General features: G+C 72.1%; 100 protein-coding genes and 1 riboswitch (1 of these 101 cut by a window edge). Of the genes, 67 read left to right on the top strand and 33 right to left on the bottom strand.

All coding sequences use genetic code 11. From position 1 onward, the window contains the following. From lepB (ASD33_RS27160) to ASD33_RS27110, 11 genes are all read left to right on the top strand, one after another. Positions 1-216, top strand: partial view of a signal peptidase I gene (gene lepB, locus ASD33_RS27160; protein ID WP_056566035.1) — the 3' end only. 576 nt of this gene lie to the left of the window's left edge; 216 of the gene's 792 nt are visible here — the last part of the coding sequence; the start codon falls outside the window, past its left edge; it ends in the stop codon at positions 214-216. After that, complete coding sequence (gene lepB / locus ASD33_RS27155; protein ID WP_056566033.1) at positions 209-1,246, top strand: signal peptidase I; 1,038 nt, start codon at positions 209-211, stop codon at positions 1,244-1,246. Before lepB (ASD33_RS27160) ends, lepB (ASD33_RS27155) begins: the two co-directional genes overlap by 8 nt. Continuing rightward, a complete protein-coding gene (lepB, locus tag ASD33_RS27150; protein ID WP_056566030.1) occupies positions 1,167-2,096 on the top strand; it encodes a signal peptidase I in 930 nt (309 codons plus the stop codon). The genes lepB (ASD33_RS27155) and lepB (ASD33_RS27150) overlap by 80 nt, the downstream gene beginning before the upstream one ends. A gap of 72 nt (positions 2,097-2,168) precedes the next feature. Continuing rightward, positions 2,169-2,939 (top strand): signal peptidase I, encoded by a 771-nt coding sequence (lepB, locus tag ASD33_RS27145; protein WP_056566027.1) that lies wholly within the window; start codon positions 2,169-2,171, stop codon positions 2,937-2,939. Continuing rightward, positions 2,936-3,475 carry an NUDIX hydrolase gene (locus tag ASD33_RS27140; RefSeq protein WP_056566023.1) on the top strand — a complete coding sequence of 180 codons (540 nt, stop codon included), beginning with the start codon at positions 2,936-2,938 and terminating at the stop codon, positions 3,473-3,475. The genes lepB (ASD33_RS27145) and ASD33_RS27140 overlap by 4 nt, the downstream gene beginning before the upstream one ends. Before the next feature lie 55 nt (positions 3,476-3,530). Next, entirely contained in the window at positions 3,531-3,839 is a 309-nt protein-coding gene (locus ASD33_RS27135; protein ID WP_005311352.1) for a DUF2469 domain-containing protein, read from the top strand. A 110-nt stretch (positions 3,840-3,949) separates the two neighbouring features. Next, complete coding sequence (locus tag ASD33_RS27130; protein ID WP_056566020.1) at positions 3,950-4,315, top strand: YraN family protein; 366 nt, start codon at positions 3,950-3,952, stop codon at positions 4,313-4,315. A 1-nt stretch (position 4,316) separates the two neighbouring features. After that, a complete protein-coding gene (locus tag ASD33_RS27125) occupies positions 4,317-5,939 on the top strand; it encodes a YifB family Mg chelatase-like AAA ATPase (protein WP_056566017.1) in 1,623 nt (540 codons plus the stop codon). Next, on the top strand, positions 5,936-7,165 hold the full coding sequence (gene dprA / locus ASD33_RS27120; RefSeq protein WP_056566015.1) for a DNA-processing protein DprA: 1,230 nt from the start codon (positions 5,936-5,938) through the stop codon (positions 7,163-7,165). The genes ASD33_RS27125 and dprA overlap by 4 nt, the downstream gene beginning before the upstream one ends. A gap of 242 nt (positions 7,166-7,407) precedes the next feature. Further along, positions 7,408-8,244, top strand: coding sequence for an RNA polymerase sigma factor WhiG (whiG, locus tag ASD33_RS27115; protein WP_041131468.1), 837 nt, complete (start codon positions 7,408-7,410; stop codon positions 8,242-8,244). A gap of 71 nt (positions 8,245-8,315) precedes the next feature. Further along, positions 8,316-8,864 (top strand): TetR/AcrR family transcriptional regulator, encoded by a 549-nt coding sequence (locus ASD33_RS27110; RefSeq protein WP_056567106.1) that lies wholly within the window; start codon positions 8,316-8,318, stop codon positions 8,862-8,864. A gap of 49 nt (positions 8,865-8,913) precedes the next feature. Here the strand turns inward: ASD33_RS27110 and ASD33_RS27105 are convergent, their stop codons facing one another. Continuing rightward, positions 8,914-9,363, bottom strand: a complete 450-nt coding sequence (locus tag ASD33_RS27105; RefSeq protein WP_056566012.1) for a M23 family metallopeptidase — start codon at positions 9,361-9,363, stop codon at positions 8,914-8,916. A 252-nt stretch (positions 9,364-9,615) separates the two neighbouring features. Between ASD33_RS27105 and rpsB the strand changes: the two genes are divergently transcribed. From rpsB to ASD33_RS27055, 10 genes are all read left to right on the top strand, one after another. Continuing rightward, positions 9,616-10,542 (top strand): 30S ribosomal protein S2, encoded by a 927-nt coding sequence (rpsB, locus tag ASD33_RS27100; protein WP_056566009.1) that lies wholly within the window; start codon positions 9,616-9,618, stop codon positions 10,540-10,542. Between the two features lie 102 nt (positions 10,543-10,644). Continuing rightward, positions 10,645-11,481 carry a translation elongation factor Ts gene (gene tsf, locus ASD33_RS27095; protein WP_056566006.1) on the top strand — a complete coding sequence of 279 codons (837 nt, stop codon included), beginning with the start codon at positions 10,645-10,647 and terminating at the stop codon, positions 11,479-11,481. Positions 11,482-11,645: 164 nt separating this feature from the next. After that, entirely contained in the window at positions 11,646-12,410 is a 765-nt protein-coding gene (gene pyrH, locus ASD33_RS27090; protein ID WP_056567104.1) for a UMP kinase, read from the top strand. Positions 12,411-12,504: 94 nt separating this feature from the next. Continuing rightward, positions 12,505-13,062, top strand: a complete 558-nt coding sequence (frr, locus tag ASD33_RS27085; RefSeq protein ID WP_026057589.1) for a ribosome recycling factor — start codon at positions 12,505-12,507, stop codon at positions 13,060-13,062. Then, complete coding sequence (locus ASD33_RS27080) at positions 13,062-14,165, top strand: phosphatidate cytidylyltransferase (protein WP_056566003.1); 1,104 nt, start codon at positions 13,062-13,064, stop codon at positions 14,163-14,165. The genes frr and ASD33_RS27080 overlap by 1 nt, the downstream gene beginning before the upstream one ends. 80 nt (positions 14,166-14,245) lie before the next feature. Then, positions 14,246-15,352, top strand: a complete 1,107-nt coding sequence (rlmN, locus tag ASD33_RS27075) for a 23S rRNA (adenine(2503)-C(2))-methyltransferase RlmN (protein ID WP_056566000.1) — start codon at positions 14,246-14,248, stop codon at positions 15,350-15,352. A gap of 29 nt (positions 15,353-15,381) precedes the next feature. Beyond that, positions 15,382-15,491: riboswitch (TPP riboswitch) on the top strand. A 111-nt stretch (positions 15,492-15,602) separates the two neighbouring features. Next, a complete protein-coding gene (locus ASD33_RS27070; protein ID WP_056567101.1) occupies positions 15,603-16,682 on the top strand; it encodes a thiamine ABC transporter substrate-binding protein in 1,080 nt (359 codons plus the stop codon). 38 nt (positions 16,683-16,720) lie between these two features. Beyond that, on the top strand, positions 16,721-18,334 hold the full coding sequence (locus tag ASD33_RS27065) for an iron ABC transporter permease (RefSeq protein WP_056567099.1): 1,614 nt from the start codon (positions 16,721-16,723) through the stop codon (positions 18,332-18,334). After that, complete coding sequence (locus ASD33_RS27060) at positions 18,334-19,356, top strand: ABC transporter ATP-binding protein (RefSeq protein WP_056565996.1); 1,023 nt, start codon at positions 18,334-18,336, stop codon at positions 19,354-19,356. The genes ASD33_RS27065 and ASD33_RS27060 overlap by 1 nt, the downstream gene beginning before the upstream one ends. Before the next feature lie 79 nt (positions 19,357-19,435). Continuing rightward, positions 19,436-20,083 carry a dihydrofolate reductase family protein gene (locus ASD33_RS27055; protein WP_056565992.1) on the top strand — a complete coding sequence of 216 codons (648 nt, stop codon included), beginning with the start codon at positions 19,436-19,438 and terminating at the stop codon, positions 20,081-20,083. Between the two features lie 43 nt (positions 20,084-20,126). Here the strand turns inward: ASD33_RS27055 and ASD33_RS27050 are convergent, their stop codons facing one another. The 5 genes from ASD33_RS27050 to ASD33_RS27030 form a co-directional block, all read right to left on the bottom strand. After that, positions 20,127-21,263, bottom strand: a complete 1,137-nt coding sequence (locus ASD33_RS27050) for an LOG family protein (protein ID WP_056565989.1) — start codon at positions 21,261-21,263, stop codon at positions 20,127-20,129. 73 nt (positions 21,264-21,336) lie between these two features. Then, positions 21,337-22,485 carry a hypothetical protein gene (locus ASD33_RS27045; RefSeq protein WP_056565986.1) on the bottom strand — a complete coding sequence of 383 codons (1,149 nt, stop codon included), beginning with the start codon at positions 22,483-22,485 and terminating at the stop codon, positions 21,337-21,339. Next, positions 22,467-23,195 carry an ATP-binding cassette domain-containing protein gene (locus ASD33_RS27040; protein WP_056565983.1) on the bottom strand — a complete coding sequence of 243 codons (729 nt, stop codon included), beginning with the start codon at positions 23,193-23,195 and terminating at the stop codon, positions 22,467-22,469. Before ASD33_RS27040 ends, ASD33_RS27045 begins: the two co-directional genes overlap by 19 nt. Before the next feature lie 230 nt (positions 23,196-23,425). Continuing rightward, positions 23,426-24,805, bottom strand: a complete 1,380-nt coding sequence (locus tag ASD33_RS27035) for an aspartate aminotransferase family protein (protein WP_199863595.1) — start codon at positions 24,803-24,805, stop codon at positions 23,426-23,428. Beyond that, a complete protein-coding gene (locus tag ASD33_RS27030) occupies positions 24,790-25,281 on the bottom strand; it encodes an Lrp/AsnC family transcriptional regulator (protein WP_056565977.1) in 492 nt (163 codons plus the stop codon). Before ASD33_RS27030 ends, ASD33_RS27035 begins: the two co-directional genes overlap by 16 nt. A gap of 206 nt (positions 25,282-25,487) precedes the next feature. Between ASD33_RS27030 and ASD33_RS27025 the strand changes: the two genes are divergently transcribed. From ASD33_RS27025 to ASD33_RS27015, 3 genes are all read left to right on the top strand, one after another. Further along, a complete protein-coding gene (locus ASD33_RS27025) occupies positions 25,488-26,924 on the top strand; it encodes a gamma-aminobutyraldehyde dehydrogenase (protein ID WP_056565974.1) in 1,437 nt (478 codons plus the stop codon). 146 nt (positions 26,925-27,070) lie between these two features. Beyond that, positions 27,071-28,237, top strand: coding sequence for a spermidine/putrescine ABC transporter substrate-binding protein (locus tag ASD33_RS27020; protein ID WP_056565971.1), 1,167 nt, complete (start codon positions 27,071-27,073; stop codon positions 28,235-28,237). A gap of 56 nt (positions 28,238-28,293) precedes the next feature. Beyond that, positions 28,294-28,854 (top strand): hypothetical protein, encoded by a 561-nt coding sequence (locus ASD33_RS27015; RefSeq protein WP_056565968.1) that lies wholly within the window; start codon positions 28,294-28,296, stop codon positions 28,852-28,854. Between the two features lie 154 nt (positions 28,855-29,008). On the opposite strand, the gene ASD33_RS27010 is transcribed toward ASD33_RS27015, so the two are convergent. From ASD33_RS27010 to ASD33_RS26985, 6 genes are all read right to left on the bottom strand, one after another. After that, positions 29,009-30,175, bottom strand: a complete 1,167-nt coding sequence (locus ASD33_RS27010) for a serine hydrolase domain-containing protein (protein ID WP_056565963.1) — start codon at positions 30,173-30,175, stop codon at positions 29,009-29,011. 95 nt (positions 30,176-30,270) lie between these two features. Further along, positions 30,271-30,984: a response regulator transcription factor gene (locus ASD33_RS27005; RefSeq protein ID WP_056565960.1), complete on the bottom strand. Its 714-nt coding sequence runs from the start codon at positions 30,982-30,984 to the stop codon at positions 30,271-30,273. After that, positions 30,981-32,138: a histidine kinase gene (locus ASD33_RS27000; protein WP_056565957.1), complete on the bottom strand. Its 1,158-nt coding sequence runs from the start codon at positions 32,136-32,138 to the stop codon at positions 30,981-30,983. The genes ASD33_RS27005 and ASD33_RS27000 overlap by 4 nt, the downstream gene beginning before the upstream one ends. Continuing rightward, a complete protein-coding gene (locus ASD33_RS26995) occupies positions 32,138-32,923 on the bottom strand; it encodes an SAM-dependent methyltransferase (protein WP_056565953.1) in 786 nt (261 codons plus the stop codon). Before ASD33_RS26995 ends, ASD33_RS27000 begins: the two co-directional genes overlap by 1 nt. After that, entirely contained in the window at positions 32,920-33,609 is a 690-nt protein-coding gene (locus ASD33_RS26990; protein ID WP_056565950.1) for a glycerophosphodiester phosphodiesterase, read from the bottom strand. The genes ASD33_RS26995 and ASD33_RS26990 overlap by 4 nt, the downstream gene beginning before the upstream one ends. 19 nt (positions 33,610-33,628) lie before the next feature. Next, a complete protein-coding gene (locus ASD33_RS26985; RefSeq protein ID WP_056565947.1) occupies positions 33,629-34,660 on the bottom strand; it encodes an adenosine deaminase in 1,032 nt (343 codons plus the stop codon). A gap of 75 nt (positions 34,661-34,735) precedes the next feature. On the opposite strand from ASD33_RS26985, the gene ASD33_RS26980 reads away from it, so the two are divergent. Beyond that, positions 34,736-35,425: a DUF4190 domain-containing protein gene (locus ASD33_RS26980; RefSeq protein WP_056565944.1), complete on the top strand. Its 690-nt coding sequence runs from the start codon at positions 34,736-34,738 to the stop codon at positions 35,423-35,425. A 79-nt stretch (positions 35,426-35,504) separates the two neighbouring features. On the opposite strand, the gene ASD33_RS26975 is transcribed toward ASD33_RS26980, so the two are convergent. After that, on the bottom strand, positions 35,505-36,083 hold the full coding sequence (locus ASD33_RS26975; protein ID WP_079045053.1) for an NADAR family protein: 579 nt from the start codon (positions 36,081-36,083) through the stop codon (positions 35,505-35,507). Between the two features lie 145 nt (positions 36,084-36,228). On the opposite strand from ASD33_RS26975, the gene ASD33_RS26970 reads away from it, so the two are divergent. The 8 genes from ASD33_RS26970 to ASD33_RS26935 all read left to right on the top strand — a co-directional run bounded on the left by ASD33_RS26970 (position 36,229) and on the right by ASD33_RS26935 (position 45,959). Further along, positions 36,229-37,743: a gamma-aminobutyraldehyde dehydrogenase gene (locus tag ASD33_RS26970; protein ID WP_056565937.1), complete on the top strand. Its 1,515-nt coding sequence runs from the start codon at positions 36,229-36,231 to the stop codon at positions 37,741-37,743. A 49-nt stretch (positions 37,744-37,792) separates the two neighbouring features. Further along, the gene (locus tag ASD33_RS26965; RefSeq protein ID WP_056565935.1) at positions 37,793-39,040 is read left to right on the top strand and encodes a spermidine/putrescine ABC transporter substrate-binding protein; all 1,248 of its coding nucleotides are present in this window, start codon (positions 37,793-37,795) and stop codon (positions 39,038-39,040) included. A 43-nt stretch (positions 39,041-39,083) separates the two neighbouring features. Further along, entirely contained in the window at positions 39,084-40,250 is a 1,167-nt protein-coding gene (locus ASD33_RS26960) for an ABC transporter ATP-binding protein (protein ID WP_056565932.1), read from the top strand. Next, complete coding sequence (locus ASD33_RS26955; protein WP_056565929.1) at positions 40,247-41,182, top strand: ABC transporter permease; 936 nt, start codon at positions 40,247-40,249, stop codon at positions 41,180-41,182. The genes ASD33_RS26960 and ASD33_RS26955 overlap by 4 nt, the downstream gene beginning before the upstream one ends. Then, positions 41,182-41,976 carry an ABC transporter permease gene (locus ASD33_RS26950; RefSeq protein ID WP_015036516.1) on the top strand — a complete coding sequence of 265 codons (795 nt, stop codon included), beginning with the start codon at positions 41,182-41,184 and terminating at the stop codon, positions 41,974-41,976. Before ASD33_RS26955 ends, ASD33_RS26950 begins: the two co-directional genes overlap by 1 nt. Before the next feature lie 37 nt (positions 41,977-42,013). Next, positions 42,014-43,432, top strand: a complete 1,419-nt coding sequence (locus ASD33_RS26945) for an FAD-binding oxidoreductase (RefSeq protein ID WP_056565925.1) — start codon at positions 42,014-42,016, stop codon at positions 43,430-43,432. 116 nt (positions 43,433-43,548) lie between these two features. Next, positions 43,549-44,019: a hypothetical protein gene (locus ASD33_RS26940; protein ID WP_056565921.1), complete on the top strand. Its 471-nt coding sequence runs from the start codon at positions 43,549-43,551 to the stop codon at positions 44,017-44,019. A gap of 137 nt (positions 44,020-44,156) precedes the next feature. Next, positions 44,157-45,959, top strand: a complete 1,803-nt coding sequence (locus ASD33_RS26935) for a glycoside hydrolase family 18 protein (RefSeq protein ID WP_056565918.1) — start codon at positions 44,157-44,159, stop codon at positions 45,957-45,959. Here the strand turns inward: ASD33_RS26935 and ASD33_RS26930 are convergent. After that, on the bottom strand, positions 45,895-46,437 hold the full coding sequence (locus ASD33_RS26930) for a phosphatase PAP2 family protein (RefSeq protein WP_056565917.1): 543 nt from the start codon (positions 46,435-46,437) through the stop codon (positions 45,895-45,897). The two genes, ASD33_RS26935 and ASD33_RS26930, sit on opposite strands and share 65 nt — an antisense overlap. 322 nt (positions 46,438-46,759) lie before the next feature. Further along, positions 46,760-48,094: a 4-aminobutyrate--2-oxoglutarate transaminase gene (gabT, locus tag ASD33_RS26925; protein WP_056565914.1), complete on the bottom strand. Its 1,335-nt coding sequence runs from the start codon at positions 48,092-48,094 to the stop codon at positions 46,760-46,762. Between the two features lie 244 nt (positions 48,095-48,338). On the opposite strand from gabT, the gene ASD33_RS26920 reads away from it, so the two are divergent. Together ASD33_RS26920 and ASD33_RS26915 are read left to right on the top strand one after the other, a co-directional pair. After that, positions 48,339-50,876 carry a hypothetical protein gene (locus ASD33_RS26920; RefSeq protein ID WP_056565912.1) on the top strand — a complete coding sequence of 846 codons (2,538 nt, stop codon included), beginning with the start codon at positions 48,339-48,341 and terminating at the stop codon, positions 50,874-50,876. Between the two features lie 250 nt (positions 50,877-51,126). Further along, positions 51,127-52,680, top strand: a complete 1,554-nt coding sequence (locus tag ASD33_RS26915) for a PucR family transcriptional regulator (RefSeq protein ID WP_056565909.1) — start codon at positions 51,127-51,129, stop codon at positions 52,678-52,680. Between the two features lie 193 nt (positions 52,681-52,873). Here the strand turns inward: ASD33_RS26915 and ASD33_RS26910 are convergent, their stop codons facing one another. Further along, positions 52,874-53,071, bottom strand: a complete 198-nt coding sequence (locus ASD33_RS26910; RefSeq protein WP_056565906.1) for a hypothetical protein — start codon at positions 53,069-53,071, stop codon at positions 52,874-52,876. Between the two features lie 177 nt (positions 53,072-53,248). On the opposite strand from ASD33_RS26910, the gene ASD33_RS26905 reads away from it, so the two are divergent. Continuing rightward, positions 53,249-54,244, top strand: coding sequence for an EamA family transporter (locus tag ASD33_RS26905; RefSeq protein WP_056565902.1), 996 nt, complete (start codon positions 53,249-53,251; stop codon positions 54,242-54,244). 160 nt (positions 54,245-54,404) lie between these two features. Next, positions 54,405-55,850: an aldehyde dehydrogenase family protein gene (locus tag ASD33_RS26900; RefSeq protein WP_056565899.1), complete on the top strand. Its 1,446-nt coding sequence runs from the start codon at positions 54,405-54,407 to the stop codon at positions 55,848-55,850. Positions 55,851-55,914: 64 nt separating this feature from the next. Here the strand turns inward: ASD33_RS26900 and ASD33_RS26895 are convergent, their stop codons facing one another. After that, positions 55,915-56,217 carry a putative quinol monooxygenase gene (locus tag ASD33_RS26895; protein ID WP_056565896.1) on the bottom strand — a complete coding sequence of 101 codons (303 nt, stop codon included), beginning with the start codon at positions 56,215-56,217 and terminating at the stop codon, positions 55,915-55,917. Positions 56,218-56,357: 140 nt separating this feature from the next. On the opposite strand from ASD33_RS26895, the gene ASD33_RS26890 reads away from it, so the two are divergent. From ASD33_RS26890 to ASD33_RS26855, 8 genes are all read left to right on the top strand, one after another. Further along, a complete protein-coding gene (locus ASD33_RS26890) occupies positions 56,358-58,280 on the top strand; it encodes an acyl-CoA dehydrogenase family protein (protein ID WP_056565893.1) in 1,923 nt (640 codons plus the stop codon). Positions 58,281-58,369: 89 nt separating this feature from the next. After that, positions 58,370-59,608, top strand: a complete 1,239-nt coding sequence (aroA, locus tag ASD33_RS26885) for a 3-phosphoshikimate 1-carboxyvinyltransferase (RefSeq protein ID WP_056565890.1) — start codon at positions 58,370-58,372, stop codon at positions 59,606-59,608. Between the two features lie 34 nt (positions 59,609-59,642). Continuing rightward, the gene (gene dxr, locus ASD33_RS26880) at positions 59,643-60,893 is read left to right on the top strand and encodes a 1-deoxy-D-xylulose-5-phosphate reductoisomerase (RefSeq protein ID WP_056565886.1); all 1,251 of its coding nucleotides are present in this window, start codon (positions 59,643-59,645) and stop codon (positions 60,891-60,893) included. Next, positions 60,890-62,197, top strand: coding sequence for a site-2 protease family protein (locus tag ASD33_RS26875; RefSeq protein ID WP_056565884.1), 1,308 nt, complete (start codon positions 60,890-60,892; stop codon positions 62,195-62,197). Before dxr ends, ASD33_RS26875 begins: the two co-directional genes overlap by 4 nt. 103 nt (positions 62,198-62,300) lie before the next feature. Further along, on the top strand, positions 62,301-63,458 hold the full coding sequence (ispG, locus tag ASD33_RS26870) for a flavodoxin-dependent (E)-4-hydroxy-3-methylbut-2-enyl-diphosphate synthase (protein ID WP_056565882.1): 1,158 nt from the start codon (positions 62,301-62,303) through the stop codon (positions 63,456-63,458). A 131-nt stretch (positions 63,459-63,589) separates the two neighbouring features. Continuing rightward, positions 63,590-64,435 carry a GNAT family N-acetyltransferase gene (locus tag ASD33_RS26865; RefSeq protein ID WP_056565877.1) on the top strand — a complete coding sequence of 282 codons (846 nt, stop codon included), beginning with the start codon at positions 63,590-63,592 and terminating at the stop codon, positions 64,433-64,435. A 28-nt stretch (positions 64,436-64,463) separates the two neighbouring features. Further along, on the top strand, positions 64,464-65,009 hold the full coding sequence (locus tag ASD33_RS26860) for a GNAT family N-acetyltransferase (RefSeq protein WP_056567097.1): 546 nt from the start codon (positions 64,464-64,466) through the stop codon (positions 65,007-65,009). A 110-nt stretch (positions 65,010-65,119) separates the two neighbouring features. After that, positions 65,120-66,823 (top strand): proline--tRNA ligase, encoded by a 1,704-nt coding sequence (locus ASD33_RS26855; protein ID WP_056565874.1) that lies wholly within the window; start codon positions 65,120-65,122, stop codon positions 66,821-66,823. Between the two features lie 60 nt (positions 66,824-66,883). Here ASD33_RS26855 and ASD33_RS26850 read toward each other — a convergent pair whose 3' ends face one another. From ASD33_RS26850 to ASD33_RS26835, 4 genes are read right to left on the bottom strand one after another with little or no spacing between them, the layout of a single operon-like run. Continuing rightward, on the bottom strand, positions 66,884-67,849 hold the full coding sequence (locus ASD33_RS26850) for a slipin family protein (RefSeq protein ID WP_056565872.1): 966 nt from the start codon (positions 67,847-67,849) through the stop codon (positions 66,884-66,886). A gap of 43 nt (positions 67,850-67,892) precedes the next feature. Continuing rightward, the gene (locus ASD33_RS26845) at positions 67,893-68,792 is read right to left on the bottom strand and encodes an aminoglycoside phosphotransferase family protein (protein WP_056565869.1); all 900 of its coding nucleotides are present in this window, start codon (positions 68,790-68,792) and stop codon (positions 67,893-67,895) included. Between the two features lie 31 nt (positions 68,793-68,823). Continuing rightward, positions 68,824-69,240, bottom strand: coding sequence for a ferritin-like domain-containing protein (locus ASD33_RS26840; RefSeq protein ID WP_056565866.1), 417 nt, complete (start codon positions 69,238-69,240; stop codon positions 68,824-68,826). Then, on the bottom strand, positions 69,237-69,782 hold the full coding sequence (locus ASD33_RS26835; protein WP_056565863.1) for a hypothetical protein: 546 nt from the start codon (positions 69,780-69,782) through the stop codon (positions 69,237-69,239). Before ASD33_RS26835 ends, ASD33_RS26840 begins: the two co-directional genes overlap by 4 nt. Positions 69,783-69,960: 178 nt before the next feature. Between ASD33_RS26835 and rimP the strand changes: the two genes are divergently transcribed. The 9 genes from rimP (at position 69,961) to ASD33_RS26795 (ending at position 82,037) form a co-directional block, all read left to right on the top strand. Then, positions 69,961-70,458 carry a ribosome maturation factor RimP gene (rimP, locus tag ASD33_RS26830; RefSeq protein WP_056565860.1) on the top strand — a complete coding sequence of 166 codons (498 nt, stop codon included), beginning with the start codon at positions 69,961-69,963 and terminating at the stop codon, positions 70,456-70,458. 2 nt (positions 70,459-70,460) lie between these two features. Continuing rightward, positions 70,461-71,456, top strand: a complete 996-nt coding sequence (gene nusA / locus ASD33_RS26825) for a transcription termination factor NusA (RefSeq protein ID WP_056565858.1) — start codon at positions 70,461-70,463, stop codon at positions 71,454-71,456. Between the two features lie 74 nt (positions 71,457-71,530). Beyond that, positions 71,531-71,812: a YlxR family protein gene (locus ASD33_RS34580; RefSeq protein ID WP_079045050.1), complete on the top strand. Its 282-nt coding sequence runs from the start codon at positions 71,531-71,533 to the stop codon at positions 71,810-71,812. A gap of 147 nt (positions 71,813-71,959) precedes the next feature. Next, positions 71,960-75,058 (top strand): translation initiation factor IF-2, encoded by a 3,099-nt coding sequence (gene infB, locus ASD33_RS34575; protein WP_079045049.1) that lies wholly within the window; start codon positions 71,960-71,962, stop codon positions 75,056-75,058. 148 nt (positions 75,059-75,206) lie between these two features. Next, positions 75,207-75,500, top strand: coding sequence for a DUF503 domain-containing protein (locus ASD33_RS26815; protein ID WP_056565852.1), 294 nt, complete (start codon positions 75,207-75,209; stop codon positions 75,498-75,500). Positions 75,501-75,530: 30 nt separating this feature from the next. Continuing rightward, positions 75,531-75,971 carry a 30S ribosome-binding factor RbfA gene (gene rbfA, locus ASD33_RS26810; protein WP_056565849.1) on the top strand — a complete coding sequence of 147 codons (441 nt, stop codon included), beginning with the start codon at positions 75,531-75,533 and terminating at the stop codon, positions 75,969-75,971. Then, positions 75,968-76,867, top strand: coding sequence for a tRNA pseudouridine(55) synthase TruB (truB, locus tag ASD33_RS26805; protein ID WP_056565845.1), 900 nt, complete (start codon positions 75,968-75,970; stop codon positions 76,865-76,867). Before rbfA ends, truB begins: the two co-directional genes overlap by 4 nt. Positions 76,868-77,135: 268 nt before the next feature. Then, a complete protein-coding gene (locus tag ASD33_RS26800; RefSeq protein WP_056565841.1) occupies positions 77,136-81,029 on the top strand; it encodes a serine protease in 3,894 nt (1,297 codons plus the stop codon). A 39-nt stretch (positions 81,030-81,068) separates the two neighbouring features. Continuing rightward, positions 81,069-82,037 (top strand): bifunctional riboflavin kinase/FAD synthetase, encoded by a 969-nt coding sequence (locus tag ASD33_RS26795; protein WP_079045048.1) that lies wholly within the window; start codon positions 81,069-81,071, stop codon positions 82,035-82,037. A 71-nt stretch (positions 82,038-82,108) separates the two neighbouring features. On the opposite strand, the gene ASD33_RS26790 is transcribed toward ASD33_RS26795, so the two are convergent. From ASD33_RS26790 to eccE, 8 genes are all read right to left on the bottom strand, one after another. After that, complete coding sequence (locus ASD33_RS26790) at positions 82,109-83,137, bottom strand: ABC transporter ATP-binding protein (protein WP_242426914.1); 1,029 nt, start codon at positions 83,135-83,137, stop codon at positions 82,109-82,111. Then, positions 83,134-84,099 carry an ABC transporter ATP-binding protein gene (locus tag ASD33_RS26785; protein WP_056565835.1) on the bottom strand — a complete coding sequence of 322 codons (966 nt, stop codon included), beginning with the start codon at positions 84,097-84,099 and terminating at the stop codon, positions 83,134-83,136. The genes ASD33_RS26790 and ASD33_RS26785 overlap by 4 nt, the downstream gene beginning before the upstream one ends. Continuing rightward, positions 84,096-84,980 carry an ABC transporter permease gene (locus tag ASD33_RS26780; protein WP_056565832.1) on the bottom strand — a complete coding sequence of 295 codons (885 nt, stop codon included), beginning with the start codon at positions 84,978-84,980 and terminating at the stop codon, positions 84,096-84,098. Before ASD33_RS26780 ends, ASD33_RS26785 begins: the two co-directional genes overlap by 4 nt. Continuing rightward, positions 84,977-86,038: an ABC transporter permease gene (locus ASD33_RS26775; RefSeq protein WP_056565829.1), complete on the bottom strand. Its 1,062-nt coding sequence runs from the start codon at positions 86,036-86,038 to the stop codon at positions 84,977-84,979. Before ASD33_RS26775 ends, ASD33_RS26780 begins: the two co-directional genes overlap by 4 nt. A 3-nt stretch (positions 86,039-86,041) precedes the next feature. Beyond that, positions 86,042-87,886, bottom strand: a complete 1,845-nt coding sequence (locus tag ASD33_RS26770; protein WP_056567092.1) for an ABC transporter substrate-binding protein — start codon at positions 87,884-87,886, stop codon at positions 86,042-86,044. Positions 87,887-88,077: 191 nt separating this feature from the next. Next, a complete protein-coding gene (locus ASD33_RS26765) occupies positions 88,078-91,554 on the bottom strand; it encodes an SCO5717 family growth-regulating ATPase (protein ID WP_056565827.1) in 3,477 nt (1,158 codons plus the stop codon). A 216-nt stretch (positions 91,555-91,770) separates the two neighbouring features. Continuing rightward, on the bottom strand, positions 91,771-92,622 hold the full coding sequence (locus ASD33_RS26760) for a hypothetical protein (protein WP_242426915.1): 852 nt from the start codon (positions 92,620-92,622) through the stop codon (positions 91,771-91,773). Further along, the gene (eccE, locus tag ASD33_RS26755; RefSeq protein ID WP_056565824.1) at positions 92,622-93,926 is read right to left on the bottom strand and encodes a type VII secretion protein EccE; all 1,305 of its coding nucleotides are present in this window, start codon (positions 93,924-93,926) and stop codon (positions 92,622-92,624) included. The genes ASD33_RS26760 and eccE overlap by 1 nt, the downstream gene beginning before the upstream one ends. 189 nt (positions 93,927-94,115) lie before the next feature. On the opposite strand from eccE, the gene eccB reads away from it, so the two are divergent. The 4 genes from eccB (at position 94,116) to ASD33_RS26735 (ending at position 97,823) form a co-directional block, all read left to right on the top strand. Then, positions 94,116-95,666: a type VII secretion protein EccB gene (eccB, locus tag ASD33_RS26750; RefSeq protein WP_056565821.1), complete on the top strand. Its 1,551-nt coding sequence runs from the start codon at positions 94,116-94,118 to the stop codon at positions 95,664-95,666. Between the two features lie 162 nt (positions 95,667-95,828). Continuing rightward, positions 95,829-96,950, top strand: a complete 1,122-nt coding sequence (gene mycP, locus ASD33_RS26745; protein WP_107103679.1) for a type VII secretion-associated serine protease mycosin — start codon at positions 95,829-95,831, stop codon at positions 96,948-96,950. 190 nt (positions 96,951-97,140) lie between these two features. Then, positions 97,141-97,479, top strand: a complete 339-nt coding sequence (locus tag ASD33_RS26740) for a WXG100 family type VII secretion target (RefSeq protein ID WP_056565814.1) — start codon at positions 97,141-97,143, stop codon at positions 97,477-97,479. A gap of 53 nt (positions 97,480-97,532) precedes the next feature. Then, positions 97,533-97,823, top strand: a complete 291-nt coding sequence (locus tag ASD33_RS26735; RefSeq protein WP_056565811.1) for a WXG100 family type VII secretion target — start codon at positions 97,533-97,535, stop codon at positions 97,821-97,823. Between the two features lie 65 nt (positions 97,824-97,888). On the opposite strand, the gene ASD33_RS26730 is transcribed toward ASD33_RS26735, so the two are convergent. Then, positions 97,889-98,173: a DUF397 domain-containing protein gene (locus ASD33_RS26730; RefSeq protein WP_056565809.1), complete on the bottom strand. Its 285-nt coding sequence runs from the start codon at positions 98,171-98,173 to the stop codon at positions 97,889-97,891. A gap of 63 nt (positions 98,174-98,236) precedes the next feature. After that, positions 98,237-102,190, bottom strand: coding sequence for a type VII secretion protein EccCa (eccCa, locus tag ASD33_RS26725; RefSeq protein WP_056565806.1), 3,954 nt, complete (start codon positions 102,188-102,190; stop codon positions 98,237-98,239). Positions 102,191-102,373: 183 nt separating this feature from the next. Here eccCa and eccD point away from each other — a divergent pair, with 183 nt between their 5' ends. The 6 genes from eccD (at position 102,374) to ASD33_RS26695 (ending at position 109,498) form a co-directional block, all read left to right on the top strand. Next, positions 102,374-103,849: a type VII secretion integral membrane protein EccD gene (gene eccD, locus ASD33_RS26720; RefSeq protein WP_056565804.1), complete on the top strand. Its 1,476-nt coding sequence runs from the start codon at positions 102,374-102,376 to the stop codon at positions 103,847-103,849. Positions 103,850-104,086: 237 nt separating this feature from the next. Next, positions 104,087-104,377, top strand: coding sequence for a 30S ribosomal protein S15 (rpsO, locus tag ASD33_RS26715; protein WP_056565800.1), 291 nt, complete (start codon positions 104,087-104,089; stop codon positions 104,375-104,377). Positions 104,378-104,661: 284 nt separating this feature from the next. Then, positions 104,662-106,881 carry a polyribonucleotide nucleotidyltransferase gene (locus ASD33_RS26710; protein WP_056565796.1) on the top strand — a complete coding sequence of 740 codons (2,220 nt, stop codon included), beginning with the start codon at positions 104,662-104,664 and terminating at the stop codon, positions 106,879-106,881. Next, positions 106,878-108,257, top strand: a complete 1,380-nt coding sequence (locus tag ASD33_RS26705; RefSeq protein WP_056565793.1) for a pitrilysin family protein — start codon at positions 106,878-106,880, stop codon at positions 108,255-108,257. The genes ASD33_RS26710 and ASD33_RS26705 overlap by 4 nt, the downstream gene beginning before the upstream one ends. 30 nt (positions 108,258-108,287) lie before the next feature. Next, positions 108,288-109,040 (top strand): 4-hydroxy-tetrahydrodipicolinate reductase, encoded by a 753-nt coding sequence (gene dapB / locus ASD33_RS26700; RefSeq protein WP_056565790.1) that lies wholly within the window; start codon positions 108,288-108,290, stop codon positions 109,038-109,040. A gap of 5 nt (positions 109,041-109,045) precedes the next feature. Continuing rightward, positions 109,046-109,498, top strand: coding sequence for a tetratricopeptide repeat protein (locus tag ASD33_RS26695; protein WP_056565787.1), 453 nt, complete (start codon positions 109,046-109,048; stop codon positions 109,496-109,498). A 44-nt stretch (positions 109,499-109,542) separates the two neighbouring features. On the opposite strand, the gene ASD33_RS26690 is transcribed toward ASD33_RS26695, so the two are convergent. Both ASD33_RS26690 and ASD33_RS26685 read right to left on the bottom strand, forming a co-directional pair. After that, entirely contained in the window at positions 109,543-110,103 is a 561-nt protein-coding gene (locus ASD33_RS26690; protein ID WP_056565783.1) for a hypothetical protein, read from the bottom strand. A gap of 54 nt (positions 110,104-110,157) precedes the next feature. Further along, complete coding sequence (locus ASD33_RS26685; RefSeq protein ID WP_056565780.1) at positions 110,158-110,397, bottom strand: hypothetical protein; 240 nt, start codon at positions 110,395-110,397, stop codon at positions 110,158-110,160. A 155-nt stretch (positions 110,398-110,552) separates the two neighbouring features. On the opposite strand from ASD33_RS26685, the gene thyX reads away from it, so the two are divergent. The 3 genes from thyX (at position 110,553) to ASD33_RS26670 (ending at position 114,156) form a co-directional block, all read left to right on the top strand. Beyond that, positions 110,553-111,293 carry an FAD-dependent thymidylate synthase gene (gene thyX, locus ASD33_RS26680; protein ID WP_056565777.1) on the top strand — a complete coding sequence of 247 codons (741 nt, stop codon included), beginning with the start codon at positions 110,553-110,555 and terminating at the stop codon, positions 111,291-111,293. A 178-nt stretch (positions 111,294-111,471) separates the two neighbouring features. Then, positions 111,472-112,371, top strand: coding sequence for a 4-hydroxy-tetrahydrodipicolinate synthase (dapA, locus tag ASD33_RS26675; RefSeq protein ID WP_056565774.1), 900 nt, complete (start codon positions 111,472-111,474; stop codon positions 112,369-112,371). A gap of 99 nt (positions 112,372-112,470) precedes the next feature. Then, positions 112,471-114,156, top strand: coding sequence for a ribonuclease J (locus ASD33_RS26670; RefSeq protein ID WP_056565771.1), 1,686 nt, complete (start codon positions 112,471-112,473; stop codon positions 114,154-114,156). Positions 114,157-114,457 lie beyond the last annotated feature (301 nt).

Raw genomic sequence — 114,457 nt, 5'->3', positions numbered from 1 at the left:
CTCTGGGTCATGGGCGACCACCGCAGCCAGTCCAGTGACTCCCGCGACCACCTCGGCGACCCCGGCGGCGGCATGGTCCCCGTCGACAAGGTCGTCGGCCGCGCCGACTGGATCGCCTGGCCCTTCGGCCGCTGGTCCACCGTGGCCGGGACGAAGGCCTTCGACGCCGTACCGGCCGCGCCGGCCGGCGGACACGGGGCGGGGGCCCATGGGTAGCCGGGGACGGCCGCCCGGCGGAACCGGCCACGGCCCCGACCAGGGCACCGGCCAGGCCCTGCCGGGACGCGCCGAACGGCGCAGGCTCGCCCGCAAGGTCAAGCGGCGGCGGCAGCGCTCCGCACTCCGCGAGATCCCCGTCCTCGTCACCGTGGCCGTCCTCATCGCGCTCGTCCTCAAGACCTTCCTGGTCCAGGCGTTCGTCATCCCCTCCGGCTCCATGGAACAGACGATCCGCATCTCCGACCGGGTCCTCGTCGACAAGCTCACCCCCTGGTTCGGCTCCCGGCCCCAGCGCGGCGACGTCGTCGTCTTCAAGGACCCCGGCAACTGGCTCCAGCAGGAGGCCACCCCGCCCGCCGACGACCCCGTGGGCATCAAGCAGGCCAAACAGGCGCTCACCTTCATCGGGCTGCTGCCCTCGGCCGACGACCGGGACCTGATCAAGCGGGTCGTCGCCGTCGGCGGAGACACCGTCCGCTGCTGCGGCGAGGACGGGCGGCTCACCGTCAACGGCGTACCGCTGGACGAGCCCTACCTGCACCCGGGGAACCCGCCGTCCACCATCCCCTTCGAGGTGAAGGTCCCCGAGGGCCGGATCTTCGTCCTCGGCGACCACCGCTCCGACTCGGCCGACTCCCGGTTCCACCTCGACGAGAAGGACCACGGCACCGTCTCCGAGGAGCAGGTCGTGGGGCGCGCGGTGGTGATCGCCTGGCCCGTCGGGCACTGGCGGCGCCTGGAGGAACGGTCGACCTTCGACGCCGTACCGGACGCCAGTGCGAGTTCCGAGTCCGCGCTCGGTCTGTCGCATAGTGTGTCCCAGCGGAATCTGAACGGATTCACCGGGCTCCCGACCCCTGCGGAACTTCTGCTCGTTATGGGAGTGGTGGGCCTGTCCCTGACCCGGGGCGGGCGTTCGCACGGACTGAGGAGTGGATGTGGGGGATTTGGCCGTCGGCGCACGATCCGGACACGATGGGCCCGACAAGGGGGCCGACGGGGCCTTCGGCGAGGACACGACGGGTGACGACGTGACGGGTGACGAGCAGACGCAGCCGCCGGGCGGCGACGCACCGGGCGGCGACGACGCGGCGGGCGGGTCCGGCAGGACCCCGAAGAAGCAGCGTTCCTTCTGGAAGGAACTGCCCCTCCTCGTCGGCATCGCGCTCGTACTCGCCCTGCTGATCAAGACCTTCCTGGTACAGGCGTTCTCGATCCCCTCGGAATCGATGATGAACACGCTCGTCAAGGGCGACCGGGTCCTCGTCGACAAACTCACGCCCTGGTTCGGCTCCGAGCCCGAGCGCGGCGAAGTCGTCGTCTTCCACGACCCGGGCGGCTGGCTCGAAGGCCAGGACACGCCCACGCCGAACGTCGTCCAGAAGTTCCTCAGCTTCATCGGCCTCATGCCGTCCGCCGAGGAGAAGGACCTCATCAAGCGCGTCATCGCCGTCGGCGGCGACACCGTCTCCTGCAAGGAGGGCGGCAAGGTCGTCCTCAACGGCGTGGCCCTGGACGAGACCTCGTACCTCTACCCCGGCTCCGTCCCCTGCCAGGACTCCTTCGGCCCGATCAAGGTCCCCGAGGGCCGCATCTGGGTCATGGGCGACAACCGCCAGAACTCCCTGGACTCCCGCTTCCACCAGCAGCTCCCCGGTGGCGGCACGGTCTCCAACGACGAGGTCGTCGGCCGCGCCGTGGTGATCGCCTGGCCCGTCACCCGCTGGGCCACCCTCCCGGTGCCCGACATCTTCGACCAGCCCGGCCTCAACCAGGCCATGACCGCCGCCCCCGTCGGCGCGGCCGGCCTCGCCGGGGCGCTCCCGCTGGTGCTGTGGCGCCGGAAGAAGCTCGCCGCCCGGCATACCGCCGAGTAGCGACCCGCGGGTAGGGTGCCGTCCCGGACGGTCGACGGACCACCGTCCGTCACCGAACCACGGGGTGCCCACATGAGCGGAAACATACGGACGAAGGGCGGCCGCGGCCGCCTCGGCAGCACGCTGTCGGGGCTGTCCGTGGCCGTCGGCTGTGTGCTCTTCCTCGGCGGATTCGGCTGGGGAGCCCTGCTCTACCAGCCGTACACCATCCCCTCGCAGTCCATGACCCCCACGCTCGACGTCGGCTCCCGCGTCCTCGCCCAGCGCGTGGACGGCGACGAGGTGCGGCGCGGCGACGTCGTGGTCTTCCGCGACCCCCTCTGGGGCGACGCCCCCATGGTGAAGCGGGTCGCGGGCATCGGCGGCGACACCGTCGCCTGCTGCGACCGGGACGGCCGCCTCACCGTCAACGGCACCCCCGTCGACGAGCCCTACGTCGAGCCCGGACCCGAAGGCCGCGTCACCGCCTCCGACAAGGCGTTCACCGTCACCGTCCCCGCGGACAGCCTCTTCCTCCTCGGCGACGACCGGCACCTGTCCCTCGACTCCCGCTCCCACCTGGAGGAGGCCGGACAGGGCTCCGTGCCCCGCTCCACGGTCACCGGCAGGGTCGACGCCGTCGTCTGGCCCGCCAAGGGCCTCCTGGACCGCCCCACGGGCTTCGCCGCCCTCCCCGGCGGCACCTCCGAACCCGGGCCCGTACGCCTCCTCCTCACCGCGATCGTCCTCGGCGCCCTCCTGATCATGCTCGGCGCCGCGTACGGACCGGTGGCAGGCTTCCTCACGAAGCGCCGCCGCCCGACGGGGCCGCGCGGCGGGCGACGCGAGAGGGTGGGGACATGACGGAATCGACGGCGGGGGCCGAGACGAAGGCGACCGGGGCGGGGTCCGTTCTGCGGCGGCGGGTCGCGCGCGTCGTGCTCCTCGACCCCGACGACCGCGTCCTGCTGATGCACGGTCACGAGCCCGACGACCCGGACGACACCTGGTGGTTCACCCCCGGCGGCGGCCTGGAGGGCGACGAGACCCACGAACAGGCCGCCCTGCGGGAGCTCGCCGAGGAGACCGGCATCACCGAGGTCGACCTCGGACCCGTCCTCTGGAAGCGGTACTGCTCCTTCCCCTTCGACGGACACCGCTGGGACCAGGACGAGTGGTACTACCTCGCCCGCACCCGCGGAACGGAGACCGCACCCCGGCCACAGGCCCTCACCGAACTGGAGACCCGCAGCGTCGCGGGCCTGAGATGGTGGACCTCCGCCGAACTGTCGGCGGCCCATGAGACGGTGTACCCGACCAGACTCGCCGAGCTGCTCCGCACGCTGCTCGACGAGGGACCTCCGAGTGCCCCGGTGGTTCTCGCCCCGGAAATCGTTTAGGGGCGCGTCCGCCTGGCGCACAATAGGGGGACGCACGGCTGAAGGGGAACATGCCATGAGCGCCGAGGACCTCGAGAAGTACGAGACCGAGATGGAGCTGAAGCTCTACCGGGAGTACCGCGATGTCGTCGGGCTGTTCAAATACGTGATCGAGACCGAGCGGCGCTTCTACCTCACCAACGACTACGAGATGCAGGTGCACTCGGTCCAGGGCGAGGTCTTCTTCGAAGTCAGCATGGCCGACGCCTGGGTCTGGGACATGTACCGGCCGGCCAGGTTCGTCAAGCAGGTCCGCGTCCTCACCTTCAAGGACGTGAACATCGAGGAGCTCAACAAGAGCGACCTCGAACTGCCCGGCAGCTGAACCCGCCTCACCCCCACGGGTGAGCGAGTTCTCCACAGCCACCGGCCCGTCCACAGCGCCACACGCGATCCACCACCATCCGTCACAGTCAGTGACGGAGGTGGTGCCGCATGAACAAGACCCAGGCACTCGGACGGTACGGAGAAGAGCTCGCGACCCGCCGGCTCACCGCGACCGGCATGTACATCCTCGCCCGCAACTGGCGCTGCGGCCGGACCGGCGAGATCGACATCGTCGCCCGCGACGGCGACACCCTCGTCATCTGCGAGGTCAAGACCCGCCGCCACGGCGGCTACGAAGACCCCATGGCCGCCGTCACACCCCGCAAGGCCGAACGGCTCCGCCGCCTCGCCGCCTGCTGGCTCGACCGCCACGACACCCCCGCCCCCCACGGCGGCATCCGCATCGACCTCATCGGCATCGTCCTGCCCCACCGCGGCGCCCCCGTCCTCACCCACGCCCAGGGGGTGGCCTGAGATGGGATTCGCCCGCACCTGCTCCGTCGCCCTCCTCGGCGTCGAAGGCGTCGTCGTCGAAGTGCAGGCCGACCTCGAACCGGGCGTCGCCGCCTTCACCCTCGTCGGACTCCCCGACAAGAGCCTCACCGAAAGCCGCGACCGCGTCCGCGCCGCCGTCGTCAACTCCGGCGCCGAATGGCCCCAGAAGAAACTGACCGTCGGACTCAGCCCCGCCTCCGTCCCCAAGAGCGGATCCGGATTCGACCTCGCCGTCGCGGCCGCCACCCTCGGCGCCGCCGAACGCATCGACCCACGCGCCATCGCCGACCTCGTCCTCATCGGCGAACTCGGACTCGACGGCCGCGTCCGCCCCGTCCGCGGCATCCTGCCCGCCGTCCTCGCCGCCGCCGACGCCGGCTACCACCAGGTCGTCGTACCCGAACAGACCGCCGGCGAGGCCTCCCTCGTCCCCGGAATCTCCGTCCTCGGCGTCCGCACCCTCCGCCAGCTCATCGCCGTCCTCACCGACGAACCCGTCCCCGAGGAGGAACCCACCGAAGAGGGCCGCCCCGACGCCATGCTCGCCGGACTCCTCCTCCCCGGCGCCGGACTCGGCACCGGACTCACCACCGGCCCCGGCGACCCCACCGAAGGCCCCGACCTCGCCGACGTCGCAGGCCAGCACCGCGCCCGCCGCGCCCTCGAAGTCGCCGCCGCCGGCAGCCACCACCTGCTGCTCTCCGGACCACCCGGCGCCGGAAAGACCATGCTGGCCGAACGACTCCCCGGCATCCTCCCGCCCCTCACCCGACAGGAATCCCTCGAAGTCACCGCCGTCCACTCCGTCGCCGGCATCCTCCCGCCCGGCGAACCCCTCGTCCGCCGCGCCCCCTACTGCGCACCCCACCACTCCGCCACCATGCAGTCCCTGGTCGGCGGCGGAAACGGCCTCCCCAGGCCCGGCGCGGTCTCCCTCGCTCACCGGGGCATCCTCTTCCTGGACGAAGCCCCCGAGTTCTCCGGCAAGGCACTCGACGCCCTCCGCCAGCCCCTCGAATCCGGGCACGTCGTCATCGCCCGCGCCGCCGGAGTCGTACGCCTCCCCGCCCGCTTCCTCCTCGCCCTCGCCGCCAACCCCTGCCCCTGCGGACGCCACACCCTGCACGGCGCCGGCTGCGAATGCCCCGCCGCCCTCGTCCGCCGCTACCAGGCCCGCCTCTCCGGACCCCTCCTCGACCGCGTCGACCTACGGGTCGAAGTCGAACCCGTCACCCGCGCCGACCTCCTCGGCCAGGGCGGCCGGGGCGAGAACACCGCCACCGTCGCCGAACGCGTCCGCGACGCCCGCGACCGCGCCGCCACCCGCCTCGCCGACACCCCCTGGACCGTCAACAGCGAGATCCCCGGACACGAACTCCGCACCCGCTACCACGCGGCCTCCGGCGCCCTCGCCGAAGCCGAACGCGACATCGAACGAGGCCTCCTCACCGCCCGCGGCCTCGACCGCGTACTCCGCGTCGCCTGGACCGTCGCCGACCTCGCGGGACACGACCGCCCCGACCGCCAGGACATCGCCCTCGCCCTCGAACTGCGCACCGGCATCGCCCGCGGCGTGCCCGTCGGAGCGGGGGAGCGCGCATGACCACCGGCGCCACCACCGACGAACACCGGGCCCGCGCCGTCCTCAGCCGCACCGTCGAACCCGGCGACGAACACGCGGGCCGCTGGCTCCGCCACTACGGAGCCACGGGCTTCGTCGACCGCCTGCTGGGAACGCCGGAGACCACGGCGGCCACCGACCGTGGAGGGATCGGCGCCGACCCCCTTCCCCGGACCGGCGACTTCAGCGCCGACCCCTTCCCCGGGACCGGGGGCAAACGCGTCGCGTCCTGGCGTCTCCGCGCCACCGCCGCCGACCCCGACCGGGACCTCGACACCATCCACCGGCTCGGCGGACGCCTCGTCGTCCCCGGCGACACCGAATGGCCCCGTCAACTCGACGACCTCGGAGACACCCGCCCCATCGGCCTGTGGGTCAGAGGCCCCGCCGACCTGCGCACCTGGGCCCTCCGCTCCGTCGCCCTGGTCGGCGCCCGCGCCTGCACCCCGTACGGCGCCCACACCGCCGCCGACCTCGCCACCGGCCTCGCCCGCCACGGCTGGGTCGTCGTCTCCGGAGCCGCCTACGGCATCGACGGCGCCGCACACCGGGGAGCCCTCGCCGCAGGCGGCGCCACCGTCGCCGTACTCGCCTGCGGGGTCGACACCCCCTACCCCCGCGGCCACGACCAGCTCATCCGGCGCATCGCCGAACAAGGCCTGGTCGTAGGCGAGTTGCCACCCGACAGCCACCCCACCCCGAGCCGCTTCATCCTCCGCAACCGCGTCATCGCCGCCCTCACCCGCGGCACCGTCGTCATCGAGGCACAGCACCGCAGCGGCTCCCTCGTCACCGCCCGCGCCGCCACCCGCCTCGGCCGCCACACGATGGGCGTCCCAGGACCGGTGACCAGCGCACTCTCCGCAGGGGTCCACGAACTCCTGCGCGGTGAGGCCACCCTCGTCACCGACGCCGACGAGATCGTCGAACTCGTCGGAGACATGGGACAGCTCGCACCGACGCGCCGAGGACCCGTTCTCCCCCGCGACCTCCTCGCCCCCGCCGCGAAACGCGTCCTCGAAGCGCTCCCCGCACGCGGACCCACCCCCGCGACCGTCATCGCCCGTCGCGCCGGAACCACCCCGGACGACACCCTCGCCAGGCTGTACGAACTCCACTCCCTCGGCTTCGTCGAACGGCGCGGCGAGGGCTGGCAGTTGACGAACACCGCGACACCCGGGTCGAACGCGCGGCGAGGCGGTCCTTGACCTGGAGCATTCGGGTGAAAGGGTGATGCCGATGAACAATCGAGTTCTCTCGGCCGCACCCGAGGGGCCGACGCGCGCCACGGCCCGGGTTCGAAGATGTGGCCGACGGCGTCCACCCGGAGCGGCGCGATCCGCCGATGTTCGCTCACCGCTACCGCGCACTCACGCTACGCTCACCAGGATTCCCCCCAGGACACCCAACACATCTCCACACCCGACAGCAGAACGGCTCAAGGCAACGCATGCCCCAGCACACCTCCGGGTCTGACCGCGCTGCGGTGCCCCCAGCAGCCCGGGGCACCGTGCGACCACCCGCACCGACCTCCCTCGACGAACTGTGGCGGTCGTACAAGGACACGGGAGACGAGCGACTGCGGGAGCAGCTGATCCTGCACTACTCGCCGCTCGTCAAATACGTCGCCGGACGCGTCAGCGTCGGCCTCCCGTCCAACGTGGAGCAGGCCGACTTCGTCTCCTCCGGGGTCTTCGGCCTCATCGACGCCATCGAGAAGTTCGACGTCGAGCGCGCCATCAAGTTCGAGACGTACGCCATCACCCGCATCCGCGGCGCCATGATCGACGAACTCCGCGCCCTGGACTGGATCCCGCGCTCCGTCCGCCAGAAGGCCCGCAACGTCGAGCGCGCCTACGCCACCCTCGAAGCCCAGCTCCGGCGCACCCCCTCCGAGAGCGAGGTCGCCGCGGAGATGGAGATCACGCTGGAGGAACTGCACGCGGTTTTCAGCCAGTTGTCCCTGGCGAACGTGGTGGCCCTGGAAGAGCTCCTGCACGTCGGCGGCGAGGGCGGCGACCGGCTCTCCCTGATGGACACCCTGGAGGACACGGCCGCCGACAACCCCGTCGAGGTCGCCGAGGACCGCGAGCTGCGCCGGCTGCTGGCCCGCGCCATCAACACCCTCCCCGAGCGGGAGAAGACCGTCGTCACCCTCTACTACTACGAGGGCCTCACCCTGGCGGAGATCGGCCACGTCCTCGGTGTCACCGAGAGCCGCGTCAGCCAGATCCACACCAAGTCCGTGCTCCAGCTCCGCGCCAAGCTGGCCGACGTCGGACGCTGACCGGCGCCGGCCGGTCGTACAGTGGAGCCGTGCCCAGGATTCGAGCGGCCTCCGTGGCCGAGCACCGGACGATGCAGCGCGGCGCCCTCCTGGACGCCGCGCGTTCCCTGCTGTCCGAGGGCGGTACGGAGGCGCTGACCTTCCCCGCACTCGCCGAGCGCACGGGCCTCGCCCGTTCCTCGGTGTACGAGTACTTCCGATCGCGCGCGGCCGTCGTCGAAGAGCTGTGCGCCGTCGACTTCCCCGTCTGGGCCGCCGAGGTCGAGACCGCGATGGACGCCGCGGCCACCCCCGAGGGCAAGGTCGAGGCGTACGTCCGCACACAGCTGGAACTGGTCGGGGACCGGCGCCACCGCGCGGTCGTCGCCATCTCGGCGAGCGAACTCGACGACGGCGCCCGTGAGAAGATCCGCGCCGCCCACGGCGGCCTCGTCGCGATGATCGTCGAAGCCCTCGCCGCCCTCGGCCAACTTCAGCCCCGACTGGGCGCCATGCTCCTCCAGGGCGTCGTCGACGCCGCCGTCCGCCGCATCGAACTCGGCGCGGCCGAGAACCCGACGGAGATCGCCGAGGCGGCGGTCGCGATGGCACTCCACGGGGTGGGCGGCTCCCCGGCCTGAAGTCTCGGCCAGGGGGGCTTCCCCCTCCCCCTCCCCCTCCCCTTCGTCGTCAGTTTCTGAGGGGGAGCAGGCGTGACGGGGCTCGTTTCGTCAGGAGGAGGGGGTTCAGGTACTGGGTGCCCCGGAGGAGGCCCCAGTGGAGGCAGGTCGTCGGGCAGTGGGGGCCTTCGGTGACCCGGGCGATCGGGGTGCCGGCCGGGACCCGGGTGCCGGTGGGTACCAGGGGGGTCACCGGGGTGAAGGTCGTGCGGAGCGGGGGTGTGCCCGTGCCGGGGAGGGTGAGGGTGACGGCGCCGTGGCCGCCGACCGGGCCCGCGAAGGTGAGGGTGCCGGCGGTGGGGGCGAGGACCGGGGTGCCGGGGGCCGCGGCGAGGTCGACGCCGCGGTGGCCGGCGGCGTACGGGCCGGGTGGGGGCTGCCAGCCGCGGAGGATCTCGGGCGGTGGCGGGCCCACGGGCCACAGGAGCCCGACGGTGAGGATCAGGGTCATCAGGTGCATGGGGAAAGGCTCCCCGGGTGGGGCGGTTCGTGGGGGTCGCGGGCGGTATCTGTGGACTACCGGCCGGTTGTGGACAGTGCCGTCACCCGTCGCTCCCGGGGTCCCGTACACTTCTCTTGGCGACCCGGGTCACCGGGTCGACTTCGCACGCCCCGCCACTGCCCTCACCGGACGTGGCAGCGCCTTTCGGTCCCTCGTGGGCATGGCGCGCCGGGGCGTCAGGAAAACAACCGAGAAACCAAGGAGATGGCCATGGCCGTCGTCACGATGCGGGAGCTGCTGGAGAGCGGCGTCCACTTCGGTCACCAGACCCGTCGCTGGAACCCGAAGATGAAGCGCTTCATCTTCACCGAGCGCAACGGCATCTACATCATCGACCTGCTCCAGTCGCTGTCGTACATCGACCGCGCCTACGAGTTCGTCAAGGAGACCGTCGCGCACGGCGGCTCCATCATGTTCGTCGGTACGAAGAAGCAGGCCCAGGAGGCCATCGCCGAGCAGGCGACGCGTGTCGGCATGCCGTACGTCAACCAGCGTTGGCTCGGTGGCATGCTCACCAACTTCTCCACCGTCTACAAGCGTCTGCAGCGCCTCAAGGAGCTCGAGCAGATCGACTTCGAGGACGTCGCCGCTTCGGGTCTCACCAAGAAGGAGCTTCTCGTGCTCTCGCGCGAGAAGGCCAAGCTGGAGAAGACCCTCGGTGGTATCCGCGAGATGTCCAAGGTTCCCAGCGCCGTCTGGATCGTGGACACCAAGAAGGAGCACATCGCCGTCGGCGAGGCTCGCAAGCTGAAGATCCCGGTCGTCGCGATCCTCGACACCAACTGTGACCCCGACGAGGTCGACTACAAGATCCCGGGCAACGACGACGCGATCCGCTCCGTCACCCTGCTCACCCGCGTGATCGCCGACGCCGTCGCCGAGGGCCTCATCGCCCGCTCCGGCGCCGCGACCGGCGACTCGAAGCCGGGCGAGAAGGCCGCCGGCGAGCCCCTCGCCGAGTGGGAGCGCGACCTGCTCGAGGGCGAGAAGAAGGCCGACTCGGACGAGGCTGCTGCCGAGGTCCAGACCTCCGCCGAGACCGAGAAGGTCGCGGACGCCGAGGCTGCCGAGGCCCCCGAGGCCGTCGCCGAGGTCGTCGAGGCCGAGGCTCCGGCCGCGGACGCCGAGCAGGCCTGACCCTTCAGGACCTTCGGGTAGTGACGGCGGGGGCCCACAAAGCCCCCGCCGTCCACCCGTGGACCCGCCCGATCTTTCAGACTTCGAGAGAGAAACAGACTCATGGCGAACTACACCGCCGCTGACGTCAAGAAGCTCCGCGAGCTCACCGGCGCCGGCATGATGGACTGCAAGAAGGCCCTCGACGAGGCCGACGGCAACGTCGACAAGGCCGTCGAGGCCCTGCGCATCAAGGGCCAGAAGGGCGTCGCCAAGCGCGAGGGCCGCTCCGCCGAGAACGGCGCCGTGGTCTCCCTCATCGCCGACGACAACACCTCCGGTGTCCTCGTCGAGCTGAAGTGCGAGACGGACTTCGTCGCCAAGGGTGACAAGTTCCAGGCCGTCGCCGCCCAGCTGGCCGAGCACGTCGCCGCCTCCGCCCCGGCCGACCTGGAGGCGCTGCTCGCCTCCGAGATCGAGGCCGGCAAGACCGTGCAGGCGTTCGTCGACGAGGCCAACGCCAACCTCGGCGAGAAGATCGTCCTGGACCGCTTCGCGCAGTTCGCCGACGGCTTCGTCTTCGCGTACATGCACCGCACGATGCCGGACCTCCCGCCGCAGATCGGTGTCCTCGTCGAGTTCGACAAGGCCGACGCCGCCGTCGCCAAGGGTGTCGCCCAGCACATCGCCGCCTTCGCGCCGAAGTACCTCACCCGTGAGGACGTCCCGGCCGAGGTCGTCGAGACCGAGCGTCGCGTCGCCGAGGAGACCACCCGCGCCGAGGGCAAGCCCGAGGCCGCGCTCCCGAAGATCGTCGAGGGTCGCGTGAACGGCTTCTTCAAGGACGCGACGCTGCTCGGTCAGCCGTACGCCCTTGACAACAAGAAGTCCGTCCAGCAGATCCTGGACGAGGCCGGTGTCACCCTGAAGCGCTTCACCCGCATCAAGGTCGGCATCTGAGTCCGTACGCGAACGCGACGGACGCCGGACCCCGGTAGGGTCTGAGGCAGTCGTCCGCGCACGCGCAGGACGACCGCAGATCTGACGAGGAGGCCATTGCCGCACGGGATACCGCGAGGACCCAAAGGCAATGGCCTCCTTCGTATGTGCACGAGGAGATCTCCATGAACCAGGGCGCCGTACAGGGCGACGACAACATCGGCAAAAAGGCCGGCCGCTACATGCTGAAGCTGTCCGGAGAAGCCTTCTCCGGCGGTACCGGCCTGGGCGTCGACCCCAACGTCGTGCACGCCATCGCGCGCGAGATCGCGGCCGTCGTCCGCGACGGCGCGGAGATCGCGATCGTGATCGGCGGCGGCAACTTCTTCCGCGGCGCCGAGCTCCAGCAGCGCGGCATGGACCGGGCACGCTCCGACTACATGGGCATGCTCGGCACCGTGATGAACTGCCTCGCCCTCCAGGACTTCCTGGAGAAGGAAGGCATCGACTCCCGCGTCCAGACCGCCATCACCATGGGCCAGGTCGCCGAGCCGTACATCCCGCTGCGCGCCGTGCGCCACCTGGAGAAGGGCCGCGTGGTCATCTTCGGTGCGGGCATGGGCATGCCGTACTTCTCCACGGACACCACCGCCGCCCAGCGCGCCCTGGAGATCGACGCCGAGGCCCTGCTGATGGGCAAGAACGGCGTGGACGGCGTCTACGACTCCGACCCGAAGGCCAACCCCGACGCGGTCAAGTTCGACGCGCTGGAGTACGGCGAGGTGCTCTCCCGCGACCTCAAGGTCGCCGACGCGACCGCCATCACCCTGTGCCGGGACAACAACCTCCCGATCCTCGTCTTCGAACTGCTCACCGAGGGCAATATCGCTCGCGCGGTGAAGGGTGAGAAGATCGGCACGCTCGTGAGCGACCAGGGCACCCGGGCCTGACCCGAACCGGGGAACCGCCCCGCAAGGGGATGGACAGAGCCCTGCCGGTCGTACACCGTGCAGGACACAACGCGACGACACGCAGGAGCATGTGGTGATCGAAGAGACCCTCCTCGAGGCCGAGGAGAAGATGGAGAAGGCCGTCGTGGTCGCCAAGGAGGACTTCGCCGCGATCCGCACCGGCCGTGCGCACCCGGCGATGTTCAACAAGATCGTGGCGGACTACTACGGTGCCATCACCCCCATCAACCAGCTGGCGTCGTTCTCCGTTCCGGAGCCGCGCATGGCCGTGGTGACCCCGTTCGACAAGAGCGCGCTGCGCAACATCGAGCAGGCCATCCGCGACTCGGACCTCGGGGTCAACCCGAGCAACGACGGCAACATCATCCGGGTGGTGTTCCCCGAGCTGACGGAGGAGCGCCGCCGCGAGTACATCAAGGTCGCCAAGGGCAAGGCCGAGGACTCGAAGATCTCGATCCGCTCGGTCCGCCGCAAGGCCAAGGAGACCATCGACAAGCTCGTCAAGGACGGCGAGGTCGGCGAGGACGAGGGCCGCCGCGCCGAGAAGGAGCTCGACGACACCACCGCGAAGTACGTCGCGCAGGTGGACGAGCTGCTCAAGCACAAGGAAGCCGAGCTGCTCGAGGTCTGATGAACGACTCTTCCTGGGGGGCCCCGGCCGGTTCCGGCCGTGGGGGACCCGACCAGGGGCCCGTCCCGGCGGGTCCCGCACACGATCGGCAGCAGGCGGCGCAGACTCGGCCCATGCCCATCGTGCCCGACGTTCCCTCCGGCGGATTCCAGGACGGTCACGGCCGGGGGGCCGCTCACCCGAGCGGTCCCCTGTTCCGTGACGAGACGCCGCACGAGCACCCGCAGGAGCCCATGCCCAGCCCCACCCCGCCTCCGCCGCCCGCGCCGCCCGCGCCACGGCAGAAGAAGAGCGCGGGGCGCGACCTGGGCGCGGCCATAGGGGTCGGAGTCGGACTCGGCGCCGTCATCGTCGCGTCGCTGTTCATCTGGAAGCCGGCGTTCATCGGCGTGATAGCGGTCGCCGTGGTCGTCGGGCTCTGGGAGCTCACCTCACGCCTCCAGGAGCGCAAGGCCATCAAGGCCCCGCTGGTGCCGCTCGCGGTCGGCGGTGCGGCGATGGTCGTCGCCGGCTACGTCCGGGGTGCCGAGGGCGCCTGGGTGGCGATGGCGCTCACGGCGCTCGCGGTGCTCGTCTGGCGGATGACGGAGCCCCCCGAGGGCTACCTGAAGGACGTCACGGCGGGCGTGTTCGCCGCGTTCTACGTACCGTTCCTGGCGACGTTCGTGGCGCTGCTGCTGACCGCCGACGACGGTCCGCAGCGGGTGCTGACGTTCCTGATCCTGACCGTGGTCAGCGACACCGGGGCGTACGCGGTCGGCTGGCGCTTCGGCAAGCACAAGCTGGCCCCGCGGATCAGCCCCGGCAAGACCCGCGAGGGGCTGGTCGGCGCGGTGACGTTCGCGATGGCGGCGGGCGCGCTGTGCATGGAGTTCATGATCGACGAGGGTGCCTGGTGGCAGGGCCTGATCCTCGGTCTCGCGGTGGCGGCGAGCGCGACGCTCGGCGACCTCGGCGAGTCGATGATCAAGCGCGACCTGGGCATCAAGGACATGGGCACGCTGCTGCCGGGCCACGGGGGCATCATGGACCGGCTGGACTCGCTGCTGCCGACGGCACCGGTGGTGTGGTTGCTGCTGGCGTTGTTCGTAGGCACCGCCTGACCTGCGGTTCTTTCGGTGAAGGGCTCGTCGCCTCCGGGGCGGCGGGCCCTTCGTCGTATCTCTGCGACACTGGTATCACCATGCCCAAGCCCGGAGAACTCACTTTCGTCGCCCCCCGCGGAGCCAAGAAGCCGCCGCGGCACCTGGCCGACCTCACGCCCGCCGAGCGGAAGGAAGCCGTCGCCGCGATCGGCGAGAAGCCCTTCCGCGCCAAGCAGCTGTCCACGCACTACTTCGCGCGGTACGCGCACGATCCCGCCGAGTGGACGGACATTCCGGCCGCCTCGCGGGAGAAGCTGGCCGGCGAGCTGCTGCCCGATCTGATGTCCGTGGTGCGGCACATCTCGTGCGACGACGACACCACCCGCAAGACGCTGTGGCGGCTGCACGACGGCACGCTCGTCGAGTCGGTGCTCATGCGCTACCCGGACCGGGTGACCATGTGCATCTCCTCGCAGGCCGGCTGCGGGATGAACTGCCCGTTCTGCGCGACCGGGCAGGCGGGGCTCGACCGGAACCTGTCGACCGCCGAGATCGTGCACCAGATCGTGGACGGCATGCGGTCGCTGCGGGACGGGGAGGTGCCCGGGGGACCGGCGCGGCTCTCCAACATCGTGTTCATGGGCATGGGGGAGCCGCTCGCGAACTACAAGCGGGTCGTCGGCGCCATCCGGCGGCTCACCGACCCCGAGCCGGACGGCCTGGGGCTCTCGCAGCGCGGGATCACCGTCTCCACCGTGGGTCTCGTGCCCGCGATGCTGCGGTTCGCCGACGAGGGCTTCAAGTGCCGTCTCGCGGTCTCGCTGCACGCCCCGGACGACGAGCTGCGGGACACCCTGGTGCCGGTCAACACGCGCTGGAAGGTGCGTGAGGTCCTCGACGCCGCCTGGGAGTACGCGGAGAAGTCCGGGCGCCGGATCTCCATCGAGTACGCGCTCATCCGGGACATCAACGACCAGGCGTGGCGCGGTGACCTGCTCGGCCGGCTCCTCAAGGGCAAGCGGGTGCACGTCAACCTGATCCCGCTGAACCCGACGCCCGGTTCGAAGTGGACCGCGTCCCGTCCCGAGGACGAGAAGGCCTTCGTCGAGGCCATCGCGCGCCACGGCGTGCCGGTGACCGTGCGGGACACCCGGGGCCAGGAGATCGACGGTGCCTGTGGACAGCTGGCCGCCGCCGAGCGCTGAGCTTGTAGTCTGAGCTCGAACACATCTCCATATTCCGACAGGGGAGCGCCACAGCGCTGAGAGTGCGGCACCGTCAGGCCGCAGACCCTCTGAACCTCGCCCAGGTCATTCTGGGTAGGAAGTTCGGTCGTAACTCATGCTGTTGCGCCCTGCCCGCGTCCGGTCCGCCGGACGCGGGCAGGGCCGCGTCTCTTCCTGGACATACCCAGGAGGAATCTCAGTGAGCACCACCTCAGTGAGCACCAAGAAGATGGCCGCCGCCGCGCTCGTCGCGGCGCTGGGCGTCACGACCCTCGCCGCCTGCGGCACGGACGACGTCCGTGACGCCGCGGGGAAGACCGGCGCGCCCGCGCCGAAGACCGTGACCCTGGTGAGCCACGACTCCTTCAACGCCTCCAAGGAGGTGCTGGCGGAGTTCACGAAGCAGACCGGTTTCACCGTGAAGGTCCTCAAGAGCGGGGACGCGGGCGAGGCCGTCAACAAGGAGATCCTGACCAAGGGGTCCCCGCAGGGCGACGTCTTCTTCGGTGTCGACAACACGCTGCTGTCGCGCGCCCTCGACAACGGGATCTTCGTCCCGTACGAGGCGAAGGGCCTGGACCGGGTTCCGGCCGCGTACCAGCTGGACAAGGAGCACCGGGTCACGCCGGTCGACTCCGGTGACATCTGCGTCAACTACGACAAGAAGTACTTCGCCGACAGGAAGCTGGCGCCGCCGGTGACCTTCGACGACCTGGCGAAGCCGGCGTACAAGGACCTGCTCGTGGTGGAGAACCCCGAGCGGTCCTCCCCGGGGCTCGGGTTCCTGCTCGGTACGGCCGCGAAGTACGGCGACGAGGGCTGGCAGGACTACTGGAAGAAGCTCCGGGCCAACGGTGTGAAGACCGTCGACAGCTGGGAGCTGGCCTACAACCAGGAGTTCTCCGGTTCGGCCGGCGGCAAGCAGGCCAAGGGCGACCGGCCGCTCGTCGTGTCGTACGCCTCCAGCCCGCCGGTCGAGGTGCTGTACGGCGAGCCGCAGCCGAAGGTGGCGCCCACCGGGGTGTCCACGGGGACCTGCTTCCGGCAGACCGAGTTCGCGGGGCTGCTGAACGGGGCGAAGAACCCCGAGGGCGGCAAGGCGCTGATCGACTTCCTGATCTCGAAGAAGTTCCAGGAGGACATGCCGCTCCAGATGTTCGTCAACCCGGTGGCGAAGGACGCGGCGCTGCCGGAGCTGTTCACGAAGCACGGTGTGGTCGTCGACAAGCCGGAGACCATGGCGCCGGAGAAGATCGCCGAGAAGCGTGACGCGTGGATCCAGCAGTGGTCGTCGCTCGTTCTGAAGTAGCGCGCGACCTGCGGGGGGACGTGACGCGGCTGGGGCTGATGGCCCTGCCCGTCGCGTTCTTCGCCGTGTTCTTCGCCTGGCCCGTCGTGTCGATCGTCGACCGGGGGCTGCGGCCCGACGGGTCCTGGCGGTTCGGCCGGATCGGCGAGACGCTGAGCCGGCCGGACATCCTGGACGTGCTCGGCTTCACGGTCTGGCAGGCGCTCGCGTCGACGGCGCTGACGCTGCTGGTCGCGCTGCCGGGGGCGTATGTCTTCGCGCGGTTCGACTTCCCGGGGAAGGGCGTGCTGCGGGCCGTGGTCACGGTGCCGTTCGTGCTGCCGACGGTGCTGGTCGGTACGGCGTTCCTCGCGCTGGTCGGCCGGAACGGGCTGACGGACGAGCTGTGGGGGCTGCGGCTCGACACCAGTGTGTGGGCGATCCTGCTGGCCCATGTGTTCTTCAACTACGCGGTCGTCGTGCGGACCGTCGGCGGGCTGTGGTCCCAGCTCGACCCCCGGCAGGAGGAGGCCGCCCGGGTCCTCGGCGCCTCGCGCTGGACGGCCTGGCGGACGGTGACGCTGCCCGCGCTGGTGCCGGCGGTGTCGGCGGCGGCCCTGATGGTGTTCCTCTTCACCTTCACCTCCTTCGGCGTCGTGCAGATCCTCGGCGGGGACGCGTACTCCACCCTGGAGGCGGAGATCTACCGGCAGACCGCGCGGCTGCTCGACCTGCCGACGGCCGCCGTCCTCACGCTGGTCCAGTTCGTGGCGGTCGGCGCGATCCTGGCCGTGCACGCGTGGACGGTGCGGCGGCGGGAGACCGCCCTGCGGCTGGTGTCCCCGGAGCGGACCGCGCGCCGGCCGCGCGGCTTCGGGCAGTGGGCGCTGCTCGGCGGGGTCCTCGTCTCGGTGGCGCTGCTGATCCTGCTGCCGCTGGGGGTGCTCGTGGAGCGCTCCTTCGCGGGGCCCGACGGGTACGGGCTGCGGTACTACCGGGCGCTCGGCTCGCTCGACGAGTCCGGCACCTTCCTCGTGCCTCCGCTGGAGGCGATCGGGAACTCGCTGCGGTACGCGGTGGCCGCCACGGCCATCGCGGTGCTGGTCGGCGGGTTGGCGGCGGCGGCCCTGACCAGGCGGGCCGGGCGGCTCGTGCGGGGCTTCGACGCGCTGCTGATGCTGCCGCTCGGGGTGTCGGCGGTCACCGTCGGCTTCGGGTTCCTCATCACGCTCGACGAGCCGCCGTTCGACCTGCGGTCCAGCTGGATCCTCGTACCGCTCGCGCAGGCCCTGGTCGGTGTGCCCTTCGTCGTACGGACGATGCTGCCGGTGCTGCGGGCGGTGGACGAGCGGCTGCGGGAGGCGGCGGCCGTGCTCGGTGCCTCGCCGTGGCGGGCCTGGCGGGAGGTGGACCTGCCGCTGGTGCGGCGGGCGCTGCTCATCGCCGCCGGGTTCGCGTTCGCGGTGTCGCTGGGCGAGTTCGGTGCGACCGTCTTCATCGCCCGCCCGGACAGTCCGACGCTGCCGGTGGCGGTGGCCCGGCTCCTGGGCCGGCCCGGTGAGCTCAACTACGGCCAGGCGATGGCCCTCTCGACGATCCTGATGGTGGTGTGCGCGGTGTCCCTGCTGCTGCTGGAACGGCTCCGGACCGACCGGACCTCCGGGGAGTTCTGATGCTTTCGATCAAGGACGCGACCGTACGTTTCGGGGAGCGGGCCGTGCTCGACGCGGTGGACCTGGAGGTCGCCGCCCACGAGACGGTCTGTGTGCTCGGTCCCAGCGGCAGCGGCAAGTCGACGCTGCTGCGGGCCGTCGCCGGGCTCCAGGCGCTCGACGGCGGCCGGGTGCTGCTCGGCGGCGCCGACCAGAGGGGGGTGCCGACGCACCGGCGCGGGGTGGGCCTGATGTTCCAGGACCACCAGCTGTTCCCGCAGCGGGACGTGGCCGGCAACGTCGCCTTCGGGCTGCGGATGCGGGGAGTGGGGAAGGCCGAGCGGGCGGAGCGGGTGCGGGAGCTGCTCGACCTCGTCGGGCTGCCGGGGGCCGGGCGGCGGTCCGTCGGCGCGCTCTCCGGCGGTGAGCAGCAGCGGGTGGCGCTGGCCCGGGCACTCGCGCCCCGGCCGCGGCTGCTGATGCTGGACGAGCCGCTCGGGCAGCTCGACCGGGGGCTGCGGGAGCGGCTCGTGGTGGAGCTGCGGCAGCTCTTCGGGAGCCTGGGGACGACGGTGCTCGCTGTCACCCACGACCAGGGAGAGGCGTTCGTGCTCGCCGACCGGGTGGTGGTGATGCGGGACGGGCGGATCGCCCAGACGGGTGCGCCGGACGAGGTGTGGCGGCGGCCCGCGTCGGAGTTCGTGGCGCGGTTCCTGGGCTTCGACAACGTGGTGACGGCGCGGGTCACGGGCGGGGTCGCGCAGACGGTGTGGGGGAAGGTCCCGGTCCCGGACGGTTCACCGGAGGGGGAGCGGCGGCTGCTGGTCCGGCCGGGCGGTGTGCGGCTGGTGGCGGAGGGGCCGCTGTGGACGGTGGAGTCCCGGACGTTCCGGGGCAGCCAGGTCGTGGTGCGGCTCCGCCCGGCGGAGGGGCCCGCGCTGGAGGCGGAGGTCCCGCTGCGGGAGGCGCCGGAGGACGGCGCCCGGGTGGGAGTGGAGTTCCGGGTGGAGGACGTGGTGGTGCTCGGGGACGACATTCCGTAGCGGGTGCGATGAGTTCCGGGGCCCGGGGGAGTCTCCTTGGTGTTGGGTGTTGTGTGTCGACCACGCGGGAGGAACCACCATGGGCCAGTTGCTCAGAGTCCAGAACTTCAACGTCTCGTCCGACGGGTTCGGGGCCGGTGAGGGCCAGAGCCTGGAGCGGCCGTTCGGCCACGCGGAGCCCGGGGAGATGTTCTCCTGGGCCGGGGCCACGGCCAGCTGGCCCATGCGGACCGACCCCGGTGGCAGCCGCGGCCTCGACGACTACCTGACGCGGGACTACGCGCGGAACATCGGCGCCGAGATCATGGGCCGCAACAAGTTCAGTCCCCTGCGCGGGCCCTGGCGCGACGAGGACTGGCGCGGCTGGTGGGGCGACGAGCCGCCGTTCCGTACGCCGGTGTTCGTGCTGACCCACCACCCGCGCCCCTCGTTCACGCTCTCCGACACCACCTTCCACTTCGTCGACGCCGACCCCGCCACGGTCCTCGCGATGGCGCGGGAGGCGGCGGGAGGCAAGGACGTGCGGCTCGGGGGCGGGGCCACCACCATCCGTGAGTTCCTCGACGCCGGTCTCGTCGACACCCTGCACGTCGCGGTCTCGCCGATGAAGCTGGGTTCCGGGGCACGGCTCTGGGAGTCGCCCGACGAGCTCCTGGACCGCTTCCACCGCGATGTCGTCCCGAGTCCGGGCGGCAAGGTGACGCACCACCTGTTCTGGCGGAAGTGACCCCGCGCGGGTCCGCCGGCGGGCCCCCGCGCGGACCCGCCGGCTACCTCCCGAGTCGCTCCAGAGCCGCCGGGGCCTCGTCGATCGAGTCGACCAGGGCGATCCGGGACTCCATCGGCCGGCCGGCGGCCAGGGACTCCAGCAGGGGCCAGGCCGGGAGGCGTTCGGTCCAGTGGGCGCGGTCGACCAGGACCATCGGCGTGGGGGCGCCCGGGGAGGCGTAGTAGTTCGGGGTGGCGTTGTCGAAGATCTCCTGGACCGTGCCCGCCGCGCCCGGCAGGAAGACGACGCCGGCGGTGGAGCGGGCGAGCAGGCCGTCCTCGCGCACGGCGTTCGCGAAGTACTTGGCGATGTGGCCGGCGAAGGCGTTCGGCGGCTCGTGGCCGTAGAACCAGGTGGGGATGCCGACCGAGTCGCCGCCGTGCGGGAGCCGGGCCCGTACCCGGAGCGCCGCCAGCGCCCAGTCCGTCACGGAGGGCACGAAGGAGGGGACCGCGGCGAGCAGGGCGAGGGCCTCGTCCAGTGCCCCGTCGGGCAGCGGTGCCACGTACGCGCCGAGGTTCGCGGCCTCCATCGCGCCGGGGCCGCCGCCGGTCGCCACGGTCAGCCCGGCGCGGGACAGGGACCGGCCGAGCCGGGCGGCGCCCGCGTAGGCCGCCGTGCCCCGGCCCATCGCGTGGCCGCCCATCACGCCGACGACCCGGGCGCCGGCGAGGCGTTCGTCGAGTGCGTCGGAGACGGCGTCGTCGTGGAGCGCGCGGAGCATCGAGGAGAAGATGTCGCCGTCGGCCCTGGTACGGCCGAACCAGGCGTACGCGAGGGCGTCGGGCGTGCCCTCGTACCCCTTCTCCGCGATCCCCTCGAACAGTTCGCCGGGGGAGTAGAGCCTGGCCCGGTACGGGTCGAAGGGCAGGTCGGGCACGGGCGGGAAGACGAGTGCGCCGTCGGCGCGGACCTTCGCGGCGGCTTCCGGCAGCATCGCGCAGCCGAGGAAGACGGTGCCGGTGGTGGTCGCGGTGAGCAGGGCGAAGGTCCGGTCGGTGAGGTCGACGGACTGCACCCGGTACCCGGCGAGGGAGCCGGGGCGGGCGAGCGCCGCGTCGAACGCGTCGAGGGTGTGGATCTCGCGCCCGTGTCCGCGGGGGCCGGGCGGCCGGTGCGCCGGGGGGAGCGTCGCCATGGGCCCACGATAGGGGCTGTGGGTGCGGCTCCGCCCCCGGGACTCCGGTCCGTCGGGGGCGGAGCCGCGCGCCTCAGCGCGCGAGGGGAAGGGCCGCCAGTTCCGCGACCGCCCAGGTCAGCGGGAGGAAGACCGCGAGCAGGACGCCCGCGCGCATGAGGGCCGCCGTGCGCAGGACCGTCGGCGGGGCGCCGATGCGGAGCAGGGCCTCGGTGGTGTGGGCGCGGCCCTGCTTGGACTCCAGGGCCGCCGTCAGGAGGGTGGCGGTGGTGCAGGCGAGGATCAGTGCCGCGCCGAGGCCGGTGAGCGGGCCGAAGCTGCCGGAGCCCGAGCCGGAGCTGTACAGCGAGGCTCCCGCGAGCGTCCCGGAGATCACCGCGCTGACCACGCCGAGGGGCCGGCCGATGCGGCGGGACTCGTCCATCAGGACGCGGCCGGCGAGCAGCCGGGTGGCGCCGGGCCGGAGGGCCTGGAGGAGCCGGCCGCAGCCGTGGACGAGGCCGGGGCCGGCCAGGGCGAGGCCGATCGCGGTCAGGACCCAGCCGATCAGGACGCCGGCCGGGTTGCCGTCGAAGCGGCCCGGCAGCGGGAGTCCTTCGCCGCCTCCGCGTCCCGCGTAGGTCTCGATCGCGAGGCCGACGGCGACCAGGGCGATGCCCCAGGGCAGCCCGGTCGACATCGGCTTCTCGGCGCCCTCCGGTGCGGCGGGCGCGGTGCGCGGGCGCAGGGCCAGGCCGGCGGCCGTGGCGGCGGTGACGGGCAGGACGGCCAGCAGGGTGAGGGCGGCCGCGAGCGGCAGCGGCTGGTCGGCGGCGAGGAGGTCGGCGGCGGCGCCGTCGAAGGGCAGGCCCGTGATGTCGCCGCGCAGGTGCAGATAGAACAGCAGCGCGACGGCCGAGCCGAGCGTGCAGGCCACGGCGGTCGACGCGGCGGCGATGGCGGTGAGCCGGGCCGGGCCGAGTCCGACGGCAGAGAGCCCGGGGCGGGGCCGGGTGGCCGGGTCGGTACGGGCCACCGCGACGGCGAACTGGACGGTCGCGGCGAGCGGCAGGGCGCACCACAGCAGGCGCAGTACGGACGTCGAGGAGCGGTTCGGGTGCCCGACGGCGTACCCGAGGGTGCAGAGCAGGAGGAAACCCACCCCCGCGGCCGCGGCGGCGACGAGGAGCCGGCGCGTCAGGACGAGGGGGTGGGACCCGCGGGCTAGACGGAGAGCGAGCACGCGGCGACGCCCTCCGCCCCTGTCGCCGGGGGTACGGCGCCGACCCGGCGTCCGTCGAGGAGCGCGACCGTGCGGTCGGCGAGCGCCGCGACCTCGCCGTCGTGGGTGGCGAGGAGCACGGTGATGCCGTGCGAGCGGGCGGCGGCCGTCAGGGTGCGCAGGACCTGGGCGCCGTCGGCCCGGTGCAGCGTGGCGGTGGGTTCGTCGGCGAACAGCACCGTGGGGGTGGTGATCAGGGCGCGGGCGATGGCGATGCGCTGGCGCTGGGGGTGGCTGAGGGCGTGCGGGCGCTTGCGGGCGCAGGCGCCGATGTCGAGGCGCTCCAGCCATTCCAGGGCGGTGCTCCTGGCGGCCCGGTGGGAGACCCCGCGGAGCAGCAGCGGCAGGGCGGTGTTCTCCCAGCCGGTGAGCTCGGGGACGAGGCCCGGTTCGGGGTCGATCCAGCCGAAGCGGTCGCGGCGGAGCCGCTCGCGTGCGGCGGGGCCCAGGGTGTGGACGGGGCCGCTGTTGAACCAGACCTCGCCCTGCTGGGCGACGAGCTGGCCGGACAGGCAGCGCAGGAGTGTGGTCTTGCCGCTTCCCCGCGGTCCGACGACGGCGAGGATCTCGCCTTCGCGGACGCCGAGGGAGACGCCGCTGAGCGCGTCCGAGCCGCCCAGGGCGCAGTGCAGGGAACGCGCCCAGAGCACGTCGTTGTCCGGTGGGGCCATCGCGTACACCTCGATGTCGGATCCGATCTGTGTCCCCCGTCCGGGGGAACGAAGGACGGGCCTTGTCGGTCACTGGGCACCGTAAGGATTCGGATCCGTCCGTTCGGACAGCACGCGGCCCGGGCGGCCGCCATCCACTCGGATGGCGGCACGCCCGGGCCGGGGTCACGCCGTGAGGGCGGCGTGATGCCAAGGGAGACCGTCGGGGTGACCGGTCCCGCGGCGGGGTCCTACAGCTTGGTCCACGCCTCGGTGAGCACCGTGCGCAGGATGCCTTCGATCTCGTCGAAGGTGCCCTGGTCGGCGATCAGCGGCGGGGCCAGCTGGATGACCGGGTCGCCGCGGTCGTCGGCACGGCAGTACAGGCCGTTGTCGTAGAGCGCCTTGGAGAGGAAGCCGTAGAGCACGCGCTCCGTCTCCTCGTCCGTGAAGGACTCCTTGGTGACCTTGTCCTTGACGAGCTCGATGCCGTAGAAGAAGCCGTTGCCGCGGACGTCGCCGACGATCGGGAGGTCGTGCAGCTTCTTCAGGGTGTTGAAGAAGTTGCCCTCCTGGTCGAGGACGTGCTGGTTCAGGCCTTCCTTGTCGAAGATGTCGAGGTTGGCGAGGGCCACCGCCGACGACACCGGGTGGCCACCGAAGGTGTAGCCGTGGAGGAAGGTGTTGTCGCCCTTGTAGAACGGCTCCGCGATGCGGTCGGAGACGATGCAGGCACCGATCGGGGAGTAGCCCGAGGTCATGCCCTTGGCGCAGGTGATCATGTCGGGCACGTAGCCGAACTTGTCACAGGCGAACATCGTGCCGAGGCGGCCGAAGGCGCAGATCGTCTCGTCGGAGACGAGCAGCACGTCGTACTGGTCGCAGATCTCGCGGACGCGCTGGAAGTACCCGGGCGGCGGCGGGAAGCAGCCGCCGGCGTTCTGCACCGGCTCCAGGAAGACGGCCGCGACGGTGTCGGCGCCCTCGAAGAGGATCTCCTGCTCGATCTGGTCGGCGGCCCAGCGGCCGAAGGCCTCCGGGTCGTCGCCGTGGATCGGGGCGCGGTAGATGTTGGTGTTCGGCACCTTGTGCGCGCCGGGGACCAGCGGCTCGAAGGGGGCCTTCAGGGCCGGCAGGCCGGTGATGGACAGGGCGCCCTGCGGGGTGCCGTGGTAGGCGACCGCACGCGAGATGACCTTGTACTTGGTGTGCTTGCCCTGCAGCTTGAAGTACTGCTTGGCGAGCTTCCAGGCGGTCTCGACGGCCTCGCCGCCACCGGTGGTGAAGAAGACCTTGTTGAGGTCGCCCGGGGCGTAGTCCGCGAGGCGCTCGGCGAGCTCGACGGCCTTCGGGTGGGCGTACGACCACACGGGGAAGAACGCGAGTTCCTTGGCCTGCTTGTACGCGACCTCGGCCAGCTCCTCGCGGCCGTGTCCGGCGTTGACCACGAAGAGACCCGCGAGACCGTCGAGGTAGCGCTTGCCCTTGTCGTCGAAGATGTAGGTGCCTTCACCACGCACGATGGTGGGAACGGGCGAGTTCTCGTACGACGACATGCGGGTGAAGTGCATCCACAGGTGGTCGTAGGCGGTCTTGGAGAGGTCCTGGGTCACGGTTATCGGGTTCCCCACATGTAGGTCTGCTTCTTGAGCTTGAGGTAGACGAAGCTCTCGGTGGAACGGACGCCCGGCAGGGTCCGGATGCGCTTGTTGATCACATCCAGCAGGTGGTCGTCGTCCTCGCAGACGACCTCCACCATCAGGTCGAAGGAGCCCGCGGTCATCACCACGTACTCGCATTCGGCCATGCCTGTCAGGGCCTCCGCGACCGGATCCAGGTCACCCTCGACGTTGATGCCGACCATCGCCTGCCGTCGGAAACCCACGGTGAGCGGGTCGGTGACGGCGACGATCTGCATGACGCCCTGGTCGAGCAGCTTCTGGACGCGCTGCCTCACGGCGGCTTCGGAAAGGCCCACGGCCTTGCCGATCGCCGCGTAAGGACGGCGACCGTCCTCCTGGAGCTGTTCGATGATCGCCAGGGAGACGGCGTCGATCGTCGGGGACGAACCGATTCCGGTTCTGGAGTCTGCGCTTCGACTGGCCACGCCTCACTGTGCACCGAGACTCGTCGGTCTTGCAACCCCGGAGCGATGTAATTCGTTGCGAGAGGCCTCGAAAGGCACTGAATCCGAAGATGCCGGGGGCCGGGCCTGTTGAAAGCGTCAGCCGAGCGACTAGGCTGGCGTTGTCTGCCCAACAGGGCACAGCACAGGGACGTGCGACGACAGAACGTGACAGGAGGGGTGGCCACGTGACCACCGAGCTGCGCCGGCTGCGTAACTACATCAACGGGGAGTTCCGCGACGCGGCCGACGGCCGCACCATCGACGTGATCAACCCGGCCACCGGTGAGGTGTACGCCACCTCCCCGCTCTCCGGGCCGGCCGATGTCGACGCCGCCATGGAGGCCGCCGCGGCCGCATTCCCCGCCTGGCGCGACAGCACGCCGTCCGAGCGCCAGAAGGTCCTCCTCAAGATCGCCGACGCCTTCGAGGAGCGCGCCGAGGACCTCATCGCCGCCGAGGTGCAGAACACCGGCAAGCCGGTCGGGATCACCGCGAGCGAGGAGATCCCGCCGATGGTGGACCAGATCCGCTTCTTCGCGGGTGCCGCGCGGCTGCTCGAGGGCCGCTCGGCCGGCGAGTACATGGAGGGCATGACCTCCATCGTCCGCCGCGAGCCCGTCGGCGTCTGCGCCCAGGTCGCCCCCTGGAACTACCCGATGATGATGGCCGTGTGGAAGTTCGCCCCGGCCCTCGCCGCGGGCAACACCGTGGTCCTCAAGCCCTCGGACACGACCCCCGCGTCGACCGTCCTGATGGCCGAGATCATCGGTCAGATCGTCCCCAAGGGCGTCTTCAACGTCGTCTGCGGCGACCGCGAGACCGGTAAGGCGATGGTCGAGCACCCGACCCCCGCCATGGCCTCCATCACCGGCTCCGTGCGCGCCGGCATGCAGGTCGCCGAGTCGGCGGCCAAGGACGTCAAGCGCGTCCACCTGGAGCTGGGCGGCAAGGCGCCGGTCGTCGTCTTCGAGGACACCGACATCGCGAAGGCCGTCGAGGACATCTCCGTCGCCGGCTTCTTCAACGCCGGCCAGGACTGCACGGCCGCCACCCGCGTCCTCGTGCAGGAGTCCATCCACGACGAGTTCGTCGCCGCGCTCGCCAAGGCCGCCTCCGAGATCAAGACCGGCCAGCCGGACGACGAGGACGTGCTGTACGGCCCGCTCAACAACGCGAACCAGCTGAAGCAGGTCACCGGCTTCATCGACCGCCTCCCGGCGCACGCCAAGGTCGAGGCCGGCGGCCGCCGCGTCGGCGACAAGGGCTACTTCTACGCCCCGACCGTCGTCTCCGGCCTCAAGCAGGACGACGAGATCGTCCAGAACGAGGTCTTCGGCCCGGTCATCACCGTCCAGTCCTTCACGGACGAGGCGCAGGCCCTGGAGTTCGCGAACGGCGTCGAGTACGCCCTCGCCTCCTCCGTCTGGACCAAGGACCACGCGCGCGCGATGCGCATGTCCAAGACGCTCGACTTCGGCTGTGTGTGGATCAACACCCACATCCCGCTGGTCGCCGAGATGCCCCACGGCGGCTACAAGAAGTCCGGCTACGGCAAGGACCTCTCCGCGTACGGCTTCGAGGACTACACGCGCATCAAGCACGTCATGACCTCCCTGGGCTGATCCCCGCCAGGCTCCGGCAGCGAGGCCCCGGCACCCTTGATCGACAGGGTGTCGGGGCCTCGCTCCGTGGCTCGACGGACCGTCCATTGCCGCAGGTGGCGGCGGACCGCGATGCTGCGGGGGTGAGAGCGACAGCCAGGAAGAACATGTCCCGCCGGTCCCTGCTGCGCGGCATCGGCGGCGCCGGGGCCGCCACCCTGCTCGCGGCCGGATGCGGAGTCCCCGCCGCGTACGTCGACGAGGGCGACCGGGCGGGGCGCGACCTCTCCGCCCGCGACCGGACCCTCGACTTCGCCAACTGGCCGCTCTACATCGACACCGATGACGAGGACCCCAGGAAGCGGCCGACCCTCGACGCCTTCCGCAAGCGCAGCGGCATCGCCGTGCGCTACACGGAGGAGATCAACGACAACGACGAGTTCTTCGGCAAGATCAGCCCCTCCCTGATGAACCACCAGGAGACCGGGCGCGACCTCATCGTCGTCAGCGACTGGATGGCCGCCCGCTTCGTCCGCCTCGGCTGGGTCCAGGAGATGGACCGCGCCGCACAGCCGAACGTCGCCAGGAACCTCAGTCCCCAGCTGCGCACGCCCGCGTTCGACCCCGGGCGGATGCACAGCGTCCCCTGGCAGTCCGGGATCACCGGCATCGCGTACAACCGGAAGAAGCTCGGCCGGGAGCTGCGCTCCACCAAGGAGCTGTGGGCCGACGACCTGCGCGGCAAGGTCACCCTGCTGTCCGGGCTCGACGAGTCCATGTCCCTGCTCCTCCAGGGCAACGGCGTCGACGTGACCCGCTGGACCGCCGACGACTTCCACGCCCTCTGCGAGCAGATCGAGGGCCTCGTCCGGAAGGAGCACATCCGCCGCTTCACCGGCAACGACTACATCAAGGACCTCTCCACCGGTGACGTCCTGGCCTGCCAGGCGTACTCCGGCGACGTCATCCAGCTCCAGGCCGACAACCCGGACATCGAGTTCGTCGTCCCCGAGGAGGGCGCGGAACTCTGGGCCGAGTCGCTCATGATCCCCAACCTCGCCCACCACAAGTCCAACGCCGAGAAGCTCGTCGACTACTACTACGAGCCCGAGGTCGCCGCCGAACTCGCCGCCTGGGTCAACTACGTGTGCCCGGTGCCGGCCGCGCAGCAGGTTCTCGCGGACTCCGGCGACGAGGAGCTGGTGGCCCTCGCCGAGGACCCGCTGATCTTCCCCGACACCGACATGCGGAGCCGGCTGGCCATCGCGCGCGACATCAGGTCCGAGGAGCGCCAGGAGTTCGCGAAGCGGTGGAACTCGATCGTCGGCCTGTGAGCGGAGTGCCCCCGACCCGTTTCTGAACGCGTTCAAGAAGGGCGTACGATGCCCTCATGAGCGACTCGAACGGGCCGAGAGCCCTTCTCACGCGCATCCGTGTCTGGCTGATCCTCTTCGTGGTCTGCCTGGTCCTGAGCGGCGCCACCGCCTTCCCGCTCGTCACCGAACTCCGCCTGCTCGACTCCGCGCTGGACGGCTGGGCCGCGCCCGTCGCCGACCTCTTCCCGGCGCTCGCCGAGTGGATCGACCGGGTCCGCACCGGAGTCGAGGCCGCCGACGCGCAGGCGCCCTATCTGCTCTACGGCACCGACTGGCTGGCCTTCGCCCACCTCGTCATCGCGGTCGCCTTCTACGGCGCCTACCGCGACCCCGTCCGCAACGTCTGGGTCGTCGAGTTCGGCATGATCGCCTGCGCCGGCATCCTGCCGCTCGCCCTGATCTGCGGACCGATCCGCGACATCCCCTTCTGGTGGTCGGTGATCGACATGTCCTTCGGGGTGATCGGCGTGCTGCCGCTGCTCCACGTCCGACGGATGATCAAGCGCCTGGAGACGATGGCTCCCGCGCCGGCTCCCGTACCCGCGACCGCGCCGACATCGGCCGACGCGCGCTGACGATGTACCTCTGGCGTATGCCGTACGCGAGTTGACGAATCAACAAAGATCGTTCCCGTCCGGGTGATTACCGAACGGCCCTCCGGTTGGTCGCCTGATGTCCGAAACGAGACACCAGGAGGCCTCCGTCACCCCACGCCGGGAGCCGGCCGGCTCAGCCGGGCAGGCCGTAGGCCGCCACCATCAGCCCGAGGGCCGTGCGGTTCATGTCCTGGCCCTTCGCGTCCGTGGCGTTGACGCTGTAGACGAGGGTGCGCGAGCCGTCGCGGGTCGAGGCGACGGCCGTGTTGTACCCCCAGCGGCCGCCCGTCTTGCCCCAGACCTCACGACCGCCGAGCCGCTTCATCGACAGGCCGACGGAGTACGCGGCCGGGTCGCCCGACAGGAGGTCGGGGACCTTCGGGAGGGTGAACATCTCCTCCAGGAGCGGCCCGCGCACCACGCGGCCCGCGAACAGCTCCCGGACGAAGCGCTCCAGGTCGGCGGTGGTCGACACCAGGTCCCCCGCCGCCCAGGCGTCCGAGGTCCCCCAGGTGGAGACGTCGCGCGGACCGGTCGTCCCGTCGTCGAGCCGCATCGTCTGGTAGCCGTGGTTGTACGGGCCGACGAGCGCGGCCGCGCCACCCGGGAGGTAGGTGTCCCGGAGGCCGAGCGGTCGCAGGATCCGCCGCTCCACCTGGTGCTCGTACGAGTCGCCCGTGACCCGCTCCACGATCAGCGCCGCGACCGTGTACCCGATGTTCAGGTAGTGCTGGCGGGTGCCCGGCCGGAACTCGCGCGGCTTCGCCGTCGCCGAGCGGACCATCTCCTCCGGGGAGTGCGCGTCGAAGCGGTGCGCGTACCACTCCTCCACCGTGTCCCCGACGGCCAGGTCGGCGGCCGGGATGCCATGGGTGTGGTTGAGGAGCTGGCGGACCGTCACCGTGGCGTACCGGCCGGGGATCAGCTCCGGCAGGTACGAACGCGCCGTGCGGTCCAGGTCGATCCGGCCCTCGGCGGCCAGCTGGAGCACCGTCGCCGCCGTGAAGACCTTCGTCACCGAACCGGCCCGGAAGCGGGCGGCCGGATCCGCCGGGGCGTTCGTCTCCAGGTCGTGCACACCCGAACTGCCCTGCCAGGAACCCTCGGTGCCCCCGACGCGCACCAGCGCGGCCGTGGCGTCGGCACGGGGAAGACCCGCGATCACCGCCGACAGATCAGGCGCCGTGGCCCGCGCGGCCGCCGCCGTGCGCGGTGCGGCGAACGCGGGGGTGAGCGCCGGTCCGGCCGCCACGCCCAGGACCAGGGCGGTGGCGAGCAGCGTGCGGGTGGACTTTCGCATGGTCAACTCCGGTGGTGTGAGCCCTCGTTCTCGATGGCTCCATCCTGCTGACCTGCGACGATCCGCGGATCGCCCGTACCGGCGGTCTTCGGGGGTCAGTTCCTCCCCGGCGCGGGGGAGGGGCCGGGGACCGTGCCTCCCCCGGCCGGGGGAGAGCCCGCCGCGACCAGGCCGGTCTCGTACGCGCAGATCACCGCCTGGATGCGGTCGCGCAGCCCCAGCTTGGCCAGCACGTTCCCCACATGGGTCTTCACGGTGTGGTCGCTGACCACCAGTTCCGCCGCGATCTCCGCGTTCGACAGCCCCCGCGCGAGCAGCAGCAGCGTCTCCCGCTCCCGGCCCGTCAGCACGTCGAGGCGCGGGTCCGGTGCCGTCCTGCGCGGGCCGCCCGCCGTGTACTCCTCCACCAGGCGGCGGGCCACGGAGGGCGCGAGCAGCGACTCGCCCGCCGCCACCACCCGTACCGCGTGCACCAGGTCGTCCCGCCGCACGTCCTTCAGGAGGAAACCGCTCGCGCCCGCGTGCAGCGCCTCGTACACATACGCGTCGGTGTCGAAGGTCGTCAGGATCACCGTCCGGCAGCCGGACTCCGCGCCGATCACCCGGCAGGCCTCGATGCCGTCGGTCCCCGGCATCCGGATGTCGAGCAGCGCCACGTCGGGAGCGTGCCGGCGCACCGCCTCGACGGCCTCCGCCCCGTCCCCGGCCTCCGCCACCACCTCGATGTCCGGCTGCGCGTCCAGGATCATCGCGAAGCCGCTGCGGACCAGCTCCTGGTCGTCCGCGACCACCACCCGGATCGTCGTCATGTCCCCACCTCCGCCGCGGAGGGTACGGGGAGCAGGACCCGCACCTCGAACCCCCGGCCGCCGGGACCCGGTCCGGCCGTCACCGTCCCGCCGTGCGCGGCGGCCCGCTCCCTGATGCCCGTCAGACCGTGACCGCCGGAGCCGCCCTGCGGGCCGCACCCGTCGTCGGTGACGCTCACCCGCAGGACCCCGTCGGCATGGGCGAGCCGGACGTCGACCGTACGGGCCCGCGCGTGCTTCACCACGTTGGTCAGCGCCTCCTGGACGATCCGGTAGACGCTCGCGCCGGTCGTCGCGGGCAGCGCCCGTACCCCGCCCTCCGTCGTGTACCCGACGGTCAGACCCCCGGCCCGCACCCGCTCCACCAGGCCGGGGATGCCGCCGAGGTCCGGCTGCGGCGCGCGAGGGGCGCCGGTCTCGCCGCCCTCGCGCAGCACCCCCAGCATCTGCCGCAGCTGGGTCATCGCCTCGCGGCCCGTCTCCGAGATCGCCTCGAACGCCGCCTCGGCGCGCTCCGGCGCGGACCGTACGGCGACCGGACCCGCCTCCGCCTGGACGACCATCAGGCTCACCGCGTGCGACAGGATGTCGTGCATCTCCCGTGCGATGCGGGCCCGTTCGCGTGCGGCGGCCCGCTCCGACTCGACCCGGTGCGCCCGCTGCCGGGCGTCCTGGAGCCGCCCGAAGACATAGGCGGCGCCGAACACGAAGAGCGAGAAGGTCAGTTCGCGCGCCGACTGGGTGTTGAGCCACACCGAGACCGGCACCGCGACCAGCAGGAGCCCCGCCGTCGCGAGCCGCTTCCACGTCGGGGAGAGCAGCGCGATCGTGTAGACGACGACGAGCCCGGTGTACGGCAGCGGCTGCCCCGGCCCCTCCAGGGCCAGCTTGTACAGCGCGCTCGCCGCCAGGACCGCGAGGAGCACGGCGAGCGGGGCCCGCCGCCGCCAGACGAGCGGCAGCACGGTGAGCGTCGTCAGCCCGTACGCGGCCCAGGTCGCCGGTTCCAGTTCGGGCCCGCGCGGCACCACGAACGGCATCGTCATCGCCGCCTGGACGAGGAGCGCGATCCCCGCGTCCACCGCCCAGGGGTTCGCCGCGCCCCAGGTGCGCGCCCGCTCCCAGCGGCCGCGCACCTCCCCCCGTATCCCCATTACGGCTTGCGGCCCACCGCGCCGAACTGCGCGACCACAGGGGCCTCCTCGGCGGTGGGGCGCCAGCGCGAGCAGGAGACGACGCCCGGTTCCAGGAGCTCCAGGCCCTCGAAGAAGGAGGTGAATTCGGCCCGGCTGCGGGCGGTGATCGGCGGGGTGGCGTTCTCGTTCCAGAACGCCATCGCGTCCTTGTTGCCCTCGCCGCCGAGCTCCGGTTCCAGGGTGGGGTGGGTGAGCACCAGATAGCTGCCGGACGGGACGGCGTCCATCAGGGTCCGGACGATCGTCCGGGTCTCGTCGGTGTCCAGGACGAAGTTGAGGATGCCGAGCATCATCACGGCGACCGGGCGGGTCAGGTCGAGCGTCGCGCCCGCCGCCGCGAGGATCTTCCCGGGTTCGCGCGCGTCGGCGTCGACGTACTCGGTGACGCCCTCCGGGGCGCTGGTCAGCAGGGCCCGGGCGTGGGTGAGGACGATCGGGTCGTTGTCGACGTAGACGATCCGGGCGTCGGGCAGGACCCGCTGGGCGACCTCGTGGGTGTTGTCGGCGGTCGGCAGCCCCGTACCGATGTCGAGGAACTGGCGCACGCCCGCGTCGGCGGCCAGCCCGGTCACCACCCGGCCGAGGAACGCCCGGTCGGCGCGGGCCACTTCGCCGATGCTCGGGTAGAAGCCGGTGACCTGGTCGCCGACCGCGCGGTCGACCGGGTAGTTGTCCTTGCCGCCCAGCCAGTAGTTCCACACCCGGGCGTTGTGGGCGATGTCGGTCCGGATGCGGTCGTTCACGCGTGCGCCTTTCGCAGGACGGCTGCCAGTGCGTCGACGCGGTTCGTGGTGACCGAGTCGACCCCGTTGGTGATCAGCTTACGCATCGTGCGCCGGGTGTCCGCCGTCCAGGCCGAGACGAGCAGCCCGTCCCGGTGCACCCGGTCGACCAGCCCCCGACTCACGAGTCCGAAGCGGTAGTTGAGCCACCGCGGCCGTACCGCGTCGAGCAGCACCGGCCGGGGCGGGGCGAGCGAGGTCCAGGTCAGGGCGATCTCGGCGGCCGGGTCGGCGGCCCGCACGTCCAGCATGGCGACGGCGCCCGCGCAGTAGTAGACGCGCTCCCCGGCGCCGCACTCGCGGACGGTGCCGACGATCCTGCGGACCGAGTCCGCGTCGCCGCCCGGCAGGTCCAGCATCAGCCGGTGGTCCCCGGCGGTGAGCAGGGCCTCGCGCAGGGTCGGGATGCCGTCCCCGGACAGCTCGCGGACCCGCGCGTACGACAGCTCGGCGAGCGGGACGTCGTGGCCCCAGAGGCGCTTGAGGGTGTCGTCGTGGAGGAGGACGGGCACGCCGTCCTCCGTCAGCCGGACGTCGATCTCGACGGCGTCCGCCCCCCGCTCGATCGCCGAGGAGACCGAGCGGAGGGTGTTCTCGCGGACGCGGTACGGGTCGCCGCGGTGACCTACGACAGTGACGGAGTCCATGCCCCCATTCTCGTCGCCGTCAGCGGGCCAGCCAGTCGTCGGTGTACGTGTCGATCTCGGCGAGGATCCCGGCCTTGCCGGCCGGGTCGAGGAACGAGGCCTCCACGGCGTTCTTGGCGAGGGCGGCGACACCGCGCTCGTCGAGGCCGAGGAGACGGGCGGCGACCGCGTACTCGTTGTTGAGGTCGGTGCCGAACATCGGCGGGTCGTCGCTGTTCACGGTGACGAGGACCCCGGCGTCGACCATCTGCCGGATCGGGTGCTCGTCGAGGGTGGCGACGGCCCGGGTGGCGATGTTCGAGGTCGGGCAGACCTCCAGGGCGATCCGGTGCTCGGCGAGGTACGCGAGGAGCTCCGGGTCCCGGACCGAGCTGGTGCCGTGGCCGATGCGCTCGGCGCCCAGGTCGCGGATCGCGTCCCAGACCGTCTCCGGGCCGGTCGTCTCGCCCGCGTGCGGGACGGAGTGCAGTCCGGCCGCCCGCGCCAGGTCGAAGTACGGCTTGAACTGGGGGCGCGGCACCCCGATCTCCGGGCCGCCGAGCCCGAAGGAGACCAGGCCCTCGGGGCGCAGTCCGTCGGTGGTGGCGAGCCGCGCGGTCTCCTCGGCGGAGACCAGGCCGGCCTCGCCGGGGATGTCGAAGCACCAGCGCAGGACGGTCCCGAACTCGGCCTCGGCCGCCTTGCGGGCGTCCTCGATCGCCGCCATGAAGGCGCGCTCGTCGATGCCGCGGCGGGTGGAGGAGTAGGGGGTGATGGTCAGCTCGGCGTAGCGGATGTTCTGCCGGGCCATGTCACGGGCGACCTCGAAGGTCAGCAGCCGGACGTCCTCAGGGGTGCGGACCAGGTCGACGACGGACAGGTAGACGTCGATGAAGTGCGCGAAGTCGGTGAAGGTGAAGTAGTCGGCCAGCGCCTCCGGATCCGTGGGGACCTTGGAGTCGGGGTGCCGGGCGGCCAGTTCGGCGACGATCCGGGGGGAGGCGGAACCGACGTGGTGGACGTGCAGTTCGGCCTTGGGAAGGCCCGCGATGAAGGGGTGGAGATCGGTCATCCGGTCATCGTAGGCCGGGCGGGTCCCCCGCAAGGGTGAGGCCGTAGCATGGCGGGACCATGATGGGGGAGGCCCATGTCTGACAACCAAGACCAGTCGCGGGGCGGATTCGACCCGGCGGACCCGTGGGCTCCGCCGAACCGTGACGGGGTGGAACTGAGCAAGCCGGCGCAGTCCGCGCCGCACGTGCACGACCAGCAGACCGTCACGTCCATGCCGCTGACGCCCGAGCCCGGCGGTGCGGTCCCGCCGCCCCCGGTGGCCCCGGGCGGCCCGGCGGCCACGCCCGGCGGGTACGGCTACCCGGCGGCGGACACCTCGGGCGGGTACGGCTACCCGGCCGCGAACGCGTCCGGCGCGTACGGCTACCCGGCGCCGACGCCCCCGGCCGTCTCCGGGTACGGATACCCCGGGTACGGCCAGCCCGGGTGGCAGCAGCCGATGAACAACGGCATGGGCGTCGCCGCGATGGTGGTGGGCATCTGCGCCGTCGTGCTCGCCTTCTGCTCGTACGGCATCCTCGGCCTGATCCTGGGCGCGGTCGCGCTGCCGCTGGGCATCGTGGGCCGCAAGCGGCACCTGCGGGGCGAGGCGGACAACAAGGGGCAGGCCGTCGCCGGCATCACGCTCGGGGCGATCGGCATCGCCCTCGGCCTCGCGGGCATCGCCCTGATCATCGTCCTGGCGATGAACGCGGACGAGTGGAGCGACAGCAACGACGACCCCTGGTCGACGACCGGGACCTCCTTCAGCGCCCCGCGCTGAGCGACCCGCGACCGTACGCACGCGAGCGGCGGTGAGCTGCTCGGGCCCCGCACCGGCCGGTGCGGGGCCCTCGTGTCTCTCAGGCTGCGCGCAGCCGCTCCCGGGCCTCCATCAGGGCGAAGCCCAGGAGGTTGAGTCCGGCCCAGCGGGCGGGGTCGTGGGCGCGCTCGTCGTCCGCCGCGAGCCCGATGCCCCAGACGCGGTCCACCGGGCTGGCCTCCACGAGGACGCGGGTGCCCGTGCCGAGGAGGTACGCGCGCAGGGCCTCGTCCGAGGAGAACTTGTGGACGCTGCCCTCGACGACGATCCCGAAGCGCTCCCGCCGCCACACGGCCTCGTCGAAGTCCCGCACCAGCCGGCCGGCCTTCTTGGCCTCCGCGGGGGTACGGGCGGACAGCGCGGCCCGCTCGGCCTCGGCGTCCCCGAAGAGGCGGGCCTTGGACGCCATCATCCAGTGCTCGGCGGTCGCGTACGGCACCGCGTCGACCACGAAGGGCGAGGGCCACCACTGGCTCAGACAGCTCGCCGAAAGGTGTCCGTCCGGATGCGGACGGTGACCCCAGAAGTGCAGCCACCTGACCCTGTCACCCCTGCTGACCTGCTGCGTCAGCTCGTCGATCATGTTCATGCATGCGAGTCTGGCAGCCGCCACGGACATTCCGTACGGAGATATTCCGGCTGCCTCGACACATGGTCGACCGAATTCGTCGCGTAATCAAAAGGCAACAACGGAATCCCTTGTTGGAGGGGCATCCCTCTGTCAGGATCGGCACTCAATTCGAGCTGGGACAACGGAGAGCGTCATGGGCAACCGCTACCAGGTGACCGACCGCTTCGCGGACGGCGCGCAGTACATCGGCGGACGGCTCCGTGCCGGAACCTCCGGACAGGAACACAGCGTGATCGACCCGGCGACCGGGGAGAGCGTGTACACGTACGCGCTGGCCTCCGTCGCCGACGTCGACGAGGCCGTGGCCGCCGCCAAGGCCGCCTTCCCCGGCTGGTCCGGCGCCACCCCCGGGGAGCGCTCCGACGCCCTCCACCGCTTCGCCGGTGTCCTCGCCGACTGGGCCGAGGACATCGCCCGCGTGGAGTCCCTCCAGTGCGGCAAGCCCGTCCGGCTCACCACCGAGTTCGACGTACCGGGCACCATCGACAACACCGCCTTCTTCGCGGGCGCCGCCCGTCACCTCCAGGGCCAGTCCGCAGCCGAGTACGACGGTGACCACACCTCGTACATCCGGCGCGAGGCGATCGGCGTCATCGGCTCCATCGCCCCCTGGAACTACCCGCTCCAGATGGCCGCCTGGAAGATCCTCCCGGCCATCGCGGCCGGCAACACGATCGTCCTCAAGCCGGCCGAGATCACCCCGCTGACCTCGCTGATGTTCGCGCAGGCGGCGAAGGAGGCCGGCATCCCGGACGGTGTGATCAACGTCGTCAGCGGCTCCGGCCGGGTCGTCGGCGAGCACCTCGTCGGCCACCCCGACGTCGTCATGACCTCCTTCACCGGCTCCACCCCGGTCGGCAAGCGCGTCGCCGAGGTCGCCACCGCCACCGTGAAGCGCCTCCACCTCGAACTCGGCGGCAAGGCCCCCTTCGTCGTCTTCGACGACGCCGACCTGGAGGCCGCCGCCAACGGCGCCGTCGCCGCCTCGCTCATCAACAGCGGCCAGGACTGCACCGCCGCCACGCGCGCGTACGTCCAGCGCCCGCTGTTCGACGCCTTCGTCGCCCGCGTCGCCGAACTGATGGAGACCGTCCGCCTGGGCGACCCCTTCGACCCGTCCACCGACCTCGGCCCGCTGGTCAGCCACCGCCACCGCGACAGCGTGGCCGGCTTCGTCGAGCGCGCCCGCGGCTACGCCACCGTAGTCACCGGCGGCGAAGCCCCTGGTGGAGAGCTCAAGGACGGCGCATACTACCGACCCACCCTGATCATCGGCGCCGAGCAGGACAGCGAGGTCGTGCAGTCGGAGATCTTCGGCCCGGTGCTGGTGGCCCTGCCCTTCGACAGCGACGACGAGGGCATCCGGCTCGCCAACGACACCCCGTACGGCCTGGCCGCCTCGGCCTGGAGCCGGGACGTCTACCGGGCCAACCGCGCCACGCGGGAGATCAAGGCCGGCTGCGTCTGGGTCAACGACCACATCCCGATCATCAGCGAGATGCCGCACGGCGGCACCAAGGCATCGGGATACGGAAAGGACATGTCGGTGTACTCCTTCGAGGAGTACACGCAGGTCAAGCACGTGATGTTCGACAACACCGCGGTGGCGGCCAAGGACTGGCACCGCACGATCTTCGGGGACCGATAACCACCTGCCGCCCGACCAGCGGCGCAAGCATCCCGAAAGGGCACAGCGCATGGAGCAGTTCGAGCCCGAGAGCCTGTCCGCCGCGCAGCGGGCGGCGATAGAGCGCAGTCTGACGAGTGGCCGCGGTGCGCTCAGCCGCCGTTCGATGCTGCGGGCGGGCGGCGTCGGGGCGCTCACGATCGGCGGTCTCGCCGGTCTGAGCGCCTGCGGCATCCCGCCGGCCAAGCGGGAGGGCCAGGGGCCCGCCTCCACGGACGTCTCGGCCAAGGAGAGGACCGTCTCCTTCTCCAACTGGACCGAGTACATGGACGTCAGCGAGGACGAGAAGTCCCGTCCGACCCTGGAGGCGTTCGCCAAACGCACCGGGATCAAGGTCAAGTACACCGAGGACATCAACGACAACGTCGAGTTCTTCGGCAAGATCAAGCCCCAGCTCGCGGCCGGCCAGGACACCGGCCGCGACCTGATCTGCGTCACCGACTGGCTGGCCGCCCGCATGATCCGGCTCGGCTGGGTGCAGCGGCTCGACCCGGCGAACCTGCCCAACGCGTACGCCAACCTGTCCGCGCAGTTCCGCCGCCCCGACTGGGACCCGGGCCGGTCCCACTCGTACCCGTGGACCGGCATCTCCACCGTCATCGCCTACAACGTGAAGGCGACCGGCGGCAAGAAGGTCGACTCGGTCACCCAGCTCCTGGACGACCCCTCGCTCAAGGGCCGGGTCGGCTTCCTCACCGAGATGCGCGACTCCGTCGGCATGACGCTGCTCGACCTCGGCAAGGACCCCGGGAAGTTCACCGACGCCGACTACGACGCGGCGATAGGGCGCCTCCAGAAGGGCGTCGACACCAAGCAGATCCGCCGCTTCACCGGCAACGACTACACCTCCGACCTGGACAAGGGCGACATCGCGGCCTGCCTCGCCTGGGCCGGTGACATCATCCAGCTCCAGGCCGACAACCCGGACATCAAGTACTCCATCCCGTCCGCCGGTTACATCACCTCCAGCGACAACCTGCTCGTCCCCGCACAGGCCCGGCACAAGACGAACGCCGAGAAGCTCATCGACTACTACTACGAGCTTCCCGTCGCCGCCCAGCTCGCCGCGTACATCAACTACGTGTGCCCCGTCGACGGGGTGAAGGACGAGCTCGCCAAGATCGACCCCGAGCTGGCGAACAACACGCTGATCCTCCCGGACAAGGCCATGGCCAAGAAGTCCCACGCCTTCCGCTCGCTCACCAGCGCGGAGGAGACGGCGTACGAGGAGAAGTTCGCCAAGCTCATCGGTGCCTGAGTCCGGCCTCGTCCACCTCTCTCACTCCCTGGGACCGCAACCCATGACTGACAACAACACCGGCGGCGACGTCCGTCTCACCGGGATCAGCAAGTCGTACGGCTCCTTCACCGCCGTCCACCCGCTCGACCTGACCGTCCCGCAGGGCTCCTTCTTCGCCCTCCTCGGCGCCTCCGGCTGCGGCAAGACCACCACGCTGCGCATGATCGCCGGCCTGGAGGACCCGAGCACCGGCACCGTCTTCCTCGGCGACAAGGACGTCACCGACCTCCCGCCGTACAAGCGGCCGGTCAACACCGTCTTCCAGTCCTACGCGCTCTTCCCGCACATGGACATCACCGAGAACATCGCCTTCGGCCTGCGCCGGCGCGGCATCAAATCGGTGAAGAAGCAGGTCGACGACATGCTGGAGCTCGTCCAGCTCGGCGACAAGGCCCACCACAAGCCGCACCAGCTCTCCGGCGGCCAGCAGCAGCGCGTCGCCGTGGCCCGCGCGCTCATCAACCACCCGCAGGTGCTGCTCCTCGACGAGCCGCTCGGCGCCCTCGACCTCAAGCTGCGCCGCCAGATGCAGCTGGAGCTCAAGCGGATCCAGACCGAGGTCGGCATCACCTTCGTGCACGTCACCCACGACCAGGAGGAGGCCATGACCATGGCCGACCAGGTCGCGGTGATGAACGGCGGCCGGGTCGAGCAGCTCGGCGCCCCCGCCGACCTCTACGAGAACCCGCAGACCACCTTCGTCGCCAACTTCCTCGGCACCTCGAACCTGATCGAGGCCGAGGTCCTGGAGACCGGTTCGGAGGTGCTCGTCACGGCCGGCGGCGGCAAGCTCAAGGTGCCCGGCGGCCGCTGTACCTCCGCCGCCCGCCAGGGCGGCAAGGTGCTCGTGGGCGTCCGCCCCGAGAAGATCTCGCTCGCGCACGCCGACGACGCGGGCTCGATCGCCGAGGGCCGCAACCGGGTCACCGGCCGGATCGTCGACTCCTCCTTCATCGGCGTCTCCACCCAGTACGTGGTGAACTCGCCGGCGGGCGCGGAGCTCCAGGTCTACGAGCAGAACATCGAGCGCGACACCCGTCTGGTGCCCGGTGCCGAGGTCGTCCTGCACTGGAACCCGGCGCACACCTTCGGGCTCGACGCGGCGCAGTCCCTCTTTGCCGGGACGACGGGCGACGCGGGCGTGGAGACGGTGGAGGACGCCGGATGAGCACTCCCACCCTGACGAAGGAGGACGCGCTGCGGCCGGTCGAGGAACCGGTTCTGCGCAAGCCCTCCACCCGCAAGCGGCTCGTGCCCTACTGGCTGCTGCTGCCGGGCATCATCTGGCTCGTCGTCTTCTTCGCGCTGCCGCTGGTCTACCAGGCCTCGACCTCGGTCCAGACCGGCTCCCTGGAGCAGGGCTTCGAGGTCACCTGGCACTTCCGGACCTACTGGGACGCCTTCCAGGAGTACTGGCCGCAGCTCATCCGCTCCCTGCTGTACGCCGGGACCGCGACCCTGCTCTGCCTGCTCCTCGGCTACCCGCTCGCCTATCTGATCGCGTTCAAGGCCGGCCGCTGGCGCAATCTGCTCCTCGTCCTGGTCATCGCGCCCTTCTTCACCAGCTTCCTCATCCGGACGCTCGCGTGGAAGACGATCCTGGCGGACGACAGCGTCGTGGTCGAGGCGCTCAACGCCCTCCACTTCCTGGACGTGACCAGCTGGATCGGCTGGACCGAGGGCGACCGCGTCCTCGCCACCCCGATGGCGGTCGTCTGCGGTCTCACGTACAACTTCCTGCCCTTCATGATCCTGCCCCTCTACACCTCCCTGGAGCGGATCGACGGCCGGCTGCACGAGGCCGCGCAGGACCTGTACGCCTCCCCGGCCACCACCTTCCGCAAGGTGACCTTCCCGCTGTCGATGCCCGGCGTCGTCTCCGGCACCCTGCTCACCTTCATCCCGGCGAGCGGCGACTACGTCAACGCCGAACTGCTCGGCTCCACCGACACCAAGATGATCGGCAACGTCATCCAGTCGCAGTTCCTGCGGGTGCTCGACTACCCGACGGCCTCGGCCCTCTCCTTCATCCTCATGGCGATCGTGCTGGTCATGGTCACCGTCTACATCCGCCGAGCGGGAACGGAGGACCTGGTCTGATGCGTTGGATCCGTCGGAACCTCGTCGTCATCGCGGGCCTGCTGACCCTCGCGTACATGATCCTGCCGAACCTCGTGGTGATGGCGTTCTCCTTCAACAAGCCGAAGGGGCGCTTCAACTACTCCTGGCAGGAGTTCTCGCTCGACGCCTGGAAGGACCCCTGCGGCGTCGCCGACATGTGCGAGTCGCTCTCGCTCTCGCTCCAGCTCGCCGCCTGGGCGACGGTCGGCGCGGTCGTCCTCGGCACGATGATCGCCTTCGCGCTGGTCCGCTACCGCTTCCGGGCGCGCGGCGCGATCAACTCGCTGATCTTCCTGCCGATGGCGATGCCCGAGGTCGTCATGGCCGCCTCGCTGCTCACCCTCTTCCTCAACATGGGGATCGAGCTGGGCTTCTGGACGGTCCTGATCGCCCACATCATGTTCTGTCTGTCGTTCGTCGTGACGGCGGTCAAGGCCCGGGTCATGTCCATGGACCCGCGCCTGGAGGAAGCGGCCCGCGACCTCTACGCGGGACCCACGCAGACCTTCCTGCGCGTGACCCTGCCGATCGCCGCTCCCGGCATCGCCGCCGGCGCGCTGCTCGCCTTCGCGCTCTCGTTCGACGACTTCATCATCACCAACTTCAACGCGGGCTCCACGGTGACCTTCCCCATGTTCGTCTGGGGCTCGGCGCAGCGCGGAACCCCCGTTCAGATCAACGTCATCGGCACCGCGATGTTCGTTCTCGCGGTACTGGTGGTCGTGGCCGGGCAAATCATTACGAACCGGCGCAAGAAAACAGCAACAGCCTGAGCAGAACGCAGCCCAGGCACCGAAGGAGTTGGAAACCATGGCCCCAGTCGCCATGCGTCTCGCTGCACAATCTCTCTCCGACGCCCAGCCCGTCCCCTTCTGGCTGGAAGATCCCGGCAAGCCCGGCGCCCTGCCCGCCCTCACCGGCACCGAGAAGTGCGATCTCCTCGTCGTCGGCGGCGGCTACAGCGGACTGTGGACCGCGCTCCTCGCCAAGGAGCGCGACCCCGCCCGGGACGTCGTACTGATCGAGGGGCGCGAGGTGGGCTGGGCCGCCTCGGGCCGCAACGGAGGCTTCTGCGCGGCCTCCCTCACCCACGGCTTCGGCAACGGGCTCGCCCGCTGGCCGGGCGAGCTGCCGAAGCTGGAGGAGCTGGGCGAGCGCAACCTCGACGGCATCGAGGAGGCGGTCGCCCGCTACTCCCTCGACTGCGACTTCGAGCGCACCGGCGAGATCGACGTCGCCACCGAGCCGTACCAGGTCGAGGAACTCCACGAGATGTACGAGGAGATCGACCGGCTCGGTCTCGCGGACGGCCTCGAACTCCTCGACGGGGACGCGGTCCGCGCGGAGGTCGACTCGCCGACCTTCCTCGGCGGCCTGTGGGACAAGCGCGGCGTCGCCATGGTGAACCCGGCCAAGCTGGCCTGGGAACTCAAGCGGGCCTGCCTCGGCCTGGGCGTCCGGATCTTCGAGAACACCCCGGGCCTCGAGCTCGTCTCCGTCGGCGCCGGCATGGGCGTCCGCACCCCGTACGGCAAGGTCGTCGCCCGTCGGGTCGCGCTCGGCACCAACGTCTTCCCGTCGCTGGTCAAGCGGGTCCGCTCGTACACCGTCCCGGTCTACGACTACGCCCTGATGACCGAGCCGCTCAGCCCCGAGCAGCTCGCCTCCATCGGCTGGAAGAACCGGCAGGGCCTCGGCGACTCCGCCAACCAGTTCCACTACTTCCGGATCACGTCCGACCGCCGCATCCTCTGGGGCGGCTACGACGCGATCTACCCCTTCGGCGGCAAGGTCAGCGCCGAGATGGACCACCGCCCCGAGACGTACCTCAAGCTGGCCGAGCACTTCTTCCGCTGCTTCCCGCAGCTGGAGGGGCTGCGCTTCAGCCACGCCTGGGGCGGCGCCATCGACACCTGCTCCCGCTTCTCCGCCTTCTTCGGTACGGCGTACCGGGGCAAGGTGGCGTACGCGGCCGGGTTCACCGGCCTCGGCGTCGGCGCCACCCGCTTCGGCGGGGACGTGATGCTCGACCTGCTGGCGGGGGAGCGCACCGAGCGCACCGAGCTGGAGATGGTGCGCCGCAAGCCGCTGCCGTTCCCGCCCGAGCCGATCGCCTGGGCCGGCATCGGCATCACCAAGTGGTCGATGGCCCGCGCCGACGAGAACGGCGGGCGGCGCAACCTGTGGCTGAAGGCCATGGACCGGGTGGGCCTCGGCTTCGACAGCTGAGCACCACCCATGTGACGCACGTCACAACCGATGGGTAGCTGAAACCGCGTAAGAGTTCCCGTCGTCGCCGCTCTCTCCGTACGGACACCGTGTCCACACGGAAGGAGACCGTTGCGATGACTGGTACGGGGGCCTCGGGCGCCAAGAGCGCGGTGGAGTGGCTGGCCTCGGTCGCACCCGATCCCGACGCCTGTCGGTGGGAGTGGGAGCGCAACCCGCACGGGGTCGCGCTGCTGCCCGCCGGCAGGCGTTGGGACGTTCTGATCCTGCCGTCGGAGCTGGGCTACCCCACGCTCGACGTGCTGACCCGCCTGGTGGACCGTCCCGGGCCGGTCCTCGCCGACTTCGGCGACGCCCGGATGGGCTTCTTCGTCCCGCCCGGCACCGCCACCCGCTGGCTCGGCACCGGGGTGCGCGGCGCGGGCGACGGCACCTGGATCGTGGTTCCCTATCCCGGCCGGGTGACCGGCGGGGTGCGCTGGCTGGTGGCGCCGGACGGCACCGGCACCCTCACCGACGCGGCGCTCCTGGAGCTGGCGATGCACGAGGCGGCGGGGCGGATCGGGCGGACGGGAGGGGTGTCGTAGGCGGCGCGGTCCGTACGGTGGGCGGACCGGTGCGTCCGCCGTGCGGACGTCGCATACAGAGGTCTTGACCACTCGATTGGTCTGGACCATGCTGTGGCGCGCTCCCCACCTCGATTCCCCCACACCCGGAGGCAGTTGTGGACCGCGCCAGACCTCTCACCCTGCTCCTCGCGGGCGTCCTCGCCGCCGGCGGACTCGCCGCGCTCACCCCCGCGGCCCAGGCCGCCGACGCCGAACTCGCCCGCAACGGCGGCTTCGAGGCCGGCCTCGACGGCTGGACCTGCACCGCCGGCAGCGGCGCCGCCGTCTCCACCCCCACCCACAGCGGTACGAAGGCACTCCAGGCGACCCCCGCCGGCGGCGACAACGCCCGCTGCTCCCAGACGGTCACCGTCAAGCCCAACTCCACCTACGCGCTGAGCGGCTGGGTGCGCGGCAGCTACGTCTACCTCGGCGCGAGCGGCACCGGCACCACCGACGTCTCCACCTGGACCGGCTCCGCCCCCGACTGGCAGCGGCTCTCGACCTCCTTCACCACGGGCGCCTCCACTACCTCGGTCACGATCTACACCCACGGCTGGTACGGCACCCCCGCCTACCAGGCCGACGACCTCTCCCTGTACGGCCCCGGCGGCGACCCGGTGCAGCTCCCGGCCGTCCCCACCGGCCTCGCGGCCGGCTCCCCGACCTCCACCACCGTGCCGCTGACCTGGACCGCGGTCTCCGGCGCCACCTCGTACAACGTCTACCGGGGCGCCACCAAGGTCCAGACGGTCACCGGCACCTCGGCCACCGCCACCGGGCTCACCGCCTCCACCGCGTACACCTTCCAGGTCAGCGCCGTGAACGCCGCCGGCGAGTCCGCCAAGTCCGCCGCCGTGAGCGCGACGACGACGAGCGGTGGCGGTGGCGGGGGCGGCGGCCTGCCCGCGCACGCCCTCGTCGGCTACCTCCACGCCAGCTTCGCCAACGGCTCCGGCTACACCCGGATGGCCGACGTCCCCGCCTCCTGGGACGTCATCAACCTCGCCTTCGGCGAACCCACCTCGGTGACCTCCGGCGACATCCGCTTCAGCCTCTGCCCCGCTACCGAATGCCCGAACGTCGAGTCCGTCGCGGACTTCAAGGCGGCGATCAAGGCCAAGCAGGCTGCGGGCAAGAAGGTCCTCATCTCCATCGGCGGCCAGAACGGCCAGGTGCAGCTGTCCACCGCCGCCGCCCGCGACACGTTCGTCTCCTCCGTCTCGAAGATCATCGACGAGTACGGCCTCGACGGCCTCGACATCGACTTCGAGGGCCACTCCCTCTCGCTCCAGACCGGCGACACCGACTTCCGGAACCCGACGAGTCCCGTCATCGTCAACCTGATCCAGGCGGTGAAGACCCTCAAGGCCAAGTACGGCGCCGGCTTCGTCCTCACCATGGCTCCGGAGACCTTCTTCGTCCAGCTCGGCTACCAGTACTACGGCTCCGGCCCCTGGGGCGGCCAGGACCCGCGCGCCGGCGCCTACCTGCCGGTCATCCACGCCCTGCGCGACGACCTGACCCTGCTGCACGTCCAGGACTACAACTCGGGCTCGATCATGGGCCTGGACAACCAGTACCACTCCATGGGCGGCGCCGACTTCCACATCGCGATGACCGACATGCTGCTCACGGGCTTCCCCGTCGCCGGCAACACCGACCGCGTCTTCCCGGCCCTCCGCCCCGACCAGGTCGCCATCGGCCTCCCGGCCTCCACCCAGGCGGGCAACGGCCACACGGCCCCGGCCGAGGTGAACAAGGCCCTGGACTGCCTGACGAAGAAGACCAACTGCGGCACCTACCAGCCCCACGGCACCTGGCCGTCCCTGCGCGGCCTGATGACCTGGTCGATCAACTGGGACCGCTACAACCAGTGGCAGTTCTCGCAGAACTTCGACGCGTACACCTGGAGCTGACCCCCAGCACCAGCAGGCTCAGGCAGAGACTGGCGAACACGTCCAGCGGCCAGTGGAAGCCCCGCAGGATCAGGCCGGTTCCCGTCGTCGCCGTCAGTGCGGCGGCGACGGGGAGCAGTCGGTTCGAGACGAGGAAGGCGGCGCCGAAGTAGGCGACCGCCGCCGTGGCCGTGTGGCCCGAGGGGTAGTAGCCCGCCGCCCAGGGCTCCAGCGGGCCGGGGCGGGCCGTCCACTCCTTGAGGGGGATCACGAGGAGGGGGACCACGGCCATCGCCAGGCCCGCGTACAGGGCCGCGAGCCGTCGGCCGCGCCACACCGCGTACGCCATCGCGCAGGCGAGGACCGGGAGGGCGACCGTCATGTTGCCGAGGTCGGAGGCGAGTTCGGAGAGGGGCCGGGGGACCGAGTCCACCACGGCCCGGGACACCCGCTCGTCGAGCCTGGCCAAGGGGCCGTGGACGAGCACCTGCCAGGTCACGACGGCGAGGGCGACGAGCGCCGAGAAGAGAGCCGGCCGCCCTGGAACAGGGGGGGTGGTTCCAGGGCGGCCGAGGGGATCGGGCCACCGCACGCCCCGGGGGGTGTGGGGCGGGCGGCCATCCGATCGGTGAGGAGTCCCGGGGCACGAGGCCCCGGAGGTGTGCGCGACGGCACGGTGTGGGCGGTGCTGGGGTGGCTCCGCCCGGGGTGTTTCTCTCATCTGCGGAAACCGTACGTCAGACGAGGGGGGACCGACAGCGCGAAACGCATCCCGCCATCGGCCCCCCACAGAGTCTTCACACGGTGTGCCGGATCGGTCCTCAGACCGTCGCGAGCGCGGCCTCGATGACGTCCAGACCCTCGTTGAGCAGGTCCTCGCCGATGACCAGCGGCGGCAGGAAGCGCAGCACGTTGCCGTAGGTGCCACAGGTCAGGACGAGCACGCCCTCGTTGTGGCAGTACTTCGCGAGCGCGGCGGCGGCCTCCGGGAACGGCTCCTTGGTCGCCGGGTCCTTCACCAGCTCGATGGCGATCATGGCGCCGCGGCCGCGGATGTCACCGATGGCCGGGAACTTCTCCTGCATGGCGGTGAGGCGGGCCTTCATGACCTCCTCGATGCGCTGCGCCTTGCCGTTGAGGTCGAGCTCCTTCATCGTCTCGATGGCGCCCAGCGCGGCGGCGCAGGCCACCGGGTTGCCGCCGTACGTGCCGCCCAGACCGCCGCCGTGGACGGAGTCCATGATCTCGGCGCGGCCGGTGACGGCGGCGAGCGGCAGACCGCCCGCGATGCCCTTGGCGGTGGTGATGAGGTCCGGGACGATGCCCTCGTCCTCGCAGGCGAACCACTGGCCGGTACGGCAGAAGCCGGCCTGGATCTCGTCCGCGACGAAGACGATGCCGTTGTCGTTGGCGAACTTCACGATCGCCGGCAGGAAGCCCTTGGCCGGCTCGATGAAGCCGCCCTCGCCGAGGACCGGCTCGATGACGATCGCGGCGACGTTGTCGGCGCCGATCTGCTTGGTGATGTTGTCGATCGCCTGGGCGGCGGCCTCGGGGCCGCAGTTCTCGGCACCCGTGGGCCAGCGGTAGCCGTAGGCGACCGGCACGCGGTAGACCTCGGGCGCGAACGGGCCGAAGCCCTGCTTGTACGGCATGTTCTTCGCCGTCATGCCCATGGTGAGGTTGGTACGGCCGTGGTAGCCGTGGTCGAAGACGACGACGGCCTGGCGCTTGGTGTACGAACGGGCGATCTTCACCGCGTTCTCGACGGCCTCGGCGCCCGAGTTGAACAGCGCGGACTTCTTGGCGTGGTCGCCCGGGGTCAGCTCGGCCAGCGCCTCGCAGACCTCCACGTAACCCTCGTACGGCGTCACCATGAAACAAGTGTGGGTGAAGTCCTGGAGCTGCGCGGCGGCGCGGCGCACGACGGCCTCGGCGGAGGCTCCGACCGAGGTCACGGCGATGCCGGAACCGAAGTCGATCAGACGGTTGCCGTCGACGTCCTCGATGATGCCGCCACCGGCCCGCTTGGTGAAGACGGGGAGCGTGGAGCCCACGCCACCGGCGACCGTGTCGAGGCGGCGGGCCTGAAGCTCCTGCGACTTCGGACCGGGGATGGCGGTGACGATGCGCCGCTCCTGCGGGACAGCGTTCATGCGGGGCTCCTGGGGGTGTTCTGGACGCACTTGCGGGTTTCCTCCGCAGGCTAGGCGCGGGAGAGGGACGGAGGCATGCGCCGATCGGGAGTGGTGACGGGTGTGTCGTTGTCCGGGATGGACATGGCGGCTCCGGTTCCGCTCCGGCCGCACGGCTGGTCGAAACCCCTCCGGGGCGCTCCGGGCCCACTAGATTGACGGTGGCACAGACGCGGCGACCTGGCTGGTCAGGGGGCAGGGGTTCATGGAGACCGACGGCACGTACGAGTCACGCGACACCAAGGGGGGCGGGGTCCCGCGACCGGCGGGGCCGCCGGCGGACCGGCCGTCGACCGGTCCGTCGCAGGCCGACGCGACGCAGGCCGGTCCCTCCTCGCCGGCCGGTCCCGTCGCTCCCGCCGGTCTCCCGCCCGTGCCGCCGCTCCCCGGCCGGGCCCCGCACCCGTCCGGTCCCGTCCCGCGACCGCCCTCGCACGCCCCCGGGCCGCCCGCCCCCGGTGTCCCGCCCCGGTCCGACCTGGTGACCGGCGCGCGGCCCGCCGTCGTCGACTGGCTGGACGCCCCGAGGCCCGAGACCGGCCCCGGGATCTGGCGGTTCCGGCACGTACCGCCGCCGCCCGCCGCGCCCAAGCGGCTCGCGCCCGTCACCGTCGTCGGGATGCTGATCCCGGTGGCCGTCGGCCTGCTCGTCTGGTCGGCCTACCGGCGCGGCACGCTCCCCTACATGTGGGCGGTGCTCCAGACCCTCACCCCGGGCGACTGGTGGTACCACGGCACCACCGCGGCCCGGGACTGGCACGGGCAGGCGGCGCACGACGTCTTCGGCGGCGCCGTCTTCGTCGGGCTCGTCTGCGCCGTCGCCGCGCTCGGCTCCTGGGGCCGGATCGTCCGCCACTACCTCGGCCGGTTCCGGCCCCCCGTCCGCGCCGCGCTCGCGGCCGGCGGTGCCGTGATCGCCCTGGCGTTCGTCTGGCCGGAGGCCTTCGGCCTCGGCTGGGACCCGCTGCCCGTCGTCTCGCCGGTGCTCTCCCTCGTCTCGCTCGTCGGCGGCGGCTACGACGTCCTGGAATCCCCCTTCCTCGTCTATCCGCTCTACGCGCTCATCACCGCGCTCGTCGTCCGGCCCTTCGCCCGCGTCGGCGAATGGGCCGCCCTCCTCCGCGCCCGCCACGGCTCCACCGCCCCCGCTCCGGCCCCCGTCGCCGCGCCGGGCGCCGCCCGCTCCCAGTGGCCCGAACTGCGCGAGGCGGGCGAGCACCGCGCCGCCGACCTGCTCGCCGGGGAGCTGGTCACCGGCCGGATGAACGACGTCGACTGCGCCCGCGTCCACCGCGCCTGGCAGGACGCACGGCAGGACCCCGGCCGCCGCGCCGCCGTCGTCGGCACCCTCATGGAGGAGGGCGCCGCCGCCGGCACGCACCCCTCCGGCGCCCGCGACCTGCCCGGCCGCCGGGCCACCCACGACCTGCTCCTCGGGCAGGTCCGCGTCGGCCGGTACGCGGCCGCCGAGCGCACCCCCGACGCCTACCGGGGCGCCGGTCTCGCGCTCGACCCCGGACTCCTCGGCAGCTCCCTCCTCGCGGTCGGCCCCTCCGGCGCGGGCAAGACCCGCCACCTCGTCGCCCCCGTCGTGGAGTCCCTGACGCTCCAGGCGCTCACCGGTGCCTGCGCCGTCGTCGCCGTCGGCCCCGCCGGGGCGCCGCTCGGACCCGACGAGGCCTACGACGTCGTGGTCCGGCTCGGGGACCCCTCCTCCCGCTACGACCTGGACCTGTACGCCGGGGCCACCGACCCGGACGAGGCCGCCGCCTTCCTCGCCGAGGGACTCGTCGGCGACATGGAGGGCGTGGAGACCCGGCGCGCCGCCACCGTGCTCGCCCAGCTCGTCGGCCCGTACCGGACCGCGTACGGCCGCTTCCCGACCGTCCCGGTCCTGCGCGAGCTGCTCGAAGCCCGGCCCGAGACCCTCCGGGCGCTGCTCGACCTGCTGCCCGAGGACGGCGCCCCGGCCATGCGGCGCGAGCTGGACTCCCGCATCCGCCAGGTCGGCACGGCGACGGACGTCGGCCCGCTGCTCGCCGACCGGCTCGCCGCCCTGGACCGGCCGGTCTTCGCGGAGTTCTTCGGCGGCGGCCACGAGGTGCGGCCCTTCTCCCTGCGGGCCGTCGCCCAGCACCCGATGCGGGTCAGGATCAGCCTCCCCGAGGGCGGCCACGAGGAGGCCGCGCGGCTGCTCAACCGGCTGCTGCTCGCCCAGTTCCAGTCCGTCACCCGGGACCGGCCGGGCCGGGGCCACTTCGTCTGTCTGGTGCTCGACGACGCGGCGGGCGCGCTGACCGCCGGGACCGTACGGGGCCTCCAGCGGCTGCGCCCGCAGAACGCGGGCGTCGTCCTCGCCCTCCGTACCCTCGCCGAGGTGCCCGAGGCGCTGCACGGCCCCCTGCTCGCCGTCGTCGGCTGCCGGATGGCCTTCGCCGGGCTCCCCACCTGGGACGGCAAGGCCTTCGCCGAGGCCTGGGGCACCGAACGGGTCGAGACGACGGAGATCGCCCACCACACCGTCTTCGCCGACCAGCCGATGACCCGGGCCCTGCACGCCCTGCGGAAGCTGGTGACCGGCAAGGCCGTGACCACCGAGGCCGTCACCGTGCGGGAGGTGGAGCGGCAGCGCTGGTCGGCCTCCGACCTCGCGCACGCCGTGCCGCCCGGGCACGCCGTCCTCTCCCTGACCCATGTGCGCGGCGAGCACACGCCACCGCTGCTGGTGGAACTGAACGCCTGAGCGGGCGGGGCGGCGCGGACCGGACCGGGATGTACGGACCGGACCGGGATGTACGGACCGGACCGGGATGTACGGGCAGGACCGGGGCGTACGGCCCGGGGCGCGGCGTACGTCCGCCCGGCCCGCGCGGCTGAGCGGCCCCCCGGTCGCCCTGGCACAATCGGGGGCGCCGCTCGGCTGAGCGGTGCCCCCGCCGCCGCGCACGGCTCGTCCCGCTCGCGGTCCTCGCTCAAAGGTCCGACGGTCCCCAATGCCGCCCACCCTCGCCTCGCTCGTCCAGCACTCCTCGCTCAAGCTCATCGTCCGCGCCGGCGAGGACCGCCTCGACACCCCCGTCCGCTGGGCGCACGTCAGCGAGCTCACCGACCCCGTCCCGTACATGGAGGGCGGCGAGCTCCTCCTCACCACCGCGCTCACCCTCGACGCGGAGGACCTGGAGGCGATGCGCCGCTACGTGCGGCGGCTGCTCGGCGCGGGGGTCGTCGGGCTCGGCTTCGCCGTGGGCGTCAACTACGAGGAGATCCCGCCGGCCCTGCTCGACGCGGCCCGCGAGGAGCACCTGCCGCTGCTCGAAGTACCCCGCCGGACGCCGTTCCTCGCCATCAGCAAGGCCGTCTCCGCGGCCATCTCCGCCGACCAGTACCGGGCCGTCACTGCCGGCTTCGAGGCCCAGCGCGAACTGACCCGGGCCGCGCTCGCCGAGGGCCCGGAGGCCGTCGTCGCCCGGCTCGCCGCCCACGTCGACGGCTGGGCCGCCCTCTACGACACCTCCGGCACGGTCGTCGCCGCCTCGCCCGACTGGGCCGCGCGCAGGGCCGCCCGGCTCACCCCCGACGTGGAGCGGCTCCGCGACCGCCCCGCGCCCGCCAGCGCCGTCGTCGGCGGCACGGACGACCGCGTCGAACTCCAGTCGCTCGGGACCGGACGGCGGGTCAGGGGCGCCCTCGCGGTCGGCACGGGCGCGCCCCTCGGCACCGCCGAGCGGTACGCCGTCCACTCGGCCATCGCCCTGCTCACCCTCACGACGGAACGCTCCCGCTCGCTCCAGGCCGCCGAGCAGCGGCTCGGCGCCGCCGTCCTGCGGATGCTGCTCGCGGGCCAGCCGGACCACGCCCGCGCGGTGGCCGGGGACGTGTACGGCGGGCTGCTCGACGCGCCCTTCCGGCTGCTCGTCGCGGAGACCACCGGGGGCGAGACCACCGGCGAACCGCCCCTCGCGCTGCTCGCCGAGACCCTGGAGACCGCCGCGGCCCGCGCGGGCGAGGCCGTGCTCACCGTGCCCGAGAGCGAACAGCGGCTCGTCGTCCTCGCCGGCGACGCGGGCGCGGTCGTCGCCGCCTGCGAGGGGTACGCGGAACGGGAGGCGGAGGAGGCCGGTCTCGTCGTCGGCCTCTCGGCGCCGGCCGGTCCCGCCCTGGCGGCAGCGGCGTACAAACAGGCCGAACAGGCCCTCTCGGTGGCCCGGCGGCGGGGCCGCGCGCTCGTCGAGCACGAGGACCTGGCGGCCGGCTCGGTCCTCCCGCTGCTCGCCGACGACGCCGTCCGCGCCTTCGCCGACGGGATGCTCCGCGCGCTCCGCGACCACGACGCGACCGGCCGGGGCGACCTGGTCGCCTCCCTGCGCGCCTGGCTCTCCCGGCACGGCCAGTGGGACGCGGCGGCGGCGGACCTCGGCGTCCACCGGCACACCCTGCGCTACCGGATGCGGCGAGTGGAGGAGATCCTCGGCCGCTCGCTGGACGACCCGGACGTACGGATGGAGCTGTGGCTGGCCCTGAAGGCGACGGGGGAGGGGACGGAGTAGAGGGGAGCGGGGGATTAGGGGAGCAGGGGGCCGTACGGAGGGCGGGGCAGCGGGACGCGATACGGGGAGTGGGCCGGCCCTTCGGGTGCCGGCCGACCCTTCCAGTACCGTCCGGCTACCCAGCACTCAGCCGACACCGGCCCCTCCGGTCCTGCCCGGCTCCCGGCGCCGTACCGCCCGTCCCCTCCCGCCCTCAGTCGTCCCCGCCCCCGTCGTCCCCTCCGCCTCCCACACCCCGCCGACGGTTGCTGCTGCGGACCAGCTGCCCCGCCGTCAGTGTCACCGCGGCCACCCCGCGGACCCAGCGCGGGCCGCCCCGGGCGGCCCACACCACGCACACGCAGCCTCCGGCGACGAGTGCCAGGACGGCGGTCAAGGCGATCAGGATCATGCGTCTCCCCCTCCGGTCGGTCTCGCTCCCCGGGACGGCCGGTCTTCGCCGTGACGGGGAACGTCATCCTGTCATCCCCGCGGCAGAACCCTTTCGAGGTCGCCCAACCCCCTCCGCCTGCCCGAACCCGGGCACATCCCTTGGTCATCCGGCCCCGGACTCCCTACTCTCCTGCTCATGACAAGCCCCGCCGTCGATCCGGCCCCCGACGCACCCGAAACGGCCCCCACCGCCCCCACCACTCCCCGGCCCGTCACCGAGAAGCCCTCCACCGGCGTCCCCGCCCGCAGGATCACCGGCGCCGTCTGGGCCGCGCTCGGCATCGTCTACGTCGTGTGGGGGTCCACGTACCTCGGGATCCGGATCGTCGTCGAGACCCTCCCGCCGTTCCTCTCCGGCGGCGCCCGCTTCGTCACCGCCGGACTGCTCCTCGCCGCGATCGTCGCCTGGCGGCAGGGCCCCGCCGCCCTCAAGGTCACCCGCAGGGAACTCGCCTCCGCCGCCCTCGTCGGCCTGCTCCTCATCCTCGGCGGCAACGGCCTCGTCGTCCTCGCCGAGACCTCCATCCCCTCCGGCCTCGCCGCGCTCCTCGTCGCCGCCGTCCCCGTCTGGGTCGTCCTGCTGCGCACGGCCTCCGGTGACCGTCCCGGGCCGGCCGCCTTCGGCGGCGTCCTGCTCGGCTTCGCCGGCCTCGCCGTCCTCACCGTCCCGGGCCTGAGCGGCGACGTGAAGATCGGCGGCGTCCTGCTCGTCCTCGTCGCCGCCCTGCTGTGGTCCCTCGGCTCCGTCTCCTCCGCCCGGCTGCCCATGCCCGCCAACCCCTTCACGGCGAGCGTCTACGAGATGCTGGCCGGCGGCCTCGCCGCCCTCACCCTCGGCCTCGTACGCGGCGAACACCACGGCCTCGACCTCGGCGCCGTCTCCGGCCGCTCCTGGACCGCCCTCGCGTACCTGGTCGTCTTCGGCTCGCTCGTCGCCTTCACCGCGTACGCCTGGCTCCTCCAGACCGCCCCGGTCTCCCTCGCCGCCACCTACGCCTACGTGAACCCGGTCGTCGCCGTCCTGCTCGGCGCCCTCGTCCTGAACGAGGCCCTGACCTGGCCGATCCTCCTCGGCGGCGCGATCGTCGTCGGCGGCGTCTGCCTGATCGTCTCGACCGAGCGGCGCGGCTGACCTCCGGCGTACGAGCGCCTGCCGACCGTCCGCTTCGGCCGAAGCGGACAGAGATGCCACCCCCACTACTCCATACCGGACAAGCCCGCCCCCGCCGCCCCGGCCCTAACGTGTCACTGAGCAATCGCTCGCTCCCCGAAACGGAAAGGGCCGGGACCCCATGACGACCACCCACGCCTTCTGGCTCGCCGGCCGCGAGGCCACCGGCGACGCCTCCTTCGACGTCACGAACTCGTACGACGGACGTCTGGTCGGCAAGGTCAGCGTGCCCACCGAGGCCCAGGTCGAGGAGGCCGTGGCCGCCGCGCACGCCGTCGTCGACGAGTTCGCCGCGACCCCGGCGCACGTCCGCGCCGCCGCCCTCGACCACGTGTCGAAGCGGCTCGCCGAGCGCACCGAGGAGATCGCCCTGCTGATCTCCGCCGAGAACGGCAAGCCCATCAAGTGGGCCCGCGGCGAGGTCGGCCGTGCCGTCTCCGTCTTCCGTTTCGCCGCCGAGGAGGCCCGCCGCTGGAACGCCGGCGAGGCCCAGCGCCTGGACACCGAGGCCGGCGGCGCGGGCCGCCTCGCCCTCACCCGCCGCATCCCGACGGGCGTCGTGCTCGGCATCGCGCCGTTCAACTTCCCGCTGAACCTCAGCGCCCACAAGGTCGCCCCGGCCATCGCCGTCGGCGCCCCGATCATCCTCAAGCCGGCTCCGTCGACGCCGATCTCCTCCCTGATCCTGGGCGAGATCCTGGCCGAGACCGACCTGCCGGCCGGCTCCTGGTCGATCCTGACCGTGCCGAACGACCGGATGCCCGCCCTGGTCCAGGACGAGCGCCTCCCGGTCATCTCCTTCACCGGCTCCGACAAGGTCGGCTACGCCATCCAGCAGTCGGTGCCGCACAAGCACTGCACCCTGGAGCTGGGCGGCAACGCCGCCGCCGTCGTCCTCCCCGACTGGTCCTCCGAGGCCGACCTGGACTGGGCGGCGAGCCGCATCGCCACCTTCTCCAACTACCAGGGCGGCCAGTCCTGCATCTCCGTGCAGCGCGTGATCGCCGACGCCTCGGTCTACGACCGCCTGGTGCCGAAGATCGTCGCCGCCGTCGAGACCCAGGTCACCGGTGACCCGTCCGACGCCGCCACCGACGTCGGCCCGCTGGTCGACGAGGCCGCCGCGAAGCGCGTCGAGTCCTGGGTGGACGAGGCCGTCGCGGCCGGCGCCAAGCTGCTCTCCGGCGGCAAGCGCGAGGGCGCGACCTACGCCCCGACCGTCCTCACCGACCTCCCGGCGGACGTGACGCTGGCCCGCGCCGAGGTCTTCGGCCCGGTCCTGACCATCGCGAAGGTCGACGGCGAGGCCGAGGCCTTCGCCGCGGTCAACGACTCCGACTTCGGCCTCCAGGCCGGTGTCTTCACCCACGACCTGCAGGCGGCGTTCCGCGCCCACCGCGCCCTGGAGGTCGGCGGCGTGATCGTCGGCGACGTCCCCTCGTACCGCGCCGACCAGATGCCGTACGGCGGCGCCAAGCGCTCCGGCGTCGGCCGTGAGGGCGTCAAGTACGCGATGGACGACTACACCTACGAGCGTGTGCTCGTCCTGACGGGCCTCGCCCTCTAAGGCGTACGCCCCACCGGACCAGGCGGTCCGAGCCCACTGTGCGGGGGCTCGGACCGCCTTTTCGTCATGCCACGGGGGCGTCGACGAGCCGGACGACCTCGGCGGGCCCCGCCCGGAAGGCCTTGTTCGCCGCGTCGGCGGCCGTCATGTGCGGCGTGACGTCGTGCGCGGCGAGCGCGGCCGCCGAGGCCCAGCGCTCGATCAGCACGAAGCGGTCGGGGTCGTCGGCCACCCGGTGCAGGTCGTACCGGAGGCAGCCCGCCTCGGCCCGTACGAGCGGGGCGAGCGCCTCGAAGGCGGAGACCTGCTCCGCGCCCCGGCCGGGCAGGGTGGCGATGTGGATGATGAGCTTGATCGGCTGCGTCATGCCGGGGACCCTACGCGGGCACCCGCCCCGGCGGCCCGGGCGTCTCACCGGAGGGACGGACCGCCGGGCTCCCGGATCCCCTCGTCTTTCCGAACCCGCCGAAATCGGGTACGACGGACAGACAGCCCGAGGAGGCGCCCATGTCCGCACCCGCCGAGCGGCCCAGGGTCACCGCGCACGAGGCCCGGCAGACCGCCGAGGACGCCCGCGAGCGGGACTGGAGCAGACCCAGCTTCGCCAAGGAGCTGTTCCTCGGCCGGTTCCGGCTCGACCTGATCCACCCCCACCCGCTCCCCGCCGCCGAGGACGTCCGGCGCGGCGAGGCCTTCCTCGCCTCCCTCCGCGCGTTCTGCGAGACCCGGATCGACAGCGCCCGCATCGAGCGCGAGGCCCGCATCCCCGACGAGACGATCACCGGCCTCAAGGAGCTCGGCGCCCTCGGGATGAAGATCGACCGGAGGTACGGCGGCCTCGGCCTCACCCAGCTGTACTACAACCGGGCCCTCGCCCTCGTCGGCTCCGCCAGCCCCGCCGTCGGCGCCCTGCTCTCCGCGCACCAGTCGATCGGCGTACCGCAGCCGCTGAAACTCTTCGGCACCCAGGAGCAGAAGGACACGTTCCTGCCCCGGCTGGCCCGTACCGACCTCTCCGCCTTCCTGCTCACCGAGCCCGACGTGGGCTCCGACCCGGCGCGGCTCGCCACCACCGCCGTGCCGGAGGGGGACGCGTACGTCCTCGACGGGGTGAAGCTCTGGACCACCAACGGCGTCATCGCCGACCTCCTCGTCGTGATGGCCCGCGTCCCCGCCTCCGAGGGGCACCCCGGCGGCATCACCGCCTTCGTCGTCGAGGCCGGCTCGCCCGGCATCACCGTCGAGCACCGCAACGCCTTCATGGGCCTGCGCGGCCTGGAGAACGGCGTCACCCGCTTCCACCGGGTACGGGTGCCCGCCGCCCACCGCATCGGTGCCGAGGGCGCCGGGCTCAAGATCGCCCTCACCACCCTCAACACCGGCCGGCTCTCGCTCCCCGCCGCCTGCGCGGGCGCCGGGAAGTGGTGCCTGCGGATCGCCCGCGAGTGGGCCGGCGTCCGCGAACAGTGGGGCGGACCCGTCGGCCGGCACGAGGCCGTCGGCACCAAGATCTCCTTCATCGCGGCCACCACCTTCGCCCTGGAGGCCGTCGTCGACCTGGCCTCCCAGATGGCCGACGAGGACCGCAACGACATCCGCATCGAGGCCGCCCTCGCCAAGCTGTACGGCTCCGAGATGGCCTGGCTGATCGCCGACGAACTCGTCCAGATCCGGGGTGGCCGGGGCTACGAGACCGCCGACTCGCTCGCCGCCCGCGGCGAGCGCGCCGTCCCCGCCGAACAGGTCCTGCGCGACCTGCGGATCAACCGGATCTTCGAGGGCTCGACCGAGATCATGCACCTGCTGATCGCCCGCGAGGCCGTCGACGCCCACCTCTCCGCGGCCGGGGACCTCATCGACCCGGGGAAGTCCCTCTCCGAGAAGGCGAGGGCCGGGGTGCGGGCCGGCGGCTTCTACGCCCGCTGGCTGCCCGGACTCGTCACCGGACCGGGGCGGCTGCCGGGGTCGTACGGCGAGTTCGGCGCCCTCGCGGGACACCTGCGCTACGTCGAGCGGACCTCCCGCAAGCTCGCCCGCTCCACCTTCTACGCGATGTCGCGCTGGCAGGGACGGATGGAGCTCAAGCAGGCGTTCCTCGGCCGGATCGTCGACATCGGCGCCGAACTCTTCGCGATGAGCGCCGCCTGCGTACGGGCCGAACTCCTGCGCACCACCGGTGACCACGGCCGCGAGGCGCAGCAGCTCGCCGACGCCTTCTGCCGGCAGTCCCGGCTGCGGACCGAGGAGCTGTTCGGCCGCCTCTGGTCCAACACGGACGACCTCGACCGGCGGATCGTCGACGGGGTGCTCGACGGCCGGTACACCTGGCTGGAGGAGGGCATCGTCGACCCCGGCGACGACGGCCCCTGGATCGCGGACGCCACGCCCGGCCCGTCGACACGGGAGGACGTCCACCGGACGATCCCGTGACCCGGCCACGGGAGTACGTGCGGGGCCGCCGGCCGTCCACGTGACGGAACGCCCGTCCGCCCGCCGGGACACGGCGACACAATGGCCCCGTGACCGTCATCGACATCCCCGGCTCCAAGTCCGTCACCGCCCGTGCGCTCTTCCTCGCCGCCGCGGCCGAGGGCACCACCACCCTCCTGCGGCCCCTCGTCTCCGACGACACCGAGGGCTTCGCCGAGGGCCTGACCGCCCTCGGCTACGGCGTCCGCCGCACGCCCGAGGCCTGGCACATCGAGGGCCGCCCCGCCGGACCGGGGGCCGCCGACGCCGAGGTGTACTGCCGTGACGGCGCCACCACCGCCCGGTTCCTGCCGACCCTCGCCGCCGCCGGCCACGGCACCTACCGCTTCGACGCCTCGGCGCAGATGCGGCGACGGCCGCTCGGCCCGCTCACCACCGCCCTGCGCGAGCTCGGCGTAGACCTGCGGCACGGCGGCGCGGAGGGGCACCACCCCCTCGACGTCCACGCCCACGGCGTGAAGGGCGGCGCGCTCACCCTCGACGCCGGGCAGTCCTCCCAGTACCTGACGGCCCTCCTCATGCTGGGCCCGCTCACCGCCGAGGGCCTCGACATCACGGTCACCGACCTCGTATCGGAGCCGTACGTCGAGATCACCCTCGCCATGATGCGGAGCTTCGGCGCGGACGTGCGCCGGGAGGGACGGAGCTACCGGGTCGCCCCCACCGGCTACCGGGCGAGGACGTACGGCATCGAGCCCGACGCCTCCACCGCGAGCTACTTCTTCGCCGCCGCGGCGCTCGGCCCCGCGGGCCGCGCGGTCACCGTCCCCGGCCTCGGCACCGGCGCGCTCCAGGGCGACCTGGCCTTCGTCGACGTACTGCGCCGCATGGGCGCCGACGTGGAGACCACCGGGAACGCGACGACCGTCCGCTCCACCGGCACCCTGCGCGGACTGACCGTCAACATGCGGGACATCTCCGACACCATGCCGACCCTCGCCGCGCTCGCGCCCTTCGCCGACGGTCCCGTCCACATCGAGGACGTCGCCAACACCCGGGTCAAGGAGTGCGACCGGCTCGACGCCTGCGCCGAGAACCTGCGCCGCCTCGGTGTCTCCGTCGACACCGGCCCCGACTGGATCGAGATCCGCCCCGGCACCCCCGCCGGACCCGTCGAGATCGCCACCCACGGCGACCACCGGATCGTCATGTCCTTCGCGGTCACGGCGCTGCGCACCCCCGGGATCACCTTCGACGACCCCGGCTGCGTGAGGAAGACCTTCCCCGATTTCCACCGGGTCTTCGACACGTTCGCCCGGACCCAGTGAAGAGCGCACAGTGTTTGGGGCAAGAATGGGGGGCATGAGCGACCGCCCCTCTCCTCTCGCCGACCCCCACATCGCCTTCGACGTCTCCGAAGGACGCCGGGACATCGTCGTCCTCGGCTCGACGGGGTCCATCGGCACCCAGGCCATCGACCTGGTGCTGCGCAACCCCGACCGCTTCCGGGTCACCGCCCTGGCCGCCTCGGGCGGCCGGGTCGCGCTGCTCGCCGAGCAGGCGCACCGGCTGAAGGTCGCCGCGGTCGCCGTGGCCCGCGAGGAGGTGCTGCCGGAACTGCGGGACGCGCTGAAGGCGCTGTACGGCTCCGAGCCCCTGCCCGAGCTGCTCGCGGGGCCGGACGCCGCGACCCAGCTGGCCGCCTCCCCGTGTCACACCGTCCTCAACGGCATCACCGGCTCCATCGGCCTCGCGCCGACCCTCGCCGCCCTCGAAGCCGGCCGCACCCTCGCCCTCGCCAACAAGGAGTCGCTGATCGTCGGCGGCCCGCTGGTGAAGGCGCTCGCGAAGCCCGGCCAGATCATCCCGGTCGACTCCGAGCACGCGGCCCTGTTCCAGGCGCTCGCCGCCGGCACCCGCGCCGATGTCCGCAAGCTGGTCGTCACGGCCTCCGGCGGTCCCTTCCGCGGCCGTACGCGGGCCGAGCTGGCCCATGTCACCCGCGAGGACGCGCTCGCCCACCCCACCTGGGCGATGGGCCCGGTCATCACGGTGAACAGCGCGACCCTGGTGAACAAGGGCCTGGAGGTCATCGAGGCCCACCTGCTCTACGACATCCCGTTCGACCGCATCGAGGTCGTCGTCCACCCGCAGTCGTACGTCCACTCGATGGTCGAGTTCACGGACGGCTCCACGCTCGCCCAGGCCACCCCGCCGGACATGAGCGGCCCGATCGCCATCGGCATCGGCTGGCCCGAGCGGGTCCCGGACGCGGCCCCCGCCTTCGACTGGAGCAAGGCCTCCACCTGGGAGTTCTTCCCCCTGGACACCGAGGCGTTCCCCTCGGTCGGCCTGGCGCGGCACGTCGGCGGGCTGGGCGGCACCGCCCCCGCCGTCTTCAACGCGGCGAACGAGGAGTGCGTCGAGGCGTTCCTCGCCGGACGGCTGCCGTTCAACGGAATCATGGATACGGTCACAGCGGTCGTCGCGGAGCATGGCGTTCCCGCCGCGGGAACCTCCCTCACCGTCCCGGACGTCCTCGAAGCGGAGACCTGGGCGCGCGCTCGGGCCCGAGAGCTCGCAGCGAAGGCAACAGCGGAGGCCCGCGCATGACCGAAATGCTTCTGTACGCCCTGGGCATCGTGCTGTTCGCGCTGGGCCTGCTGATCTCCATCGCCTGGCACGAGCTGGGCCACCTCTCCACGGCCAAGCTCTTCGGCATCCGGGTGCCGCAGTACATGGTCGGCTTCGGCCCCACCATCTGGTCGAAGAAGCGCGGCGACACCGAGTACGGCCTCAAGGCCATCCCGGCCGGCGGCTACATCCGCATGATCGGCATGTTCCCGCCCGGCGAGGACGGCAAGATCGAGGCCCGCTCCACCTCGCCCTGGCGCTCGATGATCGAGGACGCCAGGGAGGCCTCGTACGAGGAGCTCCAGGAGGGCGACGAGACCCGCCTCTTCTACACGCGCAAGCCGTGGAAGCGCGTCATCGTCATGTTCGCCGGACCCTTCATGAACCTGGTCCTGGCGGCGGCGCTGTTCTTCGGCTCGATGATGACGCTGGGCATCGCGGGCCAGACGACCCAGGTCGCCGGCGTCCAGAAGTGCGTCATCGCCCAGAGCGAGAAGCGCGAGACCTGCCGGGCGGGCGACCCCGTGTCCCCGGCGTTCCAGGCGGGTCTGAAGGACGGCGACAGGATCGTCGCGTTCAACGGGACGCCGGTGGCCGACTGGGACACCCTCTCGGACCGCATCCGGGACACCATCGGCCCCGCCACGATCACCGTCGAGCGGGCCGGGCAGCGCGTCGACCTGCACCCCACCCTGGTGCCCAACCGGGTCCCGAAGAAGGACGCGGACGGCAAGGTCGTCCAGCCGCTGACCTACATCGAGGCCGGATACCTCGGCTTCGCCTCCAAGACCGAGGTCGCGCCCCTCTCCTTCGGCGAGACCACCGACCGCATGGGCGAGCTCCTGGAGAACGGCGTCCACTCGGTCATCGCCCTCCCGGGCAAGATCCCCGGCCTGTGGGACGCCACCTTCGGCGACGGCGAGCGCGCCGACGACTCGCCCGTCGGTGTCGTCGGCGCCGCCCGGATCACCGGCGAACTCATGAACATCGAGGCCCCGCCGACGACGATCCTCGTGACGTTCATGAACCTGCTCGTGTACTTCAACGTCTCGCTGTTCCTGTTCAACATGCTCCCGCTGCTGCCGCTCGACGGCGGCCACATCGCGGGCGCCCTGTGGGAGTCCGTGCGCCGCCACACGGCCCGGCTCTTCAAGCGCCCCGACCCCGGCCCCTTCGACGTGGCGAAGCTGATGCCCGCCGCGTACGTGGTGGCCGGCGTGTTCGTCTGCTTCACGCTGCTCGTCCTCGCCGCCGACCTCGTCAACCCGGTGAGGATCACTTGACCCGCAGGGGGGCCGCACCCGATGGTGTCCGGCCCCCCGTCCCCGGGGCGGTAACCTCGGAGACCTGAGCCCGCCGACGCACAACCTTGAGGTTGCACACAAGATGACCGCGATTTCGCTCGGTATCCCGACCGTCCCGACCCGGCTCGCCGAGCGGCGCAAGAGCCGCCAGATCCAGGTCGGCAGCGTGGCCGTCGGCGGTGACGCACCCGTCTCCGTGCAGTCGATGACCACCACCCGCACCTCCGACATCGGTGCCACGCTCCAGCAGATCGCCGAGCTGACCGCCTCCGGCTGCCAGATCGTGCGCGTGGCCTGCCCGACCCAGGACGACGCCGACGCCCTGGCGACGATCGCCCGGAAGTCGCAGATCCCGGTCATCGCCGACATCCACTTCCAGCCGAAGTACGTGTTCGCGGCGATCGACGCGGGCTGCGCGGCCGTCCGCGTCAACCCGGGCAACATCAAGCAGTTCGACGACAAGGTCAAGGAGATCGCCAAGGCGGCCTCCGACGCCGGCACCCCGATCCGCATCGGTGTGAACGCCGGTTCGCTCGACGCCCGCCTGCTGAAGAAGTACGGCAAGGCCACCCCCGAGGCGCTCGTCGAGTCCGCCCTCTGGGAGGCCTCCCTCTTCGAGGAGCACGGCTTCCGCGACATCAAGATCTCGGTCAAGCACAACGACCCGGTCGTCATGGTCGAGGCGTACCGCCAGCTCGCCGCCCAGAGCGACTACCCGCTGCACCTCGGCGTCACCGAGGCGGGCCCGGCCTTCCAGGGCACCATCAAGTCCGCCGTCGCCTTCGGCGCGCTGCTCTCCCAGGGCATCGGCGACACCATCCGCGTCTCGCTCTCCGCGCCGCCGGCCGAGGAGATCAAGGTCGGCATCCAGATCCTGGAGTCGCTGAACCTGCGCCAGCGCCGTCTGGAGATCGTCTCCTGCCCGTCCTGCGGCCGCGCCCAGGTCGACGTCTACAAGCTCGCGGAGGAGGTCACCGCCGGCCTCGACGGCATGACCGTCCCGCTGCGCGTGGCCGTCATGGGCTGCGTCGTGAACGGCCCCGGCGAGGCCCGCGAGGCCGACCTCGGTGTCGCCTCCGGCAACGGCAAGGGCCAGATCTTCGTCAAGGGCGAGGTCATCAAGACCGTCCCCGAGTCGAAGATCGTCGAGACCCTGATCGAAGAGGCGCTGAAGATCGCCGAGCAGATGGAGAAGGACGGCGTCGCCAGCGGCGAGCCCTCGGTCGCCGTCGCCGGCTGAGCCTCCGGACCCGTACGACGAAGCCCCTCCGCCCCCACCGGGCGGAGGGGCTTCGTCCGCGTGGAGGGCCCCGCCACAGACGGGAAGGGTAAAGTGCGGAGACCAGCAGAACCGCACGGTGAGGCCCCCTCGTGTTGACACAACCCGCCACCCGGGTCCTCGAACCCGCCGACCTCGGCGCCGCACTCGCCGTCCTGGAGAGCGCCCCCGTCGAGAACGCCTTCGTCACCGCCCGCGTCCAGATCGCCGGGCTCGATCCCTGGCGCCTGGGCGGCGAGATGTGGGGCTGGTACAGCGAGGGCCGGCTGCGGTCCCTCTGCTACGCGGGCGCCAACCTCGTGCCCCTCTGCGCCACCCCCGAGGCCGTCCGCGCCTTCGCCGACCGGGCCCGCAGGATCGGCCGCCGCTGCTCCTCGATCGTCGGCCCCGTCGAGCCCACCGCCGAGCTGTGGCGCCTCCTCGAACCCAGCTGGGGCCCCGCCCGCGACGTCCGCGCCCGCCAGCCCCTGATGGTCGCGGAGGAGCCCTCCGCCACCGTCGCCCCCGACCCGCTGGTCCGCCGGGTCCGCAAGGACGAGATGGACGTGATCATGCCCGCCTGCGTGGCCATGTTCACCGAGGAGGTCGGCATCTCCCCGCTCGCGAACGACGGCGGGCTGCTCTACCAGGCCAGGGTCGCCGAGCTCGTCGGCTCGGGGCGTTCCTTCGCCCGCGTCGAGGACGGCAAGGTCGTCTTCAAGGCCGAGATCGGCGCGGCGACCCGCCAGGCCTGCCAGATCCAGGGCGTCTGGGTGGCCCCCGAGCACCGCGGCAAGGGCCTCTCCGAGTCGGGCATGGCCGCCGTCCTCCAGTACGCGCTGGCCGACGTCGCCCCCGTCGTGAGCCTGTACGTGAACGACTACAACACCCCCGCCCGCGCCGCGTACCGCCGTGTCGGCTTCCGCGAGACCGGCGCCTTCATGAGCGTGCTGTTCTGAGGCCCCGGCCGCTTGTAGGGTGCGCCGCATGGATGACGCACAGGTCATGATCGGGCCGGTCAATCTCGCCGCCCGGGTCGACGAGGCCCTCGCCGTGCAGGCGCTCGCCTTCGGCCTGGACCAGGACGAGGTCGCCGTACGCCGCCACATCGTGCTGCGCCACCTGCTGAGCCCCGGCGCCCGCGCCTACGGGGCCACCACCCCCGACGGGACGCTCGTCGGCTTCGTCTACGGGATGCCCAACGACCGCACCCACTGGTGGTCCACCGTCGTCGAGGGATACCTCCGGATCAACGGCACCGCCGACTGGCTCGACGACTCGTTCGTCATCACCGAACTCCACGTCCACCCCGCCCACCAGGGGCGCGGGGTGGGCCGCGAACTGATCACCACCATCACCGACGGCGCCGCCGAGCCGCGCTCGATCCTCTCCGCGATCGACACCGACAGCCCGGCCCGCGGCCTCTACCGCTCCCTCGGCTACACCGACCTCGCACGCCAGGTGCACTTCCCGAGCGCCGCCCGCCCGTACGCCGTGATGGGCGCGCCGCTGCCGCTCAGGCGCCGGAACTGATTTCTCCGACCAGGGGCCGCCCGGATAACCTCCTAGCCATCACCTCCCCCGAGCTCTCGGCTCCGCCCGAGCAGGGGGGAACCCCATGTCCCGGCAGGAGTACGAGAACCATGGCCAACGCACCGGTCCAGCGCATGTCCCAGTTGATGGCGAAGACGCTGCGCGACGACCCGGCGGACGCCGAGGTCCTCAGCCACAAGCTCCTCGTCCGCGCCGGCTACGTCCGCCGCACCGCCGCCGGCATCTGGAGCTGGCTGCCCCTCGGCAAGAAGGTCCTCGCCAACGTCGAGCGCATCGTCCGCGAGGAGATGGACGCCATCGGCGCCCAGGAGGTCTCCCTGCCCGCGCTGCTGCCCCGCGAGCCCTACGAGGCCACCGGCCGCTGGGACGAGTACGGCGCCGAGCTGTTCCGCCTCCAGGACCGCAAGGGCGGCGACTACCTCCTCGGCCCCACCCACGAGGAGATCTTCACCCTCCTGGTCAAGGACCAGTGCTCGTCCTACAAGGACCTGCCGGTCATCCTGTACCAGATCCAGACCAAGTTCCGCGACGAGGCCCGCCCCCGCGCCGGCATCCTGCGCGGCCGCGAGTTCCTGATGAAGGACTCGTACTCCTTCGACACCGAGGACGAGGGCCTGGCCCGGTCGTACGCCCTGCACCGCCAGGCGTACCAGCGGGTCTTCGAGCGCCTCGGCCTCGACTACCGCATCGTCGCCGCCACCGCCGGCGCCATGGGCGGCTCCAAGTCCGAGGAGTTCCTCGCCCCGGCCGAGGCCGGCGAGGACACCTTCGCCGACTGCCCGAACTGCGACTTCGCCGCGAACACCGAAGCGGTGCACCAGGCCGTGAAGCCGGTCGACGCCGCCGCGGTCCCCGCCGCCGAGGAGATCCCGACCCCCGACACCCCCACCATCGAGACGCTCGCCGCCTCGCTGGGCGTGCCCGCCTCCGCGACCCTGAAGAACCTCCTGGTGAAGGTCGACGGCGAGATCGTCGCCATCGGCGTCCCCGGCGACCGCGAGGTCGACATGGGCAAGGTCGAGGAACACTTCGGCCCGACCGCCACGGTCGAGCTGGTGACGGAGGAGGACTTCGCGCAGCGCGCCGACCTCGTCCGCGGCTACGTCGGCCCCCAGGGCCTGGAGAAGGTCACCTACATCGCCGACCCGCGCGTCGCCCCCGGCACCTCCTGGATCACGGGCGCCAACAAGGACGGCATGCACGCGAAGAACGTCGTCGCGGGGCGCGACTTCGAGGTCTCCGAGTACGTCGACGTCGTCGTCGTCGAGGAGGGCGACCCCTGCCCCAAGTGCGGCACCGGCCTGAAGCTGGACCGCGCGATCGAGATCGGCCACATCTTCCAGCTGGGCCGCAAGTACGCCGACGCACTCAAGCTCGACGTCCTCGGCCAGAACGGCAAGCCGGTCCGGGTGACCATGGGCTCGTACGGCATCGGCGTCTCGCGCGCCGTCGCCGCCCTCGCCGAGCAGACGGCGGACGAGAAGGGCCTGTGCTGGTCCGCCGAGGTCGCCCCGGCCGACGTGCACGTCGTCGCCGCCGGCAAGGCCCTCCAGACCGAGCTGGCCCTGGAGGTCTCCGACAAGCTGGCCGCAGCCGGCCTCCGCGTCATGGTCGACGACCGCGCGGGCGTCTCCCCGGGCGTCAAGTTCACCGACGCGGAGCTGATGGGCGTCCCGAAGATCCTGGTCGCGGGCCGTCGCTCCGGCGAGGGCGTCGTCGAGCTGAAGGACCGCCGCACGGGCGAGCGCGAGGAGCTGACCGTCGACGAGGCCATCGCGCGCCTGACCGCCTGACGGCCGGAAGCACGACGGAAGGGGCGGGGGCCCGGGCCCCCGCCCCTTCCGTGTGAGCCCTCAGGCGCCCTCCTCCGGGAGTACGGGCTCCACCGACGCCCCCGTCAGGTCCTCCACCGGTTCCACGCCCTCCGCCGCGTGCGCCGCCCCCTTCAGGTACGCCTCGCTCACCGGCGGCTGCACCGGTGCGGGAGGGGGCGAGGGAGCCGGAGGCGGCACGGCGGGCGCGCCCATCGCGGGCGTCTCGCTCGCGGCGGCCGAGGTTCCCGCCGTCGACCGCTCCAGGAACCTCAGCAGCTCCACCGGGAACGGCAGCACCAGCGTCGAGTTCTTCTCCGCCGCCACCGCGACCACCGTCTGCAGCAGCCGGAGCTGGAGCGCCGCCGGCTGGTCGGACATCACCGCCGCGGCCGCCGCGAGCTTCTTCGAGGCCTGGAGCTCCGCGTCCGCGTTGATGACCCTCGCCCGCCGCTCGCGGTCCGCCTCCGCCTGCCTGGCCATCGAGCGCTTCATGGTCTCCGGCAGGGACACGTCCTTGATCTCGACCCGGTCGATCTGGACGCCCCAGCCGATGGCGGGGGAGTCCAGCATGAGTTCCAGACCCTGGTTGAGCTTCTCCCGGTTGGACAGCAGGTCGTCGAGATCGCTCTTGCCGATGATCGACCGCAGCGAGGTCTGCGACATCTGGGAGACGGCGAACTTGTAGTCCTCGACCCGGACGAGCGCCTCCGCGGCGTCGACGACCTTGAAGTAGACGACCGCGTCGACCCGGACCGTCACGTTGTCCCGGGTGATGCCCTCCTGCGCGGGGACGGGCATCGTGACGATCTGCATGTTCACCTTGTGGAGGCGGTCCACCCCGGGAAGGATCATGGTGAATCCCGGGGACCGGATGTCGTGACGGAGCCGGCCGAAGCGGAAGACCACTCCGCGCTCGTACTGCTTCACCACTCGCGCCGCCGCGCCCGCGTACACGGCTATCGCCGCGGCCGCGCCGGCCGCTACCAACAGCACCTCTTGGATCATCACGGCCCCCAATCGAGCCGAACGGTATAAAAAGGGTATTCCCCTACAGCCAGCCCGCGAACTCCAGAAGCAGCTCGGCATCCTGCCGCCGGCCCGCCGTCAGCGCCCGCGTGCCCGACTCGACCGCGCGGAACAGCGTCCAGCCGCGCAGCCGCTCCCGGTCCACGTCCAGCGAGTCCGCCAGCTTGTTGACCCGCCGCCGGGCCGCCGAGGCGCCCGAGGAGGCCGCCACCAGGTCCTCGACCCGGTCCCGTACCAGCCGGGCGAGGTCGTAAGCCCGCTCGCCGACCAGCGGCTCGGGGCCTACCGCGAGCCAGGGCGCCCGGTCCCCGGCGAGGACCTTGCCCTGCCGGAAGTTCCCGTGCAGCAGCAGCGTCTCGGCGTCGGCCGCCACCAGCTCCTCGCGGGCCGCCAGCGCGGCGGCCGTCAGCTCACCGGCGGTGGCGTCGGCCCGGTAGTCGTCCATGGGGGAGGCCTGCCGGGCGGTCCGCTCGGCCACCGTCTCGAAGCCGTGCTCCGCCGGGGGCTCGACCCACAGCTTGCGCACGGTCCCGGCCGCCTCCAGAAGGGCCTTCGCCTCCGGCAGGGAGCGCAGCGACACCTCGGGATGGAGTCGTTCGAGGACGAGCGCGCCCTCCCCGGCCCCGTCGAGGAGCTGGACCGCGCCCCAGCCGTTCCAGTGCGCGAGCGCCTCCCGCTCCCGGTCCGGCCGGGCGAAGGGGGGTGCGATCTTCAGCGCGGCGGGGGAGCCGTCGGGCCGCCGGACGAGCACGACGAGGCTGCTCCGTCCGCCGGGGGCCATCACCCGTTCGGCGTCCAGCGAGGCGTGGTCGAGCACCTGGCCGACGAGCTCGGGCAGCTTCCCGAGCCACTCGGCCGCGACGGCGTCCCCGTACGTCTCACTGAGCGTCCTCACCAGTCGCTGCGGCGGTTCGAAACCCATGCGTACGTTGTTCCTTCGGTCGGGTCGGGGCTCAGACCCGCTCGGCCAGCCCAGGAAAGGTTACGTCGCTGCCGCGCCAGCGGACGGCCCGTACCGCCGCCTCGGTGAGCGCGGCGGCGGCCTCACCCCGCTTCGGGCCCGGGGAGGCGCGGACGAGATCGGAGTACACCCCGGCCACCCGGTCCTCCAGGACGGCGGCGAGCCGTACGGCTCCGGCCGGGTCCGTCACCGGGAACGGCAGTTCGTACGCGGCCTCCGCGGCCACCGGGGAGCCGCCCAGGTCCCGTACGGCCCGGTGCAGGGCGTCCCGGCGGGCCCGGTGCGCCTCGTAGGCGGCGGTGGCCTCGGCGCGCCGCTCGGGGCCGATCCGGCCGCCGACGACCCCGTACCCGTACACCGCCGCGTGCTCGGCGGCCAGCGCGGCCTGGGTGGCGTCGAGGGCGGTCATGCCCGTGCTCCTTCGGTCAGCAGATAGGCGTGTGCGGCGCCCGCGGCGGCCACGGAGGCCAGCAGCCGGGCGTACTCGGGGGGCGCGGCGGGCAGCGCGGCGGTGTGCGCGGCGGAGGCCGTGCGGGCGGCCGTCGCGAGGTCCCGGAGCGCGGCGCGGGGGTCGGTCGCCACGGGCGGGGCCGGGGGAGCGGTCGACGCCGTGGGCTTCGGGGAGGCCGGGGCGGTCGCCGGTGCGACCGTCGTGCCGCCCTCGCCGAGGGCCTTCGCGTGCGCGGCCGCCGAGCGGCGCAGCGGGGTCAGCCGGGGCGCCAGGGCGGGGTGGGCGGCGAGCGCGGCGTCGTAACGTTTCAGCAGGGTCCGGGACGCGGTCACCGCGCGCAGCCGGAGCGCCGCCTCGGCGCGGGCCACCCGTACGGCCTCGATCTCGGCGGCGGTCGGCTGCCGGGGCCCGGGGGAGTCCGAGGTGCAGCCCGCCAGGGCCGCCGCGGCGGCGGCCGAGAACCCGGCCGCCAGGAGTGCCCGTCTGTCCGTCGTCGTCACGCTCTCTCCCTCGGCCGTGGTACGTCGTCGAAGATCGTCGGGATCACCGCAGGCGAGCGTACCCGTGGGCCCCGAGGCGGTGGACGGCAACACCCTCCGGGACCGGATACCCTTTGGTCTGACACGCGACGAACACGCGACGAACCACAACAGCACACGCGGCCGAGGAGTCACCCGGATGAGCACCACCCAGAGCGACAGGCTGCGCGGACTCGTGGAGCCTCTCGTCCACGCCAAGGACCTGGATCTGGAAGAGATCGAGGTGTCCCGGGCCGGCCGCCGCGGACTGCTGAGGATCGTCGTCGACTCCGACGAGGGCGTGGAGCTGGACCTCTGTGCCGAGCTGAGCCGCGCGATCTCCGAGAAGCTCGACGAGACCGACGCGATGGGCGAGGGCGAGTACGTCCTCGAAGTCAGCTCACCCGGCGCCGACCGCCCCCTGACCCAGCACCGCCACTACCTGCGGGCCACCGGCCGGCTGGTGAAGCTCCAGCTCACCGAGGGCGACGAGCTGGTCGCGCGCATCCTGGCCGTGGACGAGGACGGCCTCGACCTCGAGGTGCCGGGCGTGAAGGGGCGCAAGCCCACCGCCCGCCGGGTCGAGTTCTCCGAGGTCGTCAAGGCGCGTGTCGAGATCGAGTTCAGCCGCAAGGACAAGAAGGAAGAGGAGGCGTAGCCGTGGACATCGACGTGAAGCTGCTCAAGGGCTTGGCGCATGAGAAGGAGATCTCCTTCGACCTGTTGGTCGAGGCGATCGAGTCGGCCCTCCTCATCGCGTACCACCGCACCCCCGACGCCCGCCGCCACGCGCGCGTGGAGCTGGACCGGCTGACCGGTCACGTGACGGTGTGGGCGAAGGAAGACCCCTCCGAGCTGGAGGAGGGCCAGGAGCCCAAGGACTTCGACGACACCCCGTCGGACTTCGGCCGGATCGCGGCGAGCACCGCCCGCCAGGTGATCCAGCAGCGGCTGCGGGACGCCGAGAACGACGTGACGTTCGGCGAGTACGCGCGCCGAGAGGGCGATGTCGTCGCCGGTGTGGTGCAGCAGGGCAAGGACCCGAAGAACGTCCTGGTCCGTCTGGACGACAAGCTGGAGGCCATCCTCCCGGTCCAGGAGCAGGTGCCGGGCGAGGACTACACGCACGGTCTGCGGCTGCGGACGTACGTCGTGCGGGTGGCGAAGGGTGTGCGCGGTCCGTCCGTCACCCTTTCGCGGACCCACCCCAATCTGGTGAAGAAGCTCTTCGCCCTGGAGGTCCCGGAGATCGCCGACGGTTCCGTCGAGATCACGGCCATCGCCCGTGAGGCCGGCCACCGCACCAAGATCGCGGTCCGGTCCACCCGCTCCGGTCTGAACCCCAAGGGCGCCTGCATCGGCCCGATGGGCAGCCGCGTCCGCAACGTGATGGCGGAGCTGCTCGGCGAGAAGATCGACATCGTCGACTGGTCGGACGACCCGGCCGAGATGGTGGCGAACGCGCTCTCCCCGGCCCGTGTCTCCCGGGTCGAGGTCGTCGACATGGCGGCCCGCTCCGCGCGGGTCACCGTGCCGGACTACCAGCTGTCGCTGGCGATCGGCAAGGAGGGCCAGAACGCCCGCCTCGCCGCGCGCCTCACCGGCTGGCGGATCGACATCCGGCCGGACACGGAGCAGGACGGTCCGCAGGACTGAGACCGTTTTTGGCCAACAACTGTTCGATTCTTGCCCCAAACAGGTGAGGTCGGTACGGGGAGGTAGACTTAATCGTGTCTGGCCGGACGCATGCCCGCGCGTGCCCTGAGCGAACCTGTGTGGGATGCCGGGAGCGAGCGGCCAAGAGCGATCTGCTGCGGATCGTGATGGACAAGGACGAGTGCGTTCCTGATCATCGCGGTACGCTGCCCGGCCGGGGTGCGTACCTGCACCCCGCCGAGGCTTGTCTCGACCTGGCGGTCCGCCGCCGAGCGTTGCCGAGGGCCTTCAGGGTCCAGGGCCCGCTCGACACCGCGGAACTCCGTCACCACGTCGAACGGCCGGCACCGCAGTGAAGAAGTACGGCACGGAACACCGTGCGGTCAGGTACCTCGCGAGTTGGAAGTAGGTCGAGATTGCGATGAGCACTCGATGAGTACGCGATGAGTACGCCCATGAAGTAGCGACGGTCCGGCGGTAACCGGACCTCACAAAGGAGCAAAGTGGCTAAGGTCCGGGTATACGAACTCGCCAAGGAGTTCGGTGTGGAGAGCAAGGTCGTCATGGCCAAGCTCCAGGAACTCGGTGAATTCGTCCGTTCGGCGTCCTCGACGATCGAGGCGCCGGTCGTGCGCAAGTTGACTGACGCTTTGCAGGGTCCCGGCGGCAACGCCGGCAAGACCGCTGCCAAGCCCGGCGCGCCCCGCAAGGCGGCGCCCTCCCCCGCGGCGCCGTCTCCGGCCGCCGCGGCTCGTCCCGCTGCCCCGAAGCCCGGCGCCCCGGCCCCCAAGCCGGCCCCCGCCGCGCCTGCGGCGCCGGCCCCGGTCACTCCGGCGGCCGCGCCCGCGAGCAGCACCCCCTCTCAGGCTCCGGCCGCCTCGGGCCCCCGCCCGGGCCCGAAGCCCGCGCCCAAGCCGGTCACGCCGGCTCCGGCCGCCCCCGAGTTCACCGCGCCCCCGTCGGCTCCCGCCGCCGGTCAGCGTCCCGGTGGCTCCGCCCAGGGCGCCCGCCCCGCCGGCGAGCGTCCCGCGCGTCCGGGTGGCCAGCAGGCCCCCCGCCCGCAGGGTCAGGGCGCCCCGCGCCCCGGCGGCCAGCAGGCCCCCCGTCCGGGCGGTGCCCGTCCGGCCGGTCCCCGGCCGGGCAACAACCCCTTCACCTCGGGTGGCTCCACCGGCATGGCGCGTCCGCAGACGCCCCGTCCGGGTGGCGGCGCTCCCCGTCCCGGCGGCCCCGGTGCGGCTCCGGGCGCCCCGCGTCCGCAGGGTGGCCCCGGCGGCGCCCCGCGCCCGCAGGGTCAGGGCGGCGCCCGTCCCACCCCCGGTGGGATGCCTCGTCCGCAGGCTCCCCGTCCGGGCGGCGCGCCCGGCGGTAACCGTCCGAACCCGGGCATGATGCCGCAGCGTCCCGCTGCCGGCCCGCGTCCCGGTCCCGGCGGCCGTGGTCCCGGTGGCCCCGGCGGCCGTCCGGGTGGTCCCGGCGGTGGCGGCGGCGGTCGTCCCGGCTTCGCCGGTCGTCCGGCCGGTCCCGGCGGTGGCGGCGGCGGCTTCGCCGGTCGTCCCGGTGGTCCCGGTGGCGGCGGCGGTCGTCCGGGTGGTCCCGGCGGCGGTGGCGGCGGCTTCGGCGGTCGTCCCGGTGGCTTCGGTGGCCGTCCCGGTGGTCCGGGTGGACGTGGTGGCACGCAGGGCGCCTTCGGTCGCCCCGGCGGTCCCGCGCGTCGCGGTCGCAAGTCGAAGCGTCAGAGGCGCCAGGAGTACGAGGCCATGCAGGCCCCGTCCGTGGGCGGCGTGATGCTTCCCCGCGGTGGCGGCGAGGTCATCCGACTGTCGCGCGGTGCCTCCCTCACCGACTTCGCCGAGAAGATCGGCGCCAACCCGGCGTCGCTCGTCGCGGTGATGATGAACCTCGGTGAGATGGTCACGGCGACGCAGTCCGTCTCCGACGACACGCTGACGATGCTCGGCGAGGAGATGAACTACACCGTTCAGATCGTCTCGCCGGAGGAGGAGGACCGCGAGCTCCTCGAGTCCTTCGACATCGAGTTCGGCGAGGACGAGGGCGGCGAAGAGGCTCTGGTCTCCCGTCCGCCGGTCGTCACCGTCATGGGTCACGTCGACCACGGTAAGACCCGACTGCTCGACGCGATCCGCAAGACGAACGTCGTCGCGGGCGAGGCCGGTGGCATCACCCAGCACATCGGTGCCTACCAGGTGGGTACCGAGGTCAACGGCGAAGAGCGTCGCATCACCTTCATCGACACCCCGGGTCACGAGGCGTTCACCGCCATGCGTGCCCGTGGTGCGAAGTCGACCGACATCGCGATCCTCGTGGTCGCGGCCAACGACGGCGTCATGCCGCAGACGATCGAGGCGCTCAACCACGCCAAGGCCGCCGGCGTCCCGATCGTCGTCGCGGTCAACAAGATCGACGTCGAGGGTGCGGACCCGACCAAGGTCCGCGGTCAGCTGACCGAGTTCGGTCTGGTGGCCGAGGAGTACGGCGGCGACACGATGTTCGTCGACATCTCCGCCAAGCAGGGTCTGCACATCGACTCCCTGCTGGAGGCCGTGGTCCTCACCGCGGACGCCTCGCTCGACCTGCGGGCCAACCCGAACCAGGACGCGCAGGGTATTGCGATCGAGTCCCACCTCGACCGCGGTCGCGGTGCCGTCTCGACCGTCCTGGTCCAGCGCGGAACGCTGCGCATCGGCGACACCGTGGTGGTCGGCGACGCGTACGGCCGCGTCCGGGCGATGCTCGACGACAAGGGCAACAACGTCGAGGAGGCGACCCCGTCGACTCCCGTCCTGGTGCTCGGTCTCACGAACGTCCCGGGTGCCGGCGACAACCTCCTGGTGGTCGACGAGGACCGTACGGCCCGCCAGATCGCCGAGAAGCGCGCTGCGCGTGAGCGCAACGCCGCCTTCGCCAAGCGCGTCCGCCGGGTGTCCCTCGAGGACCTCGACAAGGTGCTCAAGGCCGGTCTGGTCCAGGAACTCAACCTCATCATCAAGGGCGACGCGTCCGGTGCGGTCGAGGCCCTGGAGGCTTCGCTGCTCCAGCTCGACGTCGGCGAAGAGGTCGACATCCGCGTCCTGCACCGCGGTGTGGGTGCGGTGACCGAGTCGGACATCGACCTGGCCATGGGCTCCGACGCCATCGTCATCGGCTACAACGTCCGCGCTGCGGGCCGCGCGGCGCAGATGGCGGAGCGCGAAGGCGTCGACGTCCGGTACTACTCGGTGATCTACCAGGCCATCGAGGAGATCGAGGCGGCGCTCAAGGGCCTCCTCAAGCCGGAGTACGAAGAGGTCGAGCTCGGTACGGCGGAGATCCGCGAGGTCTTCCGCTCGTCCAAGCTGGGCAACATCGCCGGTGTCCTCATCCGCTCCGGCGAGGTCAAGCGCAACACCAAGGCGCGCCTCGTCCGCGACGGCAAGGTCATCGCCGAGGACCTCACGATCCACGGTCTGCGCCGCTTCAAGGACGACGTCACCGAGATCCGCGAAGGCTTCGAGGGCGGTATCAACCTCGGAAACTTCAACGACATCAAGATCGACGACGTCATCGCGACGTACGAGATGCGCGAGAAGCCGCGCGCCTGATCGCGTCCGATCGCAGCAGTGAGCCGGGGCCGGTCGGCGGAAAGTATTCCGTCGATCGGCCCCGGCCGTTGCGTGTACGGTTTCGGGTGTGCCCGCCGAGTGGTCGGCGGGAGCACCGAACCCGAACCGGCGGGACATCCGGACATCCATGTATGTGGGGACACTGTCCTTCGATCTGCTCCTCGGCGACGTCCATTCGCTGAAGGAGAAACGCTCCGTCGTCAAACCGATCGTCGCCGAGCTCCAGCGGAAGTTCTCCGTGAGCGCGGCCGAGGTGGGCGACCAGGACCTCCACCGCAGGGCCCGGCTGGGCGTCGCGCTGGTGTCCGGGGATCCGGGGTTCGTATCGGACGTGCTCGACCGCTGTGAGCGGCTCGTCGCCGCACGTCCCGAGGTGGAGCTGCTGTCGGTGCGCCGCAGGCTCCACACTGATGAAGACTGATTTGAGCAAGGCGAAGAAGGAGAAGGACCAGTGGCCGACAACGCGCGGGCGAAGAAGCTGGCAGACCTCATCCGGGAGGTGGTCGCCGAGAAGCTGCAGCGCGGCATCAAGGACCCCCGCCTGGGCACGCACGTGACCATCACGGACACCCGCGTCACCGGCGACCTGCGGGAGGCCACGGTCTTCTACACGGTCTACGGCGACGAGGAGGAGCGGGCGAGCGCCGCCGCCGGCCTGGAGAGCGCCAAGGGCATCCTCCGTTCGGCCGTGGGCCGCGCGGCCGGGACCAAGTTCACCCCGACCCTGGCCTTCGTGGCCGATGCCCTCCCGGAGAACGCCAAGACGATCGAGGACCTCCTCGACAAGGCGCGGGCCTCCGACGCCCAGGTGCGGGAGGCGTCCTCGGGCGCCGCCTTCGCGGGCGAGGCCGACCCCTACAAGAAGCCGGGCGAGGACGAAGCCGCCGAATGAGCAACGCAGCAAAGACTCCCGACGGCCTGGTCATCGTCGACAAGCCGTCGGGATTCACCTCGCACGACGTCGTGGCCAAGATGCGCGGGATCGCGAAGACCCGCCGGGTCGGCCACGCGGGCACGCTCGACCCCATGGCCACCGGCGTCCTCGTCCTCGGCGTGGAGCGGGCGACCAAGCTCCTCGGTCACCTCGCGCTGACCGAGAAGGAGTACCTGGGCACCATCCGGCTGGGCCAGACGACGATCACCGACGACGCCGAGGGCGAGATCACGGCGTCGGTCGACGCTTCGAAGGTCACCCGCGAAGGCATCGACGCGGGCGTCGCCGAGCTGACCGGCGCCATCATGCAGGTGCCGTCGAAGGTCTCCGCGATCAAGATCGACGGCAAGCGGTCGTACGCGCGCGTGCGCGGCGGCGAGGAGTTCGAGATCCCGGCCCGCCCGGTCACCGTCTCCTCCTTCCAGGTGTACGACGTCCGCGAGGCCACCGCCGAGGACGGCACGCCCGTCGTCGACCTGGTCGTCTCCGTCGTCTGCTCCTCCGGTACGTACATCCGGGCGCTCGCCCGGGACCTCGGCGCGGGCCTGGGCGTGGGCGGGCACCTGACCGCGCTGCGCCGCACCCGGGTCGGCCCGTACAAGCTGGACTCGGCGAAGACGCTCGACCAGCTCCAGGAGGAGCTGACGGTCATGCCGGTCGCCGACGCGGCCGCGGCGGCGTTCCCCCGGTGGGACGTCGACGAGAAGCGCGCCAAGCTGCTGCTCAACGGCGTCCGGCTGGAGATGCCGGAGTACCCGGCGGGCGCGGTCGCGGTCTACGGGCCGGAGGGCACGCTGCTGGCGCTCGTCGAGGCGCAGCGGGGCAAGGCCAAGAGCCTCGCCGTCTTCGGCTGAGACGGGGTTCCACGGCTGTCCGGAGGATCGGACGGCTTCGGAGAACGACGGCTGTCCGGACTGCTCCGGACGCTCACGGTGGGGCGGACACGCGCGCGTGTCCGCCCCACCGTGTTTCCCCCCTCGGGTATCCCCCGGGGGAGTCTGTCCGGTGGACGCCGAAGAATCACCCGATCAGGGAGGCGCTCGGAGTGAACGGGGGAGTGCCGGGGGGCGCGTTCGCCTCCGTGGCGCTTCGCGTGATCACCGGGCGCCTACCGTCTCCCCCATGGGACGCGGGGACCTGGCGACGCTGGTACGGATCTGCGATCTGGCGGGCCGGCCGCGCGGCACCGGATTCCTCGCCGACCACCACGGAACGGTCGTCACCAGTCACGAAGCCGTCGACGGGCTCAGCCGTGTCCTGGTGCGGGCCCCCGGCGACCGCAGCTGGCTCGCCGAGGCGGAGGCCGTCACCCCGCTGCCCGAGAGCGGGCTCGCCCTCGTACGCACCGAAGGGCTCGACGTACGGCCGCTGCCGGTCGCCACCCGGGACGAGACCGAACCCGGCACGTACGTACGGATCGCCGCCCACGGCTGGCGCGAGGCGCGGGTGCTCGGCCCCGCCGCCGTCACGTACACCGCCGCCGACCGCTTCCACCCCCTCGCCGACGCCCTCGAACTCGCCATCGGCACCGAGGGCGCGGAAGCCCTCCGGGCCGGTGGACAGGCGGCCGGCGGGCCCGTCCTCGACACCGCCACCGGCACCGTCCTCGCCGTCCTCGGCACCGCCCTGCACGGCGAACGGCCGGCCGCCGGATACGCGGTCCCGCTCCGCCCCCGAGGCCCCCTCACCGCCCTCCTCCGGCGCAACGCGGCCACCGTCCCCGCCTACGGACCCGACCTCAACCTCGCCGGGATCCTGGAACTCACCGCCACCTCCACCGGGCCCGTGGCGGAGCCCGACCCCTGGCCCGAACCCGTCGAACGCCCCGAGTGTGTACGCGAGTTCGCCCGCTTCACCGCCGGCGACGCGCCGGTCCTCGCCCTCGTCGGCGCCCCCGGCACCGGACGCACCACCGCCCTCGCCGCGCTCTGCGCCCGCCGCGCCCGGGGCGTCGCGCCCGCCCCCACCGTCCGGCTCCGCGGCGCCGACCTGCGCGCCGAGGACCGGTCCCTGGCCGACGCCGTCGGACGCGCCCTGCACCAGGCCGGGCGCATCGTCGCCGCCTCGGGGGCGGCCGGCGACACCGGCACCGCCACCCCGGAGCGGGCCGCCGCCCTCGCCCGCGACGCGGGCCGCCCGCTCCTCGTCGTCCTCGACGGCCCCGAGGAGATGCCCCCGCTCCTCGCCCACCGGCTCGCAGACTGGACCACGGCCACGGAGGACTGGCTCCGCGCCCACCGGGTCCACCTGGTCACCGCCTGCCGCCCCGAGCACTGGGAGCAGGCCGGGGCGCTCTACACGCCGGAGGCGCTGCACCGGACGGTCGCCGGGCCCGGCCCCGGGCTGCCCGCCGCGCTCGTCCTCGGGCCGTACACCGAGACGGAGGCGCGGGCGGTGCGCCAGGGCTACGGCCTCGCCGACACGGACCTCGCCGAGGCCGACGCACGCCACCCGCTCGCCCTGCGGCTGCTCGCCGAGGTGCGCGCCGCGCTGCCCGGCGTCGTGCCGGGGCGGCCCGGACGCGAGGAGATCTTCACCGCCCACCTGGACCTGCTGTGTCTGCGGATCGCCGTCCGGATCGCGGCGGGAACCCGGCCGCTGCCCCGGGGAACCGCCGTCCGCCGCCTCGCCGCGCGCGTCACGGGCCAGGTCCACGAGGCGGCGCGCCGCTGCCTGGGCCCCGGGCACGGCGTCCTCGACCGGACCTCGTTCGAGGAGCTCTTCCCCTGGAGGGAGGGCTGGGCCCCGGCCGTCCTGACGGAAGGCCTCCTCACCCCGGCGGGCACGGGCTACCGCTTCGCCCACGAGGAACTGGGCGACTGGCTGCAGGCGGCGCACCTGGACGTGGACGGGGCGCTGAGGGCCCTGCTGGGCCCGACGGGGACGGGGACGGGGAGGCACGGCGGGGCACCGGCCGAGGACCACACGGGGGAGGGCCGCCCTCCGGGCAGGGGGCCAGGACGCCACGCGAGACGCACGGGAGGGGCGGCGGGGGCCGCCGCCGGTGTGCCACGGCCCCGGGGTGACTCCGGCGGCTCTCCGCCCGTTCCGCGTCATCGGATCGGGCCCGTGCTCCAGGCGCTCCTGCTGCTTCATCGCGAGCACGGGCCCGACGCCCTCGTCCCCCGGCTGCGCCTCCTGGCCGGCGCCCTCTCCGGGTTCGCCGAGGGCGACCGCGGCGGCCCTGGCGACGGGCCCTGGTGGGCCGCACGGCTGTTCGGCGAGAGTGTGCGCCGGCTGCCGGACCTCCGGCCGTACCTGCCGGTCCTGCGGCTCCTCGCCGACCTGATCGGCGCACGGGCGGAGTGGCACCCCGTGTTCGCCGCGTTCGGCCCGGACTTCTGGCTGGGACTCCCGCTGGGCGAGGACGAACGGATCGACCTCCTCCGCCGCCTCGTCCCCTCCGACCCGCCACCGGCCGCAGGCCCGTTGTCCGGCGGCGAGCGGCCGCCCGCCGCAGTCGCCGGGACCACCCCGGGCCCCGTCGCCGGGACCACGCCCGGCCAGTGGCCGACCGACGCCGGCACCACCGCCGATGCGTGGCCCGACGGCGCAGGGGAGAGTGCCCCGGGTCCCGGCCACGTGCGGCCGGGAGGTGCCGAGGCCGGCTCCGGAGACGGTGCCCCGGGGTTCGGCCGCGCGTGGCCCGCGGGTGCCGAGGTCGCATCCGGGGACGACGGTGTCCCGGCTCCCGCCGACCACGCCCCGCCGGCGGCCGGTGCCGGTTCCGGAGCCCGCCACCAGCCCTGTGCGGCCCCCGCCGCCCGCGTGCTCGACACCGTCGCCGCTCTGCTCGTCGCCGATCCCCGTGGCGTCCAGCCCCTCCTCTGCCGGTGGTTCGGTGACGAGCGGGTCCTTCCCCTCGGTCCGTACGCCACCGTCGCCACCGCCGCCGAGGCCCTGCTGCACGCCCATCGGGCGCTCGCCGTCGACGATCTCTGCGAGGCGCTCGTCTCCACCGCCCACCCCCTCGCCGAAGGCCTCCTCGTCGCGCTCGCCGAGGACGAGCCCTCCGCCGTCTGCCGGGCCGTCGACCGCTGGGCCCACGACGACGGGCGCCCCGAGCGGCGCGCCGCCGCCGCCGCGCACGGGCACCACGTCGCCGGTCACGCCACCCGCCCCGCCGACCGCGAACTCCTCCGCTACGCCGCCCTCGCCCTCCTCGCGCGCCCCGCCGACCGGACCCTCCACGGCGCCGCCCTCGGCCTCCTCGTCCGCGACCCGCACAGCCGCGCCCGGCACCTGCCCCGCGCCCTCGCCGAGCCACGGGTGCCCGCGCGGGCCCTCGTCGACGCCCTGGCGACCGACCCCGGGCCGGTGCTCGCCGCCTTCCGGGCGAGGCTGTACGGCGCCGGCGAGGCCCCCGCCGCCGCCCTGCGGGCCCTCGCCGAGGTCGACACGCCCGCCCTCACCCGCCGGATCGCCGCCCTCGTCCGCGACTACACCGCCCGTCACCCCGAGGGCGCCAGGCACGTGGCCGCGTTCGTCGACCGCCGCTTCGAGGACGGACCCGCGGCCAGGGCCGTGCTCTTCCCGCTGGTCGTGGGCCTGCTCCGGGGCCGCCCCGCCGCCGTCCGCCGCGCCCTCGCCCCCGTCCTCGCCGCCCCCGGCACCGGCGCCTCCCGCCATATGAGGGCCGAGTTGCTCGACGTACTCCTGGAGCACGAGCGGTACGAGGCCGCCACCGGCGAGCACTCCGTCCTCGACGCCCTCCTGACGGCCGCCGCCGAGGGCGCGGAGCGGCGCAGCGAGCCCCGTACCCGCGAGCTGACCCACCGGACCGGCGCCCTGTGGAGCCGTACGCCCGAAGGGGCGGGACGCCTCGACCGGGCGCTCGCGGGGCTCGTCGGCACGCATCCCGCCTTCGCCGCGCTGCTCGCCGCCTGGACGGTCGCGGCCCCCGGCGAGTGGGCGCCACTGCTCGGCCCGGACACCGTCCGGGCCCTGCCGGACCACAGCACTTCCATGCCGATGCGAACCGACGGCCGCGGGCATGGCAGTCTTAGACCTGCGTAAAGGCGAACAGGGCGAACAGGCGGACGAGGAGCGGTCACAGTGCAGCGCTGGCGTGGCTTGGAGGACATCCCCCAGGACTGGGGGCGCAGCGTCGTCACCATCGGCTCCTACGACGGGGTGCACCGCGGACACCAGCTGATCATCGGGCGGGCGGTGGACCGCGCGCGCGAGCTCGGCGTGCCCTCGGTCGTCGTCACCTTCGACCCGCACCCCTCCGAGGTCGTACGGCCCGGCAGCCACCCGCCGCTGCTCGCCCCGCACCACCGGCGAGCCGAGCTGATGGCCGGTCTCGGGGTGGACGCGGTGCTCGTGCTGCCGTTCACGGCCGAGTTCTCGCAGCTGTCCCCGGCCGACTTCATCGTCAAGGTGCTCGTCGACAAGCTGCACGCGAAGGCCGTCATCGAGGGCCCCAACTTCCGCTTCGGCCACCGGGCCGCGGGGAACGTCGCCTTCCTGTCCGAGCTGGGCGCCACCTACGACTACGAGGTCGAGGTCGTCGACCTGTACGTCAGCGGCGCGGCCGGCGGCGGCCAGCCCTTCTCCTCCACCCTCACCCGCCGGCTCGTCGCCGAGGGCGACATCGCCGGCGCCGCCGAGATCCTCGGCCGCCCGCACCGCGTCGAGGGCATCGTGGTCCGCGGCGCGCAGCGCGGCCGGGAGCTGGGCTTCCCGACGGCCAACGTCGAGACGCTGCCGCACACCGCGATCCCGGCGGACGGCGTGTACGCCGGGTGGCTGACGGCCGCGGGGGAGCGGATGCCGGCGGCCATCTCGGTCGGCACGAACCCGCAGTTCGACGGCACCGAGCGGACCGTCGAGGCGTACGCGATCGACCGCGAGGGCCTCGACCTGTACGGGCTCCACGTCGCCGTGGACTTCCTGGAGTACGTCCGCGGGATGCTGAAGTTCGACACCCTGGACGATCTGCTCCAGGCGATGGCCGCCGACGTGAAGCGGTGCCGCGAGCTGACGGACGCGTACGACCGGGAGAACCCCTCCGCCGGCTGAGCCCGCGCCCCGTACGCCGATCTGAACGCCCGGGCCCGGGGGATCGCCCCCGGGCCCGGGCGCTTCCCCCCTCAGACCGTCGCCCCCCGCGTCGCCCAGTGGCACGCCACCGCCCGTCCGCCGCCCGTGGTCAGGATCGGCAGGTTCTCGTTGCGGCAGAGGTGCTCCACCTCGGCCGCCTCCCCCGAGGCCAGGACCTGACAGCGGGCGTGGAAGCGGCAGCCGGACGGGACGCGGGAGGGATCCGGCGGTTCGCCGGTCAGGACCACCGGATCGCCCTCCGACTCCGGGAGCACCGACAACAGCGCCTGTGTGTAGGGGTGTCGCGGGTTCGTCAGGACGGACTCCACCGTGCCGGTCTCCACCACCCGGCCCAGGTACATCACCGCCACCCGGTCCGCGATGTTCCACGCGAGACCCAGGTCGTGGGTCACCACCAGCGCGGAGAGCCCGAGTTCGTCCCGCAGGCGCAGCAGCAGCGCCAGGATCTCGCCGCGCACCGACGCGTCGAGGGAGGCCACCGGCTCGTCGGCCACGATGAGTTCGGGCTCCAGGACGAGGGCTCCGGCGATGACGACCCGCTGCCGCTGCCCGCCGGACAGTTCGTGCGGGTAGCGCAGGAAGAAGCGTTCCGGTGGCCGCAGCCCGGCCCGTGCCAGGGCCCCGGCGACCGCCTCCCGCTCGTCGCCCGCGTAGCCGTGGATCCGCAGCCCCTCCGCCACCGCGTCGTACACGGTGTGCCGGGGGTTCAGCGAACCGCTCGGGTCCTGGAGGACCAGCTGCGCCCGCTTCCGGTAGGCCTTGAGCGCCCCGGAGGAGTACCCGAGCGGCTTCCCGTCGAAGGCGACCGTGCCCGAGGTCGGCCGGACCAGGCCGAGGAGCGAGCGGGCCAGCGTCGTCTTGCCGCAGCCGGACTCCCCGACGAGGGCCACGATCTCGCCCGCGCCGATGTCCAGGTCGACCCCGTCGACCGCGCGTGCCGGGGCCGCGCCGCGCCGCCCGGGGAACGTGACGTGCAGCCCCCGCGCCGACAGCAGCGGGCCCCCGGCCGTGCCCGTACCTCCCGCCGTCTCCGTGCCCCCGGCCGTCTCCGTGCTCATGACGTGCTCCCCACATGGACGCAGGCGGCCCGGTGCGCCGTGCCCGCCTCCCGCAGTTCCTGGTCGTGCTCCGCGCACGCGTCCACCGCCACCGGGCAGCGCGGACGGAAGGTGCAGCCGCCGGGCAGGTCGGCCGGGTCCGGCGGGTCGCCCGGCAGTCCGCGCGGCGCCCGCCGGGACGCGAGGTCACCGACGCGCGGGAACGCCGAGGACAGCGCCCGCCCGTACGGGTGCTCGGCCGCCTCGTACACCGCCCGCGCCGGCCCCTCCTCGACGACCCGGCCCGCGTACATCACGGCGAGCCGGTCGCAGGTGTCGGCGAGGACGGCCAGGTCGTGGCTGATCATCAGGAGGCTGATGGACTGTTCCGCGACGAGCCGCTCGATCAGCCGCAGGATCTGCGCCTGGATCATCACGTCGAGCGCGGTCGTCGGCTCGTCCGCGACGATCAGCCGGGGATCGCAGGCGAGGGCCATCGCGATCATCACGCGCTGCCGCTGGCCGCCGGACAGCTCGTGCGGGTAGGCAGCCGCGCGGCCGGCCGGCAGCCCGACGTGTTCCAGTAGCTCACCCGCCCGCTTCCGGGCGGCCGCCGGGGTCGCCCGGCCGTGGACGAGCATCGGTTCGGCGATCTGGTCCCCGATGCGGTGCACCGCGTTGAGCGAGTGCATCGCGCCCTGGAAGACGATCGACGCGCCCGCCCAGCGCACGGCCCGCAGCCGCCCCCACTTCATGGCGAGGACGTCGTCGCCGTCGAGCCGGATCTCGCCCTCGACCCGCGCCGACGGGGGAAGCAGCCGCAGCAGCGCGAGCGCCAGCGTGGACTTGCCGCAGCCGGACTCGCCGGCCACCCCCAGCTTGCTGCCCGCCTCCAGGGTCAGGTCGACCCCGCGCACGGCGGGCACGGCGTTCGCGCCCGTCCCGTACGTCACACGGAGGTCCCGTACGTCGAGGAGGCTCATCGCCCCACCCCCAGCTTCGGGTTGAGCACGGACTCGACCGCCCGGCCGCACAGGGTGAACGCCAGCGCGACCAGGGCGATGGCGATGCCGGGCGGGGCCAGGTACCACCAGTGCCCGGAGGAGACCGCGCCCGCCTCGCGCGCGTCCTGGAGCATCCCGCCCCAGGAGACCACCGTGGGGTCGCCGAGCCCGAGGAAGGCGAGGGTCGCCTCGGTGAGGATGGCGGTGGAGATGCCGAGCGTGGTCTGCGCGAGCACCAGCGGCATCACGTTGGGCAGGACGTGCCTGCTCATGACGTGTCCGTGGCCGCCGCCGAGCGCCGTCGCCCGCTCGATGTACGGGCGGGACTCGACGGCGATCGTCTGGGCCCGCACCAGGCGGGCGGTGGTCGGCCAGGAGGTCACCCCGATGGCCAGGACCACCGTCCACATCGACCGGGACATGACGGTGGCGAGCACGATCGCGAGGACGAGGGTCGGCATCACCAGGAACCAGTCGGTGATCCGCATGACGACCGTCGAGAACCAGCCGCCGTAGTGCCCGGCGATGATCCCCACCAGCGTCCCGATGGCCACCGAGAGGACCGCCGCGAGCAGCCCGACGAGCAGCGAGATCCGCGCGCCCCAGATCAGCAGACCGAGCAGCGAGCGCCCGAACTGGTCGGTGCCGAGAGGGAATTCGGCGCTCGGCGGCTCCATGGCCGTACCGGGCGCCTCCGTCACCGACTGCACGTCGGCGCCGACGAGCAGCGGCGCGGCGAGCGCGAGCAGCGCGATCAGGGCGAGCCCGGCCAGGCCGTAGAGCCCGGCGCGGTGGCCGCGGTAGCCGCGCCAGAAGCGGGCGACGGTGCCCCGTCGGCGTTCCCATGTGAGAGAGGTCATCGGCCCACCCGGGGGTCGAGCAGCGGATAGAGCAGGTCGGCGACCAGGTTCATCAGGATCATCGCTCCGGCGAAGACGACGAACAGGCCCTGGACGAGCGGCAGGTCGGGCACGCTCAGCGCCTGGTAGAACAGCCCGCCGAGCCCCGGCCAGGAGAAGACCGTCTCCACCAGGATCGATCCGGCGGCCACATGCCCGAGATTGATGAAGATCATGGTGACCGTCGGCAGGAGCGCGTTCGGCACGGCGTGCCGGCGGCGCACGTCGTCGTCGCGCAGCCCCTTCGCCCGCGCCGTCGTCAGATAGTCGCCGCCCATCTCGTCGAGCAGCGAGGAGCGCATCACGAGCAGGGTCTGCGCGTAGCCGACCGCCACGAGCGTCACGACCGGCAGGACGAGGTGGTGGGCGACGTCGAGGACGTACGCGAAACCGGTCTCGCCGGTGCCGGACTCCATGCCGCCGGTGGGGAAGAGCCCGGGGATCGGGCCGATGCCCACCGAGAACACGATGATGAGCAGCAGGCCCAGCCAGAACGAGGGCACCGACCACAGGGTCAGCGCGATCCCGGTGTTCAGCTTGTCGCCGAGGCCGCCGTGCCGCCAGGCCGAGCGGGTGCCGAGCCACAGCCCGAGCGCCGAGTAGATGACCACGGCGACGCCGGTGAGGAGCAGTGTCGCCGGCAGCTTCTCCGCGATCAGGTCCCCGACGGGGGCGCGGAACTGGAACGAGGTGCCGAGGTCACCGCTCAGCGCCTTGGCGCAGTAGTCGGTGAACTGCTGCCACAGCGGCAGGTCGAGCCCGAACTGCCTTCGTAGCGTCGCGAGTTGTTCGGCTGAGGTGGGCACGCCGTGCGTCATCGCCTTCACCGGGTCACCGGGGATGATCCGGAACAGGAAGAAGCTGGTGACGAGAACGGCGAAGAGCGAGACGAGCGCGCCGCCCAGCTTCCCCGCCGCGTGACGGAGATAGCCGAGGGAGGAACCGGTGCGGGATGCGCCGTCCGTGGCGCGGGCCTTCTCGGCCCGCGCCACGTCGGCGGGGGTGCTTGCCGTCGTCACGTACTACTCGCGGTCGTCGGCGGTGGAGCGGCGGCGCATGCCCAGGAAGACGCCGAGTCCGACCACGACCACCACGGCCGAGCCGATCCCGATGATCACACCGGTGGACGAGCCGCCGTCGCCGGAGTCCCCGGACGCGGAGGCCGCGGGCACGGCCGACCACCAGCTCCAGTAGCCGTCCTGGCCCCACAGGTTCCCGGCGGCCTCGGGCATGGTCGTGATGGACTTGATCTGGTCCGTGCGGTACGCCTCAAGGGCGTTCGGATAGGCCATGACGTTCATGTACCCCGTGTCGTACAGCCGGGACTGCATCCGCTTGACCAGATCCGCCCGCTTGGCGGCGTCGTACTCCACCGCCTGCTGCGCGTAGAGCCCGTCGAACTGCGGGTCGCAGATGAAGTTGTCGGTGGCCCCGGAGTCCTTCGGCGTCGCCGGCAGGGTGCCGCAGGTGTGGATCGACAGGACGTAGTCCGGGTCGGGGTTGACCGACCAGCCGTCGAAGGCGAGGTCGTAGTCACCCTTGACCCACGGGTCGGAGACGCTGTCCAGGCACTCCACCTTCAGCCCGATGCCCAGCTTCCCCCACCACTCCTGGAGGTACTTGCCGACCGCCTTGTCGTTGGGGTCGGTGGCGTGGCACAGGATGCGGAAGTCCAGCGGCCTGCCGTCCTTGCCGACCCGCTTGCCCGCGGCGTTCTTCCGGTACCCGGCCGCGTCGAGGACCTGCTCCGCGGCGGCGGGGTCGTACGCCCGCTTCTGCGCGGTCTCCGGCTTCCAGAAGTACGAGCCGAAGCGCGGCGGGATGTAGCCCTCGCCCTCGACGGCGTGGCCCTGGAAGACCTTGTCGACGAGGGTGGCGCGGTCGATCGCGAGGAAGAGCGCCTTGCGCACCTCCGGGTCGAGCAGCGCCTTGTGCCCGTTGCCGAAGGCCTTGCCGTCCTGGGCCTTCGCGCCCGGGTTCGTGGCGAGGGCGTAGAAGCGGCGGCCCGGGGCGTCGTTGACCTTGATGTCCTGCTGGGTCTTCAGGGCGGCGGCCTGGGCCGGCGTCAGGTTCGGTACGAAGGACACCTCGCCCTTCTGGAGGGCGGCGACGGCGGCGTCCCCGTCCTTGTAGTACTTGAAGACCAGCTCGTCGAACTTCGGCGCGCCCCGCCAGAACTTCTTGTTCGGCTTGAGCTTGATGTACTGGTCGACCTTGAAGTCCGTGATGACGAACGGGCCGTTGCCCACGATGGGGAACTGCTTGTCGTTGTTGAACTTCGAGAAGTCGCCGACCTTCTCCCAGACGTGCTTCGGCACGATCGGCACGTCGAGCGCCGTCATCGTCGCCTGCGGCTTCTTCAGCCGGATCACGAGCGTCTGCGGGTCGGGGGCGGTGACCTGAGCGAAGTTGGCCGTGAAGCTGCCGTTGGCGGTGGCCGCGTTCGGGTCGGTCATCATCTTGTTGAAGGTCCAGGCCGCGTCCTCGGCGGTGGCCTGCTGCCCGTCGGACCACATCGAGTCCTTGCGGATCGTGTACGTCCACGTCAGCTTGTCCGGCGAGGAGGTCCACGCGGTCGCCAGGCCCGGGACCGGGTGGGCGTCCTTCGGGTCGTAGTTGGTGAGGTACTCGTACGCCAGCCGGTGGATGCTGGTCGAGGTGAGCTTCTGCGCCAGGAACGGGCTGAGCGAGTCGATGCTCTGCGAGACGGCGACGGTGAGCGTCGTCCCCCCGGAGGACTTGTCGTCCTCCGCGGCGGCGGTTCCGGGGACGGCCACGAGCGAGACGGCGGTGACACCGCAGGCGAGCAGCAGACGGAGGGCTCGGTGGGCGGCGGGGGCGGGACGGGGTGGAGCCTTCGTGACCATGACCATGGGACGTGACCTCGCGTCGGGGTTCTGTCGTGGATCTTGGGCTGACGTTGGGTGAAGCGAAGGTTTATCAGCGGTGGTCTGCCGTCGTCAACGATCCCTCAAACCCCTTGTGGACTGCGGGAATGCCAAGAGGCCCCGTACCGGGTGACCGGTACGGGGCCTCATTGGTCTAATCCTGTGACGCCTTACTGCTGAGGGGCTGGCGGAGCCTGTCCGGGCCCCTGCGGGGGCCAGTTGTGGGGCGTGACCTGCTCGTCGTTCCCCTGGCCGTGATCCCGCGGATCGGCCTGCGGCGGCAGTGGCTGCCCCGGCCCCGGCTGCTGCGGGCCCAGGGGTGCGCCGGGCTGCCCGGGAGGCGCGCCGAACGGCTGTCCGGGCGCGGGCTGTCCGCCGTACGGCTGACCCGGGACGGGCTGCTGACCGGGCATCGGCTGACCGTGCACGGGCTGCTGGCCGGGCATCGGCTGCCCCGGCATCTGCTGCCCGGGGAGCGGCTGGGCGCCGTAGGGCTGTCCGGGCGCGGGCTGGGCACCGTAGGGCCCGCCCTGCGCCGGCGGCTGACCGTACGGCTGCTGCGGCGGGTACGGCTGACCGGGGGCCTGCTGCCCGGGCACGGGCTGTCCGGGCTGGCCCGGGAAGGGCTGGCCGGGCGCCGGCTGGGCCCCGTACGGCTGACCCGGTGCGGGCTGCCCGGGGGCGAACTGACCCGGCACCGGCTGTCCGGGGGCGAACTGCCCCGGCAGGGGCTGCTGACCGGGCATCGGCTGTCCCGGCATCGGCTGCTGACCGGGCATGGGCTGACCCGGCATGGGCTGGCCCGGCGTCTGGTGGCCCGGCATCGGCGGGGCCATGTGCGGAGGCAGCGCCCCCTGGCCGTCGCCGGTCCACAGGCCCTGCGCCTGCTGCGCCCGGACGAAGTCCTCGGCGACCATCGCCGAGAGGTGGAAGTACGCCTCCCGGGTCTTCGGCCGCATCATGTCGAGGTCCACCTCGGCACCGGCCGACAGGTGCTCGTCGAAGGGCACGACCACGACGCCGCGGCAGCGGGTCTGGAAGTGCTGCACGATGTCCTCGACCTTGATCATCTTGCCGGTCTCACGGACACCCGAGATGACCGTGATCGAGCGCTGCACCAGGTCGGCGTAGCCGTGCGCGGAGAGCCAGTCCAGGGTCGTCGAGGCGCTGGACGCGCCGTCCACGGACGGCGTCGAGATGATGATCAGCTGATCGGCGAGGTCGAGCACCCCGCGCATCGCGCTGTAGAGCAGACCCGTGCCCGAGTCGGTGAGGATGATCGGGTACTGCTTGCCCAGGACGTCGATCGCCCGCCGGTAGTCCTCGTCGTTGAAGGTCGTCGAGACGGCCGGGTCCACGTCGTTGGCGAGGATCTCCAGACCGGACGGCGCCTGCGAGGTGAACCGGCGGATGTCCATGTACGAGTGCAGGTACGGGATCGCCTGCACCAGGTCGCGGATGGTCGCCCCGGTCTCGCGCCGCACCCGGCGGCCGAGCGTGCCGGCGTCCGGGTTGGCGTCGATCGCCAGGATCTTGTCCTGCCGCTCGGTCGCCAGCGTCGCACCGAGCGCGGTCGTCGTCGTGGTCTTGCCGACACCGCCCTTGAGCGAGATGACCGCGATCCGGTAGCAGGAGAGGACCGGCGTACGGATCAGGTCCAGCTTGCGCTGCCGCTCCGCCTCCTCCTTCTTCCCGCCCAGCTTGAAGCGCGCGGCGCCGCCGGGCGTCCGGCTCGACTTGGGCTTCTGCTTGTTGTTCCGGAGCAGCCGGTCGGAGGAGAGCTCGACGGCCGCGTTGTACCCGAGCGGGGCGCCCGGCACGGAACGCTCCCGCTGGTCGTGCGTCACGGGCGAGGGCCAGGCGGCCCCGGTCCGCGGGTCCACCGGCGGCTGACCGTCGTGCGGCGGCTGGGGGGCCGCGGCCTGCGGCGGTACGGCGGCGGGGTGCGGGTAGCCGTACCCGCCCTGCGCCTGCGGCGGCACGCCACCGGGGGCGCCGGGCTGCGGGGGGTAGCCGTAACCGGCCTGTTGCGGAGGGGTCCCGGGATGCGGGAAGCCGTAGCCGCCCTGCTGCGGCGCGGGGGCCGGGGGCTGCGGAGTCTGCGGCGCCTGCGGGTAGCCGTAGGCGCCGGGCGGCTGGGGCTGGGCCTGCGGGGGCTGCTCGGACTCCGGCACGGGCTGCGGCTGCGGGTAGCCGTACGCGCCGGGTGCCTGCGGCTGGGCCTGCGGCGGTACGGGGCCGGGCGCGCCGGGCGTCGCGGGGGCGGGCCAGGCGGCGGTGGGCGGCAACGGCGCGGCCGGGGGCACCGGCTGGGCGCCGGGCGCGGGCTGCGCGGGCCACTGCTGGGCGGGCCCGGGGGCGGCCGGCTGGAAGGACGGCGGCAGCGGCGGAAGCCCGGCACCGGCGCCGGTCTGCGGGTCGGCCGGGGAGAACGGGGGCTGCGGGGCGCCGGGATACGGCCCGGGGGCCTGCGGCTGGGCGCCGTCGGCCGGCGGGTACGGCGCGGGCGCGGCAGGCGGCGCGGCCGGTGCGGTGTCGGCCACGGGCGTGGTGTCCTGGGCCGTCTGGTCGCCGGGGGCCTCCGCGGGGAGGGAGTCGGCGACCGGCGCCGAGTCGGTGCCGGAGTCCGTGACCGCGTCGGCGGACTCGGCCTCGGCGTCCGCATTGGCATCCGTGTCGGCGGTGGCCTCGGGCGAGACCTCGCCGTCGGCCTCGGGGGCGTCCGCAGCGGCGGCGGTCCCGGTGCCGGACCCGGTCGTGTCGGTGGCGTCGCTCGGCTCGGCGGAGGCGACGACATCGGCGGGCTCGGCGGGCTCGGGCACGTCGGAGCCGGACGCGGGGGCGTTCTCGGCGGCGGCCGGGTCGCCGTCCTGGCCCCGGTCCTGGTTCCCGGCCGGACCGGCATCAGCGTCGGAGGTTCCGACGGGGGCGGTGCCGGGCGCCGCCGCACCGGTGGCCGAGGCCTCGGCCGTACGGTCCGCGATCTCGCGCTGGAGGGCGGCGGGGGAGAAGCGCATGGTCGCGCCGCTCTCGACGTCCCCGCCACCGAACGAGGCCGCAGGCGCCGGCGCGCTCGGCAGCGGGGCGGCCGGCGGGAAGTCACCCGACGACGAGGGGTCGTGAGCGGCGACCGGTGCCGGGACGACCGGAGCCGGAGTGACAGGGGGAGTGGCGACCTGAGGGGCGGCGACCGGAGCCGGAGTGGCCGGCGGAGTGACGGCCGGAGGCGCCGCGAAGGGCCCCCCGGTGGCCGGAGGCATCCCCACGGGCTGTCCGCCCACCGCGGGCACCCCCGCCGGCGGCGTCCCGACAGGCTGCCCGCCCACGTGCTCCGCACCCGGCATCGGGGCCGAGGGCGACACGGGCGGCTGACCCGCCGACGGCGCGGGCGGCACCGCCGGTCCCTGGTTCCAGCTCGGCTCGAAGCCGCTGCCCGCCGGAAGGCCCGGCACCGGGACGGGTGCTCCGTGCGGCGGCGGAGGCGTCGCGCCGCCCGCCCCCGTACCGCCCGAAGCGTTCTGCGTGTACCAGGCGGGCGGGGTGTAGTCGATCGTGAACTCACCCGTCATCTCGGCGGAATCCGCGTCGGACTGATCGTCGGCGGGCGGATTCCAACCCCCGTGGATCTCGTCGCGATCGCCGTTCACTTTGCCTCCTGGTGTGGTCGAGCACCCTTGTGCCGTGGTGGGCGGGGCCCTTCCACCCTAATCGGCGCGGGCAACCCCGGGGCAGGCCCGACCGCCCCTCCGCGCACGTCCCCGTGACCCGGCCGGGCCACCAAGTGACCTGCCCGCGCCGCAGAGTGAGAACCCCGACCGTTCAAATCGATATAAAAGCGGACGTACTTGAACGACTTCAGGCCGTCAGTCCATGCGCCGGGCGCCGCCCAACAATCCGGTCTCGGCATCCGTCGCCTGCGTCATCACGAACTGGCGGTCGCTCGGGGTGCACCAGAGGGTCACGCCGTCCGCGAGCGTCGACAGGGCCTCGTACTCGTGGCGCGGCAGGCTCATGATCCGGCCGATCTGGGCGGCCTCGTCGGGCGACACCCGCTGCACGCCGACCAGGGAGGACTTCTCCAGGAGCCGGGGCGCCACCGGGCTCAGATAGGGGAGCAGCGTCACCACCGACTGCCAGGGCGCGGACACGACCCGGCCGCGCGGCGGCCGCATGCCGCAGTCGCGGACCACGACCACCGGACTGCCGGCGGACGCGCCCTGCGGCGGCACCCGCCCCACGTCGTGCAGCGAGATGCACGGCTGCCCGCCGCCCGCGGCCTGCGCGAGCGCGGTCCACGCCTGCGCGCGGCCGGTCTCGACCGCGATCCGGGCGCCCGTCGCGGCCGCCCGCAGCGCCATCACCTGCGCGGTCCACAGACCGCCGATGAGGGTGACGTCGTACGGGACGGGCCGGTTGATGCCGAGCACGGCCGGCCGGTTCTCGGCGTCGACGCCGATGACCATGCCGTCGTCGCCGACCGGCAGCGCCATCGCGTCGAGCTGTTCGAGGGGGACGGAGTGCCGGTCGCGGCGCGGCCCGACGAGCCCGAATCCGAACCGGGGCCGGGTCACCCGCCCCGTACGCCGGGAATCCGCCGCGCGGGACGCGGCCCTGCCGGAGCCCCCCGGGGCCGCGGGGACGCCGGAGACACCGGAGAAGCCGGTGCCGGCGGGAGCGGCAGCGCGGTCCGGCGTACCGAAGGAAGGTGCGGACATCAGCGCGCACCCCCCAGCGGAAGCGTGGCGAGCATGCCCGGCACCTGTTCGCGGTCGAGCCGCACGAGCCCCGTCCTCACCCCGCGCGCCGCGCGCTCCAGTTCGTGCCGTGCGCCCACGAGTTCCTCGTCGCTGCGCCCGGTGATCCGCACGTGTCCGGCCACCGTCACCTCCTGCCGGTCCCCGCCGCTCAGCGTGAGGCTGAACGTCGTCGCGAGCGCGGGCAGCGAGGTCAGGAGCGCGACCAGCTGGGGCATCGAGGCCCCGGCGCCGCCGCTCCGGCCGCCCAGCTGCGGCCAGCGCCCCACCCAGTACGTCGTGTGCCGCCGGTCGTCCACCCGCCAGGTCCGCGCGGTCTCCTGGGTCCTGCGCCCCTGCGCCTGCCCCCGGCCGGCCTGCGCGATGGCCATCGGGCTGGCGCAGGTCGAGGTGGCGAGCGCCGAGGTGAGTTCCTGCTCGGTCAGCACGCTCGCCGTGAACCCGGCGCCCGCGAGCCGGCTCGCCAGCTGGTCCGCCGCCCGCACCACGCACTTCTGGGCGCCGGTCATGCCGCCGCCGCGCGCGGCCACCGCCTCCGGGCACAGTTCGGGATCGAGCTTGAGCGCGATCCAGGTGATCCGGACCGCGGGGGATCCCGTCTGTGCCTGGAGCGGGCCGTAGTTGCGCGCGGCCATCGACTGCGCGGGCAGGTGCGGTGCGGGCGCCGGCTGGGTGTGCTGCACGATCTGCGCCGACTCCAGCCGGATGCCGTCCACGCTCAGGACGTCCCGGACCAGCGCGACGGGCAGCGGCTTCGCCGCGCGGTCCGGGCGCAGGGCCGTGCCGTCCGACTCGACGCGCAGGACGGCGGTCAGGAAGGTGCCGTCGCCGACCATGCCGACCGGCCGCCGGTCACGGTCGCTGTACGCGTAGGTCCGCAGCGCGGGGTCGCACTCGACGACCGGTGCGAAACCCGGCTCGGTGCCCTCCGGCACGGTGAAGGAGGAGGCCCGGCGGCCACGGGCCCGCAGCGCGAGGAAGGTGCCCAGCCACTCGGGCAGGGACCGCCGGTGGCGGCGTACGACGGCCAGCAGCAGGAGCACGACGGCGACCACGCCCGCCGGCACCATCAGCACCGGTTCGACGACCCAGGCGACGACCAGCAGAGCGGCCGCGACCTCGATCAGTACGAGCTGTTGCAATTGGAACGAACCGAAGTGTCCCGGCCGGGCCTGGAGCCTCGGTGAGACCGAAGCGGCGGGCCCCGAGGACGGGGGTGCGGTGGCGGTGGCCGCGGCGGGCCGCGTCCGCGTCGCGGAAGCCATGATGGAGAATCCCCCTCAATTCATCCCGATCACCCTGGCCCGCCAGGGCTTTGGCGGCCGGATCACCCTACCCGCCCCACGAACCCCACGGGACAGCAGGCATAGTAGGGGGCCGGTCCGACGGCCGGAGCCCGGGTGTCACCTCCCCGGCTCCCGCGCGAAGATCGCGCCTGACGAGAATGGGGACTCATGGCATCGCGACGGGACGAGCTCAACGCGTACACCTTTGCGAAGAAGCGCACGGTGGCGGCATTCCTCCAACCCTCGCCCTCGGGCACGGAGGAGGGGGCGCCGAAGCCGCTGCGCGCGCTCGTCCCCGGTCTGATCGTCGCCGCGCTGGTCGTCGCCGGCTTCGGCGCCTGGGGCATGTTCAGCCCCCAGGCCCCCAAGGGCTGGGACACCCCCGGCACCCGGGTCATCGTCGGGAAGCAGTCGACCACCCGTTACGTGGTCCTGCAGACCGGCAAGGGCGAGGACGCGAAGACCCTGCTCCACCCGGTCCTCAACCTCGCCTCCGCGCGACTCCTGCTCAACCCGGACCAGTTCCAGGTCGTCCAGGTCGCCGACAAGACGCTCGACGAGGGCAAGCCGCCGCGCGGCCCGATCCTCGGCATCCCGTACGCCCCCGACCGGCTGCCCACCGCCGAGGACGCGGGCAAGGCCAAGCGCTGGGCCGTCTGCGAGCAGCCCGGCGGCGGCGCGGGCGCCAGCGTCCAGAAGGCGACCTTCCTCTTCGCCGAGCGGGACCTGAAGCGCACCGAGAACAAGAACAGCCTCGCGGACGGCGAGATCCTCTACGTCAAGGGACAGAAGGGCGCCGCCCAGTTCCTCGTGGACAACACCGGCACCAAGTACCCGGTGAAGGCCGACTCCAAGGGCCTGATCACCGCGCTCGTCGGTCCCCACCGGGAGCCGCAGGCCGTCACCGACGACTGGCTCGCCACCCTGCGGACCGGCGACCCGGTGGACTTCCCGCACATCGAGGGCCGGGTCGGCGACCCCGCCGGCATCCCCGGCAACGGCCTGCGGTCGACGGACAACCGGATCGGCATGGTGCTGCGCACCCAGACCGGTGCCGGACCCCAGGACTACGTGGTCCTCAAGGGGAAGGTCCAGCCGGTCACCCCCTTCACCGCCTGGCTGATCATCAGCTCCCCGCAGACCGGTGTCCTCGACATGGACGGCCAGTTCACCTCCGTCGACGCCTCCTCCTTCGAGCCCGACCCCACCCCCTTCCACGCCGGCGTCCGATGGCCGCGGCTGAGGGCCAAGCAGGTCAACACCGGTACCGGCGACACCGCGCGCGACACCGTCTGCAGCGTGCTCACCGGCGTCAGCGACAAGGGCGTGCCGACGGTCACGACCTGGGCCGGCACGGAGTACCCCGCCGACATCACCGCGGGCGGCACCAGCACGTACGTCACCCCGGGCACCGGCCTGCTCTACACCCAGTTCCAGGGCGCCGGCCGGAAGGAGCCCCAGGGCTCGCTGTTCCTCGTCACCGACACCGGCCTGCGGTACGCCGTCCAGGCCAACGGGGACAGCGACTCCGACCGTTCCGAGATCGGCGCGGGGGACAAGGAGAAACCGACCGACGGACGCCCGGAACCCAGCGACGCCCAGAAGCGTCTCGGCTACGAGAAGACCCAGCCGGTCCTCGTCCCGATCGAATGGTCGGAGTTCCTGTCGAAGGGGCCGAGGCTCGACACCAACAGCGCGCGTCAGCCGCAGGGTTCCTAGGGGGTGGCACCGGTGACGACGACGTACCGCACGACGGCGTACCGCGCGGCCGCCCTGTTCGCCGCCGGCACGCTCACCGCCCTCCTCGCGGCCCCGGCCGCCGCCGCGGAGCCCGTACCGGGACCGTGGCGGCTCGACGGCAGCGGCGAGTGCACCTTCCCGATGAAGAAGCAGATCGAGGGCACCCCCTGGCCGCTCCAGCGGGTCCTCCTCGACGAGCTGTGGCAGGACACCAAGGGCAAGGGCGTCCGCGTCGCCGTCATCGACACGGGCGTCGACGACGTCAACCCGCAGCTGAGCGGAGCCGTCGACGCCAAGGCGGGCAAGGACTTCCTCAAGCCCGACAAGAAGAACCCGGGCTTCGGCGACGAGCTGCGCGGCAAGACCGACGGCACCGTCGACGACGTCGGCCACGGCACCAAGGTCGCCGGGATCATCGCCGCCCGCCCCGGCGACGGCACCGGCTTCGTCGGCCTCGCTCCCGAGGCGCGGATCATCCCGATCCGGCAGAACGACGAGAAGAACAGCGGCAAGTCCGACACCATGGCGCTGGCGATCGACTGGGCGGTCAAGCAGAAGGCCCACGTCATCAACATCTCGCAGGACACCACCCAGCCGCTCGACGCGGACTCGCCCATGGGCCTGGCCATCGCCCGCGCGATCAGGGCGAACGTCGTGGTCGTCGCCTCCGCCGGGAACGACGGCATGGACGGCGCCTCCAGGAAGACCTACCCGGCCGCCTTCCCCGGCGTGCTCGCCGTCGCCTCCTCCGACCGGAACAACGAACGCGCCGCGTTCTCCCAGTCCGGCACCTTCGTCGGCGTCGCCGCACCCGGCGTCGACATCGTCTCCACCGTCCCCGGCGGCGGCCAGTGCGTCGACAACGGCACCAGCTTCTCCGCCCCGTACGTCGCCGGCGTCGCCGCCCTGCTCCGGGCCAAGCACCCCGACTGGACGGTCGCCCAGATCGTCGCCCGGATCGAGCAGACCGCCGTCCGCTCGATCAACGGCCGCGACAAGCACGTCGGCTGGGGCGTCGTCGACCCGGTGCGGGCGCTCGCCGACACCCCTCCCGGGCCGGCGCCGTCCGAGCCCACCGCCGACCCGGGCCCGCCCAGGCCGCCGGCCCCCGAGCCGGCCGCGCTGGCCCTGACGGAGACTCCCCAGGAGCGCTCCGAACGCCTCGCCACCTACACGTTGGGGATCGGCGTCGTCCTGGTGGCCGTGGTCGCCGGAACGGCCGTCGTGATCCGCGACAGTCGCAGGGGAAGGAGGGCTCGTTGACCCGCGTATCGGTCAAGTATCCGGACCCTCCTTTGCAGTTGGAACTGCCGCCGCCAATGGCTAAAGTGACCGCTGGGCGCACGGCAGTGCGAACCCAGCACGGGGGCGGCATCAGAAGATTCCCGTCCGCATCACGACCGGATGGCCCGACGGCCCGGCCGTCGACGCCACCGAAGGAAGAAGGGGCAAGATGTCGAAAGACCTGAACGTAACCAGTGCCGAACAAGTCAAGCTCGCCGGCCGGATCCAGGACTTCCACGACGAGCTCCAGGCCCGCATCACCTCCCTCAACGGCGTGGTGGACCGCATCCAGGCGGGCTGGCAGGGCGCTGCGAGCAAGGAGTACGACCGGGTCCAGAACGACCTGAACCAGCGTATGCGCAGCATGCGCGTCGAGCTCGTGAAGCTCGAGGAGATCATGCGCATGAGCGCGGACGGGTTCACGCAGGAGGAGGACGACCGTATTCGCTCCTTCCGCACCATGGACGACACCGCCGCCGGCCAGAGCGCCATCCTCGGCATGGCCTGAGCGGTCCTGCCCGACCAGTCCTCCGCGCCACTCTCACTTCAGGAGTCATCACCATGACCACTGCGGTCAATTACGACACCGTGACGCAGGCGGCGGCCGACGTCCGCCTCACCTCCAGCACCCTCACCCAGAAGCTGGAAGACCTCATGGCCGAGGTCAACCGGGTCGCCTCCAACTGGGAAGGCGAGGCGAAGATCGCGTACCGCGAGAGCCAGGACCGCCTGACCCGCGACATGGGCGGCATGAACACGGACCTGCGGCGCATCGCCCAGCTCCTCGACGAGTCGGTCGTCGGCTACCAGGACACCGACAAGGGCAACGCCGCCCGGTTCCGCATGATGTGAGCACCCACGCACACGCGTGAGGGGGTGGCCCGTCCGACGGGCCACCCCCTCACGCGTTCACGGTCTCACCGCAGGTCGAACTCGCCGTCCCTGGCCCCCAGGACGAACGCGTCCCACTCGGCCTTCGTGTAGCGCAGCACCGTGTCCTTGTCGAGGGACGAGCGCATCGCCACCCCGCCCTCGGGCAGCCGCGCGATCTCCACCCGCTCCTCGTCCGGGCTGGTGCCCGGCGCGCCCTCCCAGCTGACGCCCGAGATGTCGAGCGCGTACAGCTCGTCCTTCTGCCGCTGCTTCTCGGCGGCCAGAGCGGCGTCCGCGCTCTCGGTGGTGGTCTCGTCGGCGTCGCTCATCGGCGCTTTCCCTTCGCGGTGGTGCGGCGGTCCCTCCCACACTAGTGGGAGGGACCGCTCCGCTCAGTGCTGTTCCGGCAGCCAGCCCAGCTGGACCAGCGGCGTGCCCCGCTTCCGCGACACGAACGTGCCCCGGCCCTGCGGCATCGGCCGCGCCCGGACGTTGCCGAGGATGTCGCCCTCGCCCGGATCACCGGACAACAGCACGCCCTGCGCGCCCAGTTCCTTCATCCGCTGCATGAACGGCTCGTACATCGCCCGGGAGGCACCGGCGGCGTTGCGCGCCACGATGAACCGGATACCGACGTCCCGCGCGAACGGCAGGTTCTCCACCAGCACCGCGAGCGGGTTCCCCGAGTTGGTCGCCACCAGCTCGAAGTCGTCGACCAGGACGAACAGTTGCGGACCCGACCACCAGCTGCGGTCCCGCAGCTGCTGCGGGGTGATGTCGGGCTTCGGCGCCCGCTTCGTCATCACCGTGTTGATCGCGTCCATGTGCATCTGCATGGCCGAGGCCATCGGCGCGTACTCCAGCAGGTGCGAGGGCGCCACCGCCTCCAGCATCGTCCGCCGGTAGTCACCGACGACGATCCGCGCCTGCTCCGGCGTGTACCGCTCGCACAACTGCTTGGCGATCAGCCGGAGCAGCGCCGTCTTGCCGGACTCGCTCTCACCGAACACCAGGAAGAACGGGTCCGACTCGAAGTCGACGAACACCGGCTCCAGGTTCGTCTCGTCGATGCCGATCGCGATGCCGTGCTGCGGGTACTCGAAGCCCTTCGGCAGCCGCTCCGCCGGCAGCTTGCGCGGCAGCAGCCGCACCGCCGGGGCCGGAGCGCCGGTCCAGCTCGACTGCACGGCGCGGACGAACGCCGCCGTGCCGTCCGACAGGTCGTCCGCCGAGCTCGCCCCGTCGATCCGCGGCAGGGCGCCCATGAAGTGCAGCTTCTCCGGCACCTGGCCGCGCCCGGGGACGCCCGTCGGCACGTTCGCCGCGACCTTGCGGTCGAACTCGGAGTCCATCACGTCACCGAGCCGCAGCTCCAGCCGGCCCAGCATCTGGTCCTTGAGCGCGGCGCGGACCTCCATGTACCGGGCGGCGGTGATCACCACGTGGATGCCGTAGCCCAGACCGCGCGCCGCGATGTCGGAGACGATCGGCTCCAGCATGTCGTAGTCGTTGCGGAAACCGCCCCAGCCGTCCACGACCAGGAAGACGTCGCCCCACGCCTCGCCCGGCAGTTCGCCCGCCGCCCGCTTGCGCCGGTAGGTCGCGATCGAGTCGATGGAGTGCGAGCGGAAGAACTCCTCCCGCCGGTTCAGCACGCCCAGGACCTCCGCGACCGTACGCCGCACCCGCTCCGGGTCCAGCCGCGACGCCACCCCGCCGACGTGCGGCAGGTCGGCCAGCGACACCATGCCGCCGCCACCGAAGTCCAGGCAGTAGAACTGCACCTCCGCCGGGGTGTGGGTGAGCGCGAACGACGAGATCAGCGTGCGCATGATCGTCGACTTGCCGGACTGCGGACCGCCGACCACCATCATGTGACCGGCCGCGCCGGAGAAGTCCCGGTACAGCACCTCGCGCCGCTGCTCGAAGGGCTTGTCGATGAGGCCGAGCGGCACGGTGAGCCCGCCCTGACGCGTGTACTCCGTCGCCGTGAGGCCCCGGTCCGCCGTCTGCGCCAGACCCGGAAGCAGCTGGTCGAGCGAGGGCGCCTGGTCGAGCGGCGGCAGCCACACCTGGTGCGCCGGCACCCCCTGACCCTCCAGACGCCGCACGATCACGTCGAGGACCGTGTCCGCGAGCGCGTCGTCCTCCTCGGCACGCTGCGCCGTGAGGTACGCCGGGTCCGGGGCCGCGTACACCACCGGCACCGGCGCCGCCGTGAACAGCGCGGGCCGCCGCTCCACCGGCATCTGCCCGATCTCCAGGCGCGGCCCGCCCGTCCGGTAGGTGCCCGAGACGTACGCCGCCTTGAACCGCGTCATCTCGTCCGTACCGAACTTCAGATAGCCCGAACCCGGCACCGAGGGCAGGTGGTACGCGTCCGGCACACCGATCGCCGTCCGCGACTCCGCCGCCGAGAAGGTCCGCAGACCGATCCGGTACGAGAGGTACGTGTCCAGGCCGCGCAGCTTGCCCTCCTCCAGGCGCTGCGAGGCCAGCAGCAGATGCACACCCAGCGAACGGCCGATGCGGCCGATCTGGATGAACATGTCGATGAAGTCCGGCTTGGCGGTGAGGAGTTCGGAGAACTCGTCGATCACGAGGACCAGCGAGGCCAGCGGCTCCAGCGGGGCACCCGCCGCCCGCGCCTTCTCGTAGTCGTGGATGTTCGCGTAGTTTCCCGCGGACCGCAGCAGCTCCTGCCGCCGCTGCAGCTCACCGCGGATCGCGTCGCCCATGCGGTCGACCAGCGTCAGATCGTCCGACAGGTTGGTGATGACCGCCGCCACGTGCGGCATCTGCGACATGCCCGCGAAGGTCGCGCCGCCCTTGAAGTCCGCGAGGACGAAGTTCAGCGTCTCCGAGGAGTGCGTCACCGCGAGACCGAGCACCAGCGTGCGCAGCAGCTCCGACTTTCCGGAACCCGTCGCACCCACGCACAGACCGTGCGGGCCCATGCCCTCCTGCGCGGCCTCCTTGAGGTCCAGCATCACCGGCTGGCCGTCCTCGCCGACACCGATCGGCACCCGGAGGCGCTCGGCCACCGACCGCGGCCGCCAGGTCCGGGCCACGTCCACCGAGGCCGCGTCGCCCAGGTTCAGCAGATCCGTGAAGTCCAGATTGGCGAGCAGCGGTTCGTCGTCGTCCCCGCCGCCCATCCGCAGCGGCGCCAGCTGACGGGCCAGCGCCTCCGCCGCGGGCAGCGAGATGCCGTCCGGCAGCCCCTCGTACGCGAAGCCGCCGCCCGACTCCAGACGCAGCCGGCCCGGCCGCACCACCACGGAGAGCCCGCCGCGCGGCTCGTCCAGGTCACCGGGGACGACCTCCACGATCGTCACGCCCTGAAGACCCTCGGGCGCCGCGAGCAGCGAGTCCGGCGGCACCATGCCGCCGTCCAGGACCACGACCACGTGCGGCTGGTCGAGGACCGGCTGGTTCTCCCGCGAGAACCGCGGCCTACCGTCCAGCCGGGAGCGGACCAACTGCTCCAGATCGCCCAGGTCGTCGCCGAACAGCCGCTTCGTCCCGGCCCCGTCGACCTGGCCCGGCACCTGGGTGTGCGGCAGCCACTTCGTCCAGTCCCAGCGCTCCTGCGCGGGACGCGCCGCCACCACGGCCAGCATCAGGTCATCGGGGGAGTGCAGCGTCACCAGCTGCGCCACGAGCGCGCGCGCCGTCGCCTGCGCCGACTCCGGCTCACCCGACACCGTCACGTGGTAGAACGCCCGCATCGAGACCGCCATCGGCAGCCCGTCCAGCGTGCCGTGCACCGCGAGGAACTGCTGCATCGCACCCGCGCACAGCGGCTCCAGCTCGTCCACGGGCGCCGTGTCCGGCGCCACCAGCGGCGTCGCCAGCTGCTGCGCCCCGAGCCCGATCCGGGCCTGTCCGAAGTCGTGGTCGCCGACCCGTCGCTCCCACACCCGCGAACCCTCGGCCACCACCGACCACAACTGCTCGGGGGAGGGGTGCAGATACAGCTGAGCGTCCCGCTGCCTGCGGGCCGTGCGCCGCACCGTACGCCGGGTCTGGGCGAGGTATTTGAGGTAGTCGCGGCGGACATCGGCCATTTGCCCCTGCGTACCGCGACGGAATCTGACGAACTGCGCGACGGCCATCGCGACCGTCGACGCGAGCATCAGCGTGCCCATGATCCGCATGATCGGCGACGGCGTCATGAAGAAGAAGACCACCGAGGAGCCCATGCCGAGCATCGGCAGGAGCTGCATCAACGCCGACTCCTGCTGGCCCCGCGGGAGTTCCGGCGGAGACTCCAGGACCAGTTCCTCACCGGGCACTTCCGGCGGAAGCGACCTCGGCGGGCGTTTGACGACGATCTGGCTCACCGGCGCATCAATCCCTCGTTGGAGGCGGGCTCGTGGCGGGAGCATCCGCTCGGCACCCCTGTCGGCAGCCGGGCGTACGGACTTCCCCCATGGGACGGCGATCCTACTTGCAGCCCCCACCGGCCGTCCCCGGTAGGGTGGCGCGCGCATCGTGCGCAACCGCGAATCAGGGGGTCCAGACACGTGAGTACGACCGCAGCGACCGGCTTCTGCCGCGTCACCGTCGTGGCGCCGGACAGCCGCATCGACGTCGCGCTCCCCGAGGACATCGCCGTCGCCGACGTCTATCCGGAGATCCTGCGGCTCACCGGACAGACCCAGGCCGCCGGCACCCCCACCGGGTACCACCTCGTGCGCCGCGACGGATCCGTCCTCGACGGCGCCCGCACCCTCGTCGCCCAGCAGGTCCTCGACGGCGAGGTGCTCTCCCTCCGCCCGTTCGCACAGTCGCTGCCGCCGGCCGTCTACGACGACGTGTCCGACGCCGTCGCCTCGGCCGTCACCCGCGACCGGCACCTGTGGGGCGACGAACTGCTCCGCGGCGCCGGACTCCTCGGCGGCGTGCTGCTCCTCGTCCTGATGGGCTTCGTCCTCTGGTTCGCCGACCCGGTGCGCCACGACATGCACAGCCTCCCCGGGATCATCGCCGGTGGCGCGGGCTTCCTGCTGACCGCCTTCGCCGGAGTGCGCGCCCGTGTGTACGGTGACCGGGCGACCGCCGTCGCCCTCGGTCTGGGCGCCCTGCCCCTGCTGCTCATCGCGGGCTCAGGCATCATCGCCGCCGACCCGGGCCAGGGCCCCGGCCGCCTGCAGTTCCTGCTCGGCTCGGTGACCGTGCTCGTCGCCTCCGTGGCGCTCGTCGCGCTCACTCCGAGCGGTGACGCGCCCTTCGTCGCCGCCACCTTCCTCGCCGCCGTCGGCACCCTCGCCACCTTCCTGGCGATCCTCACCGAATCCTCCGCCACCGAGACGGCCGCCCTCTGCGCCCCCGTCGCGATCGGCCTCGTCGCCTTCCTGCCCGGCCTCTCGGCCCGCTTCGCCCGGCTCCCCATCGGTTACGCGGCCCCGCGCAGCGCCGCCGACGACGAGTTCCTCGGCGACCCGCAGCAGCACGCCGAGGAGGCGCAGCCCGTCGACGGCGAGCGCATCGCGCTCCAAGCCCGCCGCGGCCACGAGATGCTCCTCGGCCTGGTCGGCGGCTGCGCGGCCGTCGTCGTCGGCTCCGCCGCCGTCCTCGGCTTCGCCGGAAACGTCTGGGGCCAGCTCCTCGCCCTCACCTCCGGCCTGGCGATGCTGCTGCGCGCCCGCCTCTTCCGCTACACGTCGCAGGTCGTCTGCGTCCTCGTCGCCGGCATCGCCGCCATCGCGCTGCTCGTCCTCGGCCTCTCCCTCAACCCGCCGGCGGACCTCGTCAAGGAGTTCCTGATGTACGGGGACCGGGGCGGCCTGGACATCCGTACGATCTGGCTCACCGCGTCCGTCGCCGCCGGCGCCGCCCTGATCACCGCGATCGGCCTGATCATCCCGAGGAAGGGCCTCTCGCCCTTCTGGGGCCGGCTGCTCGACCTGGCGGAGGGCTTCGTCCTGCTGTCCCTGGTCCCGCTCTGCCTCGCCGTCCTCGACGTCTTCACCAGCGTCCGCGCCCTCACCAGCAAGTAGCCCGGGCGGCCCCGGGCCCGTACCTGCCGGAGGCGGGCGGCCCCGGGCCCGCTCCGACGAGCTGGTACGCTGTGTGACGGCCGTTTGTGTACGCGCTCCCGGAGCATCGCCCGACCCCGGTCGGGAAGCCTCTGGAAGCTGCGCTCATCGGACCTTCGCCCGTGGAGTCACGGAAGCTTCCCCTGAGACCTAGACCAGGGGCACCCGCGGGCGCACGAACACCAAGAGGAGATCCGCGTGGCTCTCGACGCCGCTGTCAAGAAGCAGATCATGACCGAGTTCGGCACCAAGGAGGGCGACACCGGCTCTCCCGAGGTTCAGGTCGCGATGCTCTCGCGTCGCATCTCGGACCTGACCGAGCACCTCAAGCAGCACAAGCACGACCACCACTCCCGTCGTGGTCTGCTGATCCTGGTCGGCCAGCGCCGCCGCCTGCTGCAGTACCTGGCCAAGAAGGACATCCAGCGCTTCCGTGCCCTGGTCGACCGCCTCGGCATCCGCCGCGGTGCGGCCGGCGGCGCCAAGTAAGGACGCCGTGAAGGGAGCGGTTCCCACTTTCAGGGGGCCGCTCCCTTTGCCGTACGTGCACAAAGTGCGCATCGGCCCGTAGGCTGGTCGCACAACCCCCATAACGACGAGCGAGGAGCCGCCGGCTCGCCGCCGGTCCTCGGTAGTGGCCCCCGGAACGAAACCCCGGGTGCTTCGATCGAAGACCGGCCCGCACCCGAGGCGCGCTTCTCCGCCCCCGTCGCACACCGTCCCCGGCCACACGGGCCCCGGACGCAAAGACGAACACGTAGGAGAAACCGCTAGTGGAGAACGAGACCCACTACGCCGAGGCCGTCATCGACAACGGCACCTTCGGCACCCGCACCATCCGCTTCGAGACCGGCCGCCTCGCCAAGCAGGCCGCCGGCTCCGCCGTCGCCTACCTGGACGACGACACGATGGTCCTTTCCGCGACCACCGCCTCGAAGCGCCCCAAGGACCAGCTCGACTTCTTCCCCCTCACGGTGGACGTCGAGGAGCGGCAGTACGCGGCCGGCAAGATCCCCGGCTCCTTCTTCCGCCGGGAGGGCCGCCCCTCCGAGGACGCGATCCTCACCTGCCGTCTGATCGACCGGCCGCTGCGCCCCTCCTTCAAGAAGGGCCTGCGCAACGAGATCCAGATCGTCGAGACGATCATGGCGCTCAACCCCGACCACCTGTACGACGTGGTGGCGATCAACGCCGCCTCGGCGTCCACGATCCTGGCGGGCCTGCCCTTCTCCGGCCCCATCGGCGCCACCCGCGTCGCCCTGATCAAGGGCCAGTGGGTCGCGTTCCCGACGCACACCGAGCTCGAGGACGCCGTCTTCGACATGGTCGTCGCCGGTCGCGTCCTGGAGGACGGCGACGTCGCGATCATGATGGTCGAGGCCGAGGCCACCGAGCGGACGATCGAGCTCGTCAAGGGCGGCGCCGAGGCGCCGACCGAGGAGGTCGTCGCCGCCGGTCTCGAGGCCGCGAAGCCCTTCATCAAGGTCCTCTGCAAGGCCCAGTCGGACCTCGCCGCCAAGGCCGCCAAGCCCACCGGCGAGTTCCCGGTCTTCCTGGACTACCAGGACGACGTCCTGGAGGCGCTCACCGCCGCCGTCAAGGGTGAGCTCACCAAGGCGCTCACCATCGCCGGCAAGCAGGAGCGCGAGGCCGAGCTCGACCGCATCAAGGAGATCGCCGCGGAGAAGCTCCTCCCGGCTTTCGAGGGCCGCGAGAAGGAGATCTCGGGCGCCTACCGCGCGCTGACCAAGAAGCTGGTCCGCGAGCGCGTCATCAAGGACAAGGTCCGCATCGACGGCCGTGGCCTGACGGACATCCGTACGCTCGCGGCCGAGGTCGAGGCCATCCCGCGCGTGCACGGCTCGGCGCTGTTCGAGCGTGGCGAGACCCAGATCCTGGGCGTCACCACCCTCAACATGCTCCGCATGGAGCAGCAGCTGGACACCCTCTCCCCGGTGACCCGCAAGCGCTACATGCACAACTACAACTTCCCGCCGTACTCCGTCGGTGAGACCGGCCGCGTGGGCTCGCCCAAGCGCCGCGAGATCGGCCACGGCGCGCTCGCCGAGCGCGCCATCGTGCCGGTGCTGCCGACGCGCGAGGAGTTCCCCTACGCGATCCGCCAGGTGTCCGAGGCCCTCGGCTCCAACGGTTCGACGTCGATGGGCTCGGTCTGCGCCTCCACCATGTCGCTGCTGAACGCCGGTGTGCCGCTCAAGGCCGCCGTCGCCGGTATCGCCATGGGTCTGATCTCCGAGGAGATCGACGGCCAGACGCACTACGTCGCCCTCACCGACATCCTCGGTGCGGAGGACGCCTTCGGCGACATGGACTTCAAGGTCGCCGGCACCAAGCAGTTCGTGACCGCGCTCCAGCTCGACACCAAGCTCGACGGCATCCCCGCCTCGGTCCTGGCCGCCGCGCTGAAGCAGGCCCGCGACGCGCGTCTGCACATCCTCGACGTGATGAACGAGGCGATCGACGTTCCGGACGAGATGTCCCCGAACGCGCCGCGCATCATCACCGTCAAGATCCCGGTGGACAAGATCGGTGAGGTCATCGGCCCCAAGGGCAAGATGATCAACCAGATCCAGGAGGACACCGGCGCCGAGATCACGATCGAGGACGACGGCACCATCTACATCGGTGCCCAGCAGGGCTCGCAGGCCGAGGCCGCCCGCGCCACGATCAACGGCATCGCCAACCCGACCATGCCGGAGGTCGGCGAGCGCTACCTGGGTACGGTCGTCAAGACCACCACCTTCGGTGCCTTCGTCTCCCTGCTCCCGGGCAAGGACGGCCTGCTGCACATCTCGCAGATCCGCAAGCTCGCCGGTGGCAAGCGCGTGGAGAACGTCGAGGACGTGCTCGCGATCGGCTCCAAGGTCCAGGTCGAGATCGCCGAGATCGACCAGCGCGGCAAGCTGTCCCTGATCCCCGTGATCGCGGACGAGGACGCCGCCGAGGGCGACAAGGACGACGCTGCCAAGTGACGTCCCGTAGTTCCCGCGCGACGGCCCGCCCCTCTTCGGAGGGGCGGGCCGTCGCCCGTACCCAAACGCTTCTCCCGGGCAGGGACGGCATCGGCACGGTCCGCCGTACGACCCTCCCCGGCGGCCTCCGGATCGTCACCGAGACCCTCCCGTCCGTGCGCTCCGCCACCTTCGGCATCTGGGCGCACGTCGGATCCCGCGACGAGACCCCGGCACTCAACGGCGCGACCCACTACCTGGAGCACCTCCTCTTCAAGGGCACCCACCAGCGGTCCGCCCTCGACATCTCCGCCGCGATCGACGCGGTCGGCGGCGAGATGAACGCCTTCACGGCGAAGGAGTACACCTGCTACTACGCCCGGGTCCTCGACACCGACCTGCCGCTGGCGATCGACGTCGTCTGCGACATGCTCACGGGCTCGCTGATCCTCGAAGAGGACGTGGACGCCGAGCGCGGCGTCATCCTCGAGGAGATCGCGATGACCGAGGACGACCCCGGTGACGTCGTGCACGAGCTGTTCGCGCAGACGATGTTCGGCGACACCCCGCTGGGCCGCCCGGTCCTCGGCACCGTCGACACCGTCAACGCGCTCAGCCGGGGCCAGATCGCCCGCTTCTACAAGAAGCACTACGACCCCACCCACCTGGTCGTCGCCGCCGCGGGCAACGTCGACCACGCCACGGTGGTACGCCAGGTCCGCCGCGCCTTCGAGAAGGCCGGCGCCCTCGGCCGTACCGACGTCACCCCGATCGCCCCCCGCGACGGCCGCCGCACCCTGCGCGCGGCGGGCCGCGTCGAGCTGCTCAACCGCAAGACAGAGCAGGCCCACGTGGTCCTCGGCATGCCGGGCCTGGCCCGCACCGACGAGCGCCGCTGGGCCCTCGGCGTGCTGAACACGGCCCTCGGCGGCGGCATGTCCTCCCGCCTCTTCCAGGAGGTCCGCGAGAAGCGCGGCCTGGCCTACAGCGTGTACTCGTACACGTCGGGCTTCGCAGACTGCGGCCTCTTCGGGGTGTACGCGGGCTGCCGGCCCGGCCAGGTCCACGACGTCCTGAAGATCTGCCGCGACGAGCTCCACAAGGTCGCGACCGACGGCCTCACGGACGACGAGATCGCCCGCGCCGTCGGACAGCTCTCCGGTTCGACCGTGCTGGGCCTGGAGGACACCGGTGCGCTGATGAACCGCATCGGCAAGAGCGAGCTGTGCTGGGGCACCCAGATGTCGGTCGACGACATGCTGGACCGGATCGCGGCCGTCACCCCGGACGAGGTCCGGGAGGTCGCCCGCGATGTACTGGACCAGCGGCCCTCGCTCTCGGTGATCGGCCCGCTGAAGGACAAGCAGGCGGACCGCCTCCACCACGCGGTCTCCTGAACCACGAGTCCCCTTAAGGAATTCAGAGCAATGAGCAAGCTGCGCGTGGCGGTCCTCGGAGCCAAGGGCCGCATCGGCTCCGAGGCCGTGAGGGCCGTCGAGGCCGCCGAGGACATGGAACTGGTCGCGGCCCTCGGCCGCGGGGACGAGCTGGAGACGCTCACCGGGGCGGGCGCCCAGGTGGTCGTCGAGCTGACGACCCCGGACTCCGTCATGGAGAACCTCGACTTCTGCGTGCGCCACGGCATCCACGCGGTCGTCGGGACCACCGGCTGGACCGAGGACCGCCTCGCGCAGCTGAACGGCCGGCTCGCCGCCTCCCCGGAGACCGGCGTCCTCATCGCTCCGAACTTCTCGATCGGCGCGGTCCTCACCATGAGGTTCGCGCAGCTCGCGGCCCCGTACTTCGAGTCGGTCGAGGTCGTCGAGCTGCACCACCCGAACAAGGTGGACGCCCCCTCCGGCACCGCCACCCGGACGGCCCAGCTCATCGCCGCCGCCCGCGCGGAGGCCGGCCTCGGCGCCCAGCCGGACGCCACCGCGACCGGCCTGGACGGCGCCCGTGGCGCGGACGTCGACGGCGTCCCGGTCCATTCCGTACGCCTCCGGGGCCTGCTGGCCCACCAGGAGGTGCTGCTCGGCAGCGAGGGCGAGACGCTCACCGTCCGCCACGACTCGCTGCACCACTCCAGCTTCATGCCGGGCATCCTTCTGGGCGTCCGCCGCGTAACCAGCACTCCGGGCCTCACCTTCGGCCTGGAGAACTTCCTGGACCTGGGCTGACGGCCATGGGCGGAAAGATCACGTACGTCTTCCTCGCCACCGTCCTCGTGCTGGTCTTCGGGGTGGTGGGGATGGAGGGCGTCCTGCTGCTCCTCACGGGCGAGCCGGCCGCCATGGCCATGGGCGGGGTGGCGTTCCTGCTGCCCGTAGTCGGCGGCTGGTTCCTCTGGCAGAACACCCGCTTCGCCCGCCGGGCGAACCGCCTCGCCACCGAACTGGAGGCGGAGGGCGGCCTGCCCGTCGACGAACTGAAGCGCACCGAGGGCGGCCGGATCGACCGCGACTCGGCCGACGAGGTCTTCGCCCGGCGCAAGGCCGAGACGGAGGACTCACCGGACGACTGGCGCTGCTGGTTCCGGCTCGCGGTCGCCTACCACGACGCCCGGGACACCCCCAGGGCCCGCAAGGCGATGCAGCGGGCCATCGCGCTCCACGAGGGGCGCCCGGTCGGCGTCTGACCGGCGGGCCCGCCCGCCGGTCACGGAGTTCCCGAAGGTCCCGGTCAGCGCGTGGCGGCCGGGACCACGCCGTACTCGGCGTTCCAGGCCTCGACCGTGTCGGCGGCCCGGTCGAAGGCCTCGACGCGGGAGAGGAAGTCGGCGTTGTGGTCGGTGAGCAGCAGCAGCTGCTCACCACCCTGCCGGCCGAGCACCAGGGCCTGGCCCTGGACGGTGCGGGGGAGTCCCAGCCAGCGCACGGGCTGCTGCACGGTCCGTACGGAGGTCACCTTGGCCCAGGGCACGGTGACGGTCGAGAAGAAGGCCACGCGGCGCACCCCGGCACGGCTCACCCAGGTGCCCATACGGAGCATCCGCAGCGCGGCCACGATGGCGAGCACCGCGATGCCCAGGGTGACGGACGCGCCGCCGAAGGCTCCGGCGGCGGCGATGATCACCGCGGCGAGGAGCACGAACGAGGCGAGCAGCAGCACGAGCGCCGCCGCCCCGACCCGCCATGACCCCGGCCGGTACGGACGGCGCCACTGATCGTGGTCGTCGAACGGCAGGGCGACGTGGTCGGTCGTGTCAAAAGCACGGTCGGCCGTCAGAAAGGGCAGGGGCACGACAGGTCCTCACTCACAAGCACGCTCGAAGGGGCAGTGCCCGGTGAGGCTACCTCAGCGGTTGTCGGAGGCCTCCGACTGCTGCTGGTGAGTGGCGGACTCACCCGACTGCAGGGACGGCATCCCGAAGATCAGCGAGCCGACGAGGCCGGCCGCGACGGTCAGCCCGATCAGGGTACGGCCCAGGATCTGCGAGGCGTTGAGGCGCTCCCGGGGAGGTGGTGTGACGTTACTGCGGAAGTGGTCGGCCTCCGCGACGAACGCGAACGGTACGGCCTCTTTCCGGCTGAACATCAGGGCCACTCTCCTCAGTAGTCGTCGTGCTTCACAGGTACAGACGAGAGAACCGGCACTTTGGTGCCCTATTTCACCAAAGCGGCCGAATCTCATCCTCCGGTAGGACTCTCGTTAGAGTGGGCGACTGCAACAGCCGAACGGAAGGACCGCTGGTGACCGACAGCCCCACCGAGAACGTGAAGATCGACTTCCGGAGCGACGTCACCGTTGATCTGGTCAAGAGCGCGGCGGCCGACTCCGACGTCCTCTGGGCGGCCCGGGTGTCCACGGCGGGCGAGCAGTCCCTCGAAGAGCTCCAGAAGGACCCCGAGCGCTCGAAGGGCCTGATCAACTATCTGATGCGGGACCGCCACGGCAGCCCGTTCGAGCACAACTCGATGACCTTCTTCATCAGCGCCCCGATCTTCGTGTTCCGCGAGTTCATGCGGCACCGCGTGGGCTGGTCGTACAACGAGGAGTCGGGCCGCTACAGGGAGCTCCAGCCGGTCTTCTACGTCCCGGACACCTCCCGCAAGCTCGTCCAGGAGGGCCGCCCCGGCAAGTACGTCTTCGTCGACGGCACCCAGGAGCAGCACGAGGTGGTCAGCCGGACGATGGAGGAGTCCTACCGGACGGCGTACGCCACCTACCAGGAGATGCTGGCCGCCGGCGTCGCCCGCGAGGTCGCCCGCTCGGTCCTCCCGGTCGGTCTGTTCTCCTCGATGTACGCCACCTGCAACGCCCGCTCGCTGATGCACTTCCTCGGTCTGCGTACCCAGCACGAGCTGGCGGCCGTCCCGTCCTTCCCGCAGCGGGAGATCGAGATGGTCGGCGAGAAGATGGAGGAGCACTGGGCCCGGCTGATGCCGCTGACCCACGCCGCCTTCAACAAGAACGGCCGTGTGGCTCCGTAACGCACACATGTCCGAGCGCCTCGCGCGAAGTGTCCGTATTGCGACGTTTCACGAAGTTCATCTAGGCTGATCAAACGGACCCGGCGCTGCCTGAACCCCCGAGCAGGCAGCGCCGGGCTCCCTTTCTCCTGTCCCCCTCGGGGACACCCGGCGCTGAGCAGCGAGTAGCGTGTTACCCATGGCTCCGATCTCCACTCCGCAGACCCCCTTCGGGCGGGTCCTCACCGCCATGGTCACGCCCTTCACGGCGGACGGCGCACTCGACCTCGACGGTGCCCAGCGACTGGCCACCCATCTGGTGGACGCAGGCAACGACGGCCTCGTCGTCAACGGCACCACCGGCGAGTCCCCCACCACCAGCGACGCGGAGAAATCGGAGCTGGTACGAGCGGTACTGGAGGCGGTCGGCGACCGCGCCCACGTCGTCGCCGGCATCGGCACCAACGACACCCACCACTCGATCGAGCTCGCCCGCACCGCCGAGCGCGACGGCGCCCACGGCCTGCTCGCCGTCACGCCGTACTACAACAAGCCCCCGCAGGAGGGCCTGTACCGGCACTTCTCAGCCATCGCCGACGCCACCGAGCTCCCGGTGATGCTCTACGACATCCCCGGCCGCAGCGGCGTCCCGATCGACACCGAGACGATCGTCCGGCTCGCCGAGCACCCGCGCATCGTCGCCAACAAGGACGCCAAGGGCGACCTCGGCCGCGCCAGCTGGGCCATCGCCCGCTCCGGCCTCGCCTGGTACTCCGGCGACGACATGCTCAACCTGCCCCTGCTCTCGGTCGGCGCCTGCGGCTTCGTCTCCGTCGTGGGCCACCTCGTCACCCCGGAACTCCGCGCCCTCCTCGACGCCCACCTGGGCGGCGAGGTCCAGAAGGCCACCGAGATCCACCAGAAGCTGCTGCCCGTCTACACCGGCATGTTCCGCACCCAGGGCGTCATGACCACCAAGGCCGCGCTGGCCCTCCAGGGCCTCCCGGCCGGCCCGCTGCGGCCGCCGCTCGTGGAGCTCTCCCCGCAGGAGACCGAGCAGCTCAAGGTCGACCTGGCCGCCGGCGGGGTAGAACTCTGACCACGGACTTCACAACTGAACACTGACAACAGCAAGTGCACGAATGTCATGCGCGCCACGTGCCAAGAGGTACGTGGCGTGCGTGGTGAGGAGAGTCTTTTGAGTCATCCGCATCCTGAACTCGGCGCTCCGCCGAAGCTCCCGAAGGGCGCCCTGCGCGTCATCCCGCTCGGCGGGCTCGGGGAGATCGGCCGGAACATGACGGTCTTCGAGTTCGACGGCCGTCTGCTCATCGTCGACTGTGGCGTCCTCTTCCCCGAGGAGGAGCAGCCCGGCGTCGACCTGATCCTGCCGGACTTCACCATCATCCGGGACCGCCTCGACGACATCGAGGGCATCGTGCTCACGCACGGGCACGAGGACCACATCGGTGCCGTCCCCTATCTGCTCCGGCTGAAGCCGGACATCCCGCTCATCGGCTCCAAGCTGACCCTCGCGCTGATCGAGGCCAAGCTCCAGGAGCACCGCATCCGCCCCTACACCCTTGAGGTGAAGGAGGGCGACCGGGAGGTCCTGGGTGCGTTCGACTGCGAGTTCATCGCGGTCAACCACTCCATCCCGGACGCGCTCGCGGTCGCGATCCGCACCCCCGCGGGCATGGCCGTCGCCACCGGCGACTTCAAGATGGACCAGCTGCCGCTGGACGGCCGCCTCACCGACCTGCACGCGTTCGCGCGGCTCAGCGAGGAGGGCATCGACCTCCTGCTGTCCGACTCGACGAACGCCGAGGTCCCGGGCTTCGTCCCGCCGGAGAAGGACATCTCCAACGTCCTGCGCACGGTCTTCGCGAACGCCCAGAAGCGCATCATCGTGGCCAGCTTCGCCAGCCACGTGCACCGCATCCAGCAGATCCTGGACGCCGCCCACGAGTACGGCCGTCGGGTCGCCTTCGTCGGCCGCTCCATGGTCCGCAACATGGGCATCGCCCGTGACCTGGGCTACCTCCGGGTCCCGGCCGGTCTCGTCGTGGACGTGAAGACCCTCGACGACCTGCCGGACGACGAGGTCGTGCTGGTCTGCACGGGCTCCCAGGGCGAGCCGATGGCGGCCCTGTCCCGGATGGCGAACCGCGACCACCAGATCCGGATCGTCCCCGGCGACACGGTCATCCTGGCGTCGTCCCTCATCCCGGGCAACGAGAACGCGGTCTACCGCGTGATCAACGGCCTGACCCGCTGGGGCGCGCACGTCGTCCACAAGGGCAACGCCAAGGTCCACGTCTCGGGCCACGCCTCGGCCGGCGAGCTGCTGTACTTCTACAACATCTGCCGCCCGAAGAACCTCATGCCGGTCCACGGCGAATGGCGCCACCTGCGCGCCAACGCCGAGCTCGGCGCGATGACGGGTATCCCCAAGGACCACATCGTCATCGCCGAGGACGGCGTCGTCGTCGACCTGGTCGACGGCCGCGCCCGGATCACCGGCAAGGTCCAGGCGGGGTACGTGTACGTCGACGGCCTCTCGGTCGGCGACGTCACCGAGACCTCCCTCAAGGACCGCCGGATCCTCGGCGAGGAGGGCATCATCTCGGTCTTCGTCGTGGTCGACTCCTCGACCGGCAAGATCGTGGGCGGCCCGCACGTCCATGCCCGTGGCTCGGGCATCGACGACGCCGCGTTCGACGCGGTGCTGCCGAAGATCGACCAGGCGCTCAACAAGTCCTTCCAGGACGGAGTCGTCGAACCCCATCAGCTCCAGCAGCTGATCCGCCGCAGTGTCGGCAAGTGGGTCTCCGACACCTACCGCCGGCGGCCGATGATCCTCCCGGTCGTGGTCGAGGTCTGAGACCTCTGACCAGCGCGACACCGGAGCGGGGCCCCTCGATTTGCATCGGGGCGCCCCGCTCCAGTACGTTTACGGCTCCGCCAGAACGGGAACCCCCGGCGCCGACGTGCGCAGGAACGGTTCCACGGGAGGCGGGAAATCCGACTCAGATCTTCTGATAAAGTCGGAAACGCCGAAAGGCCCCCGGAGTGAAAACAAAAGGGACCGGAAAGCACCGAGGAAATCGGATCGGAAAGATCTGATAGAGTCGGAAACGAAGGAAGCGCCGGAGGAAAGCCCGAGAGGGTGAGTACAAAGGAAG

Source organism: Streptomyces sp. Root1304, from assembly GCF_001426405.1.
Lineage (GTDB): Bacteria > Actinomycetota > Actinomycetes > Streptomycetales > Streptomycetaceae > Streptomyces.
Note: the sequence above shows the minus strand (reverse complement) of the source record. Positions and strands in the feature narration are given on the sequence as shown.

What these genes read in the sequence shown, in the direction of transcription:
- ASD33_RS27040 (WP_056565983.1), bottom strand. Translation starts at nt 23,195, where the DNA reads ATGGCCCCACCGGACAACGACGTGCTCTGGGCGCGTTCCCTGCACTGC.
- ASD33_RS27135 (WP_005311352.1), top strand. Translation starts at nt 3,531, where the DNA reads ATGAGCGCCGAGGACCTCGAGAAGTACGAGACCGAGATGGAGCTGAAG.
- whiG (WP_041131468.1), top strand. Translation starts at nt 7,408, where the DNA reads ATGCCCCAGCACACCTCCGGGTCTGACCGCGCTGCGGTGCCCCCAGCA.
- ASD33_RS27055 (WP_056565992.1), top strand. Translation starts at nt 19,436, where the DNA reads ATGGGCCAGTTGCTCAGAGTCCAGAACTTCAACGTCTCGTCCGACGGG.
- ASD33_RS26890 (WP_056565893.1), top strand. Translation starts at nt 56,358, where the DNA reads ATGTCCGCACCCGCCGAGCGGCCCAGGGTCACCGCGCACGAGGCCCGG.
- ASD33_RS26740 (WP_056565814.1), top strand. Translation starts at nt 97,141, where the DNA reads ATGTCGAAAGACCTGAACGTAACCAGTGCCGAACAAGTCAAGCTCGCC.
- truB (WP_056565845.1), top strand. Translation starts at nt 75,968, where the DNA reads ATGAGCAACGCAGCAAAGACTCCCGACGGCCTGGTCATCGTCGACAAG.
- ASD33_RS27070 (WP_056567101.1), top strand. Translation starts at nt 15,603, where the DNA reads ATGGCCGCCGCCGCGCTCGTCGCGGCGCTGGGCGTCACGACCCTCGCC.
- ASD33_RS26985 (WP_056565947.1), bottom strand. Translation starts at nt 34,660, where the DNA reads ATGACCGATCTCCACCCCTTCATCGCGGGCCTTCCCAAGGCCGAACTG.
- ASD33_RS27140 (WP_056566023.1), top strand. Translation starts at nt 2,936, where the DNA reads ATGACGGAATCGACGGCGGGGGCCGAGACGAAGGCGACCGGGGCGGGG.
- ASD33_RS27000 (WP_056565957.1), bottom strand. Translation starts at nt 32,138, where the DNA reads ATGGGGATACGGGGGGAGGTGCGCGGCCGCTGGGAGCGGGCGCGCACC.
- gabT (WP_056565914.1), bottom strand. Translation starts at nt 48,094, where the DNA reads ATGAACGCTGTCCCGCAGGAGCGGCGCATCGTCACCGCCATCCCCGGT.
- ASD33_RS26945 (WP_056565925.1), top strand. Translation starts at nt 42,014, where the DNA reads ATGGCCCCAGTCGCCATGCGTCTCGCTGCACAATCTCTCTCCGACGCC.
- dxr (WP_056565886.1), top strand. Translation starts at nt 59,643, where the DNA reads ATGAGCGACCGCCCCTCTCCTCTCGCCGACCCCCACATCGCCTTCGAC.
- ASD33_RS27110 (WP_056567106.1), top strand. Translation starts at nt 8,316, where the DNA reads ATGCAGCGCGGCGCCCTCCTGGACGCCGCGCGTTCCCTGCTGTCCGAG.
- ASD33_RS26785 (WP_056565835.1), bottom strand. Translation starts at nt 84,099, where the DNA reads ATGAGCCTCCTCGACGTACGGGACCTCCGTGTGACGTACGGGACGGGC.
- ASD33_RS27020 (WP_056565971.1), top strand. Translation starts at nt 27,071, where the DNA reads ATGTCCCGCCGGTCCCTGCTGCGCGGCATCGGCGGCGCCGGGGCCGCC.
- ASD33_RS27125 (WP_056566017.1), top strand. Translation starts at nt 4,317, where the DNA reads ATGGGATTCGCCCGCACCTGCTCCGTCGCCCTCCTCGGCGTCGAAGGC.
- ASD33_RS26695 (WP_056565787.1), top strand. Translation starts at nt 109,046, where the DNA reads ATGGGCGGAAAGATCACGTACGTCTTCCTCGCCACCGTCCTCGTGCTG.
- ASD33_RS26800 (WP_056565841.1), top strand. Translation starts at nt 77,136, where the DNA reads ATGGGACGCGGGGACCTGGCGACGCTGGTACGGATCTGCGATCTGGCG.
- ASD33_RS26920 (WP_056565912.1), top strand. Translation starts at nt 48,339, where the DNA reads ATGGAGACCGACGGCACGTACGAGTCACGCGACACCAAGGGGGGCGGG.
- ASD33_RS26970 (WP_056565937.1), top strand. Translation starts at nt 36,229, where the DNA reads ATGGGCAACCGCTACCAGGTGACCGACCGCTTCGCGGACGGCGCGCAG.
- dapB (WP_056565790.1), top strand. Translation starts at nt 108,288, where the DNA reads ATGAGCAAGCTGCGCGTGGCGGTCCTCGGAGCCAAGGGCCGCATCGGC.
- ASD33_RS26845 (WP_056565869.1), bottom strand. Translation starts at nt 68,792, where the DNA reads ATGGGTTTCGAACCGCCGCAGCGACTGGTGAGGACGCTCAGTGAGACG.
- ASD33_RS26915 (WP_056565909.1), top strand. Translation starts at nt 51,127, where the DNA reads ATGCCGCCCACCCTCGCCTCGCTCGTCCAGCACTCCTCGCTCAAGCTC.
- ASD33_RS26910 (WP_056565906.1), bottom strand. Translation starts at nt 53,071, where the DNA reads ATGATCCTGATCGCCTTGACCGCCGTCCTGGCACTCGTCGCCGGAGGC.
- lepB (WP_056566033.1), top strand. Translation starts at nt 209, where the DNA reads ATGGGTAGCCGGGGACGGCCGCCCGGCGGAACCGGCCACGGCCCCGAC.
- ASD33_RS27050 (WP_056565989.1), bottom strand. Translation starts at nt 21,263, where the DNA reads ATGGCGACGCTCCCCCCGGCGCACCGGCCGCCCGGCCCCCGCGGACAC.
- dprA (WP_056566015.1), top strand. Translation starts at nt 5,936, where the DNA reads ATGACCACCGGCGCCACCACCGACGAACACCGGGCCCGCGCCGTCCTC.
- ASD33_RS26965 (WP_056565935.1), top strand. Translation starts at nt 37,793, where the DNA reads ATGGAGCAGTTCGAGCCCGAGAGCCTGTCCGCCGCGCAGCGGGCGGCG.
- ASD33_RS26875 (WP_056565884.1), top strand. Translation starts at nt 60,890, where the DNA reads ATGACCGAAATGCTTCTGTACGCCCTGGGCATCGTGCTGTTCGCGCTG.
- ASD33_RS26950 (WP_015036516.1), top strand. Translation starts at nt 41,182, where the DNA reads ATGCGTTGGATCCGTCGGAACCTCGTCGTCATCGCGGGCCTGCTGACC.
- ASD33_RS27005 (WP_056565960.1), bottom strand. Translation starts at nt 30,984, where the DNA reads ATGACGACGATCCGGGTGGTGGTCGCGGACGACCAGGAGCTGGTCCGC.
- ASD33_RS26955 (WP_056565929.1), top strand. Translation starts at nt 40,247, where the DNA reads ATGAGCACTCCCACCCTGACGAAGGAGGACGCGCTGCGGCCGGTCGAG.
- lepB (WP_056566027.1), top strand. Translation starts at nt 2,169, where the DNA reads ATGAGCGGAAACATACGGACGAAGGGCGGCCGCGGCCGCCTCGGCAGC.
- ASD33_RS26730 (WP_056565809.1), bottom strand. Translation starts at nt 98,173, where the DNA reads ATGAGCGACGCCGACGAGACCACCACCGAGAGCGCGGACGCCGCTCTG.
- ASD33_RS26960 (WP_056565932.1), top strand. Translation starts at nt 39,084, where the DNA reads ATGACTGACAACAACACCGGCGGCGACGTCCGTCTCACCGGGATCAGC.
- rimP (WP_056565860.1), top strand. Translation starts at nt 69,961, where the DNA reads ATGAGCACCACCCAGAGCGACAGGCTGCGCGGACTCGTGGAGCCTCTC.
- ASD33_RS26780 (WP_056565832.1), bottom strand. Translation starts at nt 84,980, where the DNA reads ATGACCTCTCTCACATGGGAACGCCGACGGGGCACCGTCGCCCGCTTC.
- ASD33_RS27015 (WP_056565968.1), top strand. Translation starts at nt 28,294, where the DNA reads ATGAGCGACTCGAACGGGCCGAGAGCCCTTCTCACGCGCATCCGTGTC.
- ASD33_RS27080 (WP_056566003.1), top strand. Translation starts at nt 13,062, where the DNA reads ATGAACGACTCTTCCTGGGGGGCCCCGGCCGGTTCCGGCCGTGGGGGA.
- ASD33_RS26735 (WP_056565811.1), top strand. Translation starts at nt 97,533, where the DNA reads ATGACCACTGCGGTCAATTACGACACCGTGACGCAGGCGGCGGCCGAC.
- ispG (WP_056565882.1), top strand. Translation starts at nt 62,301, where the DNA reads ATGACCGCGATTTCGCTCGGTATCCCGACCGTCCCGACCCGGCTCGCC.
- ASD33_RS26850 (WP_056565872.1), bottom strand. Translation starts at nt 67,849, where the DNA reads ATGATCCAAGAGGTGCTGTTGGTAGCGGCCGGCGCGGCCGCGGCGATA.
- ASD33_RS27130 (WP_056566020.1), top strand. Translation starts at nt 3,950, where the DNA reads ATGAACAAGACCCAGGCACTCGGACGGTACGGAGAAGAGCTCGCGACC.
- rpsB (WP_056566009.1), top strand. Translation starts at nt 9,616, where the DNA reads ATGGCCGTCGTCACGATGCGGGAGCTGCTGGAGAGCGGCGTCCACTTC.
- ASD33_RS27010 (WP_056565963.1), bottom strand. Translation starts at nt 30,175, where the DNA reads ATGCGAAAGTCCACCCGCACGCTGCTCGCCACCGCCCTGGTCCTGGGC.
- eccE (WP_056565824.1), bottom strand. Translation starts at nt 93,926, where the DNA reads ATGGCTTCCGCGACGCGGACGCGGCCCGCCGCGGCCACCGCCACCGCA.
- ASD33_RS26760 (WP_242426915.1), bottom strand. Translation starts at nt 92,622, where the DNA reads ATGTCCGCACCTTCCTTCGGTACGCCGGACCGCGCTGCCGCTCCCGCC.
- rlmN (WP_056566000.1), top strand. Translation starts at nt 14,246, where the DNA reads ATGCCCAAGCCCGGAGAACTCACTTTCGTCGCCCCCCGCGGAGCCAAG.
- ASD33_RS27060 (WP_056565996.1), top strand. Translation starts at nt 18,334, where the DNA reads ATGCTTTCGATCAAGGACGCGACCGTACGTTTCGGGGAGCGGGCCGTG.
- tsf (WP_056566006.1), top strand. Translation starts at nt 10,645, where the DNA reads ATGGCGAACTACACCGCCGCTGACGTCAAGAAGCTCCGCGAGCTCACC.
- ASD33_RS26860 (WP_056567097.1), top strand. Translation starts at nt 64,464, where the DNA reads ATGGATGACGCACAGGTCATGATCGGGCCGGTCAATCTCGCCGCCCGG.
- ASD33_RS27105 (WP_056566012.1), bottom strand. Translation starts at nt 9,363, where the DNA reads ATGCACCTGATGACCCTGATCCTCACCGTCGGGCTCCTGTGGCCCGTG.
- ASD33_RS26975 (WP_079045053.1), bottom strand. Translation starts at nt 36,083, where the DNA reads ATGTCCGTGGCGGCTGCCAGACTCGCATGCATGAACATGATCGACGAG.
- mycP (WP_107103679.1), top strand. Translation starts at nt 95,829, where the DNA reads ATGAAGAAGCAGATCGAGGGCACCCCCTGGCCGCTCCAGCGGGTCCTC.
- ASD33_RS26855 (WP_056565874.1), top strand. Translation starts at nt 65,120, where the DNA reads ATGGCCAACGCACCGGTCCAGCGCATGTCCCAGTTGATGGCGAAGACG.
- ASD33_RS26790 (WP_242426914.1), bottom strand. Translation starts at nt 83,137, where the DNA reads ATGAGCACGGAGACGGCCGGGGGCACGGAGACGGCGGGAGGTACGGGC.
- ASD33_RS26840 (WP_056565866.1), bottom strand. Translation starts at nt 69,240, where the DNA reads ATGACCGCCCTCGACGCCACCCAGGCCGCGCTGGCCGCCGAGCACGCG.
- ASD33_RS26990 (WP_056565950.1), bottom strand. Translation starts at nt 33,609, where the DNA reads ATGGACTCCGTCACTGTCGTAGGTCACCGCGGCGACCCGTACCGCGTC.
- ASD33_RS26905 (WP_056565902.1), top strand. Translation starts at nt 53,249, where the DNA reads ATGACAAGCCCCGCCGTCGATCCGGCCCCCGACGCACCCGAAACGGCC.
- eccB (WP_056565821.1), top strand. Translation starts at nt 94,116, where the DNA reads ATGGCATCGCGACGGGACGAGCTCAACGCGTACACCTTTGCGAAGAAG.
- pyrH (WP_056567104.1), top strand. Translation starts at nt 11,646, where the DNA reads ATGAACCAGGGCGCCGTACAGGGCGACGACAACATCGGCAAAAAGGCC.
- ASD33_RS26940 (WP_056565921.1), top strand. Translation starts at nt 43,549, where the DNA reads ATGACTGGTACGGGGGCCTCGGGCGCCAAGAGCGCGGTGGAGTGGCTG.
- ASD33_RS26900 (WP_056565899.1), top strand. Translation starts at nt 54,405, where the DNA reads ATGACGACCACCCACGCCTTCTGGCTCGCCGGCCGCGAGGCCACCGGC.
- ASD33_RS26895 (WP_056565896.1), bottom strand. Translation starts at nt 56,217, where the DNA reads ATGACGCAGCCGATCAAGCTCATCATCCACATCGCCACCCTGCCCGGC.
- ASD33_RS27065 (WP_056567099.1), top strand. Translation starts at nt 16,721, where the DNA reads ATGGCCCTGCCCGTCGCGTTCTTCGCCGTGTTCTTCGCCTGGCCCGTC.
- ASD33_RS26980 (WP_056565944.1), top strand. Translation starts at nt 34,736, where the DNA reads ATGTCTGACAACCAAGACCAGTCGCGGGGCGGATTCGACCCGGCGGAC.
- ASD33_RS26685 (WP_056565780.1), bottom strand. Translation starts at nt 110,397, where the DNA reads ATGTTCAGCCGGAAAGAGGCCGTACCGTTCGCGTTCGTCGCGGAGGCC.
- ASD33_RS26815 (WP_056565852.1), top strand. Translation starts at nt 75,207, where the DNA reads ATGTATGTGGGGACACTGTCCTTCGATCTGCTCCTCGGCGACGTCCAT.
- dapA (WP_056565774.1), top strand. Translation starts at nt 111,472, where the DNA reads ATGGCTCCGATCTCCACTCCGCAGACCCCCTTCGGGCGGGTCCTCACC.
- ASD33_RS26770 (WP_056567092.1), bottom strand. Translation starts at nt 87,886, where the DNA reads ATGGTCACGAAGGCTCCACCCCGTCCCGCCCCCGCCGCCCACCGAGCC.